Annotated in this window: 100 protein-coding genes, 1 tRNA gene and 5 pseudogenes (1 of these 106 only partly in view); 55 read left to right on the top strand and 51 right to left on the bottom strand. The window is 60.7% G+C overall.

Annotation, left to right across the window (positions count from 1 at the left end; genetic code table 11):
- From RWJ89_RS30355 to RWJ89_RS30335, 5 genes are all read left to right on the top strand, one after another.
- Nucleotides 1-228 carry the end of a choline ABC transporter substrate-binding protein gene (locus tag RWJ89_RS30355; RefSeq protein ID WP_020051153.1) on the top strand. It extends 729 nt beyond the left edge of the window, so the window shows 228 of its 957 coding nt (coding positions 730-957); the start codon falls outside the window, past its left edge; its stop codon occupies nt 226-228.
- Nucleotides 229-299: 71 nt separating this feature from the next.
- Nucleotides 300-1,145, top strand: a complete 846-nt coding sequence (choW, locus tag RWJ89_RS30350; RefSeq protein WP_017961531.1) for a choline ABC transporter permease subunit — start codon at nt 300-302, stop codon at nt 1,143-1,145.
- On the top strand, nt 1,142-2,194 hold the full coding sequence (gene choV / locus RWJ89_RS30345) for a choline ABC transporter ATP-binding protein (RefSeq protein WP_131664564.1): 1,053 nt from the start codon (nt 1,142-1,144) through the stop codon (nt 2,192-2,194). Before choW ends, choV begins: the two co-directional genes overlap by 4 nt.
- Before the next feature lie 31 nt (nt 2,195-2,225).
- Nucleotides 2,226-2,975: a HugZ family pyridoxamine 5'-phosphate oxidase gene (locus tag RWJ89_RS30340; protein WP_131664563.1), complete on the top strand. Its 750-nt coding sequence runs from the start codon at nt 2,226-2,228 to the stop codon at nt 2,973-2,975.
- A gap of 116 nt (nt 2,976-3,091) precedes the next feature.
- Nucleotides 3,092-3,409 carry an ArsR/SmtB family transcription factor gene (locus RWJ89_RS30335; RefSeq protein WP_003541857.1) on the top strand — a complete coding sequence of 106 codons (318 nt, stop codon included), beginning with the start codon at nt 3,092-3,094 and terminating at the stop codon, nt 3,407-3,409.
- Between the two features lie 232 nt (nt 3,410-3,641).
- Here the strand turns inward: RWJ89_RS30335 and RWJ89_RS30330 are convergent, their stop codons facing one another.
- Both RWJ89_RS30330 and RWJ89_RS33290 read right to left on the bottom strand, forming a co-directional pair.
- A complete protein-coding gene (locus RWJ89_RS30330; RefSeq protein ID WP_410056119.1) occupies nt 3,642-4,850 on the bottom strand; it encodes a PhoX family protein in 1,209 nt (402 codons plus the stop codon).
- Nucleotides 4,851-4,859: 9 nt separating this feature from the next.
- Nucleotides 4,860-5,239 (bottom strand): annotated as a pseudogene (locus RWJ89_RS33290) (alkaline phosphatase PhoX); the annotation flags it as partial.
- 411 nt (nt 5,240-5,650) lie between these two features.
- Between RWJ89_RS33290 and RWJ89_RS30320 the strand changes: the two are divergent.
- Complete coding sequence (locus RWJ89_RS30320; RefSeq protein WP_018446724.1) at nt 5,651-6,976, top strand: aspartate aminotransferase family protein; 1,326 nt, start codon at nt 5,651-5,653, stop codon at nt 6,974-6,976.
- Between the two features lie 174 nt (nt 6,977-7,150).
- On the opposite strand, the gene RWJ89_RS30315 is transcribed toward RWJ89_RS30320, so the two are convergent.
- Nucleotides 7,151-8,065 carry an HD-GYP domain-containing protein gene (locus tag RWJ89_RS30315; protein ID WP_131664561.1) on the bottom strand — a complete coding sequence of 305 codons (915 nt, stop codon included), beginning with the start codon at nt 8,063-8,065 and terminating at the stop codon, nt 7,151-7,153.
- A gap of 481 nt (nt 8,066-8,546) precedes the next feature.
- Here RWJ89_RS30315 and RWJ89_RS30310 point away from each other — a divergent pair, with 481 nt between their 5' ends.
- On the top strand, nt 8,547-9,650 hold the full coding sequence (locus RWJ89_RS30310) for a branched-chain amino acid ABC transporter substrate-binding protein (protein ID WP_025395513.1): 1,104 nt from the start codon (nt 8,547-8,549) through the stop codon (nt 9,648-9,650).
- A gap of 72 nt (nt 9,651-9,722) precedes the next feature.
- Here RWJ89_RS30310 and RWJ89_RS30305 read toward each other — a convergent pair whose 3' ends face one another.
- Complete coding sequence (locus RWJ89_RS30305) at nt 9,723-10,013, bottom strand: hypothetical protein (RefSeq protein ID WP_316031906.1); 291 nt, start codon at nt 10,011-10,013, stop codon at nt 9,723-9,725.
- 150 nt (nt 10,014-10,163) lie between these two features.
- On the opposite strand from RWJ89_RS30305, the gene ade reads away from it, so the two are divergent.
- The gene (gene ade, locus RWJ89_RS30300) at nt 10,164-11,861 is read left to right on the top strand and encodes an adenine deaminase (RefSeq protein ID WP_131664559.1); all 1,698 of its coding nucleotides are present in this window, start codon (nt 10,164-10,166) and stop codon (nt 11,859-11,861) included.
- Nucleotides 11,862-11,919: 58 nt separating this feature from the next.
- Complete coding sequence (locus tag RWJ89_RS30295; protein ID WP_168285096.1) at nt 11,920-12,120, top strand: hypothetical protein; 201 nt, start codon at nt 11,920-11,922, stop codon at nt 12,118-12,120.
- Between the two features lie 274 nt (nt 12,121-12,394).
- Here RWJ89_RS30295 and bglA read toward each other — a convergent pair whose 3' ends face one another.
- Nucleotides 12,395-14,041: a beta-galactosidase BglA gene (gene bglA / locus RWJ89_RS30285; RefSeq protein ID WP_222010236.1), complete on the bottom strand. Its 1,647-nt coding sequence runs from the start codon at nt 14,039-14,041 to the stop codon at nt 12,395-12,397.
- A 287-nt stretch (nt 14,042-14,328) separates the two neighbouring features.
- Here bglA and RWJ89_RS30280 point away from each other — a divergent pair, with 287 nt between their 5' ends.
- From RWJ89_RS30280 to RWJ89_RS30250, 7 genes are all read left to right on the top strand, one after another.
- Nucleotides 14,329-15,909: a peptide ABC transporter substrate-binding protein gene (locus RWJ89_RS30280; protein ID WP_131664557.1), complete on the top strand. Its 1,581-nt coding sequence runs from the start codon at nt 14,329-14,331 to the stop codon at nt 15,907-15,909.
- A gap of 48 nt (nt 15,910-15,957) precedes the next feature.
- Complete coding sequence (locus tag RWJ89_RS30275; protein ID WP_020051165.1) at nt 15,958-16,881, top strand: ABC transporter permease subunit; 924 nt, start codon at nt 15,958-15,960, stop codon at nt 16,879-16,881.
- The gene (locus tag RWJ89_RS30270) at nt 16,878-17,795 is read left to right on the top strand and encodes an ABC transporter permease (protein ID WP_168285100.1); all 918 of its coding nucleotides are present in this window, start codon (nt 16,878-16,880) and stop codon (nt 17,793-17,795) included. Before RWJ89_RS30275 ends, RWJ89_RS30270 begins: the two co-directional genes overlap by 4 nt.
- 2 nt (nt 17,796-17,797) lie before the next feature.
- Nucleotides 17,798-18,805: an ABC transporter ATP-binding protein gene (locus RWJ89_RS30265; protein WP_168285101.1), complete on the top strand. Its 1,008-nt coding sequence runs from the start codon at nt 17,798-17,800 to the stop codon at nt 18,803-18,805.
- Nucleotides 18,798-19,784, top strand: coding sequence for an ABC transporter ATP-binding protein (locus RWJ89_RS30260; protein WP_168270639.1), 987 nt, complete (start codon nt 18,798-18,800; stop codon nt 19,782-19,784). The genes RWJ89_RS30265 and RWJ89_RS30260 overlap by 8 nt, the downstream gene beginning before the upstream one ends.
- Nucleotides 19,785-19,949: 165 nt before the next feature.
- Nucleotides 19,950-20,291, top strand: a complete 342-nt coding sequence (locus RWJ89_RS30255) for a hypothetical protein (RefSeq protein ID WP_221942456.1) — start codon at nt 19,950-19,952, stop codon at nt 20,289-20,291.
- Nucleotides 20,292-20,510: 219 nt separating this feature from the next.
- Nucleotides 20,511-21,431, top strand: coding sequence for a sugar kinase (locus RWJ89_RS30250; protein ID WP_221942457.1), 921 nt, complete (start codon nt 20,511-20,513; stop codon nt 21,429-21,431).
- A 239-nt stretch (nt 21,432-21,670) separates the two neighbouring features.
- Here the strand turns inward: RWJ89_RS30250 and gstI are convergent, their stop codons facing one another.
- Complete coding sequence (gstI, locus tag RWJ89_RS30245; RefSeq protein ID WP_168270633.1) at nt 21,671-21,862, bottom strand: glutamine synthetase translation inhibitor GstI; 192 nt, start codon at nt 21,860-21,862, stop codon at nt 21,671-21,673.
- A 433-nt stretch (nt 21,863-22,295) separates the two neighbouring features.
- On the opposite strand from gstI, the gene RWJ89_RS30240 reads away from it, so the two are divergent.
- On the top strand, nt 22,296-23,336 hold the full coding sequence (locus RWJ89_RS30240) for a glutamine synthetase beta-grasp domain-containing protein (RefSeq protein ID WP_018481520.1): 1,041 nt from the start codon (nt 22,296-22,298) through the stop codon (nt 23,334-23,336).
- Between the two features lie 244 nt (nt 23,337-23,580).
- On the top strand, nt 23,581-24,762 hold the full coding sequence (locus tag RWJ89_RS30235) for a glycosyltransferase family 4 protein (RefSeq protein WP_316031905.1): 1,182 nt from the start codon (nt 23,581-23,583) through the stop codon (nt 24,760-24,762).
- 6 nt (nt 24,763-24,768) lie between these two features.
- Here the strand turns inward: RWJ89_RS30235 and RWJ89_RS30230 are convergent.
- The 4 genes and pseudogenes from RWJ89_RS30230 to RWJ89_RS30215 form a co-directional block, all read right to left on the bottom strand.
- A pseudogene (locus RWJ89_RS30230) lies at nt 24,769-25,081 on the bottom strand (alpha/beta hydrolase fold domain-containing protein); the annotation flags it as partial.
- Nucleotides 25,082-25,138: 57 nt separating this feature from the next.
- Nucleotides 25,139-26,560: a ribosome biogenesis GTPase Der gene (der, locus tag RWJ89_RS30225; RefSeq protein WP_130793315.1), complete on the bottom strand. Its 1,422-nt coding sequence runs from the start codon at nt 26,558-26,560 to the stop codon at nt 25,139-25,141.
- A gap of 18 nt (nt 26,561-26,578) precedes the next feature.
- A complete protein-coding gene (locus RWJ89_RS30220) occupies nt 26,579-27,262 on the bottom strand; it encodes a tetratricopeptide repeat protein (RefSeq protein ID WP_168285104.1) in 684 nt (227 codons plus the stop codon).
- A gap of 104 nt (nt 27,263-27,366) precedes the next feature.
- Nucleotides 27,367-27,951, bottom strand: coding sequence for an NnrU family protein (locus RWJ89_RS30215; protein ID WP_168285105.1), 585 nt, complete (start codon nt 27,949-27,951; stop codon nt 27,367-27,369).
- 121 nt (nt 27,952-28,072) lie between these two features.
- Between RWJ89_RS30215 and RWJ89_RS30210 the strand changes: the two genes are divergently transcribed.
- Nucleotides 28,073-29,059 carry a polysaccharide deacetylase gene (locus RWJ89_RS30210; RefSeq protein WP_316031904.1) on the top strand — a complete coding sequence of 329 codons (987 nt, stop codon included), beginning with the start codon at nt 28,073-28,075 and terminating at the stop codon, nt 29,057-29,059.
- Nucleotides 29,060-29,319: 260 nt separating this feature from the next.
- Here the strand turns inward: RWJ89_RS30210 and sbmA are convergent, their stop codons facing one another.
- Together sbmA and RWJ89_RS30200 are read right to left on the bottom strand one after the other, a co-directional pair.
- Nucleotides 29,320-30,585: a peptide antibiotic transporter SbmA gene (sbmA, locus tag RWJ89_RS30205; RefSeq protein WP_168270622.1), complete on the bottom strand. Its 1,266-nt coding sequence runs from the start codon at nt 30,583-30,585 to the stop codon at nt 29,320-29,322.
- A 124-nt stretch (nt 30,586-30,709) separates the two neighbouring features.
- Nucleotides 30,710-31,894 carry a YbfB/YjiJ family MFS transporter gene (locus tag RWJ89_RS30200; RefSeq protein WP_316031903.1) on the bottom strand — a complete coding sequence of 395 codons (1,185 nt, stop codon included), beginning with the start codon at nt 31,892-31,894 and terminating at the stop codon, nt 30,710-30,712.
- Between the two features lie 89 nt (nt 31,895-31,983).
- On the opposite strand from RWJ89_RS30200, the pseudogene RWJ89_RS30195 reads away from it, so the two are divergent.
- Nucleotides 31,984-32,247: pseudogene (locus tag RWJ89_RS30195) on the top strand (PadR family transcriptional regulator); the annotation flags it as partial.
- A gap of 267 nt (nt 32,248-32,514) precedes the next feature.
- On the opposite strand, the gene map reads toward RWJ89_RS30195, so the two are convergent.
- From map to glpK, 7 genes are all read right to left on the bottom strand, one after another.
- On the bottom strand, nt 32,515-33,273 hold the full coding sequence (gene map, locus RWJ89_RS30190; RefSeq protein ID WP_222290587.1) for a type I methionyl aminopeptidase: 759 nt from the start codon (nt 33,271-33,273) through the stop codon (nt 32,515-32,517).
- Nucleotides 33,274-33,314: 41 nt separating this feature from the next.
- Nucleotides 33,315-34,376, bottom strand: coding sequence for an LLM class flavin-dependent oxidoreductase (locus RWJ89_RS30185; RefSeq protein WP_168322917.1), 1,062 nt, complete (start codon nt 34,374-34,376; stop codon nt 33,315-33,317).
- Nucleotides 34,377-34,766: 390 nt separating this feature from the next.
- Nucleotides 34,767-35,057, bottom strand: a complete 291-nt coding sequence (locus RWJ89_RS30180) for a GIY-YIG nuclease family protein (protein ID WP_316031902.1) — start codon at nt 35,055-35,057, stop codon at nt 34,767-34,769.
- Between the two features lie 178 nt (nt 35,058-35,235).
- On the bottom strand, nt 35,236-35,703 hold the full coding sequence (locus tag RWJ89_RS30175) for an SRPBCC family protein (protein ID WP_316031901.1): 468 nt from the start codon (nt 35,701-35,703) through the stop codon (nt 35,236-35,238).
- Between the two features lie 100 nt (nt 35,704-35,803).
- Nucleotides 35,804-37,063, bottom strand: a complete 1,260-nt coding sequence (locus RWJ89_RS30170) for an RNA polymerase sigma factor (protein WP_020051181.1) — start codon at nt 37,061-37,063, stop codon at nt 35,804-35,806.
- Nucleotides 37,060-37,434: a YciI family protein gene (locus RWJ89_RS30165; RefSeq protein ID WP_168284937.1), complete on the bottom strand. Its 375-nt coding sequence runs from the start codon at nt 37,432-37,434 to the stop codon at nt 37,060-37,062. Before RWJ89_RS30165 ends, RWJ89_RS30170 begins: the two co-directional genes overlap by 4 nt.
- Nucleotides 37,435-37,607: 173 nt before the next feature.
- Nucleotides 37,608-39,101 (bottom strand): glycerol kinase GlpK, encoded by a 1,494-nt coding sequence (glpK, locus tag RWJ89_RS30160; RefSeq protein WP_077978965.1) that lies wholly within the window; start codon nt 39,099-39,101, stop codon nt 37,608-37,610.
- A gap of 157 nt (nt 39,102-39,258) precedes the next feature.
- Between glpK and RWJ89_RS30155 the strand changes: the two genes are divergently transcribed.
- From RWJ89_RS30155 to xdhC, 4 genes are all read left to right on the top strand, one after another.
- Entirely contained in the window at nt 39,259-40,035 is a 777-nt protein-coding gene (locus tag RWJ89_RS30155) for a 3-hydroxybutyrate dehydrogenase (RefSeq protein ID WP_316031900.1), read from the top strand.
- A gap of 27 nt (nt 40,036-40,062) precedes the next feature.
- On the top strand, nt 40,063-41,529 hold the full coding sequence (xdhA, locus tag RWJ89_RS30150) for a xanthine dehydrogenase small subunit (protein WP_316031899.1): 1,467 nt from the start codon (nt 40,063-40,065) through the stop codon (nt 41,527-41,529).
- 265 nt (nt 41,530-41,794) lie between these two features.
- Nucleotides 41,795-44,134 carry a xanthine dehydrogenase molybdopterin binding subunit gene (gene xdhB, locus RWJ89_RS30145; RefSeq protein ID WP_316031898.1) on the top strand — a complete coding sequence of 780 codons (2,340 nt, stop codon included), beginning with the start codon at nt 41,795-41,797 and terminating at the stop codon, nt 44,132-44,134.
- A 293-nt stretch (nt 44,135-44,427) separates the two neighbouring features.
- Nucleotides 44,428-45,243, top strand: a complete 816-nt coding sequence (gene xdhC, locus RWJ89_RS30140; RefSeq protein ID WP_316028676.1) for a xanthine dehydrogenase accessory protein XdhC — start codon at nt 44,428-44,430, stop codon at nt 45,241-45,243.
- Here xdhC and RWJ89_RS30135 read toward each other — a convergent pair.
- The gene (locus RWJ89_RS30135; protein WP_131664535.1) at nt 45,219-45,422 is read right to left on the bottom strand and encodes a hypothetical protein; all 204 of its coding nucleotides are present in this window, start codon (nt 45,420-45,422) and stop codon (nt 45,219-45,221) included. The genes xdhC and RWJ89_RS30135 overlap by 25 nt on opposite strands.
- A gap of 101 nt (nt 45,423-45,523) precedes the next feature.
- On the opposite strand from RWJ89_RS30135, the gene RWJ89_RS30130 reads away from it, so the two are divergent.
- Entirely contained in the window at nt 45,524-46,420 is an 897-nt protein-coding gene (locus tag RWJ89_RS30130) for a LysR substrate-binding domain-containing protein (protein WP_020051190.1), read from the top strand.
- Nucleotides 46,421-46,506: 86 nt separating this feature from the next.
- Here RWJ89_RS30130 and RWJ89_RS30125 read toward each other — a convergent pair whose 3' ends face one another.
- Together RWJ89_RS30125 and RWJ89_RS30120 are read right to left on the bottom strand one after the other, a co-directional pair.
- On the bottom strand, nt 46,507-46,839 hold the full coding sequence (locus RWJ89_RS30125; RefSeq protein WP_168330373.1) for a hypothetical protein: 333 nt from the start codon (nt 46,837-46,839) through the stop codon (nt 46,507-46,509).
- A 161-nt stretch (nt 46,840-47,000) separates the two neighbouring features.
- Nucleotides 47,001-47,687 (bottom strand): Type 1 glutamine amidotransferase-like domain-containing protein, encoded by a 687-nt coding sequence (locus tag RWJ89_RS30120; RefSeq protein WP_316031897.1) that lies wholly within the window; start codon nt 47,685-47,687, stop codon nt 47,001-47,003.
- Between the two features lie 112 nt (nt 47,688-47,799).
- Between RWJ89_RS30120 and RWJ89_RS30115 the strand changes: the two genes are divergently transcribed.
- The 6 genes from RWJ89_RS30115 (at nt 47,800) to RWJ89_RS30090 (ending at nt 55,303) form a co-directional block, all read left to right on the top strand.
- The gene (locus RWJ89_RS30115) at nt 47,800-49,038 is read left to right on the top strand and encodes a urate hydroxylase PuuD (protein WP_017961574.1); all 1,239 of its coding nucleotides are present in this window, start codon (nt 47,800-47,802) and stop codon (nt 49,036-49,038) included.
- Nucleotides 49,035-50,345: a guanine deaminase gene (gene guaD / locus RWJ89_RS30110; RefSeq protein ID WP_316031896.1), complete on the top strand. Its 1,311-nt coding sequence runs from the start codon at nt 49,035-49,037 to the stop codon at nt 50,343-50,345. Before RWJ89_RS30115 ends, guaD begins: the two co-directional genes overlap by 4 nt.
- Before the next feature lie 124 nt (nt 50,346-50,469).
- On the top strand, nt 50,470-51,612 hold the full coding sequence (locus RWJ89_RS30105) for an alpha-hydroxy acid oxidase (RefSeq protein WP_316031895.1): 1,143 nt from the start codon (nt 50,470-50,472) through the stop codon (nt 51,610-51,612).
- Between the two features lie 132 nt (nt 51,613-51,744).
- Nucleotides 51,745-52,902, top strand: coding sequence for a PspA/IM30 family protein (locus RWJ89_RS30100; protein WP_316031894.1), 1,158 nt, complete (start codon nt 51,745-51,747; stop codon nt 52,900-52,902).
- 5 nt (nt 52,903-52,907) lie between these two features.
- Complete coding sequence (locus RWJ89_RS30095; protein WP_132612855.1) at nt 52,908-53,555, top strand: OB-fold-containig protein; 648 nt, start codon at nt 52,908-52,910, stop codon at nt 53,553-53,555.
- Nucleotides 53,552-55,303, top strand: coding sequence for a flotillin family protein (locus RWJ89_RS30090; protein WP_077978981.1), 1,752 nt, complete (start codon nt 53,552-53,554; stop codon nt 55,301-55,303). The genes RWJ89_RS30095 and RWJ89_RS30090 overlap by 4 nt, the downstream gene beginning before the upstream one ends.
- A gap of 135 nt (nt 55,304-55,438) precedes the next feature.
- Here RWJ89_RS30090 and RWJ89_RS30085 read toward each other — a convergent pair whose 3' ends face one another.
- From RWJ89_RS30085 to RWJ89_RS30050, 8 genes are all read right to left on the bottom strand, one after another.
- On the bottom strand, nt 55,439-56,179 hold the full coding sequence (locus RWJ89_RS30085) for a metallophosphoesterase family protein (protein WP_077978982.1): 741 nt from the start codon (nt 56,177-56,179) through the stop codon (nt 55,439-55,441).
- Nucleotides 56,180-56,181: 2 nt separating this feature from the next.
- A complete protein-coding gene (uraH, locus tag RWJ89_RS30080; RefSeq protein WP_025395554.1) occupies nt 56,182-56,538 on the bottom strand; it encodes a hydroxyisourate hydrolase in 357 nt (118 codons plus the stop codon).
- Nucleotides 56,535-57,056 (bottom strand): ureidoglycolate lyase, encoded by a 522-nt coding sequence (locus tag RWJ89_RS30075; protein WP_316031893.1) that lies wholly within the window; start codon nt 57,054-57,056, stop codon nt 56,535-56,537. Before RWJ89_RS30075 ends, uraH begins: the two co-directional genes overlap by 4 nt.
- Nucleotides 57,040-57,402, bottom strand: a complete 363-nt coding sequence (locus tag RWJ89_RS30070; RefSeq protein ID WP_003541963.1) for a HepT-like ribonuclease domain-containing protein — start codon at nt 57,400-57,402, stop codon at nt 57,040-57,042. Before RWJ89_RS30070 ends, RWJ89_RS30075 begins: the two co-directional genes overlap by 17 nt.
- The gene (gene uraD, locus RWJ89_RS30065; protein ID WP_316031892.1) at nt 57,399-57,899 is read right to left on the bottom strand and encodes a 2-oxo-4-hydroxy-4-carboxy-5-ureidoimidazoline decarboxylase; all 501 of its coding nucleotides are present in this window, start codon (nt 57,897-57,899) and stop codon (nt 57,399-57,401) included. Before uraD ends, RWJ89_RS30070 begins: the two co-directional genes overlap by 4 nt.
- On the bottom strand, nt 57,899-58,822 hold the full coding sequence (puuE, locus tag RWJ89_RS30060; RefSeq protein ID WP_017961584.1) for an allantoinase PuuE: 924 nt from the start codon (nt 58,820-58,822) through the stop codon (nt 57,899-57,901). Before puuE ends, uraD begins: the two co-directional genes overlap by 1 nt.
- A gap of 115 nt (nt 58,823-58,937) precedes the next feature.
- Nucleotides 58,938-59,645, bottom strand: coding sequence for a DUF1045 domain-containing protein (locus RWJ89_RS30055; protein ID WP_027664029.1), 708 nt, complete (start codon nt 59,643-59,645; stop codon nt 58,938-58,940).
- 114 nt (nt 59,646-59,759) lie between these two features.
- On the bottom strand, nt 59,760-60,938 hold the full coding sequence (locus RWJ89_RS30050) for an NAD(P)/FAD-dependent oxidoreductase (protein ID WP_131664523.1): 1,179 nt from the start codon (nt 60,936-60,938) through the stop codon (nt 59,760-59,762).
- On the opposite strand from RWJ89_RS30050, the gene mnmD reads away from it, so the two are divergent.
- A complete protein-coding gene (mnmD, locus tag RWJ89_RS30045; RefSeq protein ID WP_131664522.1) occupies nt 60,937-61,680 on the top strand; it encodes a tRNA (5-methylaminomethyl-2-thiouridine)(34)-methyltransferase MnmD in 744 nt (247 codons plus the stop codon). The two genes, RWJ89_RS30050 and mnmD, sit on opposite strands and share 2 nt — an antisense overlap.
- Here the strand turns inward: mnmD and RWJ89_RS30040 are convergent.
- Nucleotides 61,674-65,030: a response regulator gene (locus RWJ89_RS30040; RefSeq protein WP_168284947.1), complete on the bottom strand. Its 3,357-nt coding sequence runs from the start codon at nt 65,028-65,030 to the stop codon at nt 61,674-61,676. The genes mnmD and RWJ89_RS30040 overlap by 7 nt on opposite strands.
- Before the next feature lie 319 nt (nt 65,031-65,349).
- Here RWJ89_RS30040 and RWJ89_RS30035 point away from each other — a divergent pair, with 319 nt between their 5' ends.
- Nucleotides 65,350-65,658 (top strand): hypothetical protein, encoded by a 309-nt coding sequence (locus tag RWJ89_RS30035; protein WP_020051211.1) that lies wholly within the window; start codon nt 65,350-65,352, stop codon nt 65,656-65,658.
- A gap of 126 nt (nt 65,659-65,784) precedes the next feature.
- On the opposite strand, the gene RWJ89_RS30030 is transcribed toward RWJ89_RS30035, so the two are convergent.
- Together RWJ89_RS30030 and RWJ89_RS30025 are read right to left on the bottom strand one after the other, a co-directional pair.
- Complete coding sequence (locus tag RWJ89_RS30030) at nt 65,785-67,170, bottom strand: MFS transporter (protein WP_168284948.1); 1,386 nt, start codon at nt 67,168-67,170, stop codon at nt 65,785-65,787.
- A 196-nt stretch (nt 67,171-67,366) separates the two neighbouring features.
- Nucleotides 67,367-68,314 (bottom strand): dihydrodipicolinate synthase family protein, encoded by a 948-nt coding sequence (locus tag RWJ89_RS30025; RefSeq protein ID WP_316031891.1) that lies wholly within the window; start codon nt 68,312-68,314, stop codon nt 67,367-67,369.
- A gap of 161 nt (nt 68,315-68,475) precedes the next feature.
- Between RWJ89_RS30025 and RWJ89_RS30020 the strand changes: the two genes are divergently transcribed.
- From RWJ89_RS30020 to RWJ89_RS30010, 3 genes are all read left to right on the top strand, one after another.
- The gene (locus RWJ89_RS30020) at nt 68,476-69,504 is read left to right on the top strand and encodes a LacI family DNA-binding transcriptional regulator (RefSeq protein WP_316031915.1); all 1,029 of its coding nucleotides are present in this window, start codon (nt 68,476-68,478) and stop codon (nt 69,502-69,504) included.
- 154 nt (nt 69,505-69,658) lie between these two features.
- On the top strand, nt 69,659-70,759 hold the full coding sequence (locus tag RWJ89_RS30015; protein ID WP_316031890.1) for a DNA alkylation repair protein: 1,101 nt from the start codon (nt 69,659-69,661) through the stop codon (nt 70,757-70,759).
- A 261-nt stretch (nt 70,760-71,020) separates the two neighbouring features.
- Entirely contained in the window at nt 71,021-72,754 is a 1,734-nt protein-coding gene (locus RWJ89_RS30010) for a DEAD/DEAH box helicase (RefSeq protein ID WP_316031914.1), read from the top strand.
- A 62-nt stretch (nt 72,755-72,816) separates the two neighbouring features.
- On the opposite strand, the gene RWJ89_RS30005 is transcribed toward RWJ89_RS30010, so the two are convergent.
- Nucleotides 72,817-73,719 carry a DMT family transporter gene (locus RWJ89_RS30005; RefSeq protein ID WP_316031889.1) on the bottom strand — a complete coding sequence of 301 codons (903 nt, stop codon included), beginning with the start codon at nt 73,717-73,719 and terminating at the stop codon, nt 72,817-72,819.
- A gap of 388 nt (nt 73,720-74,107) precedes the next feature.
- Between RWJ89_RS30005 and RWJ89_RS30000 the strand changes: the two genes are divergently transcribed.
- The 3 genes from RWJ89_RS30000 to RWJ89_RS29990 are packed head-to-tail and all read left to right on the top strand — an operon-like array spanning nt 74,108 to nt 77,295.
- Entirely contained in the window at nt 74,108-75,517 is a 1,410-nt protein-coding gene (locus RWJ89_RS30000; RefSeq protein ID WP_222000757.1) for a circularly permuted type 2 ATP-grasp protein, read from the top strand.
- On the top strand, nt 75,517-76,458 hold the full coding sequence (locus RWJ89_RS29995) for an alpha-E domain-containing protein (RefSeq protein ID WP_020051219.1): 942 nt from the start codon (nt 75,517-75,519) through the stop codon (nt 76,456-76,458). The genes RWJ89_RS30000 and RWJ89_RS29995 overlap by 1 nt, the downstream gene beginning before the upstream one ends.
- A gap of 12 nt (nt 76,459-76,470) precedes the next feature.
- A complete protein-coding gene (locus RWJ89_RS29990; protein WP_020051220.1) occupies nt 76,471-77,295 on the top strand; it encodes a transglutaminase family protein in 825 nt (274 codons plus the stop codon).
- 113 nt (nt 77,296-77,408) lie between these two features.
- Here the strand turns inward: RWJ89_RS29990 and RWJ89_RS29985 are convergent.
- The 8 genes and pseudogenes from RWJ89_RS29985 to chvE all read right to left on the bottom strand — a co-directional run bounded on the left by RWJ89_RS29985 (nt 77,409) and on the right by chvE (nt 86,487).
- Nucleotides 77,409-77,820, bottom strand: a pseudogene (locus RWJ89_RS29985) (type II toxin-antitoxin system VapC family toxin).
- On the bottom strand, nt 77,817-78,059 hold the full coding sequence (locus RWJ89_RS29980) for a type II toxin-antitoxin system Phd/YefM family antitoxin (protein ID WP_131639669.1): 243 nt from the start codon (nt 78,057-78,059) through the stop codon (nt 77,817-77,819). Before RWJ89_RS29980 ends, RWJ89_RS29985 begins: the two are co-directional and overlap by 4 nt.
- Nucleotides 78,060-78,172: 113 nt before the next feature.
- Complete coding sequence (gene araD / locus RWJ89_RS29975; protein ID WP_020051223.1) at nt 78,173-79,912, bottom strand: L-arabinonate dehydratase; 1,740 nt, start codon at nt 79,910-79,912, stop codon at nt 78,173-78,175.
- A gap of 61 nt (nt 79,913-79,973) precedes the next feature.
- Nucleotides 79,974-81,407, bottom strand: coding sequence for an aldehyde dehydrogenase family protein (locus RWJ89_RS29970; RefSeq protein ID WP_316031888.1), 1,434 nt, complete (start codon nt 81,405-81,407; stop codon nt 79,974-79,976).
- A 69-nt stretch (nt 81,408-81,476) separates the two neighbouring features.
- Nucleotides 81,477-82,472: an AraD1 family protein gene (araD1, locus tag RWJ89_RS29965; protein WP_011653084.1), complete on the bottom strand. Its 996-nt coding sequence runs from the start codon at nt 82,470-82,472 to the stop codon at nt 81,477-81,479.
- A gap of 117 nt (nt 82,473-82,589) precedes the next feature.
- Nucleotides 82,590-83,795 (bottom strand): multiple monosaccharide ABC transporter permease, encoded by a 1,206-nt coding sequence (mmsB, locus tag RWJ89_RS29960; RefSeq protein ID WP_077979000.1) that lies wholly within the window; start codon nt 83,793-83,795, stop codon nt 82,590-82,592.
- Complete coding sequence (gene mmsA, locus RWJ89_RS29955) at nt 83,792-85,330, bottom strand: multiple monosaccharide ABC transporter ATP-binding protein (RefSeq protein WP_029872334.1); 1,539 nt, start codon at nt 85,328-85,330, stop codon at nt 83,792-83,794. The genes mmsB and mmsA overlap by 4 nt, the downstream gene beginning before the upstream one ends.
- 92 nt (nt 85,331-85,422) lie before the next feature.
- On the bottom strand, nt 85,423-86,487 hold the full coding sequence (gene chvE / locus RWJ89_RS29950) for a multiple monosaccharide ABC transporter substrate-binding protein (RefSeq protein WP_020051228.1): 1,065 nt from the start codon (nt 86,485-86,487) through the stop codon (nt 85,423-85,425).
- 270 nt (nt 86,488-86,757) lie between these two features.
- On the opposite strand from chvE, the gene RWJ89_RS29945 reads away from it, so the two are divergent.
- The 3 genes from RWJ89_RS29945 (at nt 86,758) to RWJ89_RS29935 (ending at nt 89,497) form a co-directional block, all read left to right on the top strand.
- On the top strand, nt 86,758-87,762 hold the full coding sequence (locus RWJ89_RS29945; RefSeq protein ID WP_131664515.1) for a LysR family transcriptional regulator: 1,005 nt from the start codon (nt 86,758-86,760) through the stop codon (nt 87,760-87,762).
- 61 nt (nt 87,763-87,823) lie between these two features.
- The gene (locus tag RWJ89_RS29940) at nt 87,824-88,312 is read left to right on the top strand and encodes a hypothetical protein (RefSeq protein ID WP_222000756.1); all 489 of its coding nucleotides are present in this window, start codon (nt 87,824-87,826) and stop codon (nt 88,310-88,312) included.
- A gap of 309 nt (nt 88,313-88,621) precedes the next feature.
- Nucleotides 88,622-89,497: a Hint domain-containing protein gene (locus tag RWJ89_RS29935; protein WP_222000755.1), complete on the top strand. Its 876-nt coding sequence runs from the start codon at nt 88,622-88,624 to the stop codon at nt 89,495-89,497.
- A 299-nt stretch (nt 89,498-89,796) separates the two neighbouring features.
- On the opposite strand, the gene RWJ89_RS29930 is transcribed toward RWJ89_RS29935, so the two are convergent.
- A complete protein-coding gene (locus tag RWJ89_RS29930; protein ID WP_027664007.1) occupies nt 89,797-90,081 on the bottom strand; it encodes a hypothetical protein in 285 nt (94 codons plus the stop codon).
- A 281-nt stretch (nt 90,082-90,362) separates the two neighbouring features.
- On the opposite strand from RWJ89_RS29930, the gene iolG reads away from it, so the two are divergent.
- Nucleotides 90,363-91,355, top strand: coding sequence for an inositol 2-dehydrogenase (iolG, locus tag RWJ89_RS29925; RefSeq protein WP_077979006.1), 993 nt, complete (start codon nt 90,363-90,365; stop codon nt 91,353-91,355).
- Between the two features lie 322 nt (nt 91,356-91,677).
- On the opposite strand, the gene RWJ89_RS29920 is transcribed toward iolG, so the two are convergent.
- Nucleotides 91,678-92,901, bottom strand: coding sequence for an ROK family transcriptional regulator (locus RWJ89_RS29920; protein WP_316031887.1), 1,224 nt, complete (start codon nt 92,899-92,901; stop codon nt 91,678-91,680).
- 227 nt (nt 92,902-93,128) lie between these two features.
- Between RWJ89_RS29920 and xylF the strand changes: the two genes are divergently transcribed.
- From xylF to RWJ89_RS29900, 4 genes are all read left to right on the top strand, one after another.
- The gene (gene xylF, locus RWJ89_RS29915; RefSeq protein ID WP_011653094.1) at nt 93,129-94,169 is read left to right on the top strand and encodes a D-xylose ABC transporter substrate-binding protein; all 1,041 of its coding nucleotides are present in this window, start codon (nt 93,129-93,131) and stop codon (nt 94,167-94,169) included.
- A 262-nt stretch (nt 94,170-94,431) separates the two neighbouring features.
- Nucleotides 94,432-95,745, top strand: a complete 1,314-nt coding sequence (locus RWJ89_RS29910) for a sugar ABC transporter permease (protein ID WP_168257936.1) — start codon at nt 94,432-94,434, stop codon at nt 95,743-95,745.
- Between the two features lie 14 nt (nt 95,746-95,759).
- Nucleotides 95,760-96,542, top strand: a complete 783-nt coding sequence (locus RWJ89_RS29905; RefSeq protein WP_003542059.1) for an ATP-binding cassette domain-containing protein — start codon at nt 95,760-95,762, stop codon at nt 96,540-96,542.
- 206 nt (nt 96,543-96,748) lie between these two features.
- Nucleotides 96,749-96,825 (top strand) — tRNA-Arg (locus tag RWJ89_RS29900).
- Between the two features lie 38 nt (nt 96,826-96,863).
- Here the strand turns inward: RWJ89_RS29900 and RWJ89_RS33310 are convergent.
- The 6 genes and pseudogenes from RWJ89_RS33310 to RWJ89_RS29870 all read right to left on the bottom strand — a co-directional run.
- A pseudogene (locus RWJ89_RS33310) lies at nt 96,864-97,187 on the bottom strand (hypothetical protein); the annotation flags it as partial.
- Between the two features lie 38 nt (nt 97,188-97,225).
- Nucleotides 97,226-97,951 carry an LssY C-terminal domain-containing protein gene (locus RWJ89_RS29890; protein WP_316031886.1) on the bottom strand — a complete coding sequence of 242 codons (726 nt, stop codon included), beginning with the start codon at nt 97,949-97,951 and terminating at the stop codon, nt 97,226-97,228.
- A gap of 21 nt (nt 97,952-97,972) precedes the next feature.
- Nucleotides 97,973-98,659 (bottom strand): hypothetical protein, encoded by a 687-nt coding sequence (locus RWJ89_RS29885; RefSeq protein WP_132612895.1) that lies wholly within the window; start codon nt 98,657-98,659, stop codon nt 97,973-97,975.
- An 18-nt stretch (nt 98,660-98,677) separates the two neighbouring features.
- Nucleotides 98,678-99,247 carry an OmpA family protein gene (locus tag RWJ89_RS29880; RefSeq protein ID WP_132612897.1) on the bottom strand — a complete coding sequence of 190 codons (570 nt, stop codon included), beginning with the start codon at nt 99,245-99,247 and terminating at the stop codon, nt 98,678-98,680.
- Nucleotides 99,248-99,271: 24 nt separating this feature from the next.
- The gene (locus RWJ89_RS29875; protein WP_222011306.1) at nt 99,272-99,694 is read right to left on the bottom strand and encodes a cysteine rich repeat-containing protein; all 423 of its coding nucleotides are present in this window, start codon (nt 99,692-99,694) and stop codon (nt 99,272-99,274) included.
- A gap of 115 nt (nt 99,695-99,809) precedes the next feature.
- Nucleotides 99,810-100,067: a hypothetical protein gene (locus RWJ89_RS29870; RefSeq protein WP_246644887.1), complete on the bottom strand. Its 258-nt coding sequence runs from the start codon at nt 100,065-100,067 to the stop codon at nt 99,810-99,812.
- Between the two features lie 631 nt (nt 100,068-100,698).
- Between RWJ89_RS29870 and RWJ89_RS29865 the strand changes: the two genes are divergently transcribed.
- On the top strand, nt 100,699-102,069 hold the full coding sequence (locus tag RWJ89_RS29865) for a DUF882 domain-containing protein (RefSeq protein ID WP_316031885.1): 1,371 nt from the start codon (nt 100,699-100,701) through the stop codon (nt 102,067-102,069).
- An 8-nt stretch (nt 102,070-102,077) separates the two neighbouring features.
- On the opposite strand, the gene RWJ89_RS29860 is transcribed toward RWJ89_RS29865, so the two are convergent.
- Entirely contained in the window at nt 102,078-102,233 is a 156-nt protein-coding gene (locus RWJ89_RS29860) for a hypothetical protein (protein WP_222000751.1), read from the bottom strand.
- An 807-nt stretch (nt 102,234-103,040) separates the two neighbouring features.
- On the opposite strand from RWJ89_RS29860, the gene RWJ89_RS29850 reads away from it, so the two are divergent.
- The 7 genes from RWJ89_RS29850 (at nt 103,041) to RWJ89_RS29820 (ending at nt 113,717) form a co-directional block, all read left to right on the top strand.
- Nucleotides 103,041-103,994: an NAD-dependent epimerase/dehydratase family protein gene (locus RWJ89_RS29850; RefSeq protein ID WP_131644878.1), complete on the top strand. Its 954-nt coding sequence runs from the start codon at nt 103,041-103,043 to the stop codon at nt 103,992-103,994.
- A 31-nt stretch (nt 103,995-104,025) separates the two neighbouring features.
- On the top strand, nt 104,026-105,246 hold the full coding sequence (locus tag RWJ89_RS29845) for a glycosyltransferase family 2 protein (protein ID WP_222000750.1): 1,221 nt from the start codon (nt 104,026-104,028) through the stop codon (nt 105,244-105,246).
- Nucleotides 105,240-108,242 carry a trifunctional glycosyltransferase/class I SAM-dependent methyltransferase/polysaccharide deacetylase gene (locus RWJ89_RS29840; RefSeq protein WP_222000749.1) on the top strand — a complete coding sequence of 1,001 codons (3,003 nt, stop codon included), beginning with the start codon at nt 105,240-105,242 and terminating at the stop codon, nt 108,240-108,242. The genes RWJ89_RS29845 and RWJ89_RS29840 overlap by 7 nt, the downstream gene beginning before the upstream one ends.
- 7 nt (nt 108,243-108,249) lie before the next feature.
- On the top strand, nt 108,250-109,326 hold the full coding sequence (locus tag RWJ89_RS29835; RefSeq protein ID WP_316031884.1) for a glycosyltransferase family 2 protein: 1,077 nt from the start codon (nt 108,250-108,252) through the stop codon (nt 109,324-109,326).
- Complete coding sequence (locus RWJ89_RS29830) at nt 109,319-111,073, top strand: ABC transporter ATP-binding protein (protein ID WP_316031883.1); 1,755 nt, start codon at nt 109,319-109,321, stop codon at nt 111,071-111,073. Before RWJ89_RS29835 ends, RWJ89_RS29830 begins: the two co-directional genes overlap by 8 nt.
- A complete protein-coding gene (locus RWJ89_RS29825) occupies nt 111,070-112,194 on the top strand; it encodes a glycosyltransferase family 2 protein (RefSeq protein ID WP_222000747.1) in 1,125 nt (374 codons plus the stop codon). The genes RWJ89_RS29830 and RWJ89_RS29825 overlap by 4 nt, the downstream gene beginning before the upstream one ends.
- Nucleotides 112,195-113,510: 1,316 nt before the next feature.
- Nucleotides 113,511-113,717, top strand: coding sequence for a hypothetical protein (locus tag RWJ89_RS29820; protein ID WP_003542083.1), 207 nt, complete (start codon nt 113,511-113,513; stop codon nt 113,715-113,717).
- Nucleotides 113,718-114,153 lie beyond the last annotated feature (436 nt).

Below are 114,153 nucleotides of genomic sequence, written 5' to 3'. Positions count from 1 at the left end.
GAAGAATGCCCGAATGTCGGCATGATGTTGAAGAACCTGAAGTTCTCCCTCGACATGGAAAACCAGATCATGGGCAAGATCCTCAACGACGGCAAGGAGCCGGAAGCTGCGGCTTCTGAATGGCTGAAGGCGAACCCCGCAGCGCTCGAGCCTTGGCTTGCGGGCGTCAAGACCCGCGACGGCAGCGGCGAGGCCCTCGCGGCCGCCAAGACCGGCCTCGGCCTCTAATGATATGAACGGGGCGGCTCGCCGCCCCGTTTCATTTTTGTCCGATTGTTGTTTTTTGGATAGGCGCGCCCTTGAATTGGATCACCGAGTTTAAGATTCCCGTTGGCCCCTGGGCCAAATCCTTTGTGGATTGGCTGACCTCGAACGGCGAATGGTTCTTCAACCAGATCGCCTTCCTGCTGTCGAGCGCGATAGACGGCCTGCTCTTCGTGCTGCAGAAGCCTCATCCGCTGATCGTCATCGCTGCCATCACTGCCATCGCCTTTTGGCTGCGCCGGTCGATCGCGGTTGCCGTCTTCACCTGTCTCGGGCTGCTGCTGATCGTGAACCAGGACTATTGGAAGGAAACGACGGAGACGCTCGCCCTCGTGCTCGCCGCCACCTTCGTCTGTATGGTGATCGGTATTCCGCTCGGCATTGCCGCCGCCCGCCGCCCTTGGGTCTATGCTGCCATGCGCCCGGTGCTCGATCTCATGCAGACCATACCGACTTTCGTCTATCTGATCCCGGCGCTCATCCTATTCGGCCTCGGCATGGTGCCAGGCCTGATCGCGACCGTCATCTTCGCAATCCCCGCCCCGATCCGGCTGACGCGCCTCGGCATCATCTCAACGCCGCCGTCCCTCGTCGAAGCCGCCGTGGCTTTCGGCGCGACGCCGATACAGGTGCTGCGCAAGATCGAGCTTCCCTTCGCCACGCCGCAGATCATGGCGGGTCTCACCCAGACCATCATGCTGTCGCTGTCGATGGTCGTCATCGCCGCCCTTGTCGGCGCTCCAGGGCTTGGCGTGCCCGTCGTCCGTGCGCTGAACACCGTCAATATCGCCAAGGGCTTCGAGGCGGGCTTCTGCATCGTCATCCTGGCAATCATTCTCGACCGGATGTTCCGCACCGCGGGTGAAGGAGGCGCTGCATGACCGCGGTAAGCTTTAACAATGTCAGCATCGTCTTTGGCGATCGACCGGAAACCGCGCTTGCCATGGTCGACCAGGGCAAAACACGCGACGAGATCGGCGCCGCCACCGGTCTGGTGCTCGGCGTGGCCAACGCCTCGCTGACGATCGAGGAAGGCGAGATCCTGGTGCTGATGGGTCTTTCCGGCTCCGGCAAGTCGACGCTGCTGCGCGCCGTCAACGGGCTCGCTCCCGTGGTGCGTGGCGATGTCGCGGTCTCGGCGGCCACCGGCCCCGTCAACCCCTATAGATGCAATGCCAAGGCGCTACGCGAGCTGCGCACCCACACCGTCTCCATGGTGTTCCAGCAATTCGCCCTCCTGCCCTGGCGCACAGTCGCCGACAATGTCGGCTTCGGTCTCGAGCTCGCCGGCATGCCGGAAGCCGAACGCAAGCTCCGCGTCGGCGAACAACTTGAACTCGTCAACCTGACGAAATGGGCCGATCGCAAGGTCAACGAGCTTTCCGGCGGCATGCAGCAGCGTGTCGGGCTCGCCCGCGCCTTTGCCACCGGCGCCCCGATTCTGCTCATGGACGAGCCGTTCTCGGCGCTCGACCCATTGATCCGCACCCGCCTGCAGGATGAACTCCTGGAGTTCCAGCGGCGGCTGAAGAAGACCATCCTCTTCGTCAGCCACGATCTCGACGAGGCCTTCCGCATCGGCAATCGCATTGCCATCATGGAGAGCGGCCGCATCATCCAGTGCGGGACGCCGCACGATATCGTCAAGAACCCCGCCGACCAGTATGTCGCTGATTTCGTGCAGAACCTCAATCCGATCAACATGCTGACGGCGGCCGACGTCATGCAGCCAGGCCTCGGCCAGACTGCCGCCGGCATGAGCGTCAGCGCCACGGCCCGCGCCGCGACCCCGCTCATCGATATTCTCGATGCCCTTGCCCGCCAGCCGGGCAGTATCGGCATCGTCGAGAACGGCACGATCGTCGGCACCATCTCGGCTCAGGATATCGTTGCCGGCCTCACCCGCCATCGCCGCAAGGAGGAAGCTTGATGTTTTCCATCCGCTTTGTCACAAAGCGGATATGAAAGATCAGCCCTCGCCCTTACGCGAAACCGACGACGATGCCCGCAAGCTCGCCCGCGTGCTTTTGCGCTCCGCACGGCACGCGGCGATTGCCGTTCTCAGCCCCGAGACCGGTTTCCCCTTCGCCAGCCGCGTGCTCGTCGCCACCGATATCGACGGCAGCCCCGTCATCCTGGTTTCTCAGCTGTCGGCCCATACCAGGGCGCTCGCCAAAGACCCGCGCGCCTCCCTCCTGACTGGCGAGCCAGGCAAGGGCGATCCCCTCGCCTATCCCCGTCTGACAACCCAATGCCTGGCAGAACCCGTCGAGCGCAGCAACCCATTCTACGAGCGTATCCGCACGCGTTTTCTCGCCCGCCATACCAAGGCGACGCTTTATATCGACTTTCCTGATTTCCTGTTTTTCCGTCTCAAGCCGGAACAGGCCAGCCTCAATGGCGGCTTCGGCCGCGCCTACCAGCTGGATGGGAATGATCTCATAATCCAGTCGGCGGCGAATGAGGCGATCGCCGCCGAGGCGGCAGAGACAGTGCGAGATTTAGTAGAACGCCATCCCGATGTCGCCGAAGCCCTCGCTAACAGGCTAAAGGCGCCAGAATCGGGTCCCTGGCGCATTTGTGGTATCGATTCCTCAGGTTTTGACATGATTTCCGGCGACTTGCTGCTGCGATACGAGTTCGAAACCCTCGCGGTGGATGCCGATCACATTTGTTCAAACATGACTAAAATAGCATACTCGATACCTTAAATTTAGGTATATACAATCTTCGAGCCTAGTTGGTAGGCTTTTGGTGTCAGTCAAAATCCCGGCTGGTACCCTGCGCCAACACGCTTGATGTACGTTTCGCATTAGGAAGATAACATATGGAAACCTCTGATTTGGCCGATCACACGACCGTGGCGGCAGCTTTATTGTCGGCCATGGCCAATCCGAAGAGATTGCTGATCCTGTGTAGCCTCGTGAAGGGCGAAGTGGCCGTCGGCGTGCTTGCGACGCAGGTCGGGCTCAGCCAGTCGGCTCTCTCTCAGCACCTGTCGAAACTGCGCGCTCAAAAGCTGGTCAAGACCCGCCGGGACGCACAAACCATTTATTATTCGAGCACCTCCGAGCCGGTCATGAAGATTCTGGCAACTCTCGAAGACATTTACCTCGTGCAGAACAGAAATAGATCCGCCGCCTGATGATAGCGCTGACATGAATGTCGGCCGATGCCATGCTGCAAGGGTATGTTCCCGGAGGCTCGGCACCGATATTTCAGCACGTGAACCTTATGGCATGACCGGCAAATTTGCGATTTGCCGGTCGTACTTTTAGAATGATGGCCGATCGCGCCGGAGCGCCCGTCCCGCAATTGATCTTTTGTTTTGGTGCATTCCAGACGTAAAACCGCCGCGCAGTTTTGGCGGTATCGCTTTAACTGCCGACCACACCGTTATCGGAGCGGGTCAGCACCACCAGCGACGGGCGGGCAGGCATGCCGGGCTTGAAGTCGGGCCAGCTGGTGCCGGCATCCTCCATCGAAGTCGCATCCTCGTTGTCGGCCATCCGCAATTCGCCCGGATGCTGAACCGAGAGGAAGACGCTGCTGCCATCCGCAGTGAACGTCGGCGAACAGGTTTCCGAACCGACGGGCGCAATATAGAACAGCTTCGGCAGTGCCCGGCCCGGGCCCTCGGTATCCATCACATAGACGGAATCGGCAATGCCTTCCGGTGGCGGGCCATCGGTAGTGACCCAGAGGCGTCCGGCCGGATCGACCGCGAGATTGTCAGGGTCTGTGAACCAGCCGGAGGAGGTCGTCGCCGGATGGAACATCGCCTGATCCTCGGCCTTGGCAGGGTCGCCGCAGAGAATGAAGACGTCCCACTTGAAGCTCTCGGCGGCATAATCCGGCTTTTCAGGACCACCAGGTGCTGCGAGTTCCAGCAGGTGGCCATGCGGATTGGGGCCGCGCGGATTGGCGATGTTGACCATCTCCTTCTCATCGCCGCCATCAACCTTGGGCAGCCGATCTTCGTTCTCCGTCATGGCGACATAGAGTTTGCCAGTGCCGAGATGCGGGATGAAGCCTTCCGGCCCGTCCATCGGCGTAGCGCCGACGAGATCGGCGGCGGCGCGCGTCGCCAGCACGACGTCAGCCTGGCTCTTGAAGCCAGCTTCCGCGCTCAACGGCCCCTCGCCGGCAATGAGCGGGATCCAGCGCATCGTGCCGTCGCTTTCGAACTTGGCGACATCAAGCGTGCCGTGGTCGAGCAGGTCCTTGTTGGCGGCGCTGTCGTTCGGGTTCCAGGGATCGCGGGTGACGAAGCGGTAGATATATTCGAAGTCGTCGTCGTCGCCCATGAAGACCACCACGCGGCCGTCAGGGGCGACGCTACACTGAGCGCCCTCATGCGTCATGCGGCCGAGCGAGGTGCGCTTGACCGGCTTTGCAGAGGGATCGAGCGGGTCGATCTCGACCACCCAGTCGAAACGCATCCATTCGTTCGGCTCTTCCTCGAACTTGAAGCGCGGCTCGATGCGGCTGACGGAATAGATATCGTTCTCGTCCTCGTCCCAGCCCTGGCGCTCGACCAGCTCCTGGTTCGGCAATTTCTTGTAGTCGCCGGCGAAGACATCCATCGCGCCTTCCTCGCCTGCGTCAGCTTCTCGCGATAGTTTTCGTCCGTCAGGCCGGGAAACATCAGGAAAGGCGTTGCATATTCATGGCTGACCACCATCAGCCCATGGTTGGAACTCTTCTCGCCCCAGGGCAGCGGCAGAAACTGCGTGAAGTCGTTGTTGTAGCCGAACTGTCGCTCGGCCGCCTTACCATCAAGCGTCGCGATATCGAATTCCGGGCTGTCGGCAAACAGTGCATCGCCCCAACGTGCCAGGATCTGGCGCTCATAGCCCTCCGGCCAGTGGTCGTCGGTATCGCGCACGCGCCTGAGTTCCGGAAATGTCAGGCTGGAGCCGGCAGCCTCGGCATGTGCGGTTCCGAGCGCTGGCGAAAGTGCCGCAGCGCCCATCGCTGCGAGAAAGCCCTTGAGCACGCTGCGGCGGCGAACGCCCTCTTCGAGAATGGCGCCGTAACTTGGCGCGAATGTATGGCGCCGCGTGGGGCGCGCCCTTGTCTTCTGGCGTCAGACATCAGTATCTCCGATCGAAATATCGTTTGATTTCAGTCAATTGATGAAATGCAATTGCGCCCTGCGAGCCATCGGTTTTTGTAACAAGCCGAGGCAAAGGATTGATGACGGGCAGCTTGCGGTGCCTGACCCAGGATATTTCCAGATGAGCGAAGCAAGTTGAGCCTCCTGTCAGGAGAGCTCTGGGGACTTTTCCCGTTGACGCCTTGGGAAGCCCTGATAATTTGACCGGGCAGTAAAAATATGGGCGTGAAGCCCCGGGAAAGGGCCGTCGGAGGCCAGGAGAACAGCATGTCCAATCGCCTCAATGCACCGAACGATCTTCGCGCCTTCTGGATGCCGTTTACGGCAAATCGCCAGTTCAAGAAGGAGCCGCGTTTGTTCGTCGGCGCCAAGGACATGTATTATACGACCCATGACGGCCGTCAGGTGCTGGACGGCACGGCTGGCCTCTGGTGCGTCAATGCCGGCCACTGCCGCCCGAAGATCACTGAGGCGATCCGCGAGCAGGCCGGCGAACTCGATTACGCGCCGGCCTTCCAGCTCGGCCATCCGAAGGCCTTCGAACTGGCGAACCGCCTGGTCGACATTGCCCCTGAAGGCCTGAACCACGTTCTCTACACCAACTCCGGTTCCGAGTCCGTCGAGACCGCGCTCAAGGTGGCGCTCGCCTATCACCGTGTGAAGGGCAATGGATCACGCTTCCGCCTGATCGGCCGCGAGCGTGGCTATCACGGCGTCAATTTCGGCGGCATCTCCGTCGGCGGCATCGTCACCAACCGCAAGATGTTCGGCACGCTTCTGACCGGCGTCGATCACATGCCGCACACCCACCAGCCCGGCAAGAACAACTTTACCCGCGGCGAGCCCGAGCATGGCGGCGACATCGCCACCGAGCTCGAGCGTATCGTCACCCTGCATGACGCCTCCACCGTCGCCGCCGTCATCGTCGAGCCGGTGGCGGGCTCCACCGGCGTCTTGATCCCACCGAAGGGCTACCTGCAGAAGCTGCGCGAGATTTGCACCAAACACGGCATCCTGCTGATCTTCGACGAGGTCATTACCGGCTTCGGCCGCCTCGGCGCCCCCTTTGCCGCGCAATATTATGATGTCAAGCCCGACATGATCACCGCCGCCAAGGGACTGACCAACGGCGTCATTCCGATGGGCGCCGTCTTCGTCACCTCCGAGATCCATGACGCGTTCATGAACGGCCCGGAGCACATGATCGAGTTCTTCCACGGTTACACCTATTCCGGCAACCCGATCGCCTCCGCCGCCGCCCTCGCCACGCTCGACACCTACAAGGAAGAGGGGCTGCTGACACGCGCCGCCGAGCTTTCCGACTATTGGGCCGACGCGCTGCATTCGCTGAAGGATTGCCCCAATGTCATCGACATCAGGAACACCGGCCTGATTGGCGCGATCGAACTCGACCCCATCGCCGGCGAGCCCACCAAGCGCGCCTTCACCGCTTTCCTGAAAGCCTATGAAAGCGGCCTGCTGATCCGCACCACCGGCGATATCATCGCACTCTCCCCGCCGCTGATAATCGAGAAGCACCACATCGACGAGCTCTTCGACAAGCTGCGGACCATCCTGCAGAATAACATCTGAGAAAGCTCTGAAGCCTTTGGCATCAGAGCCCGCGGCGAATCTCCCGCATAATTACTTAAATCGGAATCGATTTAAGGATGAAATTATGCAGCAATTCAAAGTGTTACAGCGCCGCGCATCTGAATAGATGCGCGGCGCTGTAAATCCACGCAGGCCCTTTTTGTTGGATAGGCCTCAGGTCACGGCGGCGACCGAAAGGCAGAGGGCGAACTTCTTCAGGAGCCGGCGATCGAATTGCCCCTCATTGCCAAGCATCCATTTCAGGGCTTGGCTCGCACTCCATGGCGCCTTGTACGGCCGCACGGAGGTCATGGCGTCATAGACGTCGCAAATCGCAGCAAGACGCGCATGGAAGCTGACCTGCGCTTCGGAAAGCCTGCGGGGGTATCCCTTGCCGTCGATACGCTCATGATGGTTGAGGCAGACGTCGAGAACGATCTCCGGCATGCCTTCCTGGCGTGACAGGATTGCGTGCCCCTTTTCCGGATGATCGCGGATCATCTTGATCTCGTCCTCGTCCAGGCGCCCTTCCTTGTTGAGTATCTTGAGTGGAATTTCGAGCTTGCCGACGTCGTGCAGCAATCCTGCCGTGCCGAGCATCTGCACGGTCGTCTCGTCAAGTCCGAGATGACGGCCGAAAAGGATCATCAGCGCACTCACCGAAAGCGAATGCAGAAACGTCACTTCGTCCTTGGATTTCAGACGCGTAACGCTCAGAAAGACAGTGGGATTGTCATCCATCGACTTGGAGACCGAGGAAATCACCGGCGCCACCTGATCGAAGCTGATGCCATCACCATGCTGGAGCCGGCCAAAAACGCTTTCCAGGACCTGCACGGATTTCTGGATGGACTCGCGTGCCACCTTGGTGTCGATCTCGATATTGCCGCCTGGCAGACCGTCGATGTCGAGGCCTCTGCTGGTGTTGATGATAACACCTTCAATGCCGCTCTTGCGAAGCTTCAGGGCATCGACTTCACGGCGCAGCAGAAATCTTCGCTTGGACAGAAGCGGGTCCTGCCATGCACCCTCGATCGCCTCCACAAACATTCCGTTGCGCACCTGTCTGGCTTCGATACGCTTGAGCATCCAGATCTCTGTTCCTGAAATATCTCTCTGTTTATTATCGACCGTTCTTTTGCATCGCAGCAATATATGCACGAACAATGATTCTACTCTAATTGGTAGAATCAAGTGTTAATCTCGAAACCGAATTCGACTATTCAGAAAGACGAAGAGTTTCGCGAAATTCGGCAGGTTCATCGGCACCGCGCAGATGCGGGTACAGCACCCTCCGGAGATCTGCAGACGCCGCCACGATCGACGATTTTGGATATTTCGCGCCGGATCGGCTCGATTTTCGTTTCATTTTGTTATCAACTTGCGAAATCTCACCAAAATTCTTAGAAATCTTGCCGTTGCACCCATTTGAGCCAAATATGGCCGGAGGGCGCATCGATCGCGCCGATATCGATCGTCCTTGGCACGGCCTGGGGGCCGTTGAACGATCCGGAAAATCCGGCGCGGCACCTCATCGCGGGTCGAATGACCCCATCCAAGGAGACAGACAATGACCCTCAAGACATTGACGGCGACCCTCGTCGCGTCGCTCGCCTTTGCGCCGCTTGCCCATGCCGATATCACCATCGGCCTGATCGCGCCGCTGACCGGCCCTGTCGCCGCCTACGGCGACCAGGTGAAGAACGGCGCTCAGACCGCCGTCGACGAGATCAACAAGAAGGGCGGAATTCTTGGCGAGAAGGTCGTCCTCGAACTGGCCGACGATGCCGGCGAACCGAAACAGGGCGTTTCCGCCGCCAACAAGGTCGTCGGCGACGGCATCCGCTTCGTCGTCGGCCCGGTGACATCGGGCGTCGCCATTCCCGTTTCGGACGTGCTTGCTGAAAACGGCGTGCTGATGGTTACTCCGACCGCGACGGCCCCCGACTTGACCAAGCGCGGCCTGACCAACGTGTTGCGCACCTGCGGCCGCGACGATCAGCAGGCCGAAGTCGCCGCCAAATATGTGCTGAAGAATTTCAAGGACAAGCGCGTCGCCATCGTCAACGACAAGGGCGCCTACGGTAAGGGCCTCGCCGATGCCTTCAAGGCGACGCTGAACGCCGGCGGCATCACCGAAGTCATCAACGACGCGATCACGCCTGGTGACAAGGATTTCAGCGCGCTCACCACCCGCATCAAGTCCGAGAAGGTCGACGTGGTCTATTTCGGCGGCTACCACCCGGAAGGCGGCCTGCTCGCCCGCCAGCTGCATGACCTCGCCGCCAACACGACGATCATCGGCGGCGACGGACTCTCCAACACCGAATTCTGGGCAATCGGCACGGATGCGGCAGGAGGCACGATCTTCACCAACGCTTCGGACGCCACCAAGAGCCCGGATTCCAAAGCCGCAGCCGACGCGCTCGCCGCCAAGAACATCCCCGCCGAAGCCTTCACGCTAAACGCCTATGCCGCCGTCGAGGTACTGAAAGCCGGCATCGAGAAGGCCGGCAGCGCCGAGGATGCGGAAGCCGTCGCGACCGCGTTGAAGGACGGCAAGGAGATCCCGACCGCCATCGGCAAGGTCACCTACGGCGAGACCGGCGACCTGACCTCGCAGAGCTTCTCGCTCTACAAGTGGGAAGCCGGCAAGATCGTCGCCGCCGAGTAACTGACGGATATAGTGAAACAGAATCGGGCGCCTCACGGCGCCCGATTTATATTTTGAGAGAGGGGCTGCCGGTCAATCCCGCGTCCTCTTATCCTCACGCAGATAGCTTTCCACTGTCGGGTGTTCGATAAGTACCATCGGTTGAACATACGTCTGATTGGGTGTTGGATTTGAAATCCGCGCGTAGAAACTGGCGACCACGACGCGCTTAAGATTTTCATCGGAAGCGACACTTCCGATCGATTTTTTGAGAATGATCTGATTGACCTTCCCATGCTTGTCAGTCGTGAGTACCGCAGAGTTGTTCGCACAGCCGCTCAAAAGAAAAACTGCTGTGCAGGCCGCCGAAATAATTGCTTTCATATCATGACCTTGAGTTGGAAAACGACATCTGTATTCTCGCTTCACTAGCACTGCTGCCACCGAGGCAAAAGCAGCGGGAAATACAATCCAAATGTTTCCAGCATCCGTTCGGCACCAGCGGCAGAAAAACAATCGAAGAGGTAGAAATCCATGACCACGAAGCTCGAACGTCTCATCGATCAGGGCGTTGGCCGTGTGCCGGCCGATATCGTGCTGAAGGGCGGCTGCTTCTTCGATCTCGTCACCGGCGAACTCGTCCAGTCGGACATTGCCATCGGTGCCGATCGCATCGTCGGCACCTCAGGCAATTATGAGGGCGAAACCGAGATCGATATTTCGGGCAGGATCGTCGTTCCGGGCTTCATCGACACGCATCTGCACATCGAATCTTCGCTGGTGACCCCGCATGAATTCGACCGCTGCGTTCTGCCCTACGGCGTCACCACCGCCATCTGCGATCCTCACGAAATCGCCAATGTGCTTGGAACCGCCGGCATCGAGTTCTTTCTCGAATCCGCGCTGGAGACGATCATGGACATCCGCGTCCAGCTCTCCTCCTGTGTGCCGGCGACGCATCTTGAAACCTCCGGAGCCGATCTGCCGATCGAGCGCCTCCTGCCCTTCCGCCACCATCCGAAGGTCATCGGACTTGCCGAATTCATGAATTTCCCGGGCGTGATCCACAAGGATCCTGTCTGCATGGCCAAGCTCGATGCCTTCCAGGGTGGCCACATCGACGGTCATGCGCCGCTGCTGTCTGGCAACGACCTCAACGGTTACCTCTCGGCCGGCATCCGCACCGAGCACGAATGCACGACCGCCGGCGAAGCCTTGGAAAAGATCCGCAAGGGCGTGCATATCCTCGTACGCGAGGGTTCGGTCTCCAAAGATCTCGCGGCGCTGATACCCATTATCACCGAGCGGCTTTCACCCTTCCTCGCGCTTTGCACCGACGACCGCAATCCGCTCGATATCGCCGAACAGGGTCATCTCGATCACATGATCCGCACGGCGATCGCAAGCGGCGTCGAGCCCCTGGCGATCTACCGCGCCGCCTCGATTTCGGCCGCCCGCGCCTTCGGCCTCAAAGACCGTGGCTTGGTCGCCCCGGGTTGGCGCGCCGATCTGGTAGTGCTCGACAGTTTGGAAAACTGCCGTGCCGACATGGTTTTCTCGGCCGGCCGCCGCGTCACCGATGCGCTCTTTTCCTCGCGCAGACCGGTTGCCCCAATCGGCCTCGACAGCGTCAAGGCCCGGCCCGTCAACGCCGCCCATTTCGGCGTCCCGGTCGCCGAAGGCGAAACGCCTGTCATCGGCGTCATACCGGGCAAGATCATCACCGAGCATCGCCGCTACCGCCTGCCCGTCAGGGGCAACGAGACGACGGTCGATCTTGCCAACGATATCATCAAGGTCGCCGTCATCGAGCGCCACGGCAAGAACGGCAACCATGCGAATGGCTTCGTCCAGGGCTTCGGCCTGAAAAAGGGCGCGATCGCCTCGACCGTCGGCCATGACAGCCACAATATCTGCGTGGTCGGTGTCAGCGAGGACGACATGGCACGCGCCGCAAACCGCCTCGGCCAGATCAAGGGCGGATTCGTCGTCGTCGAAGACGGCAAGGTCACCGGCGAAATCGCCCTGCCCATCGCCGGCTTGATGAGCCTCGAGCCCTATGAGACGGTCCGCGATACGCTCCACCAACTGCGCAAAGCCGCCTTGGCGCTGGGCGCCACGCTGGAGGAACCCTTTCTCCAACTCGCCTTCCTACCGCTGCCGGTCATCCCGCACCTGAAGATATCCGACCGCGGCATGGTGGATGTGGACAAGTTCGCGCTGATCGGGTGACGGAATCCTTGGCAAATTCCGCGGCAGCGCTTATTTTGCGGTAACGTTGGAGCCGATTATGACGAAGCTGGAACAGATTGAAAAAATCGTTACCGAACTCGATAAGTACGACTTCGAAGCCTTTTCGGCGTGGTTTGAAGCCCTTCAAGCCGAACGCTGGGACAGGCAGATGGAAGCAGATGCTGCTGGTGGCAAACTCGATCATCTCGCCGAGAAGGCCTTTGCCGATTTTCGTGCCGGAAAGACAAGACGGCCTTGAAACACCACGCAACTCCCGCCTTCTGGGAGGCGTATGACCGCTTGCCTGAACAGATACGGAAGTTGGCTGACGGAAACTTCGATATGCTCAAACAAGATCCCAGACATCCCTCCTTGCATTTCAAACGCGTCGGCCGATTTTGGTCGGCGCGCGTCGGTGCATCCTGGAGAGCTTTAGCCGTCAGTGACGGAGATGACATCATAGTGACGGAGATGACATCATCTGGTTTTGGATCGGCTCGCACGCAGATTACGATAAGCTTCTGAAATAACCGTCAAACCCGCGCACAAAACCCATCCAGCGCCGCAAGCTTCACTGACCCTGTGCCCGCTACCGCCTCGAAGCCCGGCATCTCAAGCGGTTCCTCGATCACCATACCATCAGGCAGACGGAATTCCGTCGGTTTGCGCGTCAGGTTGAAGACGAAGAGCAGTTTTTCGCCGTCCTTTTCGCGGGTGAAGGCGAGCAGGTCCTGGTTGGTGCCGATGAAGATCATGTCGCCGTCGATCAGCGCCGGGTGGCTCTTCCGGAATGCGAGCGTCCTGCGGTAGTGATGCAGCACCGAGTTGTCGCCCGCCTCCTGCGTATCCATGGAAAGCGCTGCCTGCTCGTAAGGCACCGGCAGCCAGCTCTTTTCCGCGGAGGTGAAGCCCGCATGCGCCTTGCCGGCTTCCCAGGGCATCGGCGTGCGGCATCCATCGCGGCCCTTGAAGGCCGGCCAGAAGCGGATGCCGTAGGGGTCGCGCAGATCCTCGAAGGCGAGTTCCGCTTCGGGCAGGCCGAGTTCCTCGCCTTGATAGAGGCAGATCGAGCCACGCAGCGCTGCAAGCACCGAGATCGCCAGCTTGGCGATGACAGGCCGCTCTTCCTCCGTCCGCGCGAAACGGCTGACATGGCGCATGACGTCGTGGTTGGAAAAAGCCCAGCAGACCCAGCCGTCGGTCACCGCCTTCTGGAAGGCCTCGACGCAGCCGCGAATATGCTCGGCGGTGAATTCCGGCCCGAGCAGATCGAATGTGTAGCACATGTGCAGCTTGTCGCCGCCACTCGTATAGGCGCCAACCGTCTTCAGCGAACGCGCTCCATCGCCGACCTCGCCAACAGTCGTGCGATCCTCGTACTGATCGAGCAGCATCCGGAAGCGTTTGAGGAAATCGACATTTTCCGGCTGCGTCTTGTCATAAAGATGGTTCTGCATGCCGTAGGGATTGGTATCGGGCGCATCGAGGCCTGCGTCATCCTCGTCGGGCTCGTGCGGCGGATTGCTTCTGAGCAGCTTGTCGCAGAAATAATAGTTGACCGTGTCCAGGCGGAAGCCGTCGACGCCGCGGTCGAGCCAGAACTTCACCGTCTCCAGCACCGCATCCTGCACGGCCTTGCTATGGAAGTTGAGGTCAGGCTGCGAGGTCAGGAAATTGTGCTGGTAATATTGCCGGCGCACGCCATCCCATTCCCAGCCCGGCCCGCCGAAGATCGACAGCCAGTTGTTCGGCGCCGTGCCGTCAGGCTTCGGATCGGCCCAGACATACCAATCCGCCTTGGGATTGGTCCGGCTCGATCGGCTCTCCACGAACCAGGGATGCCGGTCGGAGGTGTGCGAGATTACCTGATCGATGACGACCTTAATGCCGAGCCTGTGAGCTTCGGCCATCATCTCGTCGAAATCGGCGAGCGTGCCGAAGATCGGATCGACGTCGCAATAATCGGAAACGTCGTAGCCCATGTCGGCCATCGGCGACTTGAAGAAGGGCGAGAGCCAGATCGCGTCGACGCCGAGGCTGGCAATATGCGGCAGTCGGCGGGTGATTCCCCTGAGATCGCCGAGACCGTCGCTGTTGGTGTCCTGAAACGAGCGCGGATAGACCTGATAGATCACCGCGCCGCGCCACCAGTCCGCACTCCCGCCTGCCTGCAATGCCATCGGCTACATCTCCTGCCTCGTTTGCGCTCGCCACACTAAAGCGGACGAAACAAAAGACAACCATGTGAAGCGGTTATGAAGGCGTTGCGAAACGCCGCGATGCGTCGTCGCGATCCGACAAGGGGGAGACGTATATAGGCTTGTCCACAACCCGTTTCCATCCTCCGGATTTGGGGTTGCAACGCAAAGCCTTTGCGATAATGTGCGCGCTGACCTGCACGTAAGAGGTCAAACACCGGGAACAAATGATCTAATAAAGGCGAAAAGCCTAGAAAGGTGGACCCACCATGAACCATTTCACGAAAAAATTTCTCGCCTCTGCGATGCTTGGCACATTGCTGGCGTTTTCGGCCCATGCGGCCACGCTCAACATTCACAATGGTGGCGACCCGCAGTCGCTCGATCCGCAGAAACTTTCCGGCGACTGGGAGAACCGTATCGCCGGCGACATTTTCGAAGGCCTCGTCACCGAAGACGCCAAGGATAATCCGATCCCCGGCCAGGCTGAAAGCTGGACGATTTCGCCTGATGGCAAGGTCTACACCTTCAAGCTTCGCGACGGCATCAAGTGGTCCGATGGCCAGCCGGTAACGGCAGGAGATTTCGTCTTCGCCTTCCAGCGCCTCGTCGACCCGAAGAATGCCGCCGATTATGCCTATCTGCAGTTCACCATCAAGAACGCCGAAAAGATCAACAAGGGTGAGATCACCGATCTCAACCAGCTCGGCGTCAAGGCGATCGACGACAAGACGCTGGAGATTACACTTGAAAACTCCACTCCCTATTTCATCAATGCCCTGATGCATTACACCGCCTATCCGCTGCCGAAGCATGTCGTCGAGGCGAAGGGTCAGGATTGGGTCAAGATCGGCAACATCGTCACCAACGGCCCCTACAAGCCGGTCGAATGGGTTCCGGGCTCGCATGTCACCACCGTCAAGAACGACCAGTGGTACGACACCAAGGACCTGAAGATCGATGGCGCGAAATTCTTCGTGCTCGAAGACCAGGAAGCCGCGCTGAAACGCTACCGCGCCGGCGAGTTCGACATCCTCACCGACTTCCCGACCGACCAGTACGAGTGGATGAAGAAGAACCTGCCGGGCCAGGCGCATGTCGCCCCCTTCTCCGGCCTCTACTATTACGTCGTCAACTCGCAGAAGCCGCCCTTCAGCGACAAGCGTGTCCGCCAGGCTCTCTCCATGGCGATCAACCGCGAAGTCATCGGCCCGCAGATCCTCGGCACCGGCGAACTGCCGGCCTATTCCTGGGTGCCGCCGGGCACGGCGAACTACGGCGAGCCGGCCTATGTCAGCTGGAAGGATCTGCCCTATAGCGAGAAGGTCGCAGAAGCCAAGAAGCTTCTGACCGAAGCCGGCTTCGGCCCGGATAAGCCGCTGCACGCCGTGCTCAGCTACAACACCAACGACAACCACAAGCGCATCGCCGTCGCCATCGCTTCCATGTGGAAGCCGCTCGGCGTCGATGTCGAGCTCGTTAACGCCGAAACCAAGGTGCATTACGACCAGATGCAGCGCGGCCAGGTCGAAATCGGCCGCGCCGGCTGGCTTGCCGACTATAACGACCCGGACAACTTCCTGAACCTCTTGGTGACCGGCGTGCAGATGAACTACGGTCGCTGGTCCAACCCCGAATACGACAAGATGATCAAGGAAGGCAACGCCGAGACCGATCTCGCCAAACGTGCCGCGATCTTCAAGAAAGCCGAACAGCTGGCGCTGGATGAATCCGCCGCCCTGCCGATCTACTACTACGTCTCGAAGAATGTCGTTTCGCCGAAGATCGACGGCTTCGTCGACAATATCCAGGACATCCACCGCACCCGCTGGCTGTCGATGAAAGAGTAAGGGAAAACGGTCCTTCCCGCGCATTGCGGGAAGGACCGGCCCACGATCATGATCAAATACGCCCTCCGTCGCCTGCTATCGACGATCCCCGTTTTGTGGATCGCCGTCACAGCCTGCTTTTTTGTTTTGCGCCTTGCCCCCGGCGGCCCTTTCGATGGCGAAAGGCCATTGCCGCCGGTGATCTTGAAGAACCTTGCCATCCACTACAATCTCGACAAGCCGCTCATCCAGCAGTACCTGATCTATGTCGGTGACCTGCTCCGGGGCGATCTCGGCCCGTCCTTCGCCAGCGAAGACTTCACCGTCGCCCAGCAGATCATGATCGGTCTGCCCTACACCTTCACCATCGGTACGGCTGCCTTCCTGATTGCCATCATTGTCGGCGTGGCCGTCGGCTGTCTTGGGGCGCTCTACCAGAACAAGGCGCCGGATTATATTCTGGGCGCTCTCATCCTGATTGGCGTCGTGCTGCCGAACTTCCTGATTGCACCCATCCTGCAGCTCGTCTTCGGTATCCATCTCGCATGGTTCCCGGTTGGCGGCTGGGGTGATGGCTCGATCAAATACCTCATCCTGCCGATCGTCGTTCTGGCCCTGCCGCATGCCGGCCGTATCTCGCGCATCACGCGCGGCTCGATGATCGAGGTAATGAATCAGAACTTCATCCGCACCGCCAAGGCCAAAGGCATCGGCCCCCGCCTGACAGTCATGCGCCATGCGCTGAAGCCCGCCATGATGCCTGTCGTCTCCTATCTGGGGCCCGCCGCAAGCTACCTTCTCACCGGCTCGCTGGTTGTCGAAAGCATCTTTGGATTGCCCGGCATCGGCCGCTATTTCGTCAACGCAGCGCTGAACCGCGATTACGGCATGGTTCTCGGCACGGTCATTTTCTACATGGTGCTCATTGTGTTCCTGAATCTTCTCGTCGATATCGCCTATGCGTGGCTCGATCCGAAAGTGAGAAACCGATGATCCTCAACCCCGCAAAACGCGAGCTGCTTGCCCAGGAGCTTCTGGAGGCGGAGGGCCTTGCGCCCGAAAGCCGATCGCTCACCAAGGATGCGTTGCGCCGCCTCGCGCGCAACAAGGCAGCCGTCCTGTCGATCGTTGTTCTGACGGTTCTGATCCTCGCCGCCTTCCTCGGCCCCTGGTTCATTCCCTTCAACTACGAGGATCCGGATTGGGCGGCCTTCCGCATACCGCCCTCGATCGAAACCGGCCACTATTTCGGCACCGACCCGAACGGCCGCGACCTTCTCGCCCGCGTCCTTTACGGCACCCGCGTCTCGCTCGCCGTGGCGCTGACGGCGACCGTCGTCTCCGTCTTCATCGGCGTGCTCTACGGCGCGGTCTCGGGCTACATCGGCGGCAGGCTGGATGCGATCATGATGCGCTTCGTCGATATCATGTATGCGCTTCCCTATATCCTCTTCGTCATCCTGCTGATGGTGATCTTCGGCCGCAACGTCTATCTGCTGTTTGCCGCCATCGGCGCGCTGGAATGGCTGACCATGGCCCGCATCGTGCGTGGCCAGACGCTGTCGATCAAGCATCGCGAATTCATCGAAGCGGCCCGCGCATCCGGGCAGCGGCCGTTCAAGATCATCATCAAACACATCATCCCGAACCTCGTCGGACCCGTGGTGATCTTCGCAGCGTTGACGGTGCCTGAAATCATCGCCACCGAAAGCTTCCTTTCCTATCTCGGCTTCGGCGTGCAGGAACCGCTGACCTCGCTCGGTACGTTGATCGCCGAGGGAACCGATGCCATGGAAAGCATGCCGTGGCTGCTGGTCTTCCCGGCAAGCTTCCTCGTGGCCCTGTTGCTCAGCCTGCTCTTCATCGGTGACGGCCTGCGCGACGCGTTCGACCCGAAGGATCGCTAAGAATGTCCCAGCAGACACAAAAAGACACGCTTCTCGAACTCAAAGACTACTCGATCACCTTCAAGACGCCGGATGGAGAGGTGAAGGCGGTCTCGAACATGAACCTGACGGTCAAGCGCGGAGAGCGCATCGCTATCGTCGGCGAGTCCGGTTCCGGCAAGAGCCAGACCTTTCTCGGCATCATGGGGCTGCTCGCCAAGAACGGCAAAACGACGGGACAGGCGCTGCTCGAAGGCAAGGACGTGCTGGCGCTGAAACCGCGCGAGCTCGACCAGATCCGCGGCAAGGACATGGCGATGGTCTTCCAGGACCCGATGACCGCCCTCAATCCAACGCTGAAGATCTCCCGGCAGCTGACGGAGCAGCTCGAGGTTCACGGCGGGCTGACGGCGCGCGCCGCATCCGCCGCCGCACTCGACATGCTGAAACGTGTCGGCATCCCCGACCCGACGCGGCGCTTCCACCTCTACCCGCACGAACTCTCCGGCGGCATGCGCCAGCGCATCGTCATCGCCATGGCGCTGCTCACCCGGCCGAAGCTCTTGATCGCCGACGAACCGACGACGGCACTCGACGTCACCATCCAGGCGCAGATCCTCGATCTCTTCAACGACCTGACGGCGGAGATGAACACGGCGCTGATCATGATCACCCACGATCTCGGCGTCGTTGCCGGCCTCGCCGACCGCGTCGCCGTCATGTATGCCGGCCGCATCGTCGAGGAGGCGCCCGTCGACGAGCTCTTCGACAATCCGGCTCATCCCTATACCGCGGCGCTGCATGCCTCTATCCCGCGGCCGGACCAGGATGTCGACGACCTTGTCGTCATTCCCGGGCGTCCGCCGAACCTGCAGCACCTGCCGAAAGGCTGCAATTTTTCGCCGCGCTGTTCGCAGGTCCAGGACGATTGCATCGACCGCCCGCCGCCGCTCGAAACGCTGGCGCCGCGACATTGCGCCGCCTGTTACCACCCCTTCCCGCGTCGTGAGGAGTTGCTGAACCATGGCTGACCGATCGCTTCTGAGGGTCGAGAACCTGACGACCCAATTCGAACTGCCAGCAAAGGGCCTCTTCAAGCCGCCGATCTTCCTCACCGCCGTCAACAATGTCAGCTTCGACCTCAGCGAAGGCCGCACGCTCGGCATCGTCGGCGAATCCGGCTGCGGCAAGTCGACGCTCGGCCGTTCCATCCTGCGGCTGCTGAAATCGCAGAAGGGCCGTATCCTCTGGCAGGGCCGCAACCTGCTCGACCTGTCAGACGAGGAAATGCGCGCCGCCCGCCGCGACATGCAGATCATCTTCCAGGATCCGATCGCCTCGCTCGACCCGCGTATGACGGTCGGCGACATCATTGCCGAGCCGCTCACCGTCTTCGAGCCGAAGCTTACCAGGGCCGAACGCACGGAGCGCGTTCGCGAGATCATGACCGCCGTCGGCCTGGTGCCGGAGATGATCAACCGCTATCCGCACGAATTCTCCGGCGGCCAGGCGCAGCGCATCGGCATCGCCCGCGCGGTCGTCACCAAGCCGAAGCTCATCATCTGCGACGAGCCGGTTTCGGCCCTCGACGTCTCGATCCAGGGCCAGGTCATCACGCTTCTGCGCAAGCTGCGCAAGGAATTCGGCCTGACGTTGATCTTCATCAGCCACGACCTCTCCGTGGTGCGCCTGATCTCCGACGATGTGCTGGTGCTCTATCTCGGCAGGGTGGTGGAAGCTGGCGACTGCGCTACCGTCTTCGATCACCCCGCCCATCCTTATACACAGGCGCTCTTCTCCGCCGCCCCGATCCCGGATCCGAAGCTTGCGCGCCTGCGCACCCGCATCCGTCTGCAGGGTGACCCGCCTTCGCCGCTCAACCCGCCGAAGGGCTGCGTCTTCTCGCCGCGCTGCTGGAAGGCGACCGACATCTGTCGCACCGAAATGCCGCCGACCGAGCACGTTCGCCCCGGCCAGTCGGCCGCCTGTTATCATATGGACAGGCCATAAACGGAACGAAGGCCGCGCAAGCGGCCTTCGCCTTGAATGCCCCATGCCCCCATTCATTCTCGGATGGAAGCAGACTATTTTTGGATCTAAAGTCCCCAATAAGAAAGCTTTTATAAGCATGTGCTATCCCATTTCGGCCTAATCGCAAGCCAGGGGAACGCATATATGAAATCGAAAATATCAGGTGTAATCGCACTTACCGCGGCCATGATTGCCGTCTCCGCGGTTTCATCGCATGCCGAAGATCTGACCTTCAAGCTCATCAACGGAACAAACTCCGTCCTGACGCACTTCTATAGTTCGCCGACCGGCGACGACGACTGGGAAGAAGACGTCTTCGGCGAGAACGTTCTCGATCCGGGCGAAACCATGAATATCACCATCGCCGACGGCCGCACCGTCTGCAAATACGACATGCGCTTCGAATTCGAGGAAGATTCCAACCTCGCAACCACTGAAGATGCGCAGGACCTTTGCGCGATGGGCAGCTACACCATCCACGAATAAGAATTGGGAAGCCGCCCTCGCATCGTCCGTGAAGGCGGGCTTTCATCTCTCTCGTGATATCGACGCTTGTCACTCAGCCTAGCTCCGCGTATCAGCGAATGAAGACCGGCGCATAAATCCTTTCCGGAAATCGGGATCGATTTTCGGAAAGGATTATGCGCCAATTCAAAGCGATAGCGCGCCCTGTTGGACGCGGCCCTCAAATGCCGGGAGGACAAGGTGAGCAGACGGTTTCTATCGATCGGCGAATGCATGGTGGAACTCTCGCAGGCAGGCGACGGCCTGCTGCGCAAAGGCTTTGCCGGCGATACCTTCAACACCGCCTGGTATGCACGCGCCTGCCTTGCCGCCGACTGGTCGGTCGACTACTTCACCGCCCTGGGCGACGACGCCATGTCGGACGAGATGGTCGGCTTCATCGACCAGGCAGGCATCGGCACCAGCCTCATCCGCCGCATCAGGGGCGGGACGCCCGGCCTCTATATGATCAACCTGAAAAATGGCGAACGCTCCTTCAGCTACTGGCGCGACAGTTCGGCGGCCCGCAGCCTGGCCGCCGATCCGGACCGCCTGCGCGAGGCGGTGGAAAGCGCTGAGGTCGTCTATTTCTCCGGCATCACCCTTGCCATCCTGCCGCATGAGGATGCCGAGACTTTGCTTGCCGAGGTCCGTCGCGCCAAGGCCGCCGGCAAGCTCGTCGTCTTCGATCCGAACATCCGCCCGCGGCTCTGGTCGAGCTACGACGTGATGCACACGACGATCAGCGAAGGCGCCCGCTCCTCCGTGCTCGTCATGCCGAGCTTCGACGACGAGGCAGCCCATTTCGGCGATGACTCCATCGAGGCGACGATCCACCGCTATCGCGCACTGGGCGCCGTCCATATCGTCATCAAGAACGGCGCTGACGGTGTCACGCTGAATTTTGCCGGCGAGCAAACCTTCGTTCCGGCCGAAAAGGTGAAGAAGGTGGTCGACACGACCAGCGCCGGCGACAGCTTCAACGGCGCCTTTCTCGCACGATATCTCGAAGCCGGCGATGCGCCTGACGCCGCCCGCTTCGCAGCAAAGGTCGCTGCTCGCGTCGTCAGCGAACATGGTGCACTGGTCATAAAGGAAAAGCTTGGATTGGATGGCGGCTAGAGCGGCGCGATCTTTCAGATTCGCTTAACGAGACATGCTTTTAGGCCGCACATGCTGACGCAGGTTGAATGCCATGTGCGAGCGCTCTCCGCCTTGTCGGCATCGTTTGCCCCGCTGCTAGAGCATGATGCCGAAAAGTGTGCGCGGTTTTCGGACGACATCATGCTCTATTTCTTTGATTTAGATCAGGATTCAGATTTCAGGCCGATCGGGCCTAAAATCATCCTGATCCGGGGAAATCAGGACTTTGTCGGCCGATCGGCGTCGCGAACCGCCTCGTCATGGTACCAGCAGCTGTCGAGCGCAGCATCGCAGACGTCCGCGGCCTCGCGCTCCATCAGCCTGGCGCGTTCGAACCGGTTGGCGTTTCGTGTCGCCTTAACGGGAAACTGGTAGATCGTTGCGGATTCACGATGGAAACCGGTGGGCATGAGATCGCCTCCATTCAGTTCGGCGCATCAACATTTCAGGACCATCTACATAGCACAATGCACATAGTTTACGCAAATTGCATAAAATAAGGGCAATGTTGCAATTGTAATCGGTCGGCATGCTGCCTCGACCAAAAGCTTCCGATAATTTGTTTAACACTTCATCATTTCAGACTAACGCCGTAATTTTCATCCGGTTCCAGACGGGAAAAGTGCGTTTTCATGGGCGATACTGTCTATGAACGTTAAAAACAGCCCGATTTTCCGAAAGTTAAAAAACCCGCCGGCACGCCGATTCGCGATTTTTCTTTCGCGTAGCGCCAAAACTGGCACGCTACATGCTTTGAAATTGTCATCCCCTGGCGGTCGGATGCGCTTGCGCGCCGAGATCACCTCCGGATTTGCTCACCTTCGTAGCATTGAGAGAGTCACGATGACAAAATATAAGCTCGAGTACATTTGGCTCGATGGGTACACACCGGTACCGAACCTGCGTGGCAAGACGCAGATCAAGGAATTCGACGAATTTCCGACGCTGGAACAGCTTCCACTCTGGGGCTTTGATGGCTCCTCGACGCAGCAGGCCGAAGGCCGCAGCTCGGATTGTGTGCTGAAGCCCGTCGCCATTTATCCGGACCCGGCCCGCACCAACGGCGCGCTCGTCATGTGCGAAGTCATGATGCCGGATGGCGTCACGCCGCACGCATCGAATGCTCGCGCAACCATCCTCGACGACGAAGACGCATGGTTCGGCTTCGAGCAGGAATATTTCTTCTACCAGAACGGCCGTCCGCTTGGTTTCCCTGAGCAGGGCTACCCCGCTCCGCAGGGCCCTTATTACACCGGCGTCGGCTATTCGAACGTCGGCGACGTTGCCCGCGAAATCGTCGAAGAGCACCTCGATCTCTGCCTCGCTGCCGGCATCAATCACGAAGGCATCAATGCCGAAGTGGCCAAGGGCCAGTGGGAATTCCAGATTTTCGGCAAGGGCTCCAAGAAAGCTGCCGACCAGATCTGGATGGCGCGCTACCTGCTGCAGCGCCTGACGGAAAAATACGGTATCGACATCGAGTATCATTGCAAGCCGCTCGGCGACACCGACTGGAACGGCTCGGGCATGCATTGCAACTTCTCGACCAAGTACTTGCGCGAAGTCGGCGGCAAGGAATATTTCGAAGCGCTGATGGCGCAGTTCGACAAGAACCTGATGGACCACATCGCGGTCTACGGCCCCGATAACGACAAGCGCCTGACCGGCAAGCACGAGACTGCTCCGTGGAACAAGTTCTCCTATGGCGTTGCCGACCGTGGTGCTTCGATCCGCGTGCCGCACTCCTTCATCAAGAACGACTATAAGGGCTATCTGGAAGATCGCCGCCCGAACTCGCAAGGCGACCCCTACCAGATCGCTTCGCAGGTTCTGAAGACGATCTCGGAAGTTCCGACTGCAAGCTCGGCTTCTGCTGCCGCCTGACCTCCCAAGCGGCGCCGGTCCACGACCGGCGCCGCGACCTTCTTGTTTCAAATGAAGAACCGCCGCCAGCCACTGACATAATCGGGCGATCAGGCCGGCGAAAGCCCTGCAATCTCCGCAATATGGGCTGTAATATTTCCATCATAGTCATGCCTCAAAATAGGCAAGCGGGAATCGCCGTTCCGGAACTCCGCTGAAGGGTTGAGCGTTGGCATATCACTGCGACGCGGATGGAAATCGTGACATGCTGCAACGTCCGGCAAACACTTATAGCGGCGAGAGTTGGGCCAATGCCGCAGCCGCGGGAAACCTGCCCGAGAGGCTGGTGATCGTCACCGATGCCTGGCACCCGCAGGTGAACGGCGTCGTGCGCTCGATCGAGAACACCAATCGCGAACTGGCGAGGATGGGCGTCGAGGTTTCCATGGTGACGCCGGAGCGCTTCAACAGCATCCCCTGCCCGACCTATCCTGAGATCCGCCTGTCGATCGCCAACTACCGCCGCATCGCCCGCGAGATCGAAAAGCACAATCCCTCCTACGTGCATATCGCCACCGAAGGCCCACTGGGGCTGACGGCGCGCCGCTGGTGCCTGAAGAACCGCATGCCGTTTTCGACGAGCTACCACACCCGCTTCCCGGAATATGTCTCCGCGCGCTTGCCGATACCGAAGAGCTGGCTCTATTCCTTCGTCCGCTGGTTCCACAATGGCGGCGCCGGCTGCATGGTGGCGACGCCGAGCCTTGCCCGCGAACTGTCGGAAAAGGGCATCCGCAACCTCATGCCTTGGAGCCGCGGCATCGACGCCACGCAGTTCCGTCCGATGGCGCTCGAGGAAAACCCGTTCGGCTTGGCGCGCCCGATCTTCATGACCGTTGGCCGCGTGGCGCTGGAAAAGAACCTACCGGCCTTCCTCGATCTCGATCTGCCGGGTTCCAAGGTCGTCGTCGGCGACGGTCCTGCCCGCGCCGAGCTTGAAAAGCAATACCCCGACGTCTTCTTCGCCGGCGTGCAGTTCGGCGAGGATCTGGCGAAAACCTACGCCCAGGCCGATGTCTTCGTCTTTCCCTCGCTCACCGACACCTTCGGCAACACCATCCTCGAAGCATTGGCATCGGGCGTGCCGGTCGCAGCCTATCCGGTCACCGGCCCGCTCGACATCATCGGCGAGGATAGCGAAGTCGGGGCGCTTGACCAGAACCTGCAGGCCGCCTGCCTTGCCGCCCTTTCCGCCTCGCGCGGCAAGGCGCGTGAGCTTGCCATGCGATATTCCTGGGAAGCGGCGACGCTGCAGTTCATCAACAATATCCGCGCTGCCAACGGCGTCATCACGCCGAAATGGAAGAAGGCTTGGCAATTTGCCAAATCGCTTCCAAGAAGCAGAAAGCCCGGTGAAACCACCGGGCCTCTCTCGTCCGCAGACTGATTGGTTTTACTTGTGAAGCGCGCTGCGAAGCGTGTCGTTCGCGACCGCAATCGCGCTGCGCGCGGCAGGCGTTTCGGCAATGGCGTTCAGCAGCAAGAAATCGTGGATCGTGCCGTTATAGCGCATCGACGTGACGCGACACCGGCTTGGCTGAGCTTGCGGGGGCATAGGCCTCGCCTTCGTCGCGCAGCACGTCGTTCTCGTCGACGATGACCAGCGCCGGCGGCAACCCGTTCAACTGCTCCAGCGACGCCTGCAGCGTTGAGGCCGTCGGCTCCTTGCGCTTGGCCTCGTCGGGCAGATAGGCGTTCCAGAACCACCCTTGTGGGGGAGATGCCCGGCAGAGGGGGTGCTCCCACTACGAGACCCCTGCACCCTACGTTCGTCGCTTCTTGCCTTCGAACGGATTGTCAGACGAGCGGAAATGGATGCGGATCGGCACGCTCGGCATGTCGAAATCCGCGCGCAAGCCGTTGATCAGATAGCGCGTATAGGATTCCGGCAGCGCATCCGACCGGGTGCAGGAGATCATGAAAGCCGGCGGGCGGGCCTTGACCTGCGTCATATATTTCAGCTTGATGCGGCGGCCGGAAACGGCCGGTGGCGGATGCTGGATCTGCTGCGTCTCCAGCCAGCGGTTGAGCCTCGCCGTCGAAATGCGCTTGTTCCAGACCTTGTCCGTGTCGATGATCGACTGCATCAGCTTGTCGAGCCCCCAGCCGGTCTGGCCGGAGATCGGCACGGCGCGGATGCCGCGCGCCTGCGGCAGCAGCCGGTCGGTCTTTTCGCGCAGATCCGCAAGCACCGCCTGCCGGTCCTCGATCATGTCCCACTTGTTGAAGGCGAGCACGGCGGCACGCCCCTCGCGCAACACTAGGTCGACGATCTGCAGATCCTGCTTCTCGAAGGGGATCGTCGCATCGAAGACGATGACGACGGTTTCGGCGAAGCGGATGGCGCGCAATGCGTCGGCGACCGAAAGCTTCTCCAGCTTCTCGATCACCCGTGCCTTGCGGCGCATGCCGGCCGTGTCGAACATCTTGATGGTGCGGCCGCGCCAGTCCCATTCGACCGAGATGGAATCGCGGGTGATGCCCGCTTCCGGTCCCGTCAGAAGCCGGTCCTCGCCGAGGAAACGGTTAATCAGCGTCGACTTGCCGGCATTCGGCCGCCCGACGATCGCCACGCGCAACGGCTTGGTATCGTCATAGGTCGGCTCTTCGTCCTCGTCGCCCTCGTCTGATGATTGGGGAATGTCGACGTCGGTAACCGCCACATCCTCTTTCTCGGGATAGGCACGGTCCTCGCCGATCGCCGCGACGATCGCATCACGCAGGTCGAGCATGCCCTGCCCATGTTCTGCCGAAATCGGCGTCGGCTCGCCGAGGCCGAGCGTATAAGCGTCATAGAAGCCGCTGTCGGAACCGCGCGCTTCGGATTTGTTGGCGACGAGCACCACCGGCTTGCCACGCCGGCGCAGCATTTCGGCAAGGTCGGTATCGACGGGCGTCAATCCGCTCTTGGCATCGACGACGAAAAGCGAAAGATCCGCCTCGTCGATCGCCGCTTCGGTCTGCGCCCGCATCCGGCCCTGCAGGCTTTCCGCGTCGGCCTCTTCCAGACCAGCCGTATCGATGATGGTGAAGGTCAGGCCCATCAGCCGCGCATCGCCCGGCCGACGGTCGCGGGTAACACCCGGCGTGTCATCGACAAGCGCCAGCTTCTTGCCTACCAGCCGGTTGAAAAGTGTCGACTTGCCGACATTCGGACGACCGACGATCGCGACCGTGAAACTCATATCTTGTCCTTAACGCGATCAGCCCTGAGCGGCGGGCGCCTTGCCGGATGCGGTAATCAGATCAAGCATCATATGGGCGCGATTGGCAACATTGCGCGGGCTGTCGGTATCGTCGACGATCGACTGGAACCACTGCCGCGCCTGCGCCATATCGCCGGCTTTGTAAGCGGCAAGGCCGAGTGCCTCGCGCGCCGAATGACGGAAGGCGTTGCCCGGAACGGCCATTTCCTCGATCGCCGCCGAAACCTGTTCGTAAGTGCCGTTCTCGATGAGCAGCCAGCCGGCGCGCATCTTGGCGGCATCGCGCACGGCAGCCGGAACGGCATTGTCCTTGCCGATCTCGTTGAAGGCGGCGATTGCCGCGGCGGTATCGCCCTTCTGCACCTGAACGGTCGCGGCCCGCATGCGCGCCAGCACCGGGTAGGCGCCATGGCCTTCCTTCTCAAGCTTGTCGAGCGCGGCCAGAGCCTCGTCGTTCTTGTTGTCGTCGGCTAGCTTCATCGCCGCCAGGAACTGGTCGCCGGTGCCGGAGGAGCGGTTGTCGTCCCAATAGTCGTAGAGAACCTTGCCGGCGGTACCGACGACGATCAGGATGGCGACGACGACGATATAGCGGCCGAACCGGCGCCAGACGCCCTTCATCTGGTCAGACCGCAATTCCTCATTGACTTCACGGATGAAGCTGTCGTCGTTGAATGCCATTCTTGTCTCCGGCCGCGGAAATTACCCATACACCATGCAAAACGCATATTGTCGGGCCTTCTACTCCATTTTGCAGCCGTTGTAAGGGGGATGTGAAAGATTCGTCAGATGACGAGCGGCGAAACGCCGATCAACCATTCGTGCAGCTTCCAGATGATCAGCGCCCAGACGACGATGCCGATGATGATGGCATAGAGGTCGTATTTGGCTGAAACGAACGGTCGGAGCGTGATCTCGCCCGCCCGCTGCCGCCGCTTCAAGGAAATGCGCAGGATAACGCCCCAGGCGAGAAAGGCGGCAAACAGCAGAACCGACGACGTCTCGCCATTGGCGAGCAGGTGCGCCAGTGCCCAGATCTTCACCGACAGCACCATCGGATGTTTTGTCTTGGTCGCGATATGCCCCGCCGGCAGCAGCGAGGCGACGAGACAGATCATCGCGATCAGCATCAGCGTGATTGCGATATGCGCCATCCAGACCGGTGGACTGTAAAGCACGCCGGTCACATCACGCGCCTGCCCGAAGCCGTAGATCAAAAGGATCAGCGTGGCGATGCTGGCAATCGAATAGGCCGCCCGCCAGCCCTTCTCGCCGAGGCTTGCGATCATCGAACGGCGAAAATCCGGCAACAGCACCCGCACCAAATGCACCCCGAGGAAAAGTATGATGCCGACGATAAGCAATGTCATTGCGGATCCCTTCCGTGCCGTTTGTCATGGCTTACCGGCTGGCGCGAAAAAATGCCAGCGAGACCGCAGCTTCGCCGCAATTGTATCGGAGGGAAACCGCGAACAAATTGTCGCGGTGCCCATGTCTCATTCCCTCCTCTCCGCCTGCCTTTCTGTTTCGCTCCTCGTTCCGGCAATTGCAGAGGCCGCCGACCGGCCGAAACAGCTCGTCATCATTTCCTTCGACGGCGCCCACGACAACGCGCTGTGGCTGAAGAGCCGCGAGATGGCGGCAAAAAACGGCGCCCACTTCACCTATTTTCTCTCCTGCACTTTCCTGATGAACGAGGCGGCGAAAAAGGCCTATCAGGCGCCGCACCAGAAACGCGGAAAATCCAATGTCGGCTTCGCCCAGAGCGACGACGAGATCCGCGAGCGCCTCGGCAATATCTGGCACGCCCATCTCGAAGGACACGACATATCGAGCCATGCCTGCGGCCATTTCGACGGCCGCCTGTGGAGCGAGGCCGACTGGTCGGCCGAATACGCCACCTTCCACGCGACGCTTGAGAATGCCTGGAAGAGCATCGGTCTCCAGGAGCCGGCCGGCTGGCAGGATCTGGTCGAGCACGGCATCAAGGGCTTTCGCGCACCCTATCTCTCGGCAACTGCGGGCGCCGACATGATCGCCGCCGAAAAGAAGGCGGGCTTCAGCTATGATGCGAGCCTCGTCACCAAAGGGCCGGCCATGCCTGTCGAGGAAGACGGCATCATCCGCTTCGGCCTGCCGCTGATCCCCGAAGGCCCGAACGACAAGCCGATCATCGGCATGGACTACAATCTCTTCGTCCGCCATTCCAAGGGTGAGGAGGATACGGCCGATTCCGCGGAATTCGAGGATCGCGCCTATGCCGCCTTCAAGGAAGCTTTCGACAAACAATACGCCGGCGCCCGCATCCCGCTCCAGCTCGGCTTCCACTTCGTCGAAATGAACGGCGGCGCCTACTGGCGCGCCCTCGACCGACTGGTCAGCGACGTCTGCCACCGAACGGATGTGGCCTGCGTCAGCTATTCGGAAGCGATCCCGATGATCGAGGCGCGCGGGAAATTGCAGACGTCGGGTCTTTGATGGCAGCTTCTGCCAAGACCGCAAGGTGTCTCTAGGTCCGATTGGATGAGACGGCGTGCCGTGCCGCCCCCTCATCCGCCCTATCGGGCACCTTCTCCCCGCTGGGGAGAAGAGGGAATCGAGACGTTGCGGCAAGTCTCTTCTCCCCCGCGGGGAGAAGGTGCCGGCAGGCGGATGAGGGGGCCGCACGCGAGACCTTTCCGACCTACCACAATTAAAATCCCCAACCTGCCCTTCCCCATCTAGGCAAGCCCCGCGCATCAACCGTCAGCGTGCACGACGCCCGTCTCACGCTCCAGGTAGCGCTGATCAATCTCCGGCAGCGGTTCGTCGTCGATTGCCGCCTCGAAGGCCTTGAGGCGTTTGTGGATCGAGAGCAGTTCAATGATCGTCGTCCAGGAGTTGACGAGATATTGGAACGAGTTGCTGACCTGTCCGAAGGCGGTCGAGATCTGCTGGAAGATACCATAGGTGATCGTGCCCGCCACGATCGTCGGCACCAGCATGAAGACCACGAAGAGCGCGTCGGCCTGGATATAGAAATAGCGCGCGACATTGAAATACATGTAGTGGAAATACATGCGGTAATAGTTGCGGCGAACATTGCCGAAGAGCTCTCTGACGGTCAGCGGCTCAGCCCGTTCCGCATGGTCCTCGCCATAGACGAGCTCCTTGCGATATGCCGCTTCGACGCGCTGGTTGCGAAAATTCAGCCCCGGCAGCTTGACGCCGGCGATCGCCAGCAGGAGCGTCCCGAACGCTGACCAGAACAGCGCCAGCCAGAACAGCGAATTCGCCACCGGCCCGATGAACGGCAGTTCGGTCACGTAATGCGACAGCGCCAGAAGGATCGGAAGGAATACGACGAGCGTCATCACCGAGTTGATCAGGCTGATGCCAAGACCTTCTAGCGTGCTCGAAAAACGCATCGTATCTTCCTGAACGCGCTGGGAGGCACCTTCGATGTGACGAAGCTTTTCCCACTTCGACATGTAGAAATTGTTCATCGCCGTTCGCCAGCGGAAGATGTAATGGCTGGTGAAGAAGTCGGTCATGATCGATACGAACATGCTGAGGAACGCGATCTGGCAGAAGACCCACATCAGGCTGTAGAAATTGTCGACGGAAATTCCCGGCTGCTTCGACAATGCGTTCTGCAGAAGGTCGCCAAACGGCCGGCGCCAGTTATTGATCACAACGCTGATCTGGACGCCGAAGTAGGTCACGAAGATGATCAGTGCCGAACCCCAGATCGACCAAATCTTCCAGGGGTGGTTCAGCGCCTTCAAATGCCATGCACCGCAGAAGATTACCGCCGACAGAAGGAAATAGCTGTAGAACCAGACATTTTCGGGCAGCAGGAAGAACGAAAGGTCGATCGGCTGCTGTTCTTCAGGAACCGGTGCAAAACCGAGGGAAGCACCAAGACCAGCGGCAAAGAAATACCAGCCAAAAATCGCAGCCAGCGTCCAGATTGCGAGCGAAGTAAAGAACGCTTTTGGCTGAGGGAAGAAGGAATGAAACACGGGGGGCTTTGCTTTCCTGAACTGTGAGTCTCGGGAGTGTCGTCAACACTGATTGTGCCGGAAACTAAGGCAGTTCCAAGGAAGCAGCAATGGGTTCAGCCGATTGTTACGGAGATGTAATCGCTTAAGCGATTTTCCTGATAACCGGCATCACCAGCGCTGCGCAGGCGACGAGTGCCACGGCGGCAATCACTGTCGGGACCGTAAAATTGCCGCTGCGCTCGGCGATCCAGCCGGCAACAACAGGCCCGACGATCTGGCCGACACCAAAAGCAGCCGTCATCATCGCCAGGATCCGCCGCGGGCTCTCAGGCGAAAGCTTGCGGCCAATCTGCAGACCGTAGGCGGTGATCGCCAGGAACGTTGCCCCGAACAGCGCCCCGCCGATCAGCGGTGCAGCAGAAGCCGGCAGCGCTACGGTCGCTAGCACGCCGGCGGCTTCGACCAGAAGGGCTGCAACATAAACGCCGCCAAGCCCGAGCGGCTTGACCAGCGGCTTCCAGGCAAACAGCGCCACTGCAGCCGTCAGGCCGGCAATGAACCAGCACAGGAATTCGACGAAGGGTCCCGTTGCAGAAAGACGTGCGATGGTGACGAGGAAGGTCGCGGTGACGACGTAGCCGAAGCCGAACAGGCCGTAGGACAGCGTCAGAAGCACCATCGGCCGATTCCAGACCAGTGCAGGCTCCTTGCCCGACTGCGCCGATTGCGCCGGCGACGACGGCAGCAGTAGGAAAACGACGACGAGGCTTGCCGCGCAATAAAGCGCTCCGCCGATCCAGTCGGCGCGCCAGCCGCCCGGCCCGTCGTGAAAGCCGAGGCCGATCAGAAACACCATGACCGAGGACAGGGCGATGCCAGCCCCCGGCCCGCCGAAATGCACCGCCTGCACATGATCGTTGCCGGCGGCAGCCCCGTGGCTGAGCACGATCGACGAGGTGAAGACCATCGCAAAAGCGCTGGCGATGCCCGCCAGAAAGCGGATGACCGCGAAGGTCGCGACGGAATCGGTGGCGGCCATGGCGGCAAGCAGGATCGCAGTTGCCAGCAGCGACAGCAGCGACACCAGCCGCTCCCGACCCGCTGCCCAGCCATAGGCGGCAAGCACGGCGCCGACGAGATAACCGACGAAATTGGCCGATGCGATGAAACCTGCATCCGCTGCCGAAAGCGGCACGCCGCTGATCATGCCCGGCAGGATCGGCGTGTAGGAGAAGCGCCCGAAGCCCATGGCAGCGGCCAAGGCAACGGCGCCGGCAGCGGCGGTGGAGACAAGATTCGGCGGGGAGTGACCGGTGCGCATGAGCATGCAGCGCTTATCGCGCCGCAGCACCGGCACCACAATCAAGTAATTCTGATCAATCGATCAATTTCCCGAAACTTCAAAATTCTCGGCTCACGCTCGCCGGTCTCGGGCGCGTCGGCGAGAAGATGGCCTATGTGAAGCGTGTCTTCGAAACCGACCGTCACGGCGCCGACGATGGCGATGACGGCGACTTCATGCAGGACGGCGGCGATATCTGCGCCGCCCGCATGCTGCTGCGCTCGGCGCTCAGGATGCGCTATCCCTGGTCGAAACCCGAAGCCGCCCGCATCGCCGGCATCCTCGAACGCGCCGCCACCGAAATCCTGCAAGGCGGCAGGCCGGGAACGCGGGGCTGAGGACGAGAGCCGAATGGTGGGGCGAGCGCTCGTGCCAGGAGGCAGGCAAGAAGCGGCGTTGCGGCAGGACCCTTCGAGGCTATGCCCTGCGGGCTTCGCACCTCAGGGTGAGGTGCGTTTGAAGATGCCGTAAAGGTGTGGAGAATGCACGGCTTCTGCTGCCAACGCGTGAAGCCTCCAAGAGAGCCTCACCCTGAGGTGCCCCGCCGGGGCCTCGAAGGGCGAGGCGGGTGCTCCCACCCAGCCGGAATAACACCGGTCCCAGCCCTACGCCCGCTCATCCGGCAAGGTTAGAATCACCGGCCCGTTGCGCGTCGCGACCACCGTGTGTTCGTATTGCACGGTCGGCGCCTTCGGATCGGCATAGAGCGTCCAGGCATCATCGCCGCCTTCGGCCCATGTCGCGCCGAGCGAGAGAAACGGCTCGACGGTGAAGACGAGACCTTCTGTCATCATCCGTTTTTCGGAAGGGTCCGGCCAGGTCGAGAGCTCGGCCGGCTCCTCATGCAGCGAGCGGCCAACGCCGTGGCTCGCCAGATTGGCGACCAGCGTATAGCGGTTCTTCTGCGCGAAGGCGCCGACGGCGGTGCCGATCTTGGCGAGCGGCTCGCCCGATTTCACCTGGTTGAGCCCGACCCAGAGCGCCCGCTTGCCGTCGCGGCAGAGCCGTTCGATCTTCGGCTTGACCGGCGGCACCGCGAAGGAGGCGCCGGTATCGGCGAAGAAGCCATCCTTTTCCGCCGAGACGTCGATATTGATGAGGTCGCCGGCGCGGATGACGCGCGGGCCGGGAATGCCGTGGGCGATTTCCTCATTGATGCTGATGCAGGTGGCGCCGGGAAACTGATAGCAGAACTCCGGCGCCGAGCGCGCGCCCGAATCCTCGAGCACCTTGCGGCCGATCTGGTCGAGCTCCAGCGTCGTCATGCCGGGCTCCATCGCCGCCGCCATCACCTGGATGGCGTTGGCGCAGATGCGGCCGATCTCCTTGAGCTTTACCAGTTCATCGTCGTTTGCGATAACCATTCGTCTGTTCCGGCCTTGCGCAGGACGGTCGTGGCCGCCTTTCAAGCCGTGGCTTTCGCCCCTTCGCCGCTGCCAGTCAATGCCTTTCTCACGATCGGCGCGACTTTCGTGCCGTAAAGCTCGATGCCGCGCATGATCTCGGCATGCGGCATCAGGCCGATCGCCATCTGCAGCAGGAAGCGGTCGTTTTTGAAGAGTGCATGATGGGCGATGATCTTTTCGGCGACCGCCTCGGGATCACCGACGAAGAGCGCGCCGTTCGGCCCGCGCGACATGTCGAAATGCGCCCGGTTCGTCGGCCCCCAGCCGCGCTCGCGGCCGATGCGGTTCATCACCTCCGCCTGAGGCCCGTAGAATTGGTCGGCGGCTGCCGCCGTCGTGTCGGCGATGAAGCCGTGGACGTTGATACTGGTCTTCAACTTTGACTGATCCTGCCCTGCCCGGCGCGCGGCCTCGCGATAGAGATCGAAGAGCGGCGCAAAACGGCGCGGCTCGCCGCCGATGATCGCCAGCGCCACCGGCAGGCCCAGCGCGCCGGCGCGCGCCACCGACTGAGGCGTACCGCCGACCGCGACCCAGAGCGGCAACGTATCCTGCAGCGGCCTTGGATAGACGCCGCGCCCGTTGATCGGCGCGCGAAGCTCGCCCTTCCACTCCACAACCTCGCTGTCGCGCAGCGCCAGCAGCAGATCGAGCTTCTCCTCGAAAAGCTGGTCGTAGTCTTCGAGATTATAGCCGAACAGCGGGAAGGACTCGATGAAGGAGCCACGCCCCGCCATGATTTCAGCCCGGCCGTTGGAGATCAGATCGAGCGTCGAAAACTGCTGGAAGACCCGCACCGGATCATCGGAGGAGAGCACGGTGACCGCACTGGTCAGCCGGATATTCCTGGTCTTGACGGCGGCCGCCGCCAGCAAGACCGCCGGAGCAGACGCAGCATAGTCCGGCCGGTGATGTTCGCCGAGGCCGAAGACATCGAGCCCCACCTGATCGGCAAGCTCGATTTCCTCGATAAGATGCTTCAGCCGCTCAGCCCCTTCCGCGCCCTTACTGCGGGAGGGGTTGGGATTGACGTCGGCGAATGTGTAAAGCCCCAGTTCCATCATCGGCATCCTGTTGAATTCTCGGCTGAGATAAGGATGCCGAGGATGGAGCGCAAATACAAATTCTGGAACGAAATGTTCGAGAATTTCGATAAGTGGCGTGATGTTCCAGGCGGTCGATGGCCGCCGTCAACCAGGTTGGATGGGTGGAGATCATTTGGATGTTAAAGAGTCTCTGCGCCGTGGACACGGCGCTGCTGGATTCCTGTGACAGGCACAGGAATGAGGGAGTTCTTGGCACTCGGGAGTTCAACAACAACTGCTTCATCCAGTCTAAAACCTGATGATAAAGGGCATGAGTGGCAGGATGCGTTCCTCTTGCTCCCTCATTCCTGTGCCTGTCACAGGAATCCAGCAGTCGCGCGTCCGCGCGACAAGAGACTCACCTCTTCACAGACCCAAGAGGTGAAATGAAATATCCTCCCAGTCGGGATTCTCCCTCTCAATGAGATTGAGCTTCCACCGCCGTGGCCATTTCTTGATTGTCTTCTCACGCGTAATTGCAGTCGTCAGCAGGTCATGCTCCTCAAACCACACAAGCGTCTTGACGCCATATTTCGATGTAAAGCCGGGCGTCAGCTCGTTCTGATGTTCGTATAGCCGGCCGGCAAGGTCCCGTGTCACACCGGTATAGAGCGTGCCGTTGCGTGCGGATGCCAGGATGTAGACGTACCCCTTCATGCCAGAAGCATGACACATGGTGCTGTGGAACGCATAGGGAAATCCTACTTCGTCAGAGACGCCAAAAACCGCGAATTCGAATCTGAATTCAACGACTTCGAAGCATCGGCGGAATCATCTTTCGAACCGCCTCAAACCTTGCTTCAAGCGTCAGCACGACGCGGTCTCACCGCGCCGCTCACATCTTCGCCAGCAGCTCCGCCAGTTGGTCCGCAGCCTTGCCCCATCCTTCGTGGAAACCCATCTTCTCGTGCGCTTCCTTGTCCTCGGCGCGCCAGTGCAGCGCCTTGGCGGTATATTTCGTGCGACCGTTGCCGAGATCTTCGAGCAGGATGAGGCCCGTGAAGAACGGTTTCTCGGAAGGCACCCAAGCGCTGGTATAGGCATCGGTGAAGACGATCTTCTCGTTCTCGACGATTTCGAGATAGACGCCACGGTTCGGGTATTGATTGCCCTCGGGGTCATGCATGACGACGACGCTGGAACCGCCGGGGCGGACGTCGAGCATTGCTTCGGTCACACCCCAGGGACGCGGCACGAACCACTGCTTCAGCAAGGCGGGATCGGTCCATGCCTTGTAGATCTTCTCGCGCGGCGCGTCGAATTCGCGAACGAGGACGAGTTCATGTTGCGTGCTGGCGGTCATGTCGACATCTCTCCATTTGAATGAAACCTGTTTCCTCTCAGGTTGTTACAAGGACGTGTCAGAGTTCGCCGTTCCGACAACGCTCCGGCTTTTTCGCATTTTATTTTGCGATCGGCTGCGTGGCCTCTTCCTGCATCTTGTCGATCTGCCGACGGATATGGGCTGCTTCAGCCGCCGAATGGGCGAGCGCAATGGCGCGGTCGAAGGCTTCGCGCGCCTGGCTGGTCAAGCCAAGCTGCTTCAGCAGTCCGCCCCGTAAGCCGTGATAGTAGAAATAGCCGCCGAGTTTCTCGCCAAGCGGATCGATGAGGTCGAGCGCATCCTGCGCACCCTGGAGCTTGGAAACGACCACCGCCCGGTTCAGCGTTATGACAGGCGACGGCTGGAGACGCTCGAGCGCGCGATAGAGCAGATCGATCTCCACCCAATCGGTATCCTCGGCCCGTTTTGCGCGGGAATGAACGGCGGCGATGGCTGCCTGAATCTGATAAGGAGCGGGCTGACGATGGCGCAGCGCCTTGTCGAGCAGCGCTAAAGCCTCGTTGATGAAGGGCCGGTTCCAGAGCGACCGGTCCTGATCTTCGAGCAGCACGATCTCATCTCCGGCATTGAAGCGCGCCGGCCGGCGCGAGATCTGCAGGAGCATGAGCGCAAGCAGCCCCATCAGCTCCGGTTCCGACGGGAAGATATGCAGCATCAACCGAGCTAGCCGGATCGCTTCGTCGCTGAAGGCAGCCGCCTCGTGCCTGGGATCGGCCTGGCTGTAGCCCTCGTTGAAGATCAGGTAGATCATCGTGCTGACGATCGAGAGCCGTTCGGCTCTTTCCTGCGGGCTCGGCGTTTCGAAAGGCACCCCAGCCTTGGCGACGCGCGCCTTGGCGCGGGTGATGCGCTGTTCCATGGCGCTTTCGGAAACCAGGAAGGCACGCGCGATCTGCGGCACCGAAAGCCCGGAAACGATGCGCAGCGCCAGCGCGATCTGCTGGGTCGCCGGCAGATCGGGATGGCAGCAGATGAACAGCAGCCGCAGGATATCGTCGCGATAATTGGAATCATCCAGCCGCTCGGCGATATCGCTTTCGGCATCCTCGGTATCGGAAATGACGTCCTCATCCGGCAGAGCCTGGATCTTCGCCCGTTTGCGCACCGCATCGATGCCGCTGTTGCGGCCGACGAAGATGAGCCAGGCTGTGGGATCACGCGGCGGCCCTTTCTCCGGCCATGTCCGGATCGCCCTCAGACACGCTTCCTGAAACGCCTCTTCCGCGGTATCGAGATTGCGGAAATAGCGCAGCAGCGCGCCGAGCGCCTTCGGGCGGGCCGATGCAAGCGCGAGGTCGATCCAGGCAATGTCTGTCATGATGAAGCATCTCCGGGCCTGAAGACGTAGAAAGGCCGAATTTCGTAAGAGGTGGAACCTGGATTGACGGATGAAAGCTGCTTCGAGAAGGTGATCGCCTCGTCGAGCGTTTCAAAGTCGACGACATAGAAGCCGAGAAGCGCCTCTTTCGTTTCCGCAAAAGGCCCATCGATGACCAAGGGCTCGTCCCTGCCCTTGCGCACCGTGGTCGCAGCCGTCGTCGGCATCAGCCGGCCGACGGGGCCGAGTTTGCCGGATGCGGCAAGCGGCTCCTGCACGGCGTAGAGTTTCTCCATGACGGCAGCCTCCTCCTCCTTGCTCCAGGCGAAGACGGTTTCCTCATAGGCGTAACAAAGGATTGCATAAAGCATCGCTCACTCCTCTTTTTGAATGACGAAGGAGTAACCGCTTACCCGACAGGCCGCATCAAAAAATTATTGACCGGAAATTCGTGATCTTCTCGAGCAGACAACGCCGTGGCTACAGAAATAGCCGAGTATCTCGCAGAAACGAGCGGAGTTATATCGCGGCTCCATCCGCCCCCTTACCCCTCACTCAGCGTCCGCTTGACCGCATTCTTCCAACCCTTGAGCTTTGCCGCCCGCACCTTCTCGTCCATCTCGGGCTCGAACCGCCGATCGCGTTTCCACGTCGCCGAAAAACCGTCCCGGTCCGGCCACACCCCTGCCCGGCTGCCGGCGAGCCAGGCAGCCCCCAGCGCCGTCGTCTCCAGGATCACCGGGCGGTCGACCGGGGCATCGAGCAAATCGGCAAGGCGCTGCATCGTCCAGTTAGAGGCGACCATGCCGCCGTCGACGCGCAGCACGGTGTCGTCGGTGCCGTTCTTCCAGTCCTTCTGCATGGCGTCGAGCAGATCGCGGGTCTGGTAGCAGACGGCCTCCAGCGCCGCCCGGGAGAGTTCTGCCGGGCCGCTGTTGCGCGTCAGCCCGAAGATCGCACCGCGCGCCTTCGCATCCCAGTGCGGCGCGCCGAGCCCGGTGAAGGCGGGCACGAGGTAGACCTCCTGTGTCGGATCGGCCCTTTCGGCAAGGGCGTTGGTCTCGGCGGCGCTGCCGATGATGCCGAGCCCGTCCCGCAGCCATTGCACCGCGGCGCCGGCGATGAAGATCGAACCTTCCAGCGCATAGGTCGTCTCGCCGTTCAGGCGGTAGGCGATGGTGGTCAACAGCCGGTTTTTGGACCGCACCATATCGGCGCCGGTATTGAGCAGCGCGAAACAGCCGGTGCCGTAGGTTGATTTCATCATGCCCGGCGCAAAACACGCCTGGCCAATGGTCGCTGCCTGCTGATCGCCGGCCACGCCGAGGATCGGGATAGCAGCACCGAAAATATCAGGATCGACCGTGCCGAAATCGGCGGCGCAATCCTTGACCTCCGGCAGCATGGCGGCGGGGACTCTCAGAATCTCAAGCAGATCCTCGTCCCACGTGTTTTCGGCAATGTTGTACATCAGCGTGCGCGAGGCGTTGGTGGCATCGGTGACGAAGCTCTTGCCACCCGTCAGCCGCCAGATCAGGAAGGTGTCGATCGTGCCGAAGCAGAGATCGCCCCTGGCGGCGCGCGCCCGCGCGCCCTTCACGTTAGCCAGCATCCATGAGAGCTTGGTGCCGGAAAAATAGGGATCGAGGATCAGCCCGGTCTTCTTCGTGAACAGCCGCTCGAGATCCTGCCGTTTCAGATTGTCGCAATAGCTTGCCGTACGCCGGTCCTGCCAGACGATGGCATTCTGGATCGGCCGGCCCGTCTCGCGCTCCCAGACGACGACGGTCTCGCGCTGGTTGGTGATGCCGAGCGCTGCAAGATCCCTAGCCTCGATCCCGGCATCGCGCAGCGCCATGTGGACGGTGGAGACGACCGAATCCCAGATCTCCTCGGGATCGTGCTCGACCCAGCCGGAGCGCGGATAGATCTGGGTAAATTCCTTCTGGCCCTTGCCGGCGACATGCATGTCGCCATCGAAGACGATCGCCCGCGTCGACGTCGTTCCCTGATCGATCGCCAGAACATATCCGCTCATGAAATTCCTCCCTTAACATGTGGATTATCGTGACAAATCAATAGGCCACGGATGCGGGCGAGAAAAGCGAATAAAGCGGAATTGCCAGCCCGCCGGCTTTAGGCATAACCTCGCAGTCAACGCTGCAACGCAGCATCGCGATTTCAGGGAGAACAGCATGAGCAGAACAGTTGTCGTCACCGGTTCCACCAGCGGCATCGGCCTTGCGATCGCCACTGCCTTCGCCGAAACGGGCGACAACGTCGTCATCAATGGTTTCGGAAAGGCTGATGAAATCAATGCGATCGTCGAACGGCTTGAATCATTGTCCAAAGGCCGGGCGCTCTATCATCCGGCCGACATGACGAAGCCGGCCGAGATCGCCGACCTGATCGAAACGGCTGCCAAGACCTTCGGCAGCGTCGATGTCCTGGTCAACAATGCCGGCATCCAGCACGTCGAGAAGATCGAGGATTTCCCGATCGAGAAATGGGATCAGATCATCGCGATCAATCTGTCGAGTTCCTTTCATACCATGCGCGCCGCAATCCCGCTGATGAAGATGAAGAAGCATGGCCGCATTATCAACATTGCCTCGGCCCACGGCCTCGTCGCCTCTCCCTTCAAATCCGCCTATGTCGCGGCAAAACATGGTATATTAGGCCTGACGAAGACGGCAGCACTCGAGCTTGCCGAGTTCGGCGTGACCGTGAACGCCATTTGCCCCGGCTACGTGCTGACCCCGCTCGTCGAGAAGCAGATCCCGGACACCGCCAAGGCCCGCGGCATGACCGAGGAGCAGGTAAAGAGCGAAGTCATCCTCAAGGCGCAGCCGACGCATGAATTCGTCAAGGCCGAGGAGATCGGCGCACTGTCGCTCTACCTCGCCAGCGACGCCGCCCGCCAGGTGACCGGAACGCATATCTCGATTGACGGGGGCTGGACGGCGGCTTAACCATTTGGAAAAACAACCGGGAACATCATGAACGACAGCATCCGCTTCATCCTCAATGGCGAGGACATCACGCTTACCGATGTCGCGCCGACCGAGACGCTTCTCGATTTTCTGCGGTTGAAGCGACGGCTGACGGGCACCAAGGAAGGATGCGCCGAGGGCGATTGCGGCGCCTGCACCGTGCTCGTCGGCCGGCTGGCCGACGGCAAGCTCGCCTATGAATCCGTCAATGCCTGCATCCGTTTCATCGGCTCGCTGCACGCCACCCATGTGGTAACGGTCGAGCATCTGGCCGGCAGGGACGGCGCCCTGCATCCCGTCCAGCAGGCATTGGTCGATTGTCATGGCTCGCAATGCGGCTTCTGCACCCCAGGCTTCGTCATGTCGCTTTACGGTCTCTGGCTCGCCAAGGAAAAGCCGAGCCGCCAGGAAATCGAAAAGGCGCTGCAAGGCAATCTCTGTCGCTGCACGGGCTATGAGCCGATCGTCAAGGCCGCCGAGCAGGTGAGCCTGATGCGGCCGAGCACGCTCTTCGATCCGCTGGAACGGACGCGCTCTGAAATCGTCTCGCGGCTTTGGGCAATGCAGGCGAGCGGTACGATCAGGATTGCGAATGGCGAGGACCGGCTGATCGTGCCGGCTTCGGTCCAGGCGCTGGCCGAGGTCCTCTCGCAGGAACCCGACGCAATTATCGTCGCCGGCGCGACGGACGTCGGCCTCTGGGTGACGAAGCAGATGCGCAGGCTGAGCCCGGTTGTCTTCATCAATCATTTGAGCGAATTGCAATCGGTCACGGAAGGCGAGGACGGCGTTACCATCGGCGCCGGCGTCAGCTACACCAAGGCCTTCGAAGCAACCTCTCAGAAAATCCTGGCGCTCGGCCGGTTGATCGATCGCGTCGGCGGCGAGCAGGTGCGCAACATGGGCACGATTGGCGGCAACATCGCCAACGGCTCGCCGATCGGCGACAGCCCGCCGCCGCTGATCGCGCTCGGCGCGACGCTGACGCTGCGGTCCCTGGAAGGTCAGCGCAGAATGCCGCTCGAGGATTTCTTCATCGCCTATGGCAAGCAGGACCGAAAGCCCGGCGAATTCGTCGAAAGCGTCTACGTGCCCTATCCGGCGGGAACAAGCCGCTTTGCCGCCTACAAGATCACCAAGCGCCGCGACGAGGACATCACTGCCGTGCTCGGCGCCTTCCTGCTGACGCTCGACGAGGCAGAAATCGTTTCCGACATCCGCATCGCCTTCGGCGGCATGGCGGCAAGGCCGAAACGCGCCCGCACGGTGGAGGCCGAGTTGATCGGCAAACCATGGACGGAAGTAACGATCGAGGCAGCCCGCCACGCATTCGACGCCGACTACCAGCCGCTGACCGACTGGCGCGCCACGGCGGAATACCGACAACTGACGGCGAAGAACCTGTTGACGCGGTTCTATCTCGAGACCGTGGGCGCGCCGGCGGAGCTGAAGCGGTTCGAGGAGGTGGCGTAATGAAAAAAGCGACCGTCCGCCTGATCTCCAAGACCTGGTCGCAAGCTTCGATGGGAACGGCCGCGGTCGCCTCCCCTCCCTCATTCCTGTGCCTGTCACAGGAATCCAGCGTGCCCAAGTCCTTGGGCGCGAGAGACTTTTGCTTAGTGTCATATGAGTCATTCACCGCGCAGACGCGCGGTGGCTGGATTCCTGTGACAGGCACAGGAATGAGGGAGTGCGGAGTAACCGCATCCCATCGCTCCCTTCGCGGAGGACGCCGCTAATGGACAAATCCACCTTCGAAGACCGCAAAGCCATCATCAACGGCCCGATGCACGGCTCGCTGCGGCATGATTCAGCGCATAAGCATGTCACCGGAACCGCTGATTATATCGACGATATTCCCGAACCCGCAGATCTGCTGCATGGCGCCGTCGGCCTCTCAGATCGGGCGCATGCCGAAATCCTCAGCATCGACCTTTCCGCGGTCGCCGCGCATCCCGGCGTCGTCTGGGTTTTCACCGGCAAGGACGTGCCCGGTATCAACGACGTCAGCTCCAACGGCAGCCATGACGAGCCGCTGCTGGCCGAAACTCTAGTTCAGTTTCATGGCCAACCGATCTTTGCCGTCATCGCCGAGACGCGTGATGCCGCCCGCCGCGCCGCGCAGCTGGCAAAGATCGACTATCGCGACCTGCCGCACTGGAGCGATATCGACGGCGCGCTCGCCAATGGCAGCCCGCTCGTCATCACCCCGATGACGCTGCACCGCGGCGAGCCGGAAACGGAAATGACGAATGCTGCCATGCGTCTGAAAGGTCAGATGCGCATCGGCGGACAGGAGCATTTCTACCTCGAAGGCCATATCGCCGTGGCGATCCCCGGCGAGGACGACGAGGTCACCGTCTGGTCCTCGACGCAGCATCCAAGCGAGATCCAGCACATCGTCGGCCACGTACTCGACATCCCTTCGAACGCAGTGACAGTCAACGTGCGCCGCATGGGCGGCGGCTTCGGTGGCAAGGAAACGCAGGGCAATCAGTTCGCAGCACTTGCGGCGATCGCCGCCAAGAAGCTCGGCCGCGCAATCAAATTCCGCCCTGATCGCGACGAGGATATGAGCGCCACCGGCAAGCGCCACGATTTCCTCGTCGATTACGAACTCGGCTTCGACGCTGAAGGCCGCATCCATGCGGTCGACGCCACTTATGCGGCGCGCTGCGGTTTCTCCTCCGACCTCTCAGGGCCGGTGACCGACCGTGCCCTCTTCCATGCCGATTCCAGCTATTTCTATCCGCATGTGCATCTGACCTCGAAGCCGCTGAAGACGCACACCGTCTCTAACACCGCCTTCCGCGGTTTCGGCGGGCCGCAGGGCATGCTCGGCGCCGAACGCTTCATCGAGGAGATCGCCTATGTCGTCGGCAAAGACCCGCTTGATGTCCGCAAGCTGAATTTCTATGGTCAGCCGGGCTCCGGGCGTACGCTCACCCCCTACCATCAGGAGGTCGAGGACAACATCATCGCCCGCATCGTCGAGGAGTTGGAGGAAACGGCCGAATACCGGGCGCGGCGCAACGCCATCATCGCCTTCAACCGCGACAGCCGCTACATAAGAAAGGGCATCGCGCTGACGCCGGTGAAATTCGGCATTTCCTTCACCATGACCGCCTTCAACCAGGCAGGCGCCCTCGTCCACATCTACCAGGACGGCTCGATCCACCTGAACCATGGCGGCACCGAAATGGGCCAGGGCCTCTATACCAAGGTGGCGCAGGTGCTGGCCGACAGCTTCCAGGTCGATATCGACAGGGTAAAGATCACCGCGACGACGACGGCCAAGGTGCCGAACACCTCGGCCACCGCCGCCTCCTCCGGCTCGGACTTGAACGGCATGGCCGCCTATGACGCCGCTCGCCAGATCAAGGAACGGCTGGTCGCCTTTGCCGCCGAGAAATGGGATGTTGGGGCCGCCGATGTCGTCTTCCTGCCGAACCGCGTGCGCGTCGGCGAGATCGAGATCCCCTTCCCCGATTTCATCAAGCAGGCCTATCTCGCCCGCGTCCAGCTTTCCGCCGCCGGCTTCTACAAGACGCCGAAGATTCACTGGGACCGCAAGGCCGGCCGCGGCACGCCCTTCTATTATTTCGCCTACGGCGCCTCCTGCACTGAGGTTTCGATCGACACGCTGACGGGCGAATATCTGATCGATCGCACCGACATCCTTCACGATGTCGGCCGCTCGCTGAACCCGGCGATCGACATGGGCCAGGTCGAAGGCGCCTTCGTCCAGGGCCTGGGCTGGCTGACGACGGAAGAGCTCTGGTGGGACGACAAGGGCCGGCTGCGCACCCATGCTCCCTCGACCTACAAGATCCCGCTCGCTTCCGACCGCCCGAAGATCTTCAACGTGCGCCTTGCCGAATGGTCCGAGAACACTGAGGCCATCATCGGCCGCTCCAAGGCCGTCGGCGAACCACCCTTGATGCTGGCGATCTCGGTGCTGGAAGCGCTGTCGATGGCGGTAGCAAGTGTGGCCAACTACAAGGTCTGCCCGAGGCTCGACGCCCCGGCGACGCCGGAACGGGTGCTGATGGCGGTCGAGCGGATGAAGCGGGTATAACAGATGGAAACGCGTCCGGCTGGTTTGTTGGCTGAGCAGGACGGGCAGAGAGCTTGGAGTGAGCGATACCCCCCTCTGTCCTGCCGGACATCTCCCCCACAAGGGGGGAGATCAGCAAGAAGGAATGCTCTGCGCCTTACTACCTTGCCGCTACATCACCAAAGTCCGACTCTGCGCTACGACTTCTCTGTTCCGGGAAGTCGCCGCCTCATACCGATCTCCCCCCTTGTGGGGGAGATGTCCGGCAGGACAGAGGGGGGTGACACACCCGCGAACCCATCGGTCAGCCATCCATGACCGGCATCCACCCCTTCCTCGCCGCCCACCCAGACTGCATCCTCGTCGATATCACCGGCACGCAGGGCTCGACCCCACGCGAGGCCGGTACCTTCATGCTGGTATCGCAAACCGCGTTATGGGGCACGATCGGCGGCGGCCAGTTCGAATTCATGGCGATCGCGAATGCGCGGGACTTGCTCGCGGGAACCGGCGGGATGGCGGAGATGGATATCCCGCTCGGGCCTGAGATCGGTCAGTGCTGCGGTGGGCGCACGCAATTGCGGTTTCGCCGGGTGACGCGGGCGGTTACCGAGGAAATCGAGGCAAGACTTGCCGGCGAGATCGAGTGTCTGCCGGCGGTCTATCTCTTCGGCGCCGGCCATGTCGGCCGGGCGCTGGCAACGGCCCTTGCGCCGCTGCCGCTGTCGGTGACGGTTGTCGAGACGCGGCAGGAGGAACTCGCCAACCTGCCTCCCGAGACGAAGACGCGGCTCATGCCGATGCCCGAAGCGCTGGTGAAGGATATTCCGGCTGGCGGCGCGATCGTCATCCTGACGCACGACCACGCGCTGGATTTCCTCATCGCCCGCGAAGCGCTGGAAAGAACGGATCTCGCCTATGCCGGCATGATCGGCTCGGCCACCAAGCGCGCCACCTTCGCCAGCTGGCTTTCCCGGGAAGGCGGCGGTGAGCGTGGCTGGCTCGAGCGGTTGACGCTGCCGATCGGCGGCGCCGCGGTCAGGGACAAGCGCCCTGAGGTGATCGCCGCCTTGACCGCCGCCGAGATCCTGACGGCGCTCGCTGCCTACCGCATGCGCTCGTCCTCGTAATAGGGATCGCGCCCGTCGAGGAAACCAAGATCGCGCTTAACGCGGTCCGGCGCAGCAGTGAGATCGAGCCGGGGCAGACGGCAGAAACGGTCAGGGCCGCTTGCCAGCCAGCCGGCAAGGCGCCGGAAAATCTGGATTCTTGGCTGCGGCCGGCTCTCTTCGATAACATGGCAGTCCATGACATCACCTCGATAGATTGATGGTATGAGTTGCAGTTTGCGGCCAAAAATGCTGCAATTCCAATCGAACAACCGTCTGCCTGCATTAAGAGAACTTATCCATGAAGCTGTCGAAACAATTCCCGCTGAATGCGTTGCGCGTTTTCGAAGCCGCTGCCCGGCTCGGAAGTTTCACCAAGGCGGGCGACGAACTCGGCATGACGCAGACGGCCGTCAGCTATCAGATCAAGCTGCTGGAGGAGAATGTCGGCGAGCCGCTCTTCCTGCGCCGTCCCCGCCAGATCGCACTGACAGACACCGGCGAGCGGCTGGCCCCGAAGGTGACGGAAGCTTTCGCCATGCTGCACGACGCGATGGCGACGGCGCGCGACAGCGTCGAAGGCACGCTCGCCATCAGTTCGACCCATACCTTCGCCTCGAAGTGGCTGGCGCCGCGCCTTGGCTCCTTCCATTTGAAACATCCGGCCATCGCGGTGCGCTTTCAGGCGAGTTCTGACATCATCGACTTCGCCCGCGAACAGATCGATGTCGGCATCCGCTGGGGCGACGGCAACTGGCCGGGGCTGGCGCTGCACCGGCTGATGGGGCTGGAGTTCACGCCGATGCTGAGCCCGAAGCTGGCGGAGGCGGCAGGTGGCATCAGGGAGCCGCGCGATCTCCTGAACTTCGATATCTTCGACGCCGGCGACATCTGGTGGAAACAATGGTTCGAGGCAGCCGGCGTCACAGACACGGATCTCGATCGGCGCCCGCGCAACCAGCTCGGCTCTCAGGCGGTCGAAGCCGATGCGGCGATCGCCGGCCATGGCGTCGCCATCCTTCATCCTGCCTTCTATGCGGCCGAGATCGCGCTCGGCCGGCTCTATCAACCCTTCGAACTGACCCGCAGCGACGGCAAGGCCTACTGGCTCGTCTACCCGGAAAACCGTCGCAACGTGCCCAAGATCAAGGCCTTCCGCAACTGGATCCTCGAAGAGATGAAGGCAGCCGGAAATTGATGCATGTCACCTAAAAATGTGCAGCCATTTTCGGGCAGCGACATGCCGGACCCGGTTCGTGAGCCGGGTCCGGTCTTGGCTCGGCTTCAAAATCCCATTTCCGGCGCGTAGAAACAGCGCGGTGTATCCTCGTTCGGGAACAGACAGAGATGATAGTCATTATCGCCGGATTGCATCGCCTGCGTCATCGGCAGCAGAAAGACATGTGCATGCGTGACCAGCCGGTGGTCACCCGGCATCAGCGTCACACGATATCCGCCTGGCGTCACCGCCACGCTTTTCGAAGGGATCATTTGGCAATCGCCGCTATGACTGTCGCCGTTGCAACAATAGGGGTCATAACTCCACCCCGAGGGTGCGTCGTGAGCCATCGCCAACGACGCATACGCAATCATCACACACGTCAGAATGCTGCGCATGGGCATCTTCTCCGTCGATGAATGCGCCGCCGATGATCTAAAGGTTCTATTTCACTCCGGCGGCCTGCAAATAACTGTAATCGAGTCGTCGTAGTTCAAGATCTGCTGAATTAGCAGATTCAGCATAGGGCGGAGATAATGCACAGCCTTCTCGGCAGCTTTTAGGCACGCAACAGCAGATCGGCGATGCAGCCGCGATCGGCAGCTTCGGCAAAACCGCCGGAAATCGTCAGCGGAGCGCCGAAGATCTCGACGAGCCCATTACCGAGGATGAGACCTTCGCCGTCTCGGCAGGCGAGAATAGGGATTGCCGTCGTCTCGCTGTAGCGCAGCAGCGCGGAGAGATAGCCGGGATCGTCGTTCAGATGCGGGAAGAACTCGAAGGGCAGGAGATCAAGAGCCGCGCCGTCCTGCGCCGCATCAGGCGAACCGCCGGAAAAGAGCGCGTCGACTGCGATCGTCGGCGTCATCAAAATCGCCCCAGCACTGGTTCCGACGAGAATGCCGTCGTCCAATGCCCATGAGCGCAGCTTGTAGAGCATGCCACTCTGCCGCAGCCTTCTCAAAAAATCGCCGGTGTGGCCGCCGGAAAGATGGATGGCGTCGCAGGAAAACAGCCGGCTGATCTCCTCGTTGCCGGAGAGAGCGTCGAGATCGACGAAGGGATCGAGAGAAAGCCCGTAGCTGAAGTAATACTGCCGTTTCTCATCGAAAAAAGCGCGCTGCGGATCCGGACCGGATGCAATATAGCCGATGCGGTTCCCGCGCGCGAGGACGAGCGCGGCAAGCCGGCGGTCCATCGGCGCGTTTTCGGCGATGACCTGATCGCTGTAGAGTGCGGTGATCATTCCATTGCTCCTTTGGCCGCGTCAGCGATTGAGCGCGTGTCCTTCAATCTCCTCTTCCCTCCCCGCCAAAATTTCCGCAATGTCACGAGTCGGAGGAAGATAGGGGAACTCGATGTATGAATATGCCATAGCATGGGAATGGCTCGCCTTCGCGGCGCGTTGGTTCCATGTCATTACCGCGATCGCCTGGATCGGATCGTCCTTCTATTTCATCGCGCTCGATCTCGGACTGGTGAAACGCCCACATCTGCCACCCGGCGCCTATGGCGAGGAATGGCAGGTCCATGGCGGCGGCTTCTATCATATCCAGAAATATCTGGTAGCACCCGCCCAGATGCCGGAGCACCTGACCTGGTTCAAATATGAGAGTTATTTCACCTGGATATCAGGCTTCCTGATGCTATGCATCGTCTATTACGGCGGCGCCGACCTGTTCCTGATCGACCGGCATGTGCTCGATATCAGTCCGCCGACTGCGATCCTGATCTCGCTGGCATCGCTCGGCGTCGGCTGGGTCGTCTACGATCTGCTCTGTAAGTCGCCGCTTGGGCGAAACACCTGGGGACTGATGGCGGTGCTCTATATCGTGCTCGTCTTCATGGCCTGGGGCTATACGCAGCTCTTCACCGGCCGCGCCGCCTTCCTGCATCTCGGTGCCTTCACCGCGACGATCATGTCGGCCAACGTCTTCATGATCATCATTCCGAACCAGAAGATCGTCGTCGCCGACCTCATCGCCGGACGGGTTCCCGATCCCAAATACGGGCAGGTCGCCAAGCAGCGTTCGCTACACAACAACTACCTGACGCTGCCCGTCATCTTCTTCATGCTGTCGAACCATTATCCGCTGTCCTTTGGTACGCAATTCAACTGGGTGATCGCGGCTCTGGTCTTCCTGATGGGCGTCACCATCCGCCACTGGTTCAACACGACGCATGCCAGGAAGGGCCGACCGACCTGGACCTGGATCGTTACCGTCATTCTCTTCATCCTGATCATGTGGCTTTCGACCGTGCCGAAGCTGCTGACCGGCGAAACCGATGCGGCGGCGGTCGCGCCCGCCTTCCAGCAATTCGCCGGCGATCCGCATTTCCCCGCCGTCAAGCAACTGGTCTCGACGCGCTGTTCCATGTGCCACGCGGCCGAGCCGGTCTATGAGGGTATCGTGCGGCCGCCCAATGGCGTGATGCTCGAAAACGACGCGGAAATCGCCGCCCATGCCCGCGAGATCTATATACAGGCGGGCCGCAGCCATGCCATGCCGCCCGGCAACATCACCGATATAACGCCGGACGAACGCAAGCTGCTGGTCGCCTGGTTCGAGAGCGCAGTCGAAGGCAAGAAACAATGACGACGACACTCCTGCGCGGCCGCCTGCTTTCCTTCCACCGCGCGCCGCTAAGCCTCGCCGACAGCCAAAGCTATCTTTACGAAGAGCATGGCGGCCTGCTGATCGAGAATGGGCTGATCACGGCAATCGGGCCCTATACCGACGTCAAGGCAAAAGCAGCCGCAGACACGGTCGAGATCGACCACCGCCCGCACCTGATCATGCCGGGCTTCATCGATATGCACCTGCATTTTCCGCAGATGCAGGTGATCGCCTCCTACGCCGCCAACCTGCTCGAATGGCTGAATACCTATACTTTTCCCGAGGAATGCCGTTTCGTCGAAAGCGCGCATGCTGAAAGGATCGCCACGCATTTCTACGACGAGCTGATCCGCCACGGCACGACGACGGCGGTTGCCTATTGCTCCGTGCACAAGACCTCGGCCGACGCCTTCTTCGCCGAGGCGATGAGACGCAATATGCGCATGGTCGGCGGCAAGGTGATGATGGACCGCAACGCCCCGCAGGGCCTGCTCGACACGCCCGAGATGGGCTATGACGAGACCCGCCAGGTGATATCGGACTGGCATGGCAAGGGCCGCAACCACGTCGCCATCACACCGCGCTTCGCCATCACCTCGACACCGGCGCAGATGGAAGCGACATCAGCCCTTGCCCGCGAATTTCCCGACCTGCACATCCAGACGCATCTTTCGGAAAATCACGACGAAATCCGATTTACCTGCGAGCTCTATCCCGACGCGACCGACTATACCGACATCTACGCCCGCTATGGCCTGCTCGGGCCGAAAAGCCTCTTCGGCCACGCCATCCATCTGTCCGAGCGCGAGGCCGATGTGATGAGCGAGGCAGGTGCCGTCGCCGTCCACTGCCCGACCTCGAACCTTTTCCTCGGCTCCGGACTGTTTCCGTTGAAGGCGCTGGCGCGGCGCGAAAAGCCGGTACGCATCGGCGTCGCCACAGACATCGGTGGCGGTTCCAGCTATTCGATGCTGCGGACGATGGACGAAGCCTACAAGATCCAGCAGTTGCTCGGCGAACGGCTGAACCCGCTGGAAAGCTATTACCTGATGACGCGCGGCAATGCCGACGCCCTGTCGCTGGCGGACCGGATCGGCACGCTGGAACCCGGCACCGAGGCCGATCTCGTCATTCTCGATGCAACGGCGACACCCGCCATGGCGCTAAAGATGGAAGTGGTGAAGACGCTGCCCGAGGAACTCTTCCTGCTGCAGACGATGGGCGACGACCGGGCGATCGCCGAGACCTATGTGGCCGGCGTTGCGTTAAAGGCGGGGCTTTGCTGACACGCCCTGTTACTCTCGAATTCGGACCGCGAAAGGCAGCCCGGCGGGGCTCCAATTTCCCGTAACGCTCCTGCCAAATTCATGTTATGGCCGATGGCTGCATTCAGATGTGAAGGTTCAATTCATGGCCACCCCGCTCACCATCGCCGACCTGAAAAAGCTGGCACGGCGCCGTGTGCCGAAGATGTTTTTCGACTATGCGGATTCGGGCGCCTGGACGGAGTCCACCTATGCGGCGAACGAGAGCGATTTCAGCCAGATCAAGCTGCGCCAGCGGGTGATGGTCGATATGACCAACCGCACGCTGGCAACGACGATGATCGGCCAGAAAGTGTCGATGCCGGTGGCCTTGGCGCCGACCGGCCTGACCGGCATGCAGCATGCCGATGGCGAGATGCTGGCCGCACGCGCCGCCGAGGAGTTCGGCGTTCCCTTCACGCTTTCGACGATGAGCATCTGCTCGATCGAGGACGTGGCGTCAGCGACGACGCGCCCCTTCTGGTTCCAGCTCTATGTGATGAGGGACAAGGATTTTGTCCTCAACCTCATCAACCGCGCCAAGGCGGCCGGATGCTCGGCGCTGGTGCTGACCGCCGATCTGCAGATCCTCGGCCAGCGGCATAAGGACCTGCGCAACGGCCTGTCGGCGCCGCCGAAATTCACCCCGAAACATGTCTGGCAGATGGCGACCCGGCCCTTCTGGTGCCTGGATATGCTGCAGACCAAGCGCCGCAGCTTCGGCAATATCGTCGGCCACGCGAAGAATGTCTCCAGTATCGCCTCGCTCTCCGCATGGACGCACGAGCAGTTCGACCCGCGGCTGTCCTGGGCCGATGTCGCCTGGATCAAGGAACAATGGGGCGGCCCGCTGATCATCAAGGGCATACTCGATCCGGAGGATGCCAAGGCGGCCGTCGACACCGGCGCCGATGCAATCGTCGTCTCCAATCACGGCGGCCGCCAGCTTGACGGCGCCCCCTCCTCGATCAGCATGCTGCCGAAGATCGTCGACGCCGTCGGCGACCGTATCGAGATCCATCTCGACGGCGGCATCCGCTCCGGCCAGGACGTGCTGAAGGCTGTGGCGCTTGGCGCCAGGGGCACCTATATCGGCCGCCCCTTCCTTTATGGTCTCGGCGCCATGGGCAAGGAAGGCGTATCGCTGGCGCTCGGCATCATCCGTAAGGAGATGGACATCACCATGGCGCTCTGCGGCAAGCGCGACATCAACGACGTGAATTCTTCGATCATCGACGGGCGGCAATGACCTGCCGCCCGCGACGGACACGGCAACGGCTTCCTAAATATATCTCGATGCTGGACGCTGCCCTCGGTCCTTCTAACTGCGCGTTAAGACTAGGTTGTGTTTTTAGCGCAGCATCTTGAAAGCACAAAAGCGGTGCTTTATGTTTTGCCTATGGCTACCACAGGCAAGACACCGCATCCATCGCTGCTGCGCTACACGCTGGCGCCTGACGACAGTGCCCGGCAGGCGCTGGACGACACCATTGCCGCCTATCTCAGGATGATCGAAATCCTGACCGGCCTCGTCTCTGACAGGACGGGCGCCAATCTCGTCGTGTTGCATGACCTTGCCTATGAAACTGTCCGCGAGCAGACGGGCCTGCCGGCCAGGCTGGTCACGCTTGGCCTTCGCGATTTCGCCGCCAATCGCGGCGTCACCGCCGATCCGACTCATCTGCCGCTCGATGACAAGCTCTTCGCCATCAAAGGCCCTTCGGACCTGACGATCGCCACGGTGCACGGACGTGTTGCCGTGCCCTTCGATGTCGCGGGTTATTCACGGGGATGGGAGAGTATTTTTCCGGCCTACCTCGTTGCGGGCCATGACCGTTACGAGATTCACATCGGCGTTACGCCGAATTCCGCTCGGATGGAGGAAAACATGACGAACGAAGGCATTCTCTCACGCATGGGTCGCCTGATCGCGGGCATCGCGAATGCGGCCATCGACAAGGCGGAAGGCGTAAACAAGATCGCCGTCATTGAACAAGCGGTCCGCGAGATCGATGCGGCGGCTGATGAGGCACGCACCGATCTCGGCAAGGCGCGTGCGGAGGAATACCGCATCCAGAGTCGCAAAGACGAAATCGTCGAAGACATGAACGCGCTCGACCAGAAGATCCGCCTCGCCGTCTCCTCCGGGCGGGATGACCTGGCAAAGGCCGGCGTCGCCCGTCAGATCGATCTCGAATCCCAGATCGCAGCGCTCGATAAGGCACTGGCCGATGCCAGAGAGCAGGTTGACGAAGGGCAGAAAGCCTTGCAGGCCGTGCTCGCCACGCGCCGCGAGGCGGACGCTCGCCTTGCCGATTTCAAGCGCAGTATCGCCCGGCATCCCGAACAAGCAGCGACCGGTCACAGCCAGCCCGCACCGGGTGCAGATGCTGCCCGCGCTGCCGCAGCCGTCTCGCGGCTGACCGGAGTTCCCACTGGCGAGCATGGCCACAGTTCCGAATTGGACGAACTCGACCGACTGCACCGCGATCAGGCAATCGAAGCCCGGCTCGCACGCTTCAAGGCGGATAACCGATAACGCCGATGGAGCTCCTTTTTTCACCGGAATGTGCGCCCTTCGCCATCGCCGCAGCGATCCTTGTCGGCCTGACCGGGATCGAGATGCTCGCGATGGTCATGGGTTTTTCGATGACGGAATTTCTGGGAAAGCCGGAGGTTCATGGCCATGACGGCATCCTGGCTTACCTTTCCTGGCTCAATCTCGGCGGTGTTCCGCTGCTGATTCTCATGATGCTGACGCTCGGCTTCTTCGCGATGACGGGCTTTGCGTTGCAGGCCGTCGCCAACGCCGTCTGGGCGCCGCTGCCAAGCTTGATAGCCGTCATACCTGCCGCGCTCGCAACCATCCCCATGGTCAGGGCATCGAGCAGAACCGTGGCGCGGATCGTACCGCACGACGAAACCTACGCGGTCGATCTCGACGCCTTGCTCGGCCGGACAGCCGAGGTGTCGATCGGCCCGCTCGATCAGGGACTGCCGGGCCGCGTCCGCGTCAAGGATCAGCATGGAAACTGGCACGTGCTTCGAGCCCGAGCTGCCAAGGGCGAAGGTCCGCTCGCGATCGGCGCTTCGGTTCTTCTCGTCGATCACAAGGCAAATGTGTTTATCGCCATTCCCGCGCCGGTCGACCCCGCCGATGCGGACAATCAATCTTTGAGGGAGCAGCAATGATATACGACGTTATTCTACCAGCTGGCATTGGGATTGTTCTGATCTTCGGCATCGGTTTTGTCCTCGCCTCTCTTTACACGCGCTCCAGCCGCGATGAGGCCTATGTGCGCACCGGTCTCGGCGGCCAGAAGGTCGTGCTCGACGGCGGTTCGGTCGTCCTGCCAATCTTCCATTCGACTGCCCGGGTGAACCTGAAGACGCTGCGCCTCGAGGTTCGCCGCGGCGAAGGCGATGCACTGATCACCAAGGACCGCATGCGCGTCGATATCGGCGCTGAATTCTATGTGCGCGTGAAACCCGATGCCTCCTCGATTGCGCTTGCAGCTCAGACACTCGGCAACCGCACCAACGATGCCGAGGCTCTCCGCATCCTGATCGAGGCGAAATTCGTCGACGGCCTTCGCTCGGTGGCCGCGACGATGAATCTCGACGCGCTGCAGGAACAGCGCATGGATTTCGTCAAGGCCGTGCAGGAAGCTGTCGGCGCCGATCTCCAGTCGAACGGCCTCGAACTCGAATCCGTGTCGCTGACACGCCTCGACCAGACCGATATCAAGCATTTCAACGCCAACAACTTCTTCGACGCGCAGGGCCTAGCGGCATTGACCCGCATCACCGAGGGACGCAAGAAGGAGCGAAACGAGATCGTCCGCGACACCGAAGTCGCCATCGCCCAAAAGGATCTCGAGGCCCGTCAGCAATCGCTGACCATCGAGCGAACCAAGCGGGAAGCCGAACTCAGCCAGGAACGGGACATCGCCAACAAATCCGCAGCGACACGCGCCGAAACCGCGCAGCAGGAGCAGGCCGCAAAACGCGCTGAGGAGGAAGCCCGCATCGCTTCCGAACAGGCGATCGCCGAACGCGAGGCATCTGCCAAGCAGGCTCGCGAAAGCGCCAACATCGACGCCGCCCGCGCCGTCCAGCAACGCGAAACCGAAGCCAAGCGTGACCTCCAGATCGTGGCACAGGAAAGCGCCATCGCCGTTGCCAACAAGAGCCGGGAAGAATCCGAAGCGAAGGCGGCTGCGGAAACGGCCCGCGCGCTGGCGATAGCGGCAGAAGAAAAGGTCGGCACCGCCAAGGCGATCGAGATTGCCGAACGCGAAAAGCAGATTGCCGTCATCGACGCACGCAAGAAAGCCGAGACGGAAGCGACCGCCGTTACCGTCGGCGCCGAAGCCGAAAAACAGGCGGCAAGCGACCAGGCCGAGGCCATCAAGACGCTCGCCACCGCCGAGGCGGATGCGGCGATCATCAAGGCCAAGGGCATTCTCGAAACCGGCAAGGCCGCGGCCGAGAGCGAGGCATTGCTCAACGACGCCCGCAACAAGCTGAGCTCAGCCATCATCGAGTTCGAGATCACCCGCGAACGGATCCGCATCATTCCGCAGGCGCTCGCCGAAGCGGTCAAGCCGATCGAGAAGATCTCGGATATCAGGATATTCGACACCGGCGGCATGCTTGGCCGTGGAAACGGAGCGGGCGGCGGAAACGGCATCGGGCTCGGTGAAGGACTGGCTAGCCAGCTCCTCTCCTACCAGGCCAACAAACCGATCCTCGACAAATTGTTGAAGGAAGCCGGCTTCGAAGGCGACGATGCCATCTCATCCCTCCTTGGAAATCTCGATGGTGCAAAACCGGCAAGACCGGCGACGCACGCCGCGGCAAAGCCGGCAATACCGGCCGCAGTGCCGACACAAACGATCATCCCTCCGGCGCCGAAGCCGGCCCCAAAGAAGGACTGATCGCCGCGCAAGCGGGTCTGGACTAGCGCAGGATGATTTTACTCCGGTTCGGCCTAAAATCTGAATCCTGTTCTAAATTAAATAGTTAGAGCATGATGTCGCCCGAAAACCGCACACACTTTTCGGCATCATGCTCTATCTCACCCAGCCCGTTGCCAGCGCGTGGGCCCAGTCGGCACGGCCCCTTTTAGCGGCCAGTGCCGACATCGCCATATGGTCATAGGCGACGGTCCGGAACTGCCATGTCCATCCGCCCGCCGCCTTTTCCAGAATGGCATAACTCGCCAGCGGATGGCCGGCTTCCACCTTGTGATAATAAGGCAGTTCGTCGTCATAGGCCGGGCATCCGACGCTGCCGGGATTGACGATCAGGCGGCCATCGGAGAGGCGCACAGCCCGGGGAATGTGGCTGTGGCCGCAGAGGATCAGCGGCAGGTCGATGCCTTCGGCCAATGCCTCGATCGCCTCGAACGGCTGCAGGAGGACGAAGCCCTCCGGCGAGACCGATTCCAGCCAGTAGAGATTGTCGTCCTTCGGCGTCGCGTGGCAGAGATAGACCTCGCCGCGATAGACGATATCGAATGGCAGGCCGCGCAGCCAGTCGAGATGGGATGGCGTCAATTGCCGATAGGCGGCGGCATCCGAAGCATGCATGGAGGCGGGATCCTGCTCGATCAGATAGCGGTCGTGATTGCCGCGGACCGACGTCAGGCTAAGCGGCTTCAGCAAGTCTGCCGTCTTGCCGGCATCGAGCGGGCCGCTGAAGAAATCGCCGAGATTGACGATCTCCTCGATCTCCTGCGCACGAATATCAGCAAGCACGGCCTCGAGCGCTAGATGGTTGCCGTGGATATCGGCAATTGCCGCAAAACGCATCTCTAGCTGCCTCGGTAGGTGGAATAGCCATAGGGCGATATCAGCAGCGGCACATGGTAATGCGCTGTGACGTCGGCAACGCCGAAGCGAATCGGCACGAGATCGAGGAAGGCGGGATGCGGCAGCGGCGTGCCGCTGGCCCTCAGATAATCGCCGGCGTGGAAGACCAGTTCATAGGTGCCGGCCCGAAAATTTTCGCCGATGAGGATGGGGCCGCCATCAACCCGGCCGTCGGCATTGGTCTCCACCGTCTTCAGATGCCTGCGGATCTCGCCGTCAAGCTGGAAAAGATCGATCCTCAAGCCCTCGGCCGGCTTGCCGAGAGCGGTGTCGAGAACATGTGTGGTCAGTCCGGTCATGGGGCTGGCTCTTTGATGATATAAGGGGTTAAGAAGAAGTACTCTTCCAGATTATTGCCCGGCCCGTCACGGTCGACGACCAGGAAATCTGCGGCTTGGCCGAGCGCCATCAGCGGATGGTGCCAGACGTTGCGGCGATAGTTCACGCCCTGGTCGCCGCGCGCCAGAAACACCTGCGGCCTGCCCGGGCGACCGTGCTCATCCTCGGAGACGACGACGAGAAAAGGACGGCCCGAGACCGGCGAGAAACTCTGGCTGCCGAAAGGATGGCGCTCCATCATGGTGACTTCATAGGGGAAGTTGCGCGGCTGGCCACGAAAGAGGTTGATGATGACGCGCGCACCCTCGCCCGTCGCCTCGGCGGCGGCGAGCGCATGGAAACGCTCCGTCGTACCGCCATTGATAAGCCGCATCGAGGCGGGATCGGCTTCGATCACCTCGCCGAAGGGAGCAAAGGCGGATCTCGTAAGCGGACGGATGTCGAGATGTGGGGGCAATCGTTCACTCACCTTCGGCATGCCAGTGACGGATGGCATCGATCGCGGAAAGAAGCTCCGGCAGCGTGCGATACGTCGCCTCCCAGATGTCGGAAGGATCGAGATCGAAGACGCCGTCGAGGATACGGTTGCCCGTGCCGCAGATTTTCGTCCACGGCAGATCGGGATGCTCGGTCGCAAATTCCGGATGAGTCACCAGCAAGCGGGATGCCGCGGCACCGATGGTGAAGTGGCAAAAGGTGACCGCCTTGAAGGTGAGCTTGTCCCCGGCGAACGCCGCCCCATCCATTCCGCCGACGAAAGACAGCGCTTCGGATGCCGCCTCATACATCTCATTGAGATAGTCGATCGCGCGCCGCTCGTTCATTCAGCCTCCGGCAGCATCGTCGTCAGGCGCAGCAGCGCGATCCGCTCGACTTGCGCCGTCGCGGTCGCAAATTCCGCGTCCCTGCTGTTGCCGATCCGTGTTTCGAAGGCCGACAGGATATCGTCCTTGCCGAGCCCTTTGACGGCGATGATGAAGGGAAAGCCGAATTTTTCGACATAGGCCGAATTGAGTTCGGTGAAGCGGGCATGTTCGGCCGGGCTCAGGCGGTCGAGACCGGCGCCGGACTGCTCCTTCCGGCTGTCTTCGGTGAGTTCGCCTGATATCGCAAGGCGCCCGGCAAGGTCAGGATGGGCGCTGAGCACGCCGAGGCGTTCCTGCGGGCTTGCCGCCCGGAAAACAGCGGTTAGCGACGCATGCACGCCGGCTGCCGTCAGCGGCTCCGTCACGTGGCCGGCGTCATAGGCGCGCTCGGCAATGAAAGGCGAATGTTCAAAGAGGCCGCCGAAGCGGGAAACGAAATCCTCGCGCGACATCATCAGAGCGCTTCCGGCTGATGATGCTTGTGCCAATGCTCGGCGATCTCGATGCGGCGCGGAATCCAGACCTTATCATGCTTCAGCACATATTCGATGAAGCGCTTCAACGCTGCCGCCCGGCCAGGACGTCCGACGAGGCGGCAATGCAATCCGACCGACATCATCTTCGGGCTGCCCGCTTTGCCTTCCTCATAAAGCGTGTCGAAGGCATCCTTCAGATAGGTGAAGAACTGATCACCGGCATTGAAGCCTTGCGGCGTCGCAAAACGCATGTCGTTGGTTTCGAGCGTATAGGGGATGATCAGGAAGGGTTTCCCGTCGACGCCCTTCACCCAGTAAGGCAGGTCGTCGGCGTAGGAATCGGAGGAATAGAGGAAACCGCCCTCCTCCTGCACCAACCGAAGCGTATTGTCGGAAGGCTTGCCCTGATACAGGCCATAGGGCCGCTCGCCGGTAAGCTCGGTATGCAGGCGCACCGCTTCGAGGATATGCTTGCGCTCCAGATCTTCAGGAAAATCCTTGTATTCCAGCCAGCGGTAACCATGGCTGGCGATCTCCCAACCGGCCTCCTTCATCGCGGCGACGGCCTCGGGGTTGCGGGCCATCGCCAGCGTCACGCCGTAGACGGTTGCCTGCACCTTGAGATCGGTGAACATCCGCCAGAGCCGCCAGAAGCCTGCACGCGAACCATACTCATAGATCGATTCCATGTTGAGGTTACGCTGCCCTGGCCAGGCGGCCGCGCCGACGATCTCCGACAGCAGGTTTTCGGAAGCCGGATCTCCGTCGAGGATCGAGCTTTCGCCGCCCTCCTCGTAGTTGATGACGAACTGCACGGCGACGCGTGCCTCGTCCGGCCATTTCGGATCGGGCGTCAGACGCCCGTAACCGACGAGATTGCGCGGATAAGTCTCGGATACCATCAAATCACCTTCTGAAAAGACGGGGAACGGTAGCATCCGCAGCTGGAATGTCGAGACGGAAACTGCTCCGCCGGATTTTGCCCTTACGGCACAAGCCTTTAGCCCATCGGCAGACTCAAGCTATTTTGCGCGCGCTGACCTTGCCCATCGGATGCAGCGAATGAACGCGGAAAGGACCGCCAGTGCCCTCCTCGATCATCAGAGCCACGTTCGAAACCGTGACAGGTTCGCAGAGGACAGGCTCGAAGATCGTCCGCAACGCCGGCTCGATGCGCGGCATGTCGATCGCGTTGACGGGGCCAGTCACCGGCATATGAAAGCGGAACTCCTCCATCACATAGGGATTGCCCCAGCGATGCAGATTGGAAAATTGCGTCGCCGACAGCCCGTCCGGATCGCTGCGTTCGATCTCGGCCTCGCTGAGCGGTGCGCGGAAACGATCGAATTCCTGCACGATCGCCGAGGCGAGATACTGGATCTGCTCGCAGGGCGTGCTCGGCAGCAGGCTGTAGAAATTGCCGAGCCGGGCGACTTCGATACGCGGAATCTGGAAGGGAACGAAGGTCCCGGAAAAACGCATGAGATCGCGCAGGAGTTGCGATTCTGGCATGTCGCGGGACAAGTGGAACGGCGCCTTCAAAACGCCGTGAAATCCGTAGCGCCGCGGCACGGCGGTATGGAAGGCAATCTCGTGAATGCCGAGGCCACGAACTGCCGGAGGCTCCATCATATCGCCCGAAAACACGTTTCGGCCAAGCCAATTGGCGGCCACGAGCGACAACGGGTCGCTCGCCGGAGGCGTGAAGCAAATGGCATAGCGCATGCAATTTCCTCCATCAAGGAAGTGAGAGCCGTTCAGATCCGGCGCTGTCGATGCGCAAGCAGATAGGTGATTTGCATGACAGAATAACGAAAGGCAGCGGCGTCTAATTCACGTTTAACGTGAAGCCACCGCAATGTGGCTTGAAATTGCGAAGCTTTCCGGCAGCAAAAATCCGCAGTCTGTATCGCTTGCGATACATATCGCCGCCTCCGCCAGCCGGTGGGCGAGGCCGAAACTGACCTTAAAGCCGCCGGTCAGCGCGATCAGGCGCCGGTGGTCGGGATGGCGACCGATCATCGGATCCCGATCGATCGCCTTCGGGCGAAGCCCGGCCCAGCGCTCGACAATAGGGGCGTCGCGAAGCGTCGGTACGATGCCCCGCGCCGCCTCGATCAGCACGTCGAGTTGGACGTCGGTGGATGTAGGATCGTCAAAACGGTTCTCACTGGTGCTGCCGATCGCCGCGTGCCCGCCCTCATGCGCGACGACATAGAGCCCGTCGAGGAAGATCGTCGGCAGCGCCGGGTCGATATCGGCTTTCAACAATGCCGCCTGCCCCTTCACCGGCTGGCCGAGCGGTTGTTTCAGCCCCGGCGTCAGGCCCTGCAACAACGGAAAGGACTGATGGCCAGCGGCCAGGATGCAGTGACTGAAAACGATGGTTTCGCCGTTGATTTCGGCCGTACCGCGATCGGGATCGAGGCCGGCAACCGTCGCATGCTCCAGGATGCGAACATGCTTTGCCCGCCGCAGGAAGGCGATGAGCGCTGCGACCAGCAAGCGAGGCGCAACGCGGGCGGCGAGCGTGTCATGCACGAAGCCGCTCTCGCCGGCAGACGCCTCGATCCAGCCGTTGACCGGCGGCCCGTCGAGCACATGCCAGTGAAAGCGGCGGCCGCCCGCCCGCCAATGGCGTTCGGCGTCCTCGGAGTGGCCACGCGCTATTGTATTGAGATGCGGTTTCGGCAGCGGGATAAGCCGTCCGGAACGGCGGTAACCGGCAGAAAGTCCGGTCTCGGCTTCGAGCGCGGCGATCTCGGTTTCGAGCGAGACCAGCGCATCGAACTGGAACTGCTTCTTCTCCGACCACCGGTCCGGCATATGCGGCATCAGCGCGCCGAGCAGGCCGCCGCTTGCACCTTCGCCCAATCTGCCGGCGTCACTGATAAGAGTCCGGATGCCCCGGCGCTCGGCATGGACGGCCGCCCACAGACCCATGATGCCGCCGCCGACGATCAGCAATTCTGAGGACGATTGACCTGAGACCGGCTGAGGACTATCGGCTTTTTCCATGACAGACGTGAACCCCGATCAGATTGGCGCAGGCGCCCCGCAGCCGCTCGAATGGCGCGACGGCGATATGCCCTATTCCACCGCCTTTGGCGATCACTTTTATTGCCAGACCGACGGGCGGCTGGAATGCGGCCACGTCTTCCTCGCCGGTAACGGCCTGCCGGAGCGCTGGAACGGGCGGCAGGCATTCCTGATCGGTGAGCTCGGCTTCGGCACCGGCCTGAACTTCGCCGAGACCTGGCGGCAATGGAAGCTCCACCGTGCAGACGGCCAGCACCTGCATTTCACCTCCTTCGAACTCCACCCGATGCGCGGCGAAGAAATCGGCCGGGCGCTGTCGCACTGGCCGGAGATCGATGCAGAACGCGAGGCGCTGACGTCGGCGTGGCCGCAAGCGCCCGATGGCATCGTTGAGCTCGATCTCGATGCCCAGACGACGCTCAGCGTGGTCTGCGGCCATGCCTTGGAGGGCGTGGCCGCAGCCCCGCCCGGCTTCGACGCCTGGTATCTCGACGGCTTCGCCCCGTCGCGCAACAGCGATATGTGGTCGGAGCAACTGATGCGGCTCGTCTGCGAGAAAAGCGCAGCCGGCGGCACCTTCGCCACCTATGCGGCGGCTGGCTTCGTGCGCCGCAACCTCATCGCCGCAGGTTTTGCCGTCGAGCGCCGCAAGGGCTTTGCCGGCAAGCGCGAAATGCTCTGTGGCGCCAAGGCGTCACCCGATCAGCGTACAGATCAGTAGCTGGTGCGCCCCGGCTGCTGCTCGCTCGTTCCGAGCCACTGGCGGATTTTTTCCTCGAGCAGCTCGGGGCTGATCGGCTTCGACATGTAGTCGTCCATGCCGGCATCGAGGCAGAGTTCGCGGTCGCTTTCGAGCGCGTGAGCGGTAACGCCGATGATCGGCACCCGGTGGCCCCGCCCCTTTTCCCGTTCGCGGATCGCCCGGGTCGCCTGATGGCCGTTCATGACGGGCATCGAGACGTCCATCATGATGATGCGCGGCGTATGCCTCTCCCAGGCGGCGACCGCCTCCTCGCCATTCTCGACGACGAGAAAGGAAAGACCCGTGCCTTGCAGGATCTGTGTGAAGACGATCTGGTTGACCTCGTTGTCCTCGGCGACGAGCACGTCGACGAATTCAGCGGCCCGTTTCTGCGGCAGAGGCGCCGGCGCCGGCGCGGCCGCTTCCGTCTGTAGCCGGGCAAACTCAGCCTCGGATGCCTGCTTGACGCGGCTGGCGCGCACCACCTCGACCACGGTGTTGCGCAGCACGTTGGCGCGCGCCGGCTTCATCAGATGCGCGTGCCCGTTCAACGCCGCAAATTCTTTTTCCGTGCCCGAAATATCCATCGACGTCAGGAAGATGATCGGCAGTTCGACGAAGCGGGGATCGGCGCGCAGCCGGCGCGCGACATCGGCGCCGTTCATATCGGGCATGTGATAGTCGAGCACGACCGCATCGACGGTAACGCCGAGACCGGCCGCCGCCTCCAGGATCGCAAGCCCGGTCCCGCCGCCCTCGGCGGCCACGCCGTCGAAACCCCAGAGAGAAAGCTGCTCGGTGAGGATTCGCCGGTTTACCTCATTGTCGTCGACGACGAGGATACGCGCACCCTGCACGTTGATCGGCAACGGCTTCGGCTCAAGGCGGGCGGCCGCCACCGCAAACGGCAGGTTGATGGTGAAGACGGAACCCTTGCCCCATTCGCTTTCGACGTTGAGATAACCGCCGAAAAGGTCGACGAGCCCGGCGGTGATCGCAAGACCGAGGCCTGTTCCTTCATGCCGCCGGGTCGACGAGGCGTCCACCTGCGAGAATTTATCGAAGACCGATTCGAGCTTCTCCGGCGGGATGCCGATCCCGGTATCCTCGATGCGGATGCACGCCATGATCTCGCCGCCGGCCGCCGGCTGGAAGCCGACATCGACAAAGACATGGCCGCGCTCGGTGAACTTGACGGCGTTACCGACAAGATTGGTAACGATCTGGCGGAAGCGCCCGGCGTCGCCGATCACAGCGGCGGGCAGATCGGGTGCGGCCCGCACCAGGAGCTCGATGTTCTTCTCGGCGGCGTGCGAGGACAAGAGTGTCGCCACGTCCTCCACCGCTTCGGTGATATCGAAGGCGGCCTTGCGCAGTTTCATCTGCCCGGCGTCGATCTTCGAGAAGTCGAGGATATCGTTGATGATCGTCAGCAGCGCGTTACCCGACTTGACGATGATATCGACGAAGGTCTTCTGGCGGGTATCGAGATTGGTCTTTGCAAGCAGCTCCGCCATGCCGAGCACGCCGTTCATCGGTGTGCGGATCTCATGGCTCATATTGGCAAGGAATTCGGATTTGGCGCGATCGGCGGCTTCAGCGCGCGACAGCAGTTGGCGTAGCTCCTCCTCGCGGCCCTTGAGCTCGGTGACGTCGGTGAAGAGCGCCACCCAGTGTTGCCCCTTGCTGACCGTCGCATCCATGTTCACCCAGCGCTCGCCGCCGACATGGAAGGCCGTGGAGATCGGCAACCTGGCCGCGATATTGTCGCGCCAACCTTGCAGAATCTCGGCCGCGTCCTCGTGGAAGTCGCCGCGCGCCGCGCAGAACTCGAACATGCCGAGCCAACCCTGCCCGGTCTCGATATAGGTGGCGGGAATCTCCAGGATATGAGCCAACGCCTCATTGGACATCTTGATAATGCCGTCCTGAACGATGGCTAGGCCCTGCGGCATGGCATGCGTCGCGTCGCGCAACAACTCGCCGAGATGTTCCAGCGCGGCACGGGCCTCGTGGACTTCATTTTCCCGCTGACGCACGGCCGTAATGTCGGCATAGGTGAGCAGGATCCGGTCGTTCGAGATACGGCGGCTATCGAAGATGACCGATTTGCCGCCCGCCCAGCCGAGCTCAATCGGCTCGGGCTCCTCGGTCTCGAACAGGTGCTTGCGGAAATCGTAGATCTCCTCGGGCGTCTGCGTGCCGTCGTAGCGACCGAGCTCATAATTGCGGCGGATGACGTCGATGAAGGGCCGGCCGTCGAAGGGATCGTCGAGCGGCAGCTCCCAGATGCCGTAGAACTCGTCGTTGACGTAGAGGATCCGGTGGTCGTTATCGAGGATCAGCACGCCGACCGGCAACGAGCGTAGGATATTCTCGATATCCCGGTGCAGCACCTCTTTGTGTTTCTGCGCCTCGATCAGCGCCTTCTCTCGTTCCTTGAGTGGCGAGATGTCCGAAAAAGAGCCGACGACATAGGGCCGACCATCCGCTGTCACGACGCGGTTGACGCGCGAGAGGACGGAATAGATATGGCCGTCCTTGCTCGGCAGCAGGCTTTCGATCTCCTTCGACTTGCCTCCCTGCAACGCCAGCAGATTTTCCTGATAGATCGCCTCGCCTCCGTCCGGACCGAACATTTCGTGTTCGGTCATCCCAAGGACCCGGGAACGGCTATGGCCGCTGAAGGCCTCGTAATATTGATTGGCGTAGACGAGGCGATGCTTGTCGTCGCGCACGAAGGCTGCGACCGGGAGATCCTCCAGGATGGTGCGCAGCAGGTCGAGCTCATTGACGCTCTCGTGCCAGGCCGTGTCGCTGACAGCCGCAGGCTTTGCGCCGTTGCGATAGGCGGCGTTGACGACCAGCGGCCGGCCATCTTCGGCAAAGATGCCGATCGGCTGGTCGAGCTGTTCCAGCGCCTCGCGCACGCGGGCGAAATCGGCGGCGGCGCTATCGTCCACGGCGCGGCGCGGCGGCGCTCGCACTTCGAAAATGCCGAGCACATAAGCCCGGTCCGGCGACGGCGAGAAGCTTTCGATCTGGATGCGTTCGTGGCCGACACCCGCCGCATCGAAGCAGATGGCGTTTTCCTCGGTGCCGAACACCAGTGCGCGGCGTTCCTTGTCCTCGCGCTCCTCTTCCTCGGGACGGTCGAAGAGCTCGCGGCTGCGCCTGCCAATGAAATCGGAGATCTCGCGGCCTAGAAAACGGGCATAGGCCTCGTTGACAGCGATATAACGCAGTTCGCTGTTCTTGACATAGGCCGGGGTATCCAGATCAGCGATCCGGCGGCAAGCCAACTCCAGAAGTTCCCCGGCTGATTTCAAAAAATATCGTTCCCGCATTAAATGAAATATCGACTACAAAAACTATAACGCCAAGGCTTTTAACAAGGTTTTAACCATAAATTTCGACCGCGGAATTTTACGAGCCGGCTCACCAAGCTAAAGATAATTCGGGATTACCAGCCCCGGCTTGCACGAGACTGACAGGTCGCCCGTCATAAATCCGTTCGACGTCGGGATCCGTTGAAATCATGACGAAAATTTAATGCCGAAACCACTTGCGCGGCCATTGCGCCGCCGCGATCCGGGCCGAGTCTTCGGCATGGCTTTATGGAAGCCATGCCCATGAAAGGAAAATACCATGTCCGTTCTTCATAAGACCATGGCGACGGGCCTGATCGCGCTGACCTTTGCCGGCGCCTCGCTCGCCACCGCTACCACCGCCGATGCCCGTCCACGCGATGCCTTCTGGGGCGGCCTTGCCGCTGGCGTCGTCGGCGGCGCCCTGCTGTCGGAGGCCGCCCGTCCGGCCTACCCGGCCTATCCCGCCTATCCCACTTACCGTCCCTACCCCGTTTACCGGAGCTATTACCGGCCGGACTATTGCCACTTCGAATGGTTGCACGACGATTGGGGCAATCCCTATCGCGTCAAAGTCTGCCAGCGATAACAGAAACCGCATCCGGCGCCGCTTGCTCCCCCGGCGGCGCCGACCCAGTGCCCTCAACGACGACCAAACGAAACTGGCGGATTTTCATCCGCCAGATCAAAGCCGATCAGACCGTATTTTCAACCGTTACGGAGAAAGTTCCTCCAGTACGCGGTCCTTGGTTTCTACCGCAAACAACATCGTGATGATCGCACCGACGATCAGAATGGCTGCGAAGCTCGCAAAGACATACTGGATGCCCATGGAAGACATCACCGTACCAACGAGGATCGGGCCGGCCGATGATCCCAGGCGAAGCCAGGCACTGCCGGTTCCGGTTCCCAATGCCCTGAGACGCGTCGGGTAGATCTCTGCCGAGTACAGGTAAAGGGAGAATGTGACGGTCTGGACGATCGCATAAGCGAGACCGGCTAGAACCAAAACCTGAATGGGAGAGGTCGCGCCGAGCCATGCGAGAGCCAGCAGCGGCACGGGAGCGAGAAGCAGCGCCCCCGTATACCAGCGCTTGCGTCCCACTTTGTCGATGAGCAGCGCGCAGATCACAGCGGCGATTACGCCTCCGACTGATGTCAGGAACCCGTAGAAGATGCTGGTTTGAAGCGGCAGGTTGAAGACCTGTCGATACAGGGTCGGCAGCCAGGTGATCGTACCGTTGGCGACCGTATAGGCGGTGAACCACATGGCCCAGATGGAAAGCGTCCGCTTCAGGTAGACGCCCTGGAAAAGCTCGCGCCAGTCCGACTTGCGGTGGACCGGCGCTTGGATGAGCTTCGGTTCGGGCAATTCCTTGCCGGCCGCACGAGCACTTTCTTCCATGCGGGTGACGATAGCGTTTGCTTCGCCATAGCGGCCGTTGGCAGCTAACCAACGCGGTGATTCCTTCAGGAACCAGCGCAGAGGAACCATGATGATTGCGGGAACGAGACCGACGACGAACATCGCCTTCCAGCCGTAAACCGGTACCATGAAGTAGCCGATCAGCCCGGCGCCGACGAGGCCCAGCAGGAACATGACCTCATAGAGGAGGAAGAACTTGCCGCGCCCCTTCGACCCGATCAACTCATTGATATAGGCGCTGGCGACCGGAACCTCGCCGCCGGTGCCGATCCCCTGGACGAAACGGAAGGCCATCATCATGCCGGCCCCGGCAGCAAACAGGCATGCGACATCCATGCTGACGAAGAGCAGGATGGTGAATAGGAGAACTTTCAGCCGGCCGATCTTCTCGGCGAGCCAGCCAAACAGGATCGCACCGATCAACTGTCCCAGATAGCCCATCGACAGGATCATGCCGGTCTGTGAGGGCGTCAGGCCCCACTCGCGAACAAGGACGGGCATGGCATAAGCGATGGCGATGACCGTGTAGCCGTCGAAGAATGTTGCGGCGCCGACAATATTGCGCGCCCAGAATACCTCGCGGGTGATGGGAAGGCGCTCCAGACGAGCGCTGATTTCGGCCTGATGATCAGCGACATTCGCCGTCTCAGCCGGCATAGGCTGCATGACATTCATTGGTTCCTCCTACTCGCCCCGTGGCCTACCACTCTCCCGGCCAGGGCGCTCCTGCTTGATGGTTGCTACTGCGCGTCAGTTCGTCCTGTCAGAGCAATGGCCTTCAAAGACGTTCAAGTCTGCCTCGGCGGGTTTCCATGGTTTCCTCCTCCCTTCGGAATGCGCCCCTGCGACATGCGCAGGGGCGTCAAAGAGGTCACTCGGCAGCCAAGAGCTGGTCAACGCGGCCAATACCGGCGGCGTCGAAGGCAGCAAAGATCTCTGCTTCGGCCTTTTCGCCAAGGTTCTTCAGCGGCTCGCGGATCGTGGCGTGATCAAGGATACCACGGTGGACAAGGCCGAGTTTCAGGGCCACGGTGCCTTCCATGTGAGAGCCGCGGTGATAGACGGCACGCGTCACCGGAAGAAGGCGTTCGAAGATCTTGCGCGCTTCCGGATAGTCCTGTGCCTTTCCAGCTTTGATCAGGTCGATCAGCAGCTCCGGCGCGATATTGCCATAACCGACGAGCAGACCGTCGACATCGAACATGGTTGGCAGCAGCCATTCATCGTGGCAGCTCAGAACCTGCAGCTTTGGATTGGCCTTCTTCAGCTCCGGAATTTCGACATACCAGCGCTTCATATTGCGCACGCCGTTCTTGGTAGCGACGACGCCTTCCTGGGTAGCAATCGCAAGCTGTGTATCCAGATCGTATGATGCCTTGGTGGCGTCGGGATACTGGAAAAGGATGCACTGCAGGCCAGATTCCTGCCAGATTGCCTTGTAGCGATCCTGAGGCGCTCCCTTCTGAAAGCCGAAACGCAGCCAGCCGTGGTTCGGATAGACGAGCGCGCCGGTGGCACCAGCGGCCTTGCATTTCCTGGCCTCTTCAGCGGCGACCCTCGTGCCTTCACCGGTAATCCCGGCAATGATCGGAACGGTACCGTCGACCGCTTCAACATAAGTGTGGATGAGAGCAAGGCGCTCATCTTCCGTGAGGAAGGTGCCTTCGCCGGCATGGCCGAGGATGACGAGGCTTTTGACGCCTTCCATCGAGACCAGCCATTTGGCGATTTTGGCGTTGGCTTTGTGATCAATTTCACCGTCTCGGGTGAAAGCGGTAACGGGGGCCGGGCTCAGCCCGCGCATATCCATCGGTTGCATATTGGTCTCCTCCTTCGTGCAATCGCGGTTTGCTCGCGACCGGTATAGGATCGTTTACGGGAACGTTCCCACTATCGTTCTCGAATTCTCTGGAGTCAATATCTTTTTTGAGGCATGCTGGAGAGCGGCGGCTCAATGCCGACTCGAATGGAAAAGGCTCAATGAATTCAAAGACGGATGAAGTTCCGGGACAGACCCGCGTCACTATTCACGGCGTCGCTGCCGCAGCCGGTGTCTCCAAGTCCACCGTGTCCCGCATTCTCGACGAAAGGCTACCGCGATCCGACAGCGAGACCGCGCGTCGCGTGCGCAAGGTTGCCGAAGAGCTGGGATACGTTCGGGACGTTTCCGCAGCGAGCCTTAGGCGCGGCAACACAATGACAATCGGGGTGATCGTGCCCAGGCTGACGGATACGGTCATGGCCATGCTTTACGAAGCACTGGCCAAGGCTTGCAGCCGTAGTGGCCGCTTCGCGATTGTCGCAACGACCGACGACAAGCCAAAGGCAGACCGGCTTGCGGCCGAGTCTCTGCTGAAGCGCGGTGTCGATGGACTGATTCTTTCGACGGCGCGGGAAGACGATGACTTTCCGGACGAGCTGGCAAAACGCGGTATCCCTTATGTCCTGGCACTCCGGACGGATGGCCACAGCCTCTCGTCGGTCGGCGATGACAGGCTCGGTGGTTACCTCGCGGCCCGCCACCTCCTCGATCTCGGCCATCGCAAAATTGGTGTCATTGCCGGTCCATCCTATGCCTCCAGTTCGCGAGGCCGCGTGGAGGGTTTCCGCCACGCCCTGGAAGAGGCTGGATTGAATGCAGATCCCTCATACATCATTCCCTCGACATTCGGCATCGAGTCCGGTGCGGTAGCCGTCGAAACCCTAATGCACCTTAGTCCGCGCCCAACCGCTATTTTCGCGGTCAACGACAATACCGCCATCGGCGCCTTGTCGGGACTGACGAAACTTGGCCTTTCCGTGCCGCAGGACATCTCGATCGTAGGCTATAACGACATTCCGATTGTTCGCCACCTCTCCACGCCGCTGACGACGTTGCGGGTGCCGTTCGAGCAAATTGCATCAAACGCCCTTGATCTTCTTGCCGGTGACAACAGCCCTGCCGACGAGCGTATTCGGATCTCGGCCCCAACCCTCATTCCAAGGAAATCGACGGCACCGATGCGCTAAAGCTCGCGACACACGCACACACCACTATCTACACACGATTGATCGAGTGGGTGCGATCACTCTATTCTCCGATAGCAAGTCGCCAGATGTTTCGCAGACCATGCTGCGCTTATGCGGCCGGCATGCGGCGGCCGCATAAAGAGGAAGGACCAGCATGCCGGAACCGCTCAAAAACTTGCTGCATGAGGCATTGGTCGGCGATATGGCCGATCGCATTGCCGGCAACGCGCCGACTTTCGATAAAAGCCGCTTCGTGATGCTGGCGACCGACGGCCTCACCGCGCTGGAGCTGATGGAGCGCTCGGCCCTGATCCGCGACGCGCTGTTTGCAACACTCCCCGGCGATTTCCGGGAGGCCGCAGCTATTCTGAAGGCGAGCCTGCCTGCCGCCGGCAGGCCGGGGCTCTCCGGCTGGATGCTGCTGCCGGTCAATCAGTTCATCGCCGCATGCGGCCTTGATCACTTCGATCTCGGTCTCGATCTCCTGAAGGCGCTGACGCCGCATTTCACCGCCGAATTCGGCATCCGCCCCTATATCCACCGCGACCAACAGCGCGCACTGGCGATCATTTCCGGCTGGCTCGACGATCCCGACCAGCATGTGCGCCGGCTGGCGAGCGAGGGAACGCGGCCGCGCCTGCCCTGGGCGATGCGCCTGCCGCAGCTAGTCAAGGATCCGGCACCGATCCTGCCCATCCTGACCGCGCTGATGGATGATCCGGAGGATTATGTGCGCCGATCCGTGGCCAACAGCCTGAACGACGTCGCCAAGGATCACCCCGATCTGGTCGCCGCCTTCATCGCCGGCCATATCGACGGCGCTTCCTCCGAACGCCGCTGGCTGCTGAAACATGCCTCGCGCACGCTTCTGAAGAACGGCCACGCGCAGGCGCTCGCCAATTTCGGCTTCGCCGCCACCACTTCGCTCGAATGCGAACTGCGGCTCCGGAATGCTGAGGTGATGTTCGGCGAAGGGCTGGATTTCGAAATTCGGGTGACGAATGCCGGCGAGCGCGCGCAGTCGCTGATGATCGACTACGCCATTCACCATGTGAAGAGCGACGGTTCGCTCTCACCCAAGGTCTTCAAGTGCAAGGCAATAATGCTCGCTCCGGGGCAAAGCCATACAATTGGGCGCCGCCACGCCATGCGGCCGATCACCACGCGACGCTATTATCCAGGCGAACATCGCATGGCCATCCTCGTCAACGGCGCGGAGACCGCATCGCAAAGCTTCGTCCTCGTCATGCCCTGACCTGACCAAGGCTGAGGCTTTCTTGTGCACCGCACTTGACTTTCCACGCGAACTAGCCCAAATGCGGGTCAGCTTTCACCCTTCCGGCCGCCGCGTGAGCGTGCCCCTGCTGAAAAATACAGACGCAGGAAGAAGGGACAAAAGCGCATTTCGATAGAGTGCCGCACTCCCATGAGCGGCCAGAAGCGCTGGAAAGCTTTTTCCAACTCACAAGTTCCCACTTCACGCGGGGTTCTTGACGCCAGAATGAAACCGGATCGCATGGTGCGTTCCGGCGATAGTCGTTGTGGCGCCCCGAAAGGTTTTGCCTTGACTAATTTTGAATCGCTTGGTGTCTCCAAGCCGATCGTCGCTACTTTGTTCCAGCTCGGCATCGAAACGCCGACGCCGATCCAGGAACATTCCATTCCTCTCCTCCTCGAAGGCCGCGACCTGATCGGCCTTGCCCAGACCGGCACCGGCAAGACGGCCGCTTTCGGCCTGCCGCTGATCGAAAAGCTGCTTGCCGACGAACGGCGCCCCGACAACCGCACGACGCGGACGCTGATCCTTGCACCGACCCGCGAACTGGTGAACCAGATCGCCGAGAGCCTGAAGAAGTTCATCCGCAAGTCGCCGCTGCGCATCAATGTCGTCGTCGGCGGCGTCTCGATCAACAAGCAGCAGCTTCAGCTCGAAAAGGGCACCGACATCCTCGTCGCCACGCCGGGCCGCCTGCTCGACCTCGTCAATCGCCGCGCGATCACGCTGACTGCGGTTCGTTATCTCGTGCTCGACGAAGCCGACCAGATGCTCGACCTCGGCTTCGTGCATGATTTGCGCAAGATCGCCAAGATGGTGCCGAAAAAGCGCCAGACCATGCTGTTCTCGGCCACCATGCCGAAGGCGATCGCCGATCTTGCCGGCGAATATCTCGTCGATCCCGTCAAGGTCGAAGTCACGCCTCCGGGCAAGGCTGCCGACAAGGTCGAGCAGTACGTCCATTTCGTCGCCGGCAAGAACGACAAGACGGAGCTGCTCCGCAAGTCGCTGACCGAAAACCCCGATGGCCGCGCCATGGTCTTCCTGCGAACCAAGCACGGTGCCGAGAAGCTGATGAAGCATCTCGAAAACATCGGCTATTCTGTCGCCTCGATCCACGGCAACAAGAGCCAGGGCCAGCGCGAGCGGGCACTGAAGGCTTTCCGCGACGGCAGCATCAAGACGCTGATCGCCACCGACGTCGCCGCCCGCGGCATCGATATCCCGGCCGTCAGCCACGTCTACAACTACGACCTGCCTGAGGTGCCCGACGCCTATGTCCACCGCATCGGCCGCACGGCGCGCGCCGGCCGCGACGGCATCGCCATCGCCTTCTGCGCCCCCGACGAAGCCAAGCTGCTGCGTGATATCGAGCGCCTGATGGGCATCGACATCACTGTCGCAAGCGGCGAACCGCCGGCAAACATCAGCGGCGGACCCCGCCGTGCCAACGGCAATGGTAACAACCGCAATCGCAATGGCGGCCAGGGTCGCGACGGCCAGGGTCGTGGCGAAGGGCGGGGCGACCAGAACCGTTCGGAGCATCGCGGCAGCCGTCAGGAACGCCGCCCGCGTCGCGAAGGTGAAGGCAACGAAGTCCGCGCCGGCGGCGAGGAGCGTCGTCCACGTCCGGAGCGCTCGACCAGCCGCAACGAGGACTTCCGCGGTCAGCGCCGCGGTGAAGCGACCCCGGATCTCGGCCCCGACAACGATCTGGCCTCGACCTCCGATTTCCGCGCCTCTGCAAAGCCGCAGCGTCCGGCGCATCACGGCGCCCATGCCAACGGAGAGCCGAGCGGTCATCACCGCGGCAACAGCCGCCATGCCCACGGCCGCCCGGCCCGCAAGCATGGCGAGGACCGCGGCCCGCAGCAGGCTCAGGCCGGCGAACCGCGCCGCGACAGCAACGGTGGCAACCGCCGCGGTGGCTCCGGCTCCCGCAACGGTGGCGGCCAGCGCCGCGAACGCGCCTGACAATTGAACGACTGAAAAGCGGAAAGGCCGGGGATCGAACTGACCTCCGGCCTTTTTGTTATCTACGCTTCCGCAGGCCTAGGCTCGCTGGACGTCCTACGGTTCGTGAGATAGACGCCTGTCACGACCACCACGGTGCCGACGATCAACGGCAGGGTCAACGGTTCCCCGAAGGCTATGAAGGCTTCGAGAGCAACCGCCGGCGGCATGAGGTAGATCAGCGAGGCGGCGCGTGACACCTGCCCCCGGCGGATCAGATAGAGCAGCAGTCCGACGCCGCCCATCGACAGGCCGAAGACCGACCAGATGAGCGCGCCATAGGCTTCTCCCGTGCCGTCGAAATGCTGGCGCTCGAAGATCAGCGAAAGCGGCACGGTGAGGACCAGCGCGCCGACATATTGCAGGGTCGCGATGGTTCTGAGGTCGCCGGATTGCAGGTGTTTCTTCTGATAGAGCGTGCCGTAGGTGACGGACGCCATGGCGACGAGGTTGATCGCCAGCGGCAGGGCGGCATGCGTGAGATCGGCGGTTGCCGGATCGAGCAGCTTCGGCGAAATGGCGATGGCAATGCCGACGAAGCCAAGGGCAAGGCCGAGCTTCTGTGCCGGCTGCAGCCGCTCGCCGATGAGGAAGGGAGCTGCCATCGCTGTCAACAGCGGCTGCAGCGCTGCGATGATGCCCGATATGCCGGCCGGCACGCCATTGGCGATCGCCCACCAGAGACCGGCGAGATAGAAACCATGCAGGAAGAAGCCGGAATAGACGGCGCGCAGCGCCGTCGCCCGGCTGTTCGGCCATTGCGCCCGCACCACCAGGCAGAGCGCCAGGAATGCCGCCGCCGACAGCGCGTAACGTATCGAAAGAAAGGTGAAGGGCTCGGAATGCAGCGAGGCATATTTCGCCACCACCCAGCCAGTGGACCAGAGCAGGACGAAAACGGCGGGGGCAAGGCGATCGAAGGACATGGAGCGGCTCGGGAGAGAAGGGTCGCCGTGCTGATAGCCCCACCCGGCGGCGGTCGTCAAAGGCGAAGCGTTGATGTTTATTTGAAATTTCGCTGATGGCAGAGACCCAGTGGCGGTCGCGCCAGCCGGCATTTGCCACGGAGGGCGGGCCGGGGAGCCTTAGGCGCGTGACTATATTCGACCGTCTTGACCGAACGAAAAGCGATCACATGCTCAGATTTTGCGCAAGCCTAGGGGTCACCCATCCGTCATGCCGCACTGCATCACTTATAAATGCCCAGATTTTCACCCGTTTTCCGCAGCGCAAAATCTTTTCCTCGAACTGCGCATGGTTCTTGCATTGCAATTTGCGTTGTATTCAAATGAACAAAAAAGGGGAGCCGAGCTTTTGGCATTTGATGAAATGATTACCGGGGACGAAAGTCCTCGCGCGCCTTATGAAAAATACTTCGAGTGGTACAACAGCCAAGACCGGGCGCATCTGATTGCCAAGTCCCGCGATGCGGAAAACATCTTCCGGAAGACCGGCATCACCTTCGCGGTCTACGGCCATGCCGACAGTTCCGAAAAACTCATCCCCTTCGACATCATTCCCCGCATCATCTCCGCCCGCGAATGGCGCAGGCTCGCCCAAGGCATCGAGCAGCGGGTGATCGCGCTGAACGCCTTTCTCGACGATATCTACCACAAGCAGGAGATTATCCGCGCCGGCCGCATCCCGCGCGAGCTGATCGAAAACAACATCACCTTCATCCCCGAAATGATCGGCTTCCGGCCGCCCGGCGGCGTCTACACCCACATCGTCGGCACCGACATCGTGCGCACCGGAGAGGACCAGTTTTACGTGCTGGAGGATAATGCCCGCACGCCCTCCGGTGTCAGCTACATGCTGGAAAACCGGGAAACCATGATGCAGATGTTCCCTGAGCTCTTCCACGAGAACAAGGTGCAGCGTGTCGAGGATTATCCCTACCTGCTGCGCCAGAGCCTCGCCTCGCTCGCCCCTCCCGGCTGCAAGGGCAAGCCGCGCGTCGCCGTGCTGACGCCGGGCATTTACAATTCCGCCTATTACGAGCATTCGTTCCTCGCCGACATGATGGGCGTCGAACTGGTTGAGGGCGCGGATCTGCGCGTCATCGACGGCAAGGTGAAGATGAGGACGACACGCGGTTACGAAGCGATCGACGTGCTCTACCGCCGCGTCGACGACGACTTCCTCGATCCCCTGACCTTCCGCTCCGATTCCGCGCTCGGCATTCCCGGCATCATGGATGTCTACCGCTCCGGCAACATCACTATCGCCAATGCTCCGGGCACCGGCATTTGCGACGACAAGGCGATCTATTCCTATATGCCGGAGATCGTCGAATTCTATACCGGCCGTAAGGCCCTGCTTGAAAACGTGCCGACCTGGCGCTGTTCGGAAGCCGCCAGCCTGAAATACGTGCTGGAGCATCTGGAAGAGCTGGTCGTCAAGGAAGTGCACGGCTCCGGCGGCTACGGCATGCTGGTCGGCCCGACCGCATCGAAGAAGGAGCGCGCCGATTTCGCCGAGAAGCTGAAGGCCAAGCCGAACAATTACATCGCCCAGCCGACGCTGTCGCTCTCCACCGTGCCGATCCTCGTCAACAAGGGCATCGCGCCGCGCCACGTCGACCTTCGCCCCTATGTGCTTGTATCCGACAAGGTACAGATCATTCCGGGCGGGCTCACCCGCGTGGCGCTGAAGCAAGGCTCGCTGGTGGTCAATTCCAGCCAGGGCGGCGGCACCAAAGACACTTGGGTATTGGAGGACTGATGCTCGGAAGAACAGCAAACGGCCTCTACTGGATGTTTCGTTACATCGAGCGTGCCGAAAATATAGCCCGCCTGATCGATGCGGGGTTGCGTATGTCGCTGACCCGCAGCAGCACTGGCGATGACAATTGGGATGGCGTGCTGCAAAGCGCGGGCGTGCGCGAGGCTTATGACGAAGGCCACAACAAGCTGACCAACGCCGACGCGATCGACTATCTCTTGCGCGATCACACCAATCCGTCGAGCGTCATGTCTTGCATCGATTCGGGCCGCAACAATGCCCGCATGGTGCGCACGGCGCTGACGCGTGAGACCTGGGAGGCCACCAACGAATGCTGGATCGACTTGAAGTCGCTGCTCGAAAAGCGCGTCAAGGCGGCCGAGATGCCAGAGGTGATCGATGTCATCAAGCGCCGCGCCGGGCTCATCCGCGGCGCCTTCCATGGTTCGACACTGCGCAACGAGCTCTATAATTTTGCCCGCATCGGCACCTTCATCGAGCGGGCCGACAATACCAGCCGCATCCTCGACGTGAAATATTACGTGCTGCTGCCCTCGGTTTCGTCAGTCGGCTCCTCCCTCGACAACGTGCAGTGGGAATCGATTCTGCGCTCGGTCTCGGCGCACCGCGCCTATAGCTGGGCCTATGACGGCGAATACCGGGCGATGAACATCGCCGATTTCCTGACGCTGAATGTCCAGATGCCGCGCTCGCTTGCCTATTGCTACGAGAAGATTGTCAGCAATCTCGGCTATCTCGCCCAGAATTACGAGGAGCGGCTCCCTGCCCACGATACCGCGGATTCAATCCGCACCACGCTGCAGACGAGGGCGATCCGGGATATCATGGATCAGGGCCTGCACGAGTTCCTGGAGGATTTCGTCTCGCGCAACAACAAGCTCGGCGCGGAAATTTCCGACGGCTACCGGTTCTATGCATAAGCGGATAACAATATGAGATTGAAGATCAGCCACCTCACCGAATACCGCTACGACGGACCGACGCAGTTCTCGCTGCAAAGGCTGCGGCTGACGCCGCCGACCAGCCCCGCACAGAAAGTGCTCGGCTGGGCCCTGAACGTCGAGGGTGCCACGCCGGAAGTAGAATATGACGACCAGTACGGCAATCACGTCAACCTCGTCTCGCTGGAAGGCGAGCAGGAGGTGACGCGCATCCTGGCCGAAGGCGAAGTCGAGACCGAGGACAATAACGGCGTCACCGGCCCGCATACCGGTTTCTGCCCGCTTTGGCTCTTTCTACGCGACACGCCGCTAACCAAGGGCGGCAAGCTGGTAAAGGAACTCATCAAGGGCGTCAGCGGTGACAATGAGCTTGCCCGCATGCATGCGCTGATGGCGGCGATCCACGAGACGGTCGATTATAAGCCCGGCACCAGCAACACCGAGACGACGGCCGAACAGGCGCTGGAGAGGAAGAGCGGCGTCTGCCAAGATCATGCGCACATCTTCATCGCCGCTGCCCGCGCCCTGCAGGTGCCGGCGCGTTACATCTCCGGTTATTTGATGATGGAAGAAAAGATCGAACAGGCTGCGACCCATGCATGGGCCGAGGCCCATATTCCCGGCCTCGGCTGGGTCGGCTTCGATCCCGCCAATGAGATCTGCCCGGATGCGCGCTACATTCGTGTCGCCTCCGGTCTCTGCTATCGCGACGCCGCGCCGATTTCAGGCATGCGCATCGGCACGCCGGGCGAAACGCTGTCGGTCACCGTGAAGGTCGAGGATGGCGGACAGATGCAAAGCCAGAGCCAGAGCTGAGCCTACAGACAGCTTTACCGCACCCTACGATGGTGCCGATAGAGTAGCTGCCGAGTTCGTCGCGACTTCTGGTGCGCGGGCCACGCTTGGTGTATTTCGGCCCCATCCAAACGCTATTCCGCCGCAAGAACCTGAAGGTGACCGCGCACACCGTAGCTGAGGATCGCCTGGTCGGCCGTCAGCAACGGTACGCGATGAAAACGGGCCGTAGCGGCGATGATGCGGTCCGCGGGGTCGGCATGAAACTCGCCGGGTAGCCGGACACTGTCTATCGTGATCGAGGGCTCAATCGGTGCAAGCTGGATTCCGGGCAGAGACAGCGCGCTGTCGATCCATCGCCCCACATCGTCGCCGAGCGCCAGGCGTCCCTTCTGCACAAGCATCGCGATTTCCCAAGGCGTAATCGCCGAAATCAGGATCCGGCTTCTCTCCGTCATCTCGTCGATAATGCGCCGGGGCCTGTGAACCGAGGTGTGCATCGTCCTGCATTGCCCAAACGAGGATATGCGTATCGATGACGATCAACGAACGGCGTCCCAATCCGAGGGTTCAACTGCCGGAGACAGCGGATCGTCATAGCGCAATACGCTGCCCTTCATCGCGCCGATGATACTTCTGCGTCTGCTGGGGCCAGGTGCCGGCGAAAGCACGGCAACTGGCCTGCCGCGTTTGGTGATGACGATAGATTCATCGTCCTTCCCTATCTGGTCGATAAGGTTCAGGCATTTCGCCTTGAACTCCGCCTTACCGACCGTCTTGGACATGACTGTATCTCCTGTACATCTGTACGGAATAGAGAGCCATTTCCACATTGAACAAGTGCAAAGAAAAAGACGGGGTCGTGCCCCGCCTTTTTCTCGTTATGGATTGAACCGCGCTAGTGGCTGTCCTTGCCGACAGCGTTTCCGCGACATCCCTTGAGGAAGTCGAGGTCGGCGCCGGTATCGGCCCCTTCGACATGCTGCTGATGCAGGAAGGCATAGCCGGATGTAGGCAGATCATGGTTCGGCTGCCATTCGGCCAGCCGCCTTGCCAGTTCTTCCTCGGAAATGTCGAGATGCAGACGACGGTTCGGCACGTCCAGCTCGATCATGTCGCCGTTTTTCACGACCGCCAGCGGCCCGCCGACAGCCGCTTCCGGCGAGGTGTGCAGGACGACGGTACCGTAGGCCGTTCCGGACATGCGGGCGTCGGAAATGCGCACCATATCGAGGATGCCCTTCTTCAGCACCTTCGGCGGCAGCCCCATATTGCCGACCTCGGCCATCCCGGGATAGCCCTTCGGCCCACAGTTCTTCATGACCATGATGCAGGTTTCGTCGATGTCGAGGTTATCGTCATTGATCTTAGCCTTGTAGTCATCGATATCCTCGAAGACAACAGCCCTGCCCTTGTGCACCAGCAGATGCGGCGAAGCCGCCGAAGGCTTCAGCACCGCGCCCTTCGGCGCGAGGTTGCCGCGCAGCACGACGATGCCGCCCGAAGCTGTCAACGCCTTTTCGGCCGGCAGGATAACGTCTTCATTCCAGTTGACGACGTCCTTGACCTCGTCCCAGACGGTTTCGCCGGATACCGTCAGCGCATCCTTGTGCAGGAGGCCCGCCTCGCCGAGGCGCTTCAGCACCACCGGCAGGCCGCCGGCATAGAAGAACTCCTCCATCAGGTATTTGCCCGACGGCATCAGGTTGACGATGGTCGGGACGTCGCGGCCGCAGCGGTCCCAGTCGTCAAGCGAAAGATCGATGCCGACACGGCCGGCGATGGCGAGCAGGTGGATGACGGCGTTGGTCGATCCACCGATGGCCGCGTTGGTGCGGATGGCATTCTCGAAGGCCTGCTTCGTCATGATCTCGGAGGGCTTCAGGTCGTCCTTGACCATCTGCACGATACGCCGGCCGGTCAGCTGCGCCATGACCTTGCGACGGGAATCGACGCCCGGGATCGCGGCGTTGCCGGAGAGCGCCATGCCGAGCGCCTCGGCCATGGAAGCCATGGTGGAGGCGGTGCCCATGGTATTGCAGGTGCCCGACGAACGGCTCATCGAGGCTTCCGCCTCGAGGAATTCGGCCTGCGTCATCTCGCCGGCCTTCACCATTTCGGAAAACTTCCACAGATGCGTGCCCGATCCGACGCGTTCACCACGGAAATAGCCGTTCAGCATCGGTCCGCCTGTGACGACGATCGACGGCAGGTCGCAGGAGGCCGCCCCCATGATAAGCGACGGCGTGGTCTTGTCGCAGCCGACCAACAATACGCAGCCATCCATCGGCTGCCCGCGGATCGCCTCTTCCACCGCGAGCGCCGCAAGATTGCGGTACATCATCGCGGTCGGACGGAAGGTGTTTTCGGATGCCGAGAACACCGGCACCTCAAGCGGGAAACCGCCGGCCTCCCATACGCCCGCCTTCACCTTCTCGGCGAGCTCTCTGAGATGACCGTTGCAGGGGGTCATATCCGACCAGGTGTTGAGGATCCCGATCACCGGCCGGCCGTCGAACAGGTCGTGCGGATAACCCTGGTTCTTAAGCCAGCCGCGGTGATAAATCACGTCGCGGCTCGTACCGCCGTACCATTCCTGCGACCTCAGCCTGCGCGGCCATTCCGCTTTCTTTTTCATCGTCTCTATCCTTCAGGATATCGCCGGACCGCCCCGTACGGCCCAGGTTATCGCACTTGTCTCAAGCCAGGGTGTAGGCGGTCTTGACGGTTGTGTAGAATTCGGCGGCGTACTTGCCCTGCTCGCGCGGGCCGTAGGACGAACCCTTGCGGCCGCCGAACGGCACGTGGAAATCGACGCCTGCCGTCGGCAGGTTGACCATCACCATGCCGGCCTCGGAATTGCGCTTGAAGTGCGTGGCATGTTTCAGGCTGGTCGTGGCGATGCCGGCCGAAAGGCCGAACGGCGTGTCGTTGGCCGTCGCCAGCGCCTCGTCGTAATCCTTCACCCGGATCAACGAGACCACAGGCCCGAAGATCTCCTCGCGCGAAATGCGCATTTGGTTGGTCGCTTCGGTAAACAAGGTCGGCTGCAGGTAGAAGCCGGGCGTGTCGCGCGAGATCACCTCGCCGCCGAAGGCGAGCTTGGCGCCTTCCGACTTGCCGATCTCGATATAGTCGGTATCGGTCTTCAACTGCCGCTCATCGACGACGGGGCCGATATGGGTGCCGGCCTTCAGCGCGTTGTCGACGACGAGCGTCTTCAGCTTCTCGGTAAGTGCTGCGACGAACTTGTCGTGAATGCCTTCGGTGACGATCAGGCGCGAGGAGGCGGTGCAGCGCTGGCCCGTGGAGAAGAAGCCGGAATTGGCGGCAGCCTCGACGGCGACGTTGAGATCGGCATCGTCAAGCACGACCATCGGGTTCTTGCCCCCCATTTCCAGCTGGAACTTGCGGTTATGCTCGATCGAGGCGGCGGCGACGCGTCTGCCGGTACCGGTGGAACCGGTAAACGTGATGCCGTGAACGTCGGGGCTTTCGAGCATGGCCTGGCCGACGACCGAGCCTTTGCCCATGACGAGGTTCAGCACGCCCTTCGGCAGGCCGGCGCGGTTGAGAATATCGACGATCGCCCAGGAACAGGCGGGCACCAGTTCGGCCGGCTTGAAGACGATGGTGTTGCCGTAGCAGAGCGCCGGCGCGATCTTCCAGGCGGGAATGGCGATCGGGAAATTCCACGGCGTGATGATGCCGATGACGCCGAGCGCCTCGCGGGTGATCTCGACGCCGATATTCGGGCGAACCGATGGGAGAACCTCACCGGCCAGCCTCAGCGCCTCACCGGCGAAGAATTCGAAGATCTGCGACGCGCGGATCACCTCGCCCGTAGCCTCCGGCAGCGTCTTGCCTTCTTCGCGCGCAAGCAGCGCGCCGAGTTCATCCTTGCGCGCCATGATCTCGTCGCCTGTCTTCTTCAGGATGACGTGGCGCTCCCAGATGCCGGAGCGCGACCAGGCTGGGAAGGCGGCCTTGGCGGCGGCAATGGCATTTCTCGTGTCATCAGCGCTGCCGTCGGCATAGAGGCCGACAACCTCATTCGTATCCGACGGGTTGATGTTCTTCGTCGCGTTCGAGCCGACCCATTCGCCGGCGATCAGGTTTTGATAAATGGTCATGGGCTTAACAAGCCTCCTTTACCTTCTACGAGCAAAGAGCCGGCCACCGAATGCGGCCAGGTCTTGAATTCAGAGCTGTCTGACGGCGATCTCTTCCTCGGCGGCCACCTTCAGCGGGTTGCGGAGCGCCAGGCCGAATTCGGCAACTTCGATCTCGAAGACATCGCCCTCTTCGGTCTTGACGCCGTCGGCAAAGGAAAGGGTCGCCGTGCCGAACATATGGACATGCACATCGCCCGGAGCACGGAAGAGGCCATATTTGAAATGGTGATATTCCAGATTGGCAAAGGTGTGCGACATGTTCGCCTCACCAGACAGGAACGGCTTTTCGAAGATCACCTTGTCGCCGCGCTTGATGCGCGAGGTGCCGCGAATATCCTCAGGCGCCGCGCCGACTCGGATTTCCGGGCCGAAGCTGGCCGGGCGCAGCTTCGAATGGGCGAGATAGAGATAGTTGATCCGCTCGGTGACGTGATCGGAAAATTCGTTCGACAGCGCAAAACCGATACGGAAGGGCGAGCCGTCCTTGGCGATCACGTAGATGCCGGCCATCTCCGGTTCCTCGCCGCCGTCGAGCGCGAAGGAAGGCGAGATGAGCGGGGCGCCGGGGGCTGCGGCGCCATGGCCGTTGCCCTTGTAGAACCATTCGGGCTGGACGCCCTTTTCGCCGGCCTTCGGCTTGCCGTTCTCGAGGCCCATCTTGAACATCTTCATCGAGTCCGTGAGGGTTTCCTCGGCGGCTTCAGTGGTCTTCTTGTGCATGGAATCGCGCGTTGCCGCCGAGCCCAAATGCGTCAGGCCGGTGCCGGTCAGATGCAGGTGCGCGGCATCTGGATGGGTGATCGGCGGAAGGAAGCGGCCTTCCGCATAGGCCTTTTCAAGATCGACGGCATCGCCGTAGCCATGCGCTTCGATGACCGAGGCAAGCGACTTGCCGCCATCTGCGGCTTCCATCGCCAGTGCATAGACGCTGACGGCGTTCTTGACCGACCTTGCAGCGCCGCCCTGCTCACGCACGGCGACGATGATCTCTCCGTTTGCACCCTTGATCTGTGAAATAAGCACGTCTTCGATCCTTCTCGTTTCGGCGAAGACAGGAAAAAGCTCCGCCTGTCCGGCTCCATCAGGAGCCGGAATCCATCATTCATAGGCTGCGAATGCCTGGCTGGCGCCTTGAGGCGCTCAGCCCTTGTTCTTGTTGTAAACGTCGAAGAACACTGCGGCGAGAAGCACGAGGCCCTTCACCATCTGCTGGAAGTCGATGCCGAGCCCGACGATCGACATACCGTTATTCATGACGCCCATGATGAACGCGCCGATGACCGCACCGGTGATCTTGCCGACGCCGCCGGACGCCGAGGCGCCGCCGATGAAGCAGGCAGCAATGACGTCGAGCTCGAAACCGACGCCGGCCTTCGGCGTTGCCGAGTTCAGACGCAGCGCGATGATCATGCCGGCAAGGCCTGCAAGCACGCCCATATTGACGAAGGTGTAGAAGCTCAGCCGCTCGGTATTGATGCCTGAAAGCTTGGTCGCCTTCGAATTGCCGCCCATGGCATAGATGCGACGGCCGATCGTGGTCCGGCGGGTGATGAAGGCATAGATCGCAATCAGCACCAGCATGACGACGAGAACGTTCGGCAGGCCCTTATAGGTGGAGAGCAGATAGCCGATCCACAGGATGGCGAGCGAAACGACCATGTTCTGGACGATGAAGAAGCCCATCGGCTCGACGTCGATCCCGTGGTCTTCGTTCACCTTGCGGCGGCGCCAGGCGAGGTAGAAGAGGATGACAGGCAGGATCACGGTCAGGATCAGCGAGGTCGACTGCACGGGTGTGCCTGCAATATCGATCATGCCGCCCGGCAGGAAGCCGGTGCTGATAACCTGGAACTCCCTCGGGAACGGACCGATGTTCTTGCCGTTCAGAACCGTCAGCGTCAGGCCGCGGAAAACAAGCATACCGGCAAGCGTCACGATGAACGATGGGATGCGGTGATAGGCGATGAAATAACCCTGCGCCGCGCCGATGATGCCGCCCACGATCAGGCAGATCAGGCCGGCAAGCCAGAAGTTCATGCCCCATGACACGGTGAAGATCGCCGCGAGCGCGCCGACGAAGGCGACGATCGAGCCCACCGACAGGTCGATATGGCCGGCGACGATGACGAGCAGCATGCCGAGCGCCATGATGACGATGAAGGAGTTCTGCAGAACAAGGTTCGTCAGGTTTACCGGCTTGAAGAGAATGCCGCCGGTATAGAACTGGAAGAACACCATGATCGCGACGAGTGCGATGAGCATGCCGTATTCACGAATATTGCCGCGGATATAATCGGCAACGGAAACGACGTTGCTGTGCTCGGTTGTCGGGTTGACCGGAGTCATTGTCTCTTCTCCCCTGAGCGCATGATAGCGCGCATGATAGTTTCCTGGCTTGCTTCTCCCTTCGGCAATTCGGCGACGATGCGTCCTTCGTTCATCACGTAGATGCGGTCACATGTGCCAAGCAGTTCGGGCATTTCCGATGAGATCATCAGAACGCCCTTTCCATCGGCGGCAAGCTGGTTGATGATAGTATAGATTTCGTACTTTGCGCCAACGTCGATGCCGCGGGTCGGCTCGTCGAGGATCAAAATATCGGGATCGGAAAACAGCCACTTCGACAGCACGACCTTCTGCTGGTTGCCGCCCGAAAGATTGACCGTTTCCTGGAAGACGCCAGAGGAGCGGATGCGCAGCTTCGACCGGTAATCGGTCGCGACCCTCATCTCCTTGATGTCGTCGATGACGCTATTGCTCGAAATCCCATTGAGGTTGGCAAGCGTCGTATTGTGCAGGATGCTGTCGCTGAGCACGAGACCGAGTTGCTTGCGGTCCTCGGTGACATAGGCAAGACCGGCGTCGATCGCCTTGCGCACAGTGCTGACATCGACAGCCTTGCCATTGACGAAGACCTCGCCGCTGACTTTGTGGCCATAGGATTTGCCGAAAACACTCATGGCGAATTCGGTGCGGCCAGCCCCCATGAGACCGGCAATGCCGACAACCTCGCCCTTGCGGACGTTGACGTTGATGTCGTGCAGCACCTGGCGGTCGCGGTGCTGCTGGTGATAGGCGTTCCAGTTCTTCACTTCGAAGATCGTCTCGCCGATCGGCACGGAACGCGGCGGATAACGGTCGGCCAGATCTCGGCCCACCATGTTCTTGATGATGATGTCTTCGCTGATCTCGTCCGTGTGACAGTCGAGCGTCTTGACGGTCATGCCGTCGCGGAGCACCGTGATCTGGTCGGCAACCTTACGGATCTCGTTCAGCTTGTGGGAAATGATGATCGAAGTGATGCCCTGATTGCGGAACTCGATCAGCAGATTGAGCAGCGCGTCCGAGTCCTTCTCATTGAGCGAAGCGGTAGGCTCGTCGAGGATGAGCAGCTTCACGCTCTTCGACAGCGCCTTGGCGATCTCGACGAGCTGCTGCTTGCCGACGCCGATGTCGGTGACCAGCGTGTTCGGAGATTCCCGCAGGCCCACCTTGGTGAGCAGCTTCTTCGTGCGGTTGAAAGTCTCTTCCCAGCTGATGACGCCGTTCTTGGCATTCTCGTTGCCGAGGAAGATGTTTTCGCCGATCGACAGCAGCGGCACGAGCGCCAGCTCCTGGTGGATGATGACGATGCCGATTTCTTCGGAGTCCTTTAGGACCTTGAAGTTGCGCGTCTCGCCTTCGTAGACGATGTCGCCTTCATAGCTTCCCGTCGGATAGACGCCCGATAGTACTTTCATCAGGGTCGATTTACCGGCCCCGTTTTCGCCTACCAACGCGTGGATCTCACCCTGGCGAACCTTGAGGTTCACATTCTCCAGCGCCTTGACGCCCGGGAACGTCTTGGTGATGCTCCGCATTTCGAGGATGGTATTGTCCATAGTCAAACTTCCAGCGCCTCCGGCCGTCGAGCGGCCGGGCGATCATAAAATCGAAGACCGGAACCCGCAAGCGCGGGTTCCGGTCCCTCTCATTACTTCAGCTTGTCTTCGGTGTAGTAACCGCCGTCGACGAGGATCTGCTTGTAGTTGGTCTTGTCGACAGCAACCGGCTTCAGCAGATAGGACGGAACGATCTTGACGCCGTTGTCGTAGGTCTTCGTATCGTTGACCTCGGGCTCCTTGCCGGACATGACGGCATCGACCATGGCAACAGTGACCTTGGCGAGTTCGCGGGTGTCCTTGAAGACCGTCGAGTGCTGTTCGCCAGCAATGATCGACTTGACCGACGGAACTTCGGCGTCCTGACCGGAAACAACCGGGAGCGGCTGGTCCGGAGTGCCGTAGCCGACGCCCTTCAGCGACGAGATGATGCCGATCGACAGACCGTCATAGGGAGACAGGACGGCATCGACCTTGGCGTCGGTGTAGTTGGCCGAGAGCAGGTTGTCCATGCGGGCTTGGGCCGTTGCAGCGTCCCAACGCAGCGTGCCGACCTTGTCCATGCCGGTCTGGCCGGACTTCACGACGAGCTTGCCGCTGTCGATGTAGGGCTGCAGGACGGACATTGCGCCATCATAGAAGAAGAAGGCGTTGTTGTCGTCCGGCGAGCCGCCGAACAGTTCGATGTTGAACGGGCCCTTGCCATCCTTGAGGCCGAGGGCGTCAACGATGGAACCAGCCTGCAGAACGCCGACCTGGAAATTGTCGAACGTCGCATAGTAGTCGACGTTGGCCGAGTCGCGGATCAGTCGGTCATAGGCGATGACCTTGATGTTGGCGTCATGAGCCTTCTGGAGAACGTCGGAAAGCGTCGTTCCGTCGATCGAAGCGATGACGAGAACCTTGGCACCCTTGGTGACCATGTTTTCGATCTGCGAAAGCTGGTTCGGAATATCGTCGTCAGCATACTGCAGGTCGGTCTTGTAGCCGGCGGCCTCGAGCTGCTTGACGATGTTGTTGCCGTCGTCGATCCAGCGAGCCGAAGACTTCGTCGGCATCGCGATGCCCACGAGCCCCTTGTCCTGCGCCATGGCAGGCATAACGAACGAAGCGACGCCGAAGGCGGCCGCAGCCATCAATGAGATAATGGATTTCATTTCTCTCTCCCTTGTTAATAGACGGCGGACGAAAAATCGCCCGCCCCGAAACTGTGGCAGGTTCCGTATTGGATAGTTACTTCAGATGGTGAGAAACGAAGTAGGTCTCCTCCACGATCTCACACGTGTTGAGTGCCAACCAGCACACGGCGGCAAACTGGTATGGATTCCTATAACTGTCAAATAGAATAAGTGGTAATATGCATAACAATTTTGGTATATCGTTAAAAAGTATTACTTTTGATGGAGCGCAGTGAGGAGGCTGCAACCATGGCGATTGTTTCCGAGCTATTTTCGATGGATCACATCGATATCCACAGCGATAATTTCGGCGATGACAGCCTTTTACGTGCAGGACTTAAGCTGAATCACCTGCGCATGATCGTCGCAATCGAAGATAGCGGACAGATTTCCGCCGCAGCCGACGTTCTGAACATTTCGCAGCCCGCCGCATCGCGGATGTTGTCCGAAATGGAATCGATTACCAAGACGTCGCTCTATGAGCGGGTGGCCCGCGGCGTGGTGCTGACAACCTTCGGCGCAGCGCTTGCCCGAAGGGCTCGCAAGATCCTCCTGGAGCTGCGCGAGGCGAGCCGCGAGATCGGTGAATTGAAAAGCGGCAAGGGCGGGTCGGTCTTCATCGGCGCGGTGACGGCGCCGGCCATGAGCCTCGTCGTTCCGGCAATCAACAAGGTGCGCAAGGCCTATCCGGGCATCGAGATCAACATCCAGGTGGAGACGAGCAACGTGCTTGCCCGCGAGCTGCTCGCCGCCCGCCATGACTTCATCATCGGCCGCATTCCCGATGATCTCAATCCGCGCCTGTTCGAGGTGACGGAGATCGGCATCGAGCGGGCTTGCCTGATCGTGCGCAGCAGCCACCCGCTTATGAAGCAGAAGACGAGCAGCCTTTCAGAGGTCAGGGATTACGACTGGGTGTTCCAGCCGCCGGGCACGCTGCTGCGCCGCACGATCGAGGACGTTTTCCTGTCGCGCGGCGTGGCGCTGCCCGAAAACATCGTCAACACCTCCTCGCTGTTGCTCACCTGCGCCATCGTCTGCGAAACCGATGCGATCGCTCCCGTTGCCGTCGACGTCGCCCAGTTCCTGGCCAGCCAGGGCTCGAATGCCTCCGATGTGCGCATGCTGCCGATCGATTTCGACATCAACGTCAAGCCCTACAGCATGATCACGGCGAGGGAACGGGCGCTGCCGCCGAGTGCAAGGCTGCTCTACGACATCATCCTCGAGGAGAGCCGCAAGCAGGCCGGCTGACGACACCCGCAAGCCCTGCGCCATCTTGCCCGCCTTTAATGCACGCGTCGAAAGGGAGCGCATGCTGTTCGGACAGTCGGTATTTCAATCAGTCCTCGAGCGGCTGAAGGCGGAGGGCGAGACGGACGAAGACGCCGGGGCGCCGGCCGTCCATCGCGTCTCCGGCCTCGGCACCGGGCTTGCCTTCGATGTCATGGCCTTCGATGTCATGGAAGATGTCTCGACCGCCTCGCAACGGGTCGGCCAGGCCTATTTCGACAATCTGGATCTTGATGCTGCCGCCGCGATCGCGGAGGCACCGGCGGCTGCGCCTCCACCCCAGCCCGTCATGCCGGACCATCTCGCCCGCATCGCTCCGGAAGAGATTGCTGCGGAACTGGCGATCGCTGCCGCCGATACCCAACAGACGCTGAACGAGAAGCGGCGCGCCTTTGCCAAGGCCAATCATCCTGATGGAGTCCCAGAGCTTTTCCGCGACAATGCCAACAGGCGCATGATGATCGCCAATCTGCTGATCGACGAGGCGATGCGCCGCCTGCCGCACAGCTGAAGCTTTCTCGCGAACGCAGGCAAAGGTTCCGAGGCTTTGGAAGAGCCGCCGTTTCCGACTCGATTCGCGAACTCTATATGGGCTGTTTTTCCCGCGATTCAACAGGTGCCCATGGCACGCAGTTTGATTCTTTCGCGCTCGGGTAGCAGAGAAATGTGCCGCTTTTTGCGACCAGCAATAGCATATTTCGGGACCCCAGTAGACCATGCCTACTCCCTTTTCGGTAGGCCGTAGCTGTTTAGCGAAATTGAATGCGATACAACCTGTTGTAACATAGCGTGGTGCAAATGTTCTCAGGAGACCGCCAACATGTCATCTACGGAAGATCCGAAGCTGCCGCGCAACAATGCGCGCAGACATTTTCTAGGCGTAGCCGCAGCCGCTGGTGCTCGTCTTGCCGGCGTGGCAGCCTTGGCCACGGCAATTTCCACCTCTCCGGCCAACGCGCTGGGGCGGCTTTGGGGACGGGGCGGCTCCGGTGGACACGGAGGCTCTGGCGGGAGCGGTGGCTCAGGTGGAGGTGGTGGTGGTGGCGGCAGCGGGAGCGGCCCAAATTGCTTCCTGCGGGGAACGGCGATCCTCACGGATTGCGGTGAGAAGCCTGTCGAGAATCTCAGCATCGGCGATCGCGTTGCCCTTCCTGACGGCAGCACCCGCCCGGTAAAGTGGGTCGGCCGCCAAAGTTTCAAGAAGAGCGGCGCGCGCTGGCCCAACGACGTCGTGCCGATCCGGGTTTCCCGCCACGCACTGGACGGGCAAACACCCCACTCGGATCTCTATCTGTCGCCTGGCCATGCGCTGTACCTGAACGGCATTCTGATCCAGGTGAAGGACCTCGTGAACGGTAAAACGATTGCATCGGTCACTCCCGCCGCTGACGTATCGATCGAGTACTATGCCGTCATGCTCGATACGCACGAAGTTATCCTTGCCGAAGGTGCTGAGGCCGAGTCCTTCCATCTGAAGAACAGCAATCACGAGAACTTCTGCAATTTTCCAGAGTACGAGCGTCTCTATGGCAAGGAACGCATCGTGATGACATCCTTTGCGCCGTTGCTGGGAGGTGGCTGGTCACATTTGAAAGCGCTTCTCCTGCTCGGCGTTTCGCCGCTGGTACCGCTGCACGATCCATTCGGGAATGCCTGCGAAAAGATCGACGCGCAAGCCAAGGAACTGTCACTCTGACAGGACGGGAATGCGCAGGGATCGTGCTGGCTGCACGTGAAGCCGTGCGTCGGTTTTGCGATCGTATCAAACAAAGACCTCAAGCGTGGCGCGCATCAGAAAGATCGCGGCACGCTTCGACTATTCGGCCTTCTTCTCAAAGGCGCCGGTAAGCTGCCGACACTCCCTGAGAAGCGCCGCGTCCTCACCCGCGCCAATTATCCGACGGTGTTACCCTGCCCTTCCGCGACAATGCGACGAAGCGGATGATGCTCGCCAATATGCTGATCGACGAAGCGCTGCGGCGAATCGCCCGCTGATTATTCCGCCTGCCCGTCCTTGGAAGGCTTTTCAGCGGTCGCAGCAGGCCCTTCTTCTTCTTCTTCGGCGTCAGGCTGCACGACCGGCTCGGTGGCTGGTGGCTGCGGCTTGAAGGTCCAGAACAATATGTAGAAGGAATAGGCGCCCGCCCCGCCCGCGAGCACGCCCCAGAACGGATCGCCGGTGACGAACTCGACCACGGCCCAGCCAAAGCAGACGGCAACGATGGCAACTCGCACCCAGAGGCGCCGGTATGCCGGATGGTTCGGATCGATCAGCTGCATCTTTACCCCGCGCTCGGATATGTCGCACTGCCCTCGGCCTGTGCCGCGCTTGTCTCTAAAGCCTTTCCTGGCCAGATTAAAGTATTCTGTTGGCTCAAACGGTATCGAATGTTCGACAAGCCGGCTCCAGCAGAACGCTTCAATCCGAGCCGGAAATGCTCCGGGTCGAATCTTGCAAATGTGAAAGATCCGAGGCCTTGACGCGACGCAGAGAAGGTGGAATGAAAATTCCAGAAATTTTACAATTCGGTTTATTTGTTCCGAATTCAAGGGAGGTTGGAATGACAGTGAGATTTGGTCTTCTTGGCGCCGGCCGCATCGGCAAGGTTCATGCGAAGGCTGTCAGCGGCGACGCCAATGCAAAGCTCGTCGCGGTCGCCGACGCCTTTCCGCAGGCAGCTGAAGCCATCGCCTCCGCCTATGGCTGCGAGGTCCGCACCATCGAGGCGATCGAGGCAGCCAAGGACATCGACGCCGTCGTCATCTGCACGCCGACGGATACCCATGCCGATCTGATCGAGCGCTTCGCCCGCGCCGGCAAGGCGATCTTCTGCGAAAAGCCGATCGACCTCGACGTCGCCCGCGTCAAGGCCTGCATCAAGGTGGTGGAAGAGACCGGCGCCAAGCTGATGGTCGGCTTCAACCGCCGCTTCGATCCGCATTTCATGGCTGTCCGCAAGGTCATCGACGAAGGCAAGATCGGCGATGTCGAGATGGTGACGATCACCTCGCGCGATCCCGGCGCCCCGCCGGTCGATTACATCAAGCGCTCGGGCGGCATCTTCCGCGACATGACGATCCACGATTTCGACATGGCTCGCTTCCTGCTCGGCGAAGAACCGGTGTCGGTTTTCGCGACCGCCGCCGTGCTCGTCGACAAGGCAATCGGCGAAGCCGGCGACTATGACAGCGTCTCGGTGATCCTGCAGACGAAATCCGGCAAGCAGACCGTCATCTCCAACTCCCGCCGCGCCACCTACGGCTATGACCAGCGCATCGAGGTGCATGGTTCCAAGGGCCTCGTCTCGGCCGAGAACCAGCGGCCGGTCTCCATCGAAGTCGCAAACGGCGAAGGCTACACCCGCCCGCCGCTGCATGACTTCTTCATGACCCGTTACACCGAAGCCTATGCCAACGAGATCGCCGGCTTCATCGCCGCGATCGAGAGGGGCACCAAGATCTCTCCATCGGGCGCCGATGGTCTCGCAGCGCTGGCACTCGCCGATGCCGCGGTCCTGTCCGTCAAGGAAGGCAAGCTCATCAAGATCGGCTGACGGCTCTCTCCCGACCGGAAGCCATGCATGAGATGGCCGGGCGCCCGCCCGGCCATTTCGCGTTTAATGAAGCGCGCGGGCGGGCCTCAAAAGACCCCTCCCCAACCCCTCCCCACAGGTGGGAGGGGCTAACCTGCGGCACCTGCGCCGCCCATCCCGAAACGCCGAAGATTTGGAAAGCGAGTGCGGCAGTTTAAGTCCCTCCCCCTTGTGGGGAGGGGTTGGGGAGGGGTTTTCTTTGGGGTACAGACCGGGCTGATGAATGAAACTGATAGCTTTGACCTGTGCCGAAGCCCAATCATTCGTCCTCAGCGATGCATCCTCAATCCGCTCCCTGAACGCCCGAGACAACGATATCCTCGTCGATCACCGACAGCGCCCGGTTCAGATGTCCTTCGAAGACGAGGATCTGCTCGTCGGCCACCACCCTGATCTCGGGCATGCCTTCCATGCGCACGATATGCGATTGCCCCAGACCCTCTTCGATCCCTTGCCGGAGAAGGTCGTAATAACGCGTGCCCGGCCCGGTGATGGCGATCGGCATGCGCTCCGTCAGGCTCAGCATGCGCGAGAGCCCGTTGCCGAGCGCCAGCCCCGCCTGGCGGAAGGCGAAGGCGGGGACCCGGTGACCCTGTCGCGCCTTTGCGGCGATCTTGTCCAGTTCCGCCACCGGCACGAACTTTGCCGGGATCGTATCGAGCGGCACCTCGAAGGCGCTGCGCAGGATCGCGTAGAAACCGGCATAGGCCTCGATGCAGCCGCGGGTGCCGCAGCGGCAGAGTCCACCATTGGCCATGTGCAGCATGTGCCCGAAATTGGGCGCCGATATCTCCTGGCCTGTCTGGTTCCCGCGCCTGACGATGCCGAGCCCGACGCTATGGCCGAGCGAAAGGGCGGCGAGCGAACGGAAAGCGGCGCCCTTCACCATCTCTTCACGCGCGCCGAGCGCGGCTGCGACCAGCAGCGTCTCGTTGTCGAGGATGACCTTGGCCTGCCAATCCGGCCGGAGTGCCGATTCGAAATCGATCTGGTCGCTGCCGAAGATCGGCGACCAGACGAGAACCGGCTCCGTGGAATTGACCAGCCCCTTGCTGCTGATCGAAATCAGCAGCACCTTTTCTTGGCTGATCTTCGAGCGATCGAGAATGCGCAAAAGCCCGGCCCGCACCGCCGCGACGAAGCGTACGGCGCCTGCCGGATCATGCGAACGTTCCTCGCTGAAGCGGTCGATCAGCTTGCCGGCATAATCGACCAGCGAATATTGCACCGCATCCGAGGAGATGATGACGACGATGAGATAACCGCAATCGCGCCGCTGGCGCAGCAGCACGCGCGGCCGGCCGCGGCCGCTTGCCGGCTGCTGTTCCGATTTTTCGATGATCTGGGCTTTTTCCAGCTCAGTGGTGATCGCCGAAATGGTGGCCGACGAAAGCCGGGTGAAATCGGATATTTCGGTATGCGCGAGCGCACCGTGGCGGCGCAGCACAGACAGCACGAGCACGCTGTTTCGCTGCCGGACCAGCTCCGTGCTCGACTTGGTCAGCATGAATGCCGCCCTCTCCCCTGCTTACTCCGCCCTCGGCTTTCCACTGCATCTCCAGCCGGTGTTTCGCAAGGAAATTAAGCCGGCAGTGCCGTGTTGACAGTTGAAAAAATCTCTGACACTAAATTTCTCGACTGTCGAGAAAAAAATCCAAACCTTTCTCGACAGCTTTTCGCGGTGGCCGGAGGAAGCATGGGCTGGGCCGGTCGCAATCCACTCGGGAGGACATTATGAAGTCTATTTTGAAATTGATGGCCGGTGCTGCCATCCTCGTTTCCGTGCATACCGCTGCCATGGCTGCCGATCTCGTCGTCGGTGTTTCCTGGTCGAATTTCCAGGAAGAGCGCTGGAAGACGGACGAAGCCGCCATCAAGAAGGCTCTCGAAGCCAAGGGTGCCAAATATATTTCCGCTGACGCGCAGTCTTCTGCCGCAAAGCAGCTTACCGACGTCGAATCGTTGATCTCGCAGGGCGCCAACGCGCTGATCATTCTCGCCCAGGACTCCGATGCGATCGGCCCGGCCATCGAAAAGGCCGCCGCTGAAGGTATCCCCGTCGTCGGCTATGACCGCCTGATCGAAAACCCGGCTGCTTTCTACATTACCTTCGATAACAAGGAAGTCGGCCGCCTGCAGGCTGAAGGCGTTTTCAAGGCCAAGCCGGAAGGCAACTACGTTTTCATCAAGGGCTCGTCTTCCGATCCGAACGCAGATTTCCTGTTTTCGGGCCAGCAGGAAGTCCTGAAGGCCGCCATCGATGCCGGCAAGATCAAGAATGTCGGCGAGGCCTATACCGACGGCTGGCTGCCGGAGAACGCTCAGCGCAACATGGAGCAGTTCCTGACCGCCAACAACAACAAGGTTGACGCCGTTGTTGCTTCGAACGACGGCACCGCCGGTGGCGCCATCGCTGCTCTCGACGCACAGGGCCTCGCCGGCTCCGTTCCGGTTTCCGGCCAGGACGGTGACAAGGCAGCGCTCAACCGCATCGCTCTCGGCACGCAGACGGTTTCCGTCTGGAAGGACAGCCGCGAACTCGGCCAACGCGCCGCTGAAATCGCACTCGACCTCGCCGGCGGCAAGGACATGAGCAAGATCGACGGCGCCCAGGCTTTCAAGGGCGGCCCCAAGGGCGTCGAAATGCAGTCGGTCTTCCTGAAGCCGCTTGCGATCACCAAGGAAAACCTGAACGTCGTCATCGACGCCGGCTGGATTTCCAAGGCTGAAGCCTGCCAGGGCGTGAAGGCCGACAGCGTCGCTGCCTGCAAGTAAGCAAGCTCTGCACTGAAATTGCCGGCGCCGCAGCGGAACACCGTTGCGGCGCCGGATGCGGATGAGAATTCGATCGACGAAGTTTCTCCGCCTCGCCGCACCATCGCGGGTTTTCATTCCCTGCCGGAAGGGTGTCGCAACGCCACGCGACCGGCTTCCGGAAGCATCGCGATGGTGAGTTGAAGAACAGACGCATGACGCCGATGGCAGCCTCTAGCACGACGGCGCATCCGTCCAAACAAAGTGGGGGAACGGCAAACCCATGGCCGAAATGGTAAAATCCACAACATCAAGCGGACCGCGAGCGGCGGAAGCCAATCTGGTGACCCGCTTCTTCCGCGCCACCGAGATCGACACGCGTCTGCTCGGCATGATCGGCGCGCTGATCATCATCTGGATCGGTTTCCACATCATCACCGGCGGCCTCTTCCTGACCCCGCGCAATCTCTGGAACCTCTCGGTCCAGACCACCGACATCGCCGTCATGACGACGGGCATGGTGCTGATCATCGTCACCCGCAACATCGACCTGTCGGTCGGTTCCGTGCTCGGCCTCTGCGGCATGATCATGGGCGTGACGCAGGCCAAGATCCTGCCGGAATATATCGGCTTCGACAGCCCCTTCACCTGGGCGATCACGCTGCTGGTCGGATTGGCGGCAGGCTGCCTGATCGGCGCCTTCCAGGGCATCATCATCGCCTTCCTCAACGTTCCCTCCTTCATCGTCACGCTCGGCGGCCTGCTCGTCTGGCGCGGCGCCACCTGGCTCGTCACCAGCGGCCAGACGGTTGCCCCGATGGACCAGACCTTCCGCATTATGGGCGGCGGTGCTGAGGGCTCGATCGGCGCCACCTGGAGCTGGATCGTCGGCATCTGCGCCTGCCTTTTCGTCATCGCCAGCATCGTCGGCTCGCGCCGGCAGCGCCGCCGCTTCGGTTTCCCACGCCGGCCGATATGGGCTGAATATTTCCTCGCCGTCCTGAGCTGCGTGCTCATCCTCGGCGCGGTCTGGATCGCCAACAGCTACTACTGGCCGATCAACATCGCCAAGAAATATGCCGAGACCAACAATATTCCCTGGCCCGAAACCGGCCTGGATATCCCCTACGGCATCGCCGTGCCGGTGCTGATCGCGATCGTCGTCGGCATCATCATGACCTTCATCGCGACAAGGCTGCGCTTCGGCCGCTACGTCTTCGCGATTGGCGGCAACCCCGAAGCGGCCGAGCTCGCCGGCATCAAGACCCGCTGGGTCACCGTGCGCATTTTCGCGCTGATGGGCATTCTCGCAGCCATCGCGGCGGCGATCTCCACCGCCCGCCTCAACGCCGCAACGAACTCGCAGGGTACGCTCGACGAGCTCTACACCATCGCCGCCGCCGTCATCGGCGGAACGTCGCTGGCAGGCGGCACCGGCACCATCGCCGGCGCCATGCTCGGCGCGCTCGTCATGCAGTCGTTGCAATCGGGCATGGTGCTGGCGCATGTCGACACGCCGCTGCAGAGCGTCGTCGTCGGCACCGTCCTCGTCGTAGCGGTTTGGCTCGACACCGTCTATCGCTCCCGTGCCAAGTGAGAGGAGCCCAAAACATGGCTGATCAACGCACTCCCCTCGTGGAACTGAAAAACATCTCGATCTCCTTCGGCGGCATTCACGCCGTGGACAATGCCTCCGTCGATCTCTATCCCGGCGAAGTCGTGGCATTGCTCGGGCACAACGGCGCCGGCAAGTCGACGCTCATCAAGATCCTCTCCGGCGCCTACAAGCGCGATGGCGGCGAGATCCTGATCAACGGCGAGCCCGCCGACATCCGCAATCCGCGCGATGCCAAGAAATACGGCATCGAGACGATCTACCAGACGCTCGCCGTCGCCGACAATGTCGACGCCGCCGCCAACCTCTATCTCGGCCGCGAGCTGAAGACCCGCTGGGGCACGCTCGACGACGTCGCGATGGAAGCCTCGGCCCGCGAGGTGATGGGGCGGCTGAACCCCAACTTCAAGCGCTTCAAGGAGCCGGTGAAGGCGCTTTCGGGCGGTCAGCGGCAATCGGTGGCGATCGCCCGTGCGATCCTCTTCAATGCCCGCATCCTGATCATGGACGAGCCGACGGCGGCCCTCGGCCCTCAGGAGACGGCGCAGGTCGGCGAGCTGATCAAGCAGCTGAAGAAGGAAGGCATCGGCATCTTCCTCATCAGTCACGACATCCACGACGTCTTCGACCTCGCCGACCGCGTCTCGGTGATGAAGAACGGCCAGGTCGTCGGCCACGCCCGCACCGAGGACGTGACCAAGGACGAAGTCCTCGGCATGATCATCCTCGGCAAGGTGCCGCCAAAGGCGATCCCCGGCCCCGGCGCCATGCAGATCTGACCGCCGCCAGACGATCCGACTCGCCAACCACGCTCCGCCGCCCGCAAGGCCGGCGGAGTTTTCATGCAACGTTCCTCGGGTCTGACGGATAAAAACACCCGCCAAACCGCAAGCACCCGTATTTCTGAGAATTTCGCGATTGAAGCCGGCTGCAAGCTAGGCTAAGAACCACCCATCGGACAGGCGATTCAGACCGCCTTAGGCATGCACCCGTAGCTCAGCTGGATAGAGTGTTGGATTCCGATTCCAAAGGTCACAGGTTCGAATCCTGTCGGGTGCGCCACTTCCCCTTGGGTCCGTTCTGGACACATAGGTTACGGTTTATTCCTGAGACATAGGTAACACTTTTGAGCCGAAAGGGTTCGGCAGTGGTTCCAGTCTGCATGTCTCGTCATCGAAGTATCCCAGGTCGTAATCCATGAAGCTTGCGAGCCATATGTGGTCTTCGACCTGTTTGATTCCAACGGACTGCCCGGTGACCGTCAATGGATATCAGTAGCGCTTGTCGGCGAGCATGAACTCGCTCTTGTAATCGGCGCACCACAGGTCGTTGGGTTGGCGAGGTTGGGAGAGTGGCGTTCCGACAGCTCTGTTGCGCCGTCGCTTGCGGTGCTGGACCAGCCCGTTGCGGTCGAGCACCGCATGCGGTCGCTCCCCTCGCCCTTGTCCCGCTGTCGCCAATCCTATCGCTTTTCGGCCGATCGCAGCACCCCTACAAGGATTCGACCATCGGTGAAGTACGGATCCCCACCGCCGTTCCGACCATCTCTTGTCGCACCGACGCCTGCGCGCTCGTAGGTCATGGAGATCTGCCCGGCGGCCTTGAGGTCGCCGATCACCAGTTCGCGCTCGGCGTCAAGATCGGGCCCGATATGGTGGGTGATCTGCCCGGTGTCGTGGCTGACGCCGACGCCGCGGTCGAAGCTCGCGGAGCCCAGCCACAGCGGCTGGCCGTCGGCGCCGACGGTCGCCGTTTGCCAGAGGCGTATGTGGTGGCGCTCGTCAGCGCTACGCGCGACAGACTTTTCGAAAGCCAGATCCTGCTTCCGGCCGTCGAAGAACAGCGGGCTGACGGGTGCATCGAGATCCGGACGATCAAGCGCCACGCTCAGGCCGATTTCAACCGAGGAGAGCAACGTTATCCTGTCGGCGGGATCCCAGCCCGAGGCGGCGAAGGCCTTGATCACCTGCTGCTTCGGGCCGACGACGCCGACGTTGATCGGGTCGCCCGGAATGTCGTCGCCGGTCGTGGTGACCATCCGGCTGAGATCGGCAACAGTGCTCCGGTCGCGGAAGATCCAAAGCTCCGGCATGACCAGGTAGCAGACGAGCAGATAGGCCACGAAGACGGCGGCAAGAACGCCCACAGCCGACTTCCATCTGCCTCGACTGCTTCTCCCCTGTTCCATTGCAATGTGCCGCTCCCGACTTCAGTAACAGGGCGGATACGGATAGTAGCCGCACGGGGGGTGATAGTAGTATGGCGCGGAGGCCGCCGCAGCACCGATGGCCGCGCCCGTCGCGACCGCGGCGCCGTAGCGGGCCGCCGGGTGCGCATACCAGCCGCCATGAAAGCCGACCGCACCCACGCCAACCACGCCGACGCGCCCCATTCCGGCGCGCGCCACGAACATGTCGATGAAAAGCGAAGCCGGGCCATTGACCTTTGCGAGTTCGCCCTCGAGAACCTGGACGTCAAAGGTCAGCGTGCCGCCATCCAGCTTTGGCTTGGTCAGGACCACGACCGCGTCTTCGACAGCGGTGCCATCACTGCTCATGACCGAGATCGTCGCGTTCGGCGGGTCGACCGCGAAGCTGTCCTTGCCCTCGTCCCATTCCTTGATGAACTCGGTCGTGAGAACATGTCCGGCCGATCGTACCGGACGATCGGCGAACACGATGGAGTTCGGAGTGACGCCTGTCATGGTCAGTTTGCCGTCGACCAGCGTCGCCCCTCCGGAATTGAGGACGGCAAGCGACGGCACCATCTTCGTGGCCGTGGTCGCTCCAATGGTCTTGGCGGCGGGTGCCGTGATCGCGTCTTCGGCCTGCGCCGCTCCTGCGAACGACACGAGGTAGGCTACGGCGAGAGTGCCGATCCGTATATGGCGTTTCATGGAGAATTCTCCTTTTTGCTACTTCACCAGACCGAGGTTCACCAGCTGGACGCGCCGATTGTCGGCGGCCTGCGGGTTCGACGGATCCACGAGCCACTCCTCGCCGACGCCGATCGCGAACAGACGGTCCGGGGCGATGGCGAAGGTCGTCGACAGCGCCTCCGTGATTGCGTTCGCCCGCTTCTGGCTGAGGTCCAGATTGTGCTTGGCGTCGCCCGTCGAGCTCGTGTGTCCGACGACAAGGAACTTGTAGCGCCGCAGGTTCGGATGATGCAGGGCGTCGGCGATCATGCCGACGGTGCGATAGGATTTAGGTTCGATGGCGATGGAGTCGTTCTCGAAGTCGATCTCGACGATGAGCTGCGACAGCTTCGAAAGTTTCTGCCAGTCGGGAAGCGCGGCGACGCCCTTGCCTGCGCTCGCCGCCGCTTCTTCCATAAGCAATGCAATGTCGATGCCGGGAGCCCCTCCCTGCAATCTGTCGAGCGTACGCACCACCTGCGGACCGCTCAGTTCCTGGGCGAACGAGTGGCCGGGTGCCAGCAGCAGCCCGGCGGCAAATATCGTCGCAAGTCTAAAGCTCTTCATGATCCTGTGTCCCTTCAACATCGTTCACCGCCAGCCGGCGTCGATGATCGCCTGGCCGCACTGGCCTTCGTTCACGCGCGTCGCCTTGTTCAGGCAGGAAAGAATGTTTCCCTCGCCCACCACGCCACTGCAGAACTGCGCGACATAGTGCTTGCACATCGCGGTGAACGACGACTGGGCGGCAAGGCGCTGCTCGATCGAGGTGGTGACGCTCGCCAGTGTCGACGTGCAGGTCGGCGAGACTTTTGCGGCATGGGACTCGAGACAGTTCTGGATGCGGCCGCTTCCGAGGTTCAGGCCCTTGCAGAACTTCTTGATGTCGGATCCGCAGTCGTTGGCGAGCGTGCTCACCGCGTCGGCGAAGCTGATGGTATCGGCACGGGCCGCCCCGGTGAGCGCCAGGAACGCGACCAGCGCCCCTCCTAACAGTCTGGTTCTCGTCGACATGCTACCCCCATCGTGAACGATTGATCGTCGGAGAAACTCTCCGCACGTATCTGGTGCGCCTTCGGGGGTGAGAAGGGAAGTATGTTACGGTTACACGAACCGTAGGACACGGCGTTCAACGCGAAGGAGTCGACTTCCGGCGAGCACTTCGCCATCTGTCGCGTGAATATCCTCGAGCACATCCAGAGGCGAGACGTCGACCGCCGCCGTCGGGAGGCCGCGCACGCCGATGTCGCCATTCGCCGGTATGCTTGCCGCTCTTCATCGTGATGCAGAAACCGCCGCCGCACGGCTCAATCGCGGCGGCGTCGCCGAGCGTCGTCTTCCAGTTTCCGACGATCGGCTCGGCTGCGCTCGCCAGTCCGGTCGACATCAGCAGCGCTGTGACGGAGATCAGGATGGGTTTCACGGTAAGGTCTCCTCGCATGGCTGGCCCGCCACCGGGCCGATGACCGAATGGATCACACATGCTCTGCCGACCGGCAGGATGAGAATATCATCGTGCTCAGTGGTCTGGATGAATCGGGCGACCGGCGAACGATCGGTTTCGGCAACATCAGGGGGTGCCCTGAGTTGGAGGGCCATGAGGATAGTCCAAACTTCTGAGGATAGAGCTGGAGTTTGTTCAGCGAACCTTTCCAGTTCCGACGCATCGGATGCCTCATTCCCAGCTGGCCTGCCCTATTGATTGATCCGGGCTTAAGGTCGATGCATGTTCTGGTCAGCCGCTAGGCGGGAGTTGAAGTCACCTGTTCGGGGAGACTGAAGGTCGGGAGCGGTTGTAACCGTTTCAGAGCGGCGGGGATTTCAGAGCAGCACACAATGCGCTCGATGCTCTCCTCCCGCGGGCGCAGGGTCGGACTGCGCTTGGGATGATCCGCATCCTCAATCCGCCGAGCTCACGCATCCACTCGTTAGCAATTTATTGACCATAAGCTGGCTTTACTGAGCGTGATGGATGCGGAGATTCCCGCACGCCGTCGAGTGTTTGGTGTAGGACGGAATTGTTCGTGTTGAAGTATCCAGTGCAAGGATTATCGGGCGGAGCCTTGGGCGGAATTGCCACGCTCCTGTCGCGTGCGGAACGGTTCGTCGCAAAGACCATTCTGCCGGCTCTGTTTGCGCTGCCGGCACTTGTCGGCTCCGCATCATTTGCCTCGGCGGAAGATCGTGCCCTGAAGCTGTTCTTTACCCATACGGGCGAGAGGGCCACGATTACCTACAAGCGGGACGGAAAGTTCGATCCGAAGGGCCTCGCCCAGATCAATCGCTTTCTGCGCGACTGGCGAAGGAACGAGCCGACCCGGATGGATCCCCGACTGCTCGACCTGGTCTGGGAAGTATACAAGCGCAGCGGCGGCAAGGACTACATCCACATCGTCTCCGCCTATCGTTCGCCCACCACCAACAACATGCTCCGCAACCGCTCGCGCAGCACGGGCGTCGCCAAGAAGAGCCAGCACATGCTGGGCAAGGCGATGGATTTCTACGTTCCCGGCGTGAAGCTTTCGACGCTGCGTGCGCTTGCAATGCAGATGCAGGTCGGCGGTGTCGGATATTATCCGACCTCGGGATCGCCCTTCGTGCATCTCGACGTCGGCAACGTCAGGGCCTGGCCCCGCATGTCCCGGCAGGAACTCGCCCGAATATTTCCGAATGGGCAGACGATACATCTTCCGGCCGACGGCCGGCCTCTGCCTGGATATAATCAGGCGGTTGCGAATCACAGGAAACGCGGCAGCCCTAGCTCAATCCAGATCGCCAGCATCGCTGGAGAAGACGAAGACGTGAGCGCGTCGACCAGGTCGAACGGCGATACCACAGACAATAAACTCGTGACGGCGCTTCTGCCCACGCCGAAAAGCCGTGCATTGAATGCGCTCGCGCTGCAGACCGGCCCCACCCCGCGAGATGACAAACGGTCCGCTGGGGATGTTCCATCTTTCCCGATTCCGATACCAGCGACGCGGCCGCCCGCCCTGGAGCACAACGCAGATATGGATGACAAAATAGAGACTGCGTCGATCGGTCCAATTGATGTCCTTCCGGAGAAACCGGCGTCTGCATTGCCAGCCTATGCCCGCTTCGAACCCCGCCTTGTTGCACACCAGGCCTCCAAGCAGGGCACGAACATGATCGCCTCCCTGCCCATGACCGCTTCCTGGGAAGAAGCAAATTTCCTCGGATCGACGTCCGAAGCGGCGCTGATGAAATGGGCGCTGCATTCTCCTGGCGAGGTGATGGGATTGAGCGCGCCTCGCATTTCCCCACGCACGGTTCATCGTGAGGTCAATGTCGCGACATCCGGTGAGGATATCATTCCGGTCGCCGCCCAGTTCGATGCCAACCGGCTTGTCTCGTCCCCGGAGGGCTGACCTCATCGTCAAGGCTTGATGCGCAGCACGAAGCCGGTCAGAAGCGCCAGAACGGCCACGGTGGAACCGGGCTGGCGGTCCCGAGAAACCAGGTGCCGCCGCCCAGTGCCAGAAGCCTGTGCGGTCACCAGCAACAGCCGAGCGGCACCACGAAGGCGTGACATTCCATGTATCTGCGTATGGCCGACTAGATTTTTTAGGATCTCCTAAACAATTGCCACACCTTATGGGCGATGCGCGCGTATCGGCCCGAAAATCGGAATCTATGCTCAAGAAAAATGAGGTAGATCCAATGTGTTAAAGCGTTGTCCAGGCGCTTGAAAAGACGACGACGATCGTTTCTGCGCGCGGAAAATTCAGACCAAAGTCCGATCCAACCCCGGACTTCGTGCCCATACCAAACGTTCAATCGCTGTAATAACAATAATATATCTTGAAGTAATGAGGCGCGTTGATGTGAGAAGCGTATCAATTTCTGGCAGAGCCGGCTTCATTGGATCGCCTGTGACCGACTTCTACTTAGGAAGCGCTGTCCGGAAACTGGTTGTTGTTGACAATGTTTACACTGGACCTTTCGAAAATATAGCACACATCAAGGATCCCGGTTGCCGCCGAGCGACCTGCTTGTCGATGAGCAACCTCAGCTCTGGATCCGGCACGCGTCGGAGAGGTTCTCGAAACCATCCGGGTTCCTTCGATCGTGCCCGCAGATGGGGGCGGACTTCTCATGGCACGGATAGTCGAGATAGGGCAGGTCGTGATGATCGCGCAACGCTCATCTGTAGTATCCGGTCCGGCGCGGTCGCTCGTTATCGAGCGCGGCATCGGCAGCGACAATCACCTTAAAGTAGGTACATTTAACGATTAACATTAATGAGTGAGTATTTCTTAGAACTCCTCTAAATAATTGCCATGCATTACAGGCGATGCTAATAAACAGGCACATTTCTCAAGTCACGAGGCGCAATGCAATGAAAAGCGTATTGATTTCTGGCGGGGCTGGCTTCATCGGATCCCACTTGTGTGATCGACTTTTGCTGAGGACGGACATTCAGAAGCTGGTCGTTGTTGACAACCTCTGGACCGGGCTTTTCGAAAATATCGCGCACATCAGAGACCCCCGTTTCCATTTCGTGAAATCCGACGTCGAGACGCTGCAGACGTCGGATAAATTCGACGAAATCTATCACCTTGCATCCCCCGCATCGCCGCCGTGGTACATGAAGGAGCCGAAGAGGACGATTTCCGCCAATCTTCTCGGGGCGTTCCGGTTGCTCGACTTACTGAAGAAGGGTGGACGTTTCGGTTTCACCTCTTCTTCCGAAGTCTATGGCGATCCTCTGGTGTCGCCGCAGCCGGAATCCTATAAGGGCCAGGTCGACTGCACCGGACCTCGCTCATCCTACGACGAGAGCAAACGATGCACGGAGTCGCTGCTGTTCGAGATGCAGCGTACCCAGGGGCTCGACGTCAAGATCGTTCGCCCCTTCAACATCTATGGCCCGCGGACACGGTCCGACGATGGCCGCGCAGTCTCCAACTTCATCACCCAGGCGCTTTCGGGCCGGCCGATTACCGTGTTCGGCGACGGCCTTCAGTCTCGCAGCTGGGGCTATGTCGATGACGTTGTCGATGGTTTCGCGCGATATTTCTGGATGAATGAAACCGACTATAAGGGGCCTCTGAACGTCGGCAATGATCGCGAGATTTCGGTTCTCGAAGTCGCGCAATATGTCTCCAGACTTGTTGGCGGCGTGCCGATCGTCTTCGAACCGTCACCGCCGCAGGACCCCACGAACAGACGGCCGGATTTGACCAATGCGCACTATGTCATGCCCGAGTGGTCGTGCAAAATCACCTACGAACAGGGCGTGGCGATGACTCTCGACTGGTTCAGGGACCAAATGAGGCACGCCGCGGAATAAACCATGTCGGCTTTCGAGACTCGCGTCTTGGATGCGCGCGGCGTATGTTCACGGTGCGATTGAGAGAGTGATGATGCGAGAAGCAATTCCGTCCGATCTGAAGGATATGAGTTTTCCCGTACCGATTCACTATCTCGATCTCGCCTCCTCTCGTCTCGATGCCGTTTCGCCCCCGATCTCCGATGGGCTCGTGGTCTTTCTGTCGGATGGTCTTCCCGTCGGACAGACCTATATCGAAAGGCCAGAGACGGCTGCCGCACTCGCCGAGCGTATCGTGCGGCCCGAGACCCTCGAGCATGCGCGTCATGTCACACAAACCCCGGTGCGCAACCGCGATGTCAGCATTCTGATTTGCACCAAGGACCGGCCGGAGGAGCTACGTCGGTGCTTGGCCTCGATCCCCAAACAGTCGCTCGGCCCCATCGAGATCATCGTGGTGGATAACGCCTCCGCCGGTGATGCGACACGTCGTGTGGTGGAGGAATCGGGCGCAACCTATGTCCGTGAAGATCGGGTCGGGCTGGATTATGCGCGCAACGCTGCGGTTCGTGCGGCGAGAACCGAATTCGTCGCGTTTACGGACGATGACGTCGTCCTCCACGAGCGCTGGCTGGAAAACCTGATGAAGGGGTTCGATCTGCCGGAGATCGCCTGCGTAACCGGGTTGGTTCTTCCCGGAGAACTTGCAACGCCCGCACAATTTATCTTCGAAAAGCATTGGAGCTTTGGCAGGGGTTATCTGCGGCAGGATTTCGATCAGGATTTCTATGGCCTACACAGGCGTTACGGCGCTCCGGTCTGGACGATCGGAGCCGGCGCAAGTCAGGCCTTCCGACGCAAGGTCTTCGAGGAGATCGGCCTGTTCGATGTCCGCCTGGATATGGGCGCGGCCGGATGCTCGGGCGATTCCGAATACTGGAACCGGCTTCTCCATCATGGCCATGTCTGCCGCTACGAGCCGACAGCTGTATCCTGGCATTTTCATCGCAAGGATATGAAAGGGCTCGCCAAACAGATCTACCAATATATGAGCGGCCATATCGCGGCGCTGCTCGTCCAGTATCAGAATACCGGAAACGGCGGCAACCTCAGGCGCATCCTCATCTCCTTTCCGAAATATTATGCCGGACGGCTCCGCAAACGCCTGCGCAAAGGCGCGACGTCGCATGACTTCTTCTTGAAGCAGGAAATGCTCGGAAGCGTAAACGGCGCTCTATACGTTCTGCGGCGATGGAAGAGGCCCGCATGGTAATCGCCGCGACGCCTGACATTTCATTCCTTATCCCCGCCTACAATGCAGCCGATACGCTTGCCGAATGCCTTGCCAGCCTGCAGCAGCAGACGCGATCGAACTGGCAGGCGGTCGTGGTCGATGACGGTTCGACCGACCGCACCTGGGAGGTGCTTGAGGGCATAGCAAGAACGGATAGCCGTATTCGCCTCGCCCGTCAGCCGAATGCCGGCGCCGCTGCGGCGCGAAACCACGCTGCACGCCTTGCGGTCGCTCCCCTGCTCTGCATGCTGGATGCCGACGACTGGCTGGATCCGACCTTCATCGAAAACATGCAGCCGGTGGCAGAGGATGCATCTCCACCTGTTCTCGCCTATTGCGATTATCGTCGCGTTGCTCCGGGCGGCCGGCTGCTGCGGGTAGAACAGGCTCCCATCTTGACGGGAGATGCCGCCAAGCGCGAATTCTCCTCCTTCTGCGCCCTTGCCATCCATACGGTCGTCTTTCCCAAAAGCCTTTTCGAGCTTTTGGAAGGCATGGATGAAACCTTGCAGACCGGCGAGGAATGGGATCTCTGGCTCCGCATGGCCTTTGCAGGCGCCGAATTTTGCCATGTGGACAAGTGCCTCGCATTCTATCGCATGAAGGCCGGTTCGCTGTCCGGCGATCCGGTCAAACTGGTGCGCGACGCGGTTCGCGTGACGACGAAAGCGCAGGCGCTGCAGATGCAGGAGGGCTTGTCGGCCGGGGGGCCGGAGACAGGTTGGATCACGCCTCCCGTCAGCCAACTGCGCATGCTCGCCTGGGTCGTCGCGGCCAAGCTCGATCCGGCTTTGGATATTGCAGCTCTTGCAGCGCTTCTGCCTGACATACCGGACGCCGCGGGTTATGAAAACCTTTTTGCCGGCGTGATCCTCCATGGCCTGCAGACAGGGCTCTTTATCGATCGGGCAGACGGTCTCATCGATGTTCTCGATAAATGGCGACCGACGTTCCTTTCGCTCATCCAGCTGATTCAGAATCATTCCATGCCTGGCGCTGGGCGCAAGATCATTGACGCCGTTTCTTGGCACATATCCGCCGCAAACCCCTTGCGGTCATTCACGCTTGGCAATGTCCAGGTGGTCAGTGTCGCGCTCGAAACGCTTTCGCGAATCCCCAAGGCCGAACCATCAGACACGCTCGTCATGCACGCCATGTCCGGCGGACAACATGTCGGCTCCTTTGTCGGGCCATTCTGGGGCGATCTTTCGATCCGGGCGCAGATCAGGCTGATCATGCATGAGATGCAGGCAGACGAGCATCTGCAAACGCCCCACGCACTCGCCTATGCCAGCTCCTGGACAAGGGAGGCATTGCGCGGCTACAGGACCTTCGGCGGACTGATCATCAAAAGCGGCCGGCGGCGAGGGCGTCTCGAAAGGTTTTTGGTGCGTGTCGGACGCAATGCCCTCCTTGCCACAGCGTCCGGCGACAAACAGGACAATGACGCCCGGATTTCCGAAATCCTGCGGGATTTCGAACATCGACTGGCACCGCCGTTTCGAAATTCTCCCGAGCCAAGGTCGGAGAAAAGAAAACAGACTGCTCCCACTCAGTCGGAAGAGGAATACTGGGAGCATATGTTCGAACGCCCGGATCCGTGGAATTACATCTCGGTCTACGAGCAAGTCAAATATGCGCAGACGTTGAGCCTGATCCCGGAAGGGATCGAAAAGGCCCTCGAACTCGCCTGCGCCGAAGGAATCTTTACTGAGAAGCTGGCGCCAAAGGTCGGTCGGCTGACGGCCACCGATATTTCCCAGCGCGCGATCGACAGGGCGATCAAGCGGTGCCGCGACCATGGTAACGTCGAGCTTCGTGTTCTCGATTTCGTCAAAAGCGATGTTCCGCCCGAGCAGGATCTCGTTATCTGTTCCGAAGTCCTCTACTATATGAAGGATGAGGAGATGCTTGCGGCCGTCTGCCGGAAGATGGCCGCAGCAGTGAAGCCGGACGGCTACCTAATCACTGCCCACGCGCATATCCGCCAGGACGAACCCGGCCGAACCGGTTTCGATTGGGGCCATCCTTTCGGTGTCGAGACGATAAAACGGGTTTTTGCCGCGCAGGCCGGCCTCGCCCTGGAAGAGACGATCGACACCGAGCTTTACGCCATCCACCGATTCAGGAAAGGTGCCGTGGCCGATCCCGCCCTGCGGATCGAAGCGCACGGAGCCCCATTGGATACGGATGTGGCAAAGCACATTATCTGCGGACCGGCGGGCATCGCGCGCGAGGCGGCATGGAAGACGGAGGTGACCACCTCGGTTCCCATTCTGATGTATCACAGGATCGCAGAAGACGGCCCCGCTGCACTCCGGCGCTTCCGCACGCCGCCGGAGATTTTCCGCAAGCAGATGCAGTTCCTGAGGCGACAGGGCTATTACAGCGTGACCGCGCAGAACCTGGCAAATCTTCTGCGCAGCGGCAAGCCGATCCAGGGCCGACCTGTGATGCTGAGTTTCGACGACGCCTATCTGGATTTCCAGACGAACGCCTACCCGATCCTTGCCGAGAATGATTTCAGCGCCGACGTGTTCGTCGTGACCGATAAGGTCGGCGGTCGGTCAGATTGGGATTCCGCCCATGGAGAACCTGCACCGCTGATGTCGTGGTCGCAAATTCAGGAATTGCACCAAAAGGGCATCAGCTTCGGCTCCCACCTCGCATCCCACACACCAGCCAGTGCGATTGATAACGAAGCCCTGCTGGCCGAAGCCATATTATCGCGCGACGCGCTGCAGAGCCGGCTGGGCGCCCCGGTGGAATCGATCGCACTTCCTTATGGCGGGACAGACTTCAGGGTCCCAGGCATTCTGGCGCTTGCCGGCTATAGCGTCGGCTTCACGACCCGGCCGGCGAAGGCTACCTTCTCCGATAATTTCTTCGCTCTGCCGCGCTTCGAGGTGCGCGGGGATCGCCCGCTTGAAGCCTTCCCTGAACTCATCGGCCTGCCGGGAGCCTTTATCGGATGACAAAGCCATGACTGCCGCAGCATCCCCCTTGGTCACCATCGTCATACCGGCTTACAATGCCGAGAAGACGCTTGTCGAAACATTGCGAAGCGTCTCTGCCCAGTCCTACGACAAGCTCGAAATCCTGGTGGTCGACGACGGATCGCGGGACGGCACCTTCGATCTTGCGCGCGACTATGGCTTGACCGATCGCCGTGTCCGTGTTCTCCGCCAGGACAATGGTGGGGTTGCGCGGGCGCGCAACCACGGCATCAAAGAGGCGCGCGGCTTCTATATAGCCCCTGTCGATGCCGATGACGTGTGGCATCCCAGCAAGATCGAGCTCCAGCTTGAGGCAGTGCTGAAATTTCCCCACGGAAACGGAGTTGCCTACAATTGGTATGCGGCGATCAACGAAAACGGCATCATTTTCGGCCATTCGCGCCCGGTCCTGCATCAAGGAAACATCTTCGAACCGCTGTTGCGGGAAAATTTCATCGGCAATGGCAGCACGCCCTTGATGCCGCGGGCGGAGATTCTTCGCTGCGGCGGCTATGACGCCGGCCTGCGCGACAACGGCGCCGAGGGGTGTGAGGATCTGAAACTTTATCTGGCGCTCGCCGAAACGCTGCCCTTCGCGCTGGTACCCGATTTTCTGACCGGCTATCGTTTTACCAAGGGCAACATGTCCAGCAATGCCTATCGGATGCTGAAGTCCCACGCCTTGGTGATGGCGCCGATCATCGCCCGCTATCCACATTTTGAGCGTGATATCCGGACCGCCGAATTCAACACCGCCTCCTGGTATTTCAAAAAGGCGTTTCTCGACGACGATTATGCGCAGCTCAAAAAGCTGGCGCCGATGATGGTGAGCAAATACCCCTCACGCCTTATCGTCCATGGCATGCAGCAGGGATGGCGGCAGGTAAAACGCCACGGCATACGGATAGCGAGGCGCGCCCTGGGCAAGCCTCCGGCCCGACCCAAAACCCGCTTCGCCGCGGTCATCCCGCAAGCCGGAACAGCTTTCCGCGATCGATACGCCGGCATGCCGGCCAGGGAAGCGCCCAGCCCCATCGCTCAGCGGGTGGCCGACAATGAATAGGTTTCGAAAACCTGCATCCGCCAAGCCGGCCACCGCCTACAACCTGATCGTGGCAGCTCGGTTCCGCGAGCTTCGGCAACTCGTGCCGGCGCTGCGGTTCAAGATGACGGTGATGATCGTCCTCGGAATTCTCACCGGCCTTTCGGAAATGATCGGGATAACCCTTCTGGTCAGCCTGGTCTTTCTTCTCGGGCAGCAAGGCCCGGTTTCCGGCTCCGCCATTGCATGGCTCCCGGCGTTTTTCGGCAACATCGACCTCAGCCTTTCCAAGCCTGTCCTGATCGGCATTCTCATCGGCTCCATCCTCCTGCGGATTTTTCTGGGATGCGCCAACTCGCTCATCTCGAGCGCGATCAATCATCGGATTAGCGACAGGATGCGGGATCGCCTCTACGCTAAGGTCCTGGCTATTCCTTTCCAGCGATTTCAGGACTATGAGCGGAGCGACCTGATCAACGTCATCGCCACGGAATCCTATGCGGTCTCTTCGGCGCATGCCAGCCTGGTGCGGTTGGGGGTTAATTTCGGCACGATCGTGATCTTCGGCGTCGGCATGGTGGTCATGGCCTGGCCGATCGCTTTGCTCGGGCTCATCTTCGGCGTCCTCCATAATTTCGCATTAGGCTTCTTTGCCGGCGCCTACCGGCGCGTGGGAGCCTCGGCGGTGGCGGCAGTGGAGGCATTGACGCAACTGAGCTGGACAACGCTGCAAACTGCCAAGGCCGTCAAAAGCTTCGGCCTCGAGAAGCGCCACCAGCAGCTCTTCGCGGCGCTTTCCAGGGAGGTCGGCCAGACTTGGCGCCGGTCGGACTGGATGGGCGCGACGACGTCGCTTGTGAGCGAAATCCTGACGTTCGGTGTCATCCTGACGATCATTCTATCCTCGGAATTCCTGCCGGTGGATTTCAAGGCGGCGCTCTCGGCCACGATCCTTCTCTACAGGCTGCAGCCGCATATCAAAGGATTCGATTCCCAGATTCTGAGTCTTTACGAGATGGAAGCGTCCCTGCAAAACGTCCTGGCGCTGCTTGCGGAGAAGGATGACATCAAACTGACCTCGCAAGGAGAGCCGGTCACCCGCCTGGCGGAGGCGATTGTCTTCCACAAAGTCTCGTTCGCCTATGAGCGGTCGAACGCCCCGGCTGTTGACGATCTCAGCTTCTCGATCAGGGCAGGCGAAACGACGGCTCTGACGGGGCCGAGCGGCTCCGGCAAAACCACAATCCTCAACATGATACTCGATCTCAATCCGCCGACCCAAGGCATGATCACCGTTGATGGCAGGGACCTCGCAACCATTGACCGTTCCAGCTGGCTGGAGCTGCTCTCCGTGTCGGGTCAGGACGTTGAACTGATGGAGGGCACAGTCCTCGACAACATCCGGTTTCGTCGCGATATCTCGGAGCAGGATATCCGCTGGGCGGCCGACGTGGCCTGCGCAACGGAGTTCATCAACGATCTGCCGTATGGCTTCGATGAATGGCTGGGCGACGAGGCGATCCGGCTTTCGGGCGGACAAAGGCAACGCATAGGCCTGGCGCGCGCGCTCGCCGGCCGGCCTCAGATCCTGCTGTTGGACGAAGCGACGAGCGCGCTCGACGAAGATACCGAGATGCGGGTGTTTTCGGCGATGAAAGAAGACGCCGGCAGAACGCTCATCGTCGTTAGCCATCGGCCCGCTGTGGCCAGGCTGATGAAGAATCGGATCGATCTCCGCCCCCCCGCTCCCACGTCGAAGCTCGGGTGACGGAGATGGATATGTCAACGATGTCCGGGATTTGGGTGGCCGTCGTGATCCCCGCCTATAACGCCAGAGACTACCTTGCCCAGACGCTCCAGTCTGTCATCGACCAGACCCACAAGGCGCTGGAGATCGTCATCGTCGACGACGGCTCGACGGACGACACAGCCTCGATCTGTCGCCATTTTGCCGCGAGTGATCCAAGGATCCGGATTGTCTCGACTGAAAACCGTGGCGTCGCCGCGGCTCGCAACACTGGGATTGAAGCATCGAAATCCGACTATATCGCCTTCCTCGATGCCGACGACCTGTGGCATCCGACCTATATCGAAAGAATGCTTTCGGCTCTCCATCCCCTGCCGAACACCTGGGGCGCGGTCTATGCTCTTCACCGTCTCATCGATCCCGAGGGATATTGCATGAGATCCGGTTCGTCACTGAACGCCAGGGACACCATTTTCACCCGTCATCTCGTATTCCGCTTCGTCGGCAATGGCAGCGGCTTCATGGTTCGCCGCGCAGTCATTGAGAAGATCGGTGGCTACGATCCAAGTTATGCCAGGCAGGGTATCGGAGGATGCGAGGATTTCGACTTCGAACTTCGTACAGCTGAGCATTTCAAGATCGAGACGGTGCCGTTAGGTCTAGTGGGATATCGTGTTCATTCAGCAGCCATGTCTTCCGACAGGTCGCAAATGGCGCTATCGCTTCTGGCTGTGACGGAGCAATGTATCGCCCGCAATCCACAGCTTCCAACTTTTGTCGTCAATTGCGCCCGCGCGTCGGCGAATCTTTATGCATTTTCAAAATTTGCCGCATTGAAAGATTGGCGCCGCGCCGCGACCTCACTCAAGCACATTTATCATCATAGCCCAATGCTTGCTTCCGGCATCCTGTTCAAATTGATCCTTTCAAAAGCCGACAGAGCCGCACGCAGGACATTGTTCAAAGCCTGGCCAGTCAAGGAACAAAAGGGAAAGAATTTCAGGAAATTCGAAGAGATAGACCCACTTGTCCCATTGGTTGGCGGTTGGACACGCTTCAGGACGAAGGCATTGTTAAGGCACTTGTCGGAGATCGATCGGTCCGGCCAATGCTCTGCGGCGGCCTCGTCGCAGGAGGCTTGATGCCTGCCGACTACACATCTGTTGGTGGCGCCAGCGCCGGCGGCAGTTTTTCGCCCGGCTGCTCAAAAATCTAAAGGTTTAACAACCCATCACTTCAAACAGCGTGGCGACTACCTCGCCACCTTCTATTACGAATTTGATAATTAATCAGAATAGTAATAGCAAATAAGAGAACAAGATATAAAAAAAGCAATTACCCCAATAATGATCTGTGACAATACAGAGTTTTACTGTAATCATCCTTATGCACGTGCAAGCATTCTTAGCAGAGGACCCGTCACCCACCCCGGCGGGTCCTCGACTTTGCTTTTTTGGCTGATTGCCACAAATGCGACAGCCGTTATCGCTGCATCGGCATAAATAGATTTCACCGCGGATGGCGATACTATCGCTGTTGAGTTCGGTTTGATCAGAAAATCCCCCGTCATCGGCAAGTGAAGAGCAAAATTCGGGTTCTATTCCGTCAATATTTCGACCATCGCCTCAATTCACCTCGGTGATGCTTCCGGATCCGCAATGAAATTGCGGAGGCAGAAAGATCATCATCAATTCGAGATTACTATCCGATAGAATTTCATAAGCATCACTGCCGCAATTAAGAACAACAAATCAAATGATTACCATTATGTATAAACTTAATCGTCTTACAATTGATTTTTAAATACAACCATTGTCTGAAATTAATAATTTTACCTTTTGATAAATTTTATCCTAATGAACTCAATTATCGATTTTATTTATTGTGAATACACTTTAAAGGAGCATCAGCATTACCTTCGACTTGGGAACAGAAGATCTACCGAAAGCTACTTCTGCCGCCGGGCTCTCAACAACCCCGGCAAATGCCTGCATCATCGGTGAGATTGGTCACCGCCGATGGCCCAACAATCCTGGGACGGTCGCGAGGAGAAAAGTTGCCGATGCAAAACACGACCGCTGGACTGAAGTGTAATATATTGATAAATAAAGGGTATCTCTTATCTGCCTGCGACCTGCACCGAACAGGTCGGCCAACAGCATTCGGTCTGGATTTTCAAAAGTCGACATATGAGCCTGGGCTCGCAATTGAAATACCGGCACAAAACTCAACGACCTAAGACATTCCTGTCCTCTTTGACGAGCCTCCCGATACGACACAAGCGATTGCTCGCGGCGCAGTTGACATGTCCTGATTCAACACGCGGGCGGCCTGTAAGATGGCTGACCTGTGTCGAAATGGTCGCACCTCCCAAACGAATTAACCCTTCATAAAGCATTTGCTTGCTCAACTTATAATTTGTGTCATGGTCACTGTAAGTAGTGAGGGAGCCGACCTGATGAGTGATATAGCATCGCAGATTCCGGAATTTGGTTACGATGAGCGCGTGATGATCTGCCGGAAGCAGATCGAGAAGGCGGTCTATCAGTTCATTGCAAATACGAAGGTCGAGGGATGCGATCCGGCGGAAGTCGCAATGGCCATCGCAGACATTGCCGACGATTACATTCTGTTGCTGGCCCAGAAGCGCAACCTGACCCATTGAGATGAAGGGTCGGTCGTTGATCGGCTGGTCGTGCAGAAGACATTGAGTGCGAAATCGCGCCGCCTCCCTGCCCGGAGGCAACGTCAGCGAGGCCGCTTACCTCTCGCTTGAAACCATCCGTGAGACGAATAGCTTCCGAATAAGCGCCAGCGGCCGGAAACGAGCCGGGCTTCCCTAACCGACAATTGACCCGAAGCGCCGAAGCATGGGCACATACCAAGCGTCCGTTTCCGCGCGCTTGCGCCCAAGCACACGCAATAACCCCGAAAATCGAAGCTCGCTTTCGGGGTTATGCGCGCGTTTGAAGTGATGGAGCGTTCTCGTCGCGTCTGACCGGACGCGCCGTACTAGGCCGTAGTGACGATTTAACTATTTGAGCCAGATAGCGATAGCGGCGAGTTTAACGAAGCCCATGAAGTTTGCGAGCAGCTTGTCG

The sequence above is a fragment of the Rhizobium sp. 10PS4 genome (assembly GCF_032464805.1).
In the GTDB taxonomy this organism is placed as follows: Bacteria; Pseudomonadota; Alphaproteobacteria; order Rhizobiales; family Rhizobiaceae; genus Rhizobium; species Rhizobium laguerreae.
This window is presented reverse-complemented; position numbering and strand designations above follow the sequence as displayed.

Excerpts from the sequence above, each read along its gene's own strand:
- choV (WP_131664564.1), top strand. The coding sequence starts at position 1,142 with ATGACCGCGGTAAGCTTTAACAATGTCAGCATCGTCTTTGGCGATCGA.
- RWJ89_RS30340 (WP_131664563.1), top strand. The coding sequence starts at position 2,226 with ATGAAAGATCAGCCCTCGCCCTTACGCGAAACCGACGACGATGCCCGC.
- RWJ89_RS30335 (WP_003541857.1), top strand. The coding sequence starts at position 3,092 with ATGGAAACCTCTGATTTGGCCGATCACACGACCGTGGCGGCAGCTTTA.
- RWJ89_RS30330 (WP_410056119.1), bottom strand. The coding sequence starts at position 4,850 with ATGGATGTCTTCGCCGGCGACTACAAGAAATTGCCGAACCAGGAGCTG.
- RWJ89_RS30320 (WP_018446724.1), top strand. The coding sequence starts at position 5,651 with ATGTCCAATCGCCTCAATGCACCGAACGATCTTCGCGCCTTCTGGATG.
- RWJ89_RS30315 (WP_131664561.1), bottom strand. The coding sequence starts at position 8,065 with ATGCTCAAGCGTATCGAAGCCAGACAGGTGCGCAACGGAATGTTTGTG.
- RWJ89_RS30310 (WP_025395513.1), top strand. The coding sequence starts at position 8,547 with ATGACCCTCAAGACATTGACGGCGACCCTCGTCGCGTCGCTCGCCTTT.
- RWJ89_RS30305 (WP_316031906.1), bottom strand. The coding sequence starts at position 10,013 with ATGAAAGCAATTATTTCGGCGGCCTGCACAGCAGTTTTTCTTTTGAGC.
- ade (WP_131664559.1), top strand. The coding sequence starts at position 10,164 with ATGACCACGAAGCTCGAACGTCTCATCGATCAGGGCGTTGGCCGTGTG.
- RWJ89_RS30295 (WP_168285096.1), top strand. The coding sequence starts at position 11,920 with ATGACGAAGCTGGAACAGATTGAAAAAATCGTTACCGAACTCGATAAG.
- bglA (WP_222010236.1), bottom strand. The coding sequence starts at position 14,041 with ATGGCATTGCAGGCAGGCGGGAGTGCGGACTGGTGGCGCGGCGCGGTG.
- RWJ89_RS30280 (WP_131664557.1), top strand. The coding sequence starts at position 14,329 with ATGAACCATTTCACGAAAAAATTTCTCGCCTCTGCGATGCTTGGCACA.
- RWJ89_RS30275 (WP_020051165.1), top strand. The coding sequence starts at position 15,958 with ATGATCAAATACGCCCTCCGTCGCCTGCTATCGACGATCCCCGTTTTG.
- RWJ89_RS30270 (WP_168285100.1), top strand. The coding sequence starts at position 16,878 with ATGATCCTCAACCCCGCAAAACGCGAGCTGCTTGCCCAGGAGCTTCTG.
- RWJ89_RS30265 (WP_168285101.1), top strand. The coding sequence starts at position 17,798 with ATGTCCCAGCAGACACAAAAAGACACGCTTCTCGAACTCAAAGACTAC.
- RWJ89_RS30260 (WP_168270639.1), top strand. The coding sequence starts at position 18,798 with ATGGCTGACCGATCGCTTCTGAGGGTCGAGAACCTGACGACCCAATTC.
- RWJ89_RS30255 (WP_221942456.1), top strand. The coding sequence starts at position 19,950 with ATGAAATCGAAAATATCAGGTGTAATCGCACTTACCGCGGCCATGATT.
- gstI (WP_168270633.1), bottom strand. The coding sequence starts at position 21,862 with ATGCCCACCGGTTTCCATCGTGAATCCGCAACGATCTACCAGTTTCCC.
- RWJ89_RS30240 (WP_018481520.1), top strand. The coding sequence starts at position 22,296 with ATGACAAAATATAAGCTCGAGTACATTTGGCTCGATGGGTACACACCG.
- RWJ89_RS30235 (WP_316031905.1), top strand. The coding sequence starts at position 23,581 with ATGCTGCAACGTCCGGCAAACACTTATAGCGGCGAGAGTTGGGCCAAT.
- der (WP_130793315.1), bottom strand. The coding sequence starts at position 26,560 with ATGAGTTTCACGGTCGCGATCGTCGGTCGTCCGAATGTCGGCAAGTCG.
- RWJ89_RS30220 (WP_168285104.1), bottom strand. The coding sequence starts at position 27,262 with ATGGCATTCAACGACGACAGCTTCATCCGTGAAGTCAATGAGGAATTG.
- RWJ89_RS30215 (WP_168285105.1), bottom strand. The coding sequence starts at position 27,951 with ATGACATTGCTTATCGTCGGCATCATACTTTTCCTCGGGGTGCATTTG.
- RWJ89_RS30210 (WP_316031904.1), top strand. The coding sequence starts at position 28,073 with ATGTCTCATTCCCTCCTCTCCGCCTGCCTTTCTGTTTCGCTCCTCGTT.
- RWJ89_RS30200 (WP_316031903.1), bottom strand. The coding sequence starts at position 31,894 with ATGCTCATGCGCACCGGTCACTCCCCGCCGAATCTTGTCTCCACCGCC.
- map (WP_222290587.1), bottom strand. The coding sequence starts at position 33,273 with ATGGTTATCGCAAACGACGATGAACTGGTAAAGCTCAAGGAGATCGGC.
- RWJ89_RS30185 (WP_168322917.1), bottom strand. The coding sequence starts at position 34,376 with ATGGAACTGGGGCTTTACACATTCGCCGACGTCAATCCCAACCCCTCC.
- RWJ89_RS30180 (WP_316031902.1), bottom strand. The coding sequence starts at position 35,057 with ATGAAGGGGTACGTCTACATCCTGGCATCCGCACGCAACGGCACGCTC.
- RWJ89_RS30175 (WP_316031901.1), bottom strand. The coding sequence starts at position 35,703 with ATGACCGCCAGCACGCAACATGAACTCGTCCTCGTTCGCGAATTCGAC.
- RWJ89_RS30170 (WP_020051181.1), bottom strand. The coding sequence starts at position 37,063 with ATGACAGACATTGCCTGGATCGACCTCGCGCTTGCATCGGCCCGCCCG.
- RWJ89_RS30165 (WP_168284937.1), bottom strand. The coding sequence starts at position 37,434 with ATGCTTTATGCAATCCTTTGTTACGCCTATGAGGAAACCGTCTTCGCC.
- glpK (WP_077978965.1), bottom strand. The coding sequence starts at position 39,101 with ATGAGCGGATATGTTCTGGCGATCGATCAGGGAACGACGTCGACGCGG.
- RWJ89_RS30155 (WP_316031900.1), top strand. The coding sequence starts at position 39,259 with ATGAGCAGAACAGTTGTCGTCACCGGTTCCACCAGCGGCATCGGCCTT.
- xdhA (WP_316031899.1), top strand. The coding sequence starts at position 40,063 with ATGAACGACAGCATCCGCTTCATCCTCAATGGCGAGGACATCACGCTT.
- xdhB (WP_316031898.1), top strand. The coding sequence starts at position 41,795 with ATGGACAAATCCACCTTCGAAGACCGCAAAGCCATCATCAACGGCCCG.
- xdhC (WP_316028676.1), top strand. The coding sequence starts at position 44,428 with ATGACCGGCATCCACCCCTTCCTCGCCGCCCACCCAGACTGCATCCTC.
- RWJ89_RS30135 (WP_131664535.1), bottom strand. The coding sequence starts at position 45,422 with ATGGACTGCCATGTTATCGAAGAGAGCCGGCCGCAGCCAAGAATCCAG.
- RWJ89_RS30130 (WP_020051190.1), top strand. The coding sequence starts at position 45,524 with ATGAAGCTGTCGAAACAATTCCCGCTGAATGCGTTGCGCGTTTTCGAA.
- RWJ89_RS30125 (WP_168330373.1), bottom strand. The coding sequence starts at position 46,839 with ATGCGCAGCATTCTGACGTGTGTGATGATTGCGTATGCGTCGTTGGCG.
- RWJ89_RS30120 (WP_316031897.1), bottom strand. The coding sequence starts at position 47,687 with ATGATCACCGCACTCTACAGCGATCAGGTCATCGCCGAAAACGCGCCG.
- RWJ89_RS30115 (WP_017961574.1), top strand. The coding sequence starts at position 47,800 with ATGTATGAATATGCCATAGCATGGGAATGGCTCGCCTTCGCGGCGCGT.
- guaD (WP_316031896.1), top strand. The coding sequence starts at position 49,035 with ATGACGACGACACTCCTGCGCGGCCGCCTGCTTTCCTTCCACCGCGCG.
- RWJ89_RS30105 (WP_316031895.1), top strand. The coding sequence starts at position 50,470 with ATGGCCACCCCGCTCACCATCGCCGACCTGAAAAAGCTGGCACGGCGC.
- RWJ89_RS30095 (WP_132612855.1), top strand. The coding sequence starts at position 52,908 with ATGGAGCTCCTTTTTTCACCGGAATGTGCGCCCTTCGCCATCGCCGCA.
- RWJ89_RS30090 (WP_077978981.1), top strand. The coding sequence starts at position 53,552 with ATGATATACGACGTTATTCTACCAGCTGGCATTGGGATTGTTCTGATC.
- RWJ89_RS30085 (WP_077978982.1), bottom strand. The coding sequence starts at position 56,179 with ATGCGTTTTGCGGCAATTGCCGATATCCACGGCAACCATCTAGCGCTC.
- uraH (WP_025395554.1), bottom strand. The coding sequence starts at position 56,538 with ATGACCGGACTGACCACACATGTTCTCGACACCGCTCTCGGCAAGCCG.
- RWJ89_RS30075 (WP_316031893.1), bottom strand. The coding sequence starts at position 57,056 with ATGCCGAAGGTGAGTGAACGATTGCCCCCACATCTCGACATCCGTCCG.
- RWJ89_RS30070 (WP_003541963.1), bottom strand. The coding sequence starts at position 57,402 with ATGAACGAGCGGCGCGCGATCGACTATCTCAATGAGATGTATGAGGCG.
- uraD (WP_316031892.1), bottom strand. The coding sequence starts at position 57,899 with ATGATGTCGCGCGAGGATTTCGTTTCCCGCTTCGGCGGCCTCTTTGAA.
- puuE (WP_017961584.1), bottom strand. The coding sequence starts at position 58,822 with ATGGTATCCGAGACTTATCCGCGCAATCTCGTCGGTTACGGGCGTCTG.
- RWJ89_RS30055 (WP_027664029.1), bottom strand. The coding sequence starts at position 59,645 with ATGCGCTATGCCATTTGCTTCACGCCTCCGGCGAGCGACCCGTTGTCG.
- mnmD (WP_131664522.1), top strand. The coding sequence starts at position 60,937 with ATGACAGACGTGAACCCCGATCAGATTGGCGCAGGCGCCCCGCAGCCG.
- RWJ89_RS30050 (WP_131664523.1), bottom strand. The coding sequence starts at position 60,938 with ATGGAAAAAGCCGATAGTCCTCAGCCGGTCTCAGGTCAATCGTCCTCA.
- RWJ89_RS30035 (WP_020051211.1), top strand. The coding sequence starts at position 65,350 with ATGTCCGTTCTTCATAAGACCATGGCGACGGGCCTGATCGCGCTGACC.
- RWJ89_RS30030 (WP_168284948.1), bottom strand. The coding sequence starts at position 67,170 with ATGAATGTCATGCAGCCTATGCCGGCTGAGACGGCGAATGTCGCTGAT.
- RWJ89_RS30025 (WP_316031891.1), bottom strand. The coding sequence starts at position 68,314 with ATGCAACCGATGGATATGCGCGGGCTGAGCCCGGCCCCCGTTACCGCT.
- RWJ89_RS30020 (WP_316031915.1), top strand. The coding sequence starts at position 68,476 with ATGAATTCAAAGACGGATGAAGTTCCGGGACAGACCCGCGTCACTATT.
- RWJ89_RS30015 (WP_316031890.1), top strand. The coding sequence starts at position 69,659 with ATGCCGGAACCGCTCAAAAACTTGCTGCATGAGGCATTGGTCGGCGAT.
- RWJ89_RS30010 (WP_316031914.1), top strand. The coding sequence starts at position 71,021 with ATGGTGCGTTCCGGCGATAGTCGTTGTGGCGCCCCGAAAGGTTTTGCC.
- RWJ89_RS30005 (WP_316031889.1), bottom strand. The coding sequence starts at position 73,719 with ATGTCCTTCGATCGCCTTGCCCCCGCCGTTTTCGTCCTGCTCTGGTCC.
- RWJ89_RS29995 (WP_020051219.1), top strand. The coding sequence starts at position 75,517 with ATGCTCGGAAGAACAGCAAACGGCCTCTACTGGATGTTTCGTTACATC.
- RWJ89_RS29990 (WP_020051220.1), top strand. The coding sequence starts at position 76,471 with ATGAGATTGAAGATCAGCCACCTCACCGAATACCGCTACGACGGACCG.
- RWJ89_RS29980 (WP_131639669.1), bottom strand. The coding sequence starts at position 78,059 with ATGTCCAAGACGGTCGGTAAGGCGGAGTTCAAGGCGAAATGCCTGAAC.
- araD (WP_020051223.1), bottom strand. The coding sequence starts at position 79,912 with ATGAAAAAGAAAGCGGAATGGCCGCGCAGGCTGAGGTCGCAGGAATGG.
- RWJ89_RS29970 (WP_316031888.1), bottom strand. The coding sequence starts at position 81,407 with ATGACCATTTATCAAAACCTGATCGCCGGCGAATGGGTCGGCTCGAAC.
- mmsB (WP_077979000.1), bottom strand. The coding sequence starts at position 83,795 with ATGACTCCGGTCAACCCGACAACCGAGCACAGCAACGTCGTTTCCGTT.
- mmsA (WP_029872334.1), bottom strand. The coding sequence starts at position 85,330 with ATGGACAATACCATCCTCGAAATGCGGAGCATCACCAAGACGTTCCCG.
- chvE (WP_020051228.1), bottom strand. The coding sequence starts at position 86,487 with ATGAAATCCATTATCTCATTGATGGCTGCGGCCGCCTTCGGCGTCGCT.
- RWJ89_RS29945 (WP_131664515.1), top strand. The coding sequence starts at position 86,758 with ATGGCGATTGTTTCCGAGCTATTTTCGATGGATCACATCGATATCCAC.
- RWJ89_RS29940 (WP_222000756.1), top strand. The coding sequence starts at position 87,824 with ATGCTGTTCGGACAGTCGGTATTTCAATCAGTCCTCGAGCGGCTGAAG.
- RWJ89_RS29935 (WP_222000755.1), top strand. The coding sequence starts at position 88,622 with ATGTCATCTACGGAAGATCCGAAGCTGCCGCGCAACAATGCGCGCAGA.
- RWJ89_RS29930 (WP_027664007.1), bottom strand. The coding sequence starts at position 90,081 with ATGCAGCTGATCGATCCGAACCATCCGGCATACCGGCGCCTCTGGGTG.
- iolG (WP_077979006.1), top strand. The coding sequence starts at position 90,363 with ATGACAGTGAGATTTGGTCTTCTTGGCGCCGGCCGCATCGGCAAGGTT.
- RWJ89_RS29920 (WP_316031887.1), bottom strand. The coding sequence starts at position 92,901 with ATGCTGACCAAGTCGAGCACGGAGCTGGTCCGGCAGCGAAACAGCGTG.
- xylF (WP_011653094.1), top strand. The coding sequence starts at position 93,129 with ATGAAGTCTATTTTGAAATTGATGGCCGGTGCTGCCATCCTCGTTTCC.
- RWJ89_RS29910 (WP_168257936.1), top strand. The coding sequence starts at position 94,432 with ATGGCCGAAATGGTAAAATCCACAACATCAAGCGGACCGCGAGCGGCG.
- RWJ89_RS29905 (WP_003542059.1), top strand. The coding sequence starts at position 95,760 with ATGGCTGATCAACGCACTCCCCTCGTGGAACTGAAAAACATCTCGATC.
- RWJ89_RS29890 (WP_316031886.1), bottom strand. The coding sequence starts at position 97,951 with ATGGAACAGGGGAGAAGCAGTCGAGGCAGATGGAAGTCGGCTGTGGGC.
- RWJ89_RS29885 (WP_132612895.1), bottom strand. The coding sequence starts at position 98,659 with ATGAAACGCCATATACGGATCGGCACTCTCGCCGTAGCCTACCTCGTG.
- RWJ89_RS29880 (WP_132612897.1), bottom strand. The coding sequence starts at position 99,247 with ATGAAGAGCTTTAGACTTGCGACGATATTTGCCGCCGGGCTGCTGCTG.
- RWJ89_RS29875 (WP_222011306.1), bottom strand. The coding sequence starts at position 99,694 with ATGTCGACGAGAACCAGACTGTTAGGAGGGGCGCTGGTCGCGTTCCTG.
- RWJ89_RS29870 (WP_246644887.1), bottom strand. The coding sequence starts at position 100,067 with ATGTCGACCGGACTGGCGAGCGCAGCCGAGCCGATCGTCGGAAACTGG.
- RWJ89_RS29860 (WP_222000751.1), bottom strand. The coding sequence starts at position 102,233 with ATGTCACGCCTTCGTGGTGCCGCTCGGCTGTTGCTGGTGACCGCACAG.
- RWJ89_RS29850 (WP_131644878.1), top strand. The coding sequence starts at position 103,041 with ATGAAAAGCGTATTGATTTCTGGCGGGGCTGGCTTCATCGGATCCCAC.
- RWJ89_RS29845 (WP_222000750.1), top strand. The coding sequence starts at position 104,026 with ATGCGCGCGGCGTATGTTCACGGTGCGATTGAGAGAGTGATGATGCGA.
- RWJ89_RS29840 (WP_222000749.1), top strand. The coding sequence starts at position 105,240 with ATGGTAATCGCCGCGACGCCTGACATTTCATTCCTTATCCCCGCCTAC.
- RWJ89_RS29835 (WP_316031884.1), top strand. The coding sequence starts at position 108,250 with ATGACTGCCGCAGCATCCCCCTTGGTCACCATCGTCATACCGGCTTAC.
- RWJ89_RS29830 (WP_316031883.1), top strand. The coding sequence starts at position 109,319 with ATGAATAGGTTTCGAAAACCTGCATCCGCCAAGCCGGCCACCGCCTAC.
- RWJ89_RS29820 (WP_003542083.1), top strand. The coding sequence starts at position 113,511 with ATGAGTGATATAGCATCGCAGATTCCGGAATTTGGTTACGATGAGCGC.